97 protein-coding genes, 7 tRNA genes, 3 rRNA genes and 1 pseudogene (2 of these 108 cut by a window edge) are annotated in these 115,343 nt (G+C 62.4%); 67 read left to right on the forward strand and 41 right to left on the reverse strand.

Translation table 11 applies throughout. The annotated features are described in order from the left end of the window. The 3 genes from carB to AC5WNI_RS00790 form a co-directional block, all read left to right on the forward strand. Positions 1-1,125, forward strand: the final stretch of a protein-coding gene (gene carB / locus AC5WNI_RS00780) for a carbamoyl-phosphate synthase large subunit (RefSeq protein ID WP_175089036.1). The gene continues 2,106 nt to the left of window position 1, outside the view; the window shows 1,125 of its 3,231 coding nt (coding positions 2,107-3,231); its start codon lies off the left edge, out of view; its stop codon occupies positions 1,123-1,125. Beyond that, positions 1,122-1,598 carry a transcription elongation factor GreA gene (greA, locus tag AC5WNI_RS00785; protein WP_043333374.1) on the forward strand — a complete coding sequence of 159 codons (477 nt, stop codon included), beginning with the start codon at positions 1,122-1,124 and terminating at the stop codon, positions 1,596-1,598. The genes carB and greA overlap by 4 nt, the downstream gene beginning before the upstream one ends. 125 nt (positions 1,599-1,723) lie before the next feature. Continuing rightward, complete coding sequence (locus tag AC5WNI_RS00790; protein WP_175089037.1) at positions 1,724-2,176, forward strand: hypothetical protein; 453 nt, start codon at positions 1,724-1,726, stop codon at positions 2,174-2,176. Positions 2,177-2,282: 106 nt separating this feature from the next. Here AC5WNI_RS00790 and yhbY read toward each other — a convergent pair whose 3' ends face one another. Beyond that, positions 2,283-2,597 carry a ribosome assembly RNA-binding protein YhbY gene (gene yhbY / locus AC5WNI_RS00795; RefSeq protein ID WP_043333380.1) on the reverse strand — a complete coding sequence of 105 codons (315 nt, stop codon included), beginning with the start codon at positions 2,595-2,597 and terminating at the stop codon, positions 2,283-2,285. A 279-nt stretch (positions 2,598-2,876) separates the two neighbouring features. Here yhbY and rlmE point away from each other — a divergent pair, with 279 nt between their 5' ends. The 15 genes from rlmE (at position 2,877) to pnp (ending at position 19,072) form a co-directional block, all read left to right on the forward strand. Continuing rightward, positions 2,877-3,500, forward strand: coding sequence for a 23S rRNA (uridine(2552)-2'-O)-methyltransferase RlmE (gene rlmE / locus AC5WNI_RS00800; RefSeq protein ID WP_225347478.1), 624 nt, complete (start codon positions 2,877-2,879; stop codon positions 3,498-3,500). 483 nt (positions 3,501-3,983) lie between these two features. Continuing rightward, entirely contained in the window at positions 3,984-5,975 is a 1,992-nt protein-coding gene (gene ftsH, locus AC5WNI_RS00805) for an ATP-dependent zinc metalloprotease FtsH (protein WP_175089038.1), read from the forward strand. A gap of 415 nt (positions 5,976-6,390) precedes the next feature. Next, positions 6,391-7,284: a dihydropteroate synthase gene (gene folP, locus AC5WNI_RS00810; RefSeq protein WP_285460639.1), complete on the forward strand. Its 894-nt coding sequence runs from the start codon at positions 6,391-6,393 to the stop codon at positions 7,282-7,284. Continuing rightward, on the forward strand, positions 7,281-8,630 hold the full coding sequence (glmM, locus tag AC5WNI_RS00815; protein WP_043333386.1) for a phosphoglucosamine mutase: 1,350 nt from the start codon (positions 7,281-7,283) through the stop codon (positions 8,628-8,630). Before folP ends, glmM begins: the two co-directional genes overlap by 4 nt. Before the next feature lie 215 nt (positions 8,631-8,845). Beyond that, positions 8,846-9,592: a triose-phosphate isomerase gene (tpiA, locus tag AC5WNI_RS00820; RefSeq protein ID WP_175089039.1), complete on the forward strand. Its 747-nt coding sequence runs from the start codon at positions 8,846-8,848 to the stop codon at positions 9,590-9,592. Between the two features lie 5 nt (positions 9,593-9,597). Beyond that, positions 9,598-9,984, forward strand: coding sequence for a preprotein translocase subunit SecG (gene secG / locus AC5WNI_RS00825; RefSeq protein WP_043333391.1), 387 nt, complete (start codon positions 9,598-9,600; stop codon positions 9,982-9,984). A 62-nt stretch (positions 9,985-10,046) separates the two neighbouring features. Then, positions 10,047-10,133, forward strand: a tRNA-Leu gene (locus AC5WNI_RS00830). Positions 10,134-10,236: 103 nt separating this feature from the next. Further along, a tRNA-Met gene (locus AC5WNI_RS00835) sits at positions 10,237-10,313 on the forward strand. Between the two features lie 123 nt (positions 10,314-10,436). Beyond that, on the forward strand, positions 10,437-10,895 hold the full coding sequence (gene rimP / locus AC5WNI_RS00840) for a ribosome maturation factor RimP (RefSeq protein ID WP_175089040.1): 459 nt from the start codon (positions 10,437-10,439) through the stop codon (positions 10,893-10,895). Positions 10,896-10,971: 76 nt separating this feature from the next. After that, positions 10,972-12,465, forward strand: a complete 1,494-nt coding sequence (gene nusA, locus AC5WNI_RS00845; protein ID WP_054556444.1) for a transcription termination factor NusA — start codon at positions 10,972-10,974, stop codon at positions 12,463-12,465. A gap of 28 nt (positions 12,466-12,493) precedes the next feature. After that, positions 12,494-14,932, forward strand: a complete 2,439-nt coding sequence (gene infB, locus AC5WNI_RS00850) for a translation initiation factor IF-2 (RefSeq protein WP_175089041.1) — start codon at positions 12,494-12,496, stop codon at positions 14,930-14,932. 27 nt (positions 14,933-14,959) lie between these two features. Next, entirely contained in the window at positions 14,960-15,385 is a 426-nt protein-coding gene (gene rbfA, locus AC5WNI_RS00855) for a 30S ribosome-binding factor RbfA (RefSeq protein WP_043333400.1), read from the forward strand. Then, complete coding sequence (gene truB, locus AC5WNI_RS00860) at positions 15,385-16,314, forward strand: tRNA pseudouridine(55) synthase TruB (protein WP_175089042.1); 930 nt, start codon at positions 15,385-15,387, stop codon at positions 16,312-16,314. Before rbfA ends, truB begins: the two co-directional genes overlap by 1 nt. A 98-nt stretch (positions 16,315-16,412) precedes the next feature. After that, positions 16,413-16,682: a 30S ribosomal protein S15 gene (gene rpsO / locus AC5WNI_RS00865; protein ID WP_065392421.1), complete on the forward strand. Its 270-nt coding sequence runs from the start codon at positions 16,413-16,415 to the stop codon at positions 16,680-16,682. 248 nt (positions 16,683-16,930) lie between these two features. Next, positions 16,931-19,072 (forward strand): polyribonucleotide nucleotidyltransferase, encoded by a 2,142-nt coding sequence (gene pnp, locus AC5WNI_RS00870; protein ID WP_175089043.1) that lies wholly within the window; start codon positions 16,931-16,933, stop codon positions 19,070-19,072. Between the two features lie 169 nt (positions 19,073-19,241). Here pnp and AC5WNI_RS00875 read toward each other — a convergent pair whose 3' ends face one another. From AC5WNI_RS00875 to dksA, 10 genes are all read right to left on the reverse strand, one after another. Next, a complete protein-coding gene (locus tag AC5WNI_RS00875) occupies positions 19,242-20,423 on the reverse strand; it encodes an acetyl-CoA C-acetyltransferase (protein WP_175089044.1) in 1,182 nt (393 codons plus the stop codon). A 304-nt stretch (positions 20,424-20,727) separates the two neighbouring features. Further along, positions 20,728-21,108 (reverse strand): aspartate 1-decarboxylase, encoded by a 381-nt coding sequence (gene panD, locus AC5WNI_RS00880; RefSeq protein ID WP_175089045.1) that lies wholly within the window; start codon positions 21,106-21,108, stop codon positions 20,728-20,730. Between the two features lie 122 nt (positions 21,109-21,230). Further along, entirely contained in the window at positions 21,231-22,085 is an 855-nt protein-coding gene (gene panC / locus AC5WNI_RS00885; RefSeq protein ID WP_175089046.1) for a pantoate--beta-alanine ligase, read from the reverse strand. Further along, a complete protein-coding gene (gene panB / locus AC5WNI_RS00890; RefSeq protein WP_175089047.1) occupies positions 22,085-22,876 on the reverse strand; it encodes a 3-methyl-2-oxobutanoate hydroxymethyltransferase in 792 nt (263 codons plus the stop codon). Before panB ends, panC begins: the two co-directional genes overlap by 1 nt. A 169-nt stretch (positions 22,877-23,045) precedes the next feature. Beyond that, a complete protein-coding gene (gene folK / locus AC5WNI_RS00895) occupies positions 23,046-23,543 on the reverse strand; it encodes a 2-amino-4-hydroxy-6-hydroxymethyldihydropteridine diphosphokinase (RefSeq protein WP_175089048.1) in 498 nt (165 codons plus the stop codon). A 46-nt stretch (positions 23,544-23,589) separates the two neighbouring features. Then, entirely contained in the window at positions 23,590-24,990 is a 1,401-nt protein-coding gene (pcnB, locus tag AC5WNI_RS00900; protein WP_175089049.1) for a polynucleotide adenylyltransferase PcnB, read from the reverse strand. Positions 24,991-25,444: 454 nt separating this feature from the next. Beyond that, complete coding sequence (locus tag AC5WNI_RS00905) at positions 25,445-25,738, reverse strand: hypothetical protein (RefSeq protein WP_175089050.1); 294 nt, start codon at positions 25,736-25,738, stop codon at positions 25,445-25,447. A 376-nt stretch (positions 25,739-26,114) separates the two neighbouring features. Beyond that, positions 26,115-27,701, reverse strand: coding sequence for a sigma-54-dependent transcriptional regulator (locus AC5WNI_RS00910; protein ID WP_254627033.1), 1,587 nt, complete (start codon positions 27,699-27,701; stop codon positions 26,115-26,117). A gap of 142 nt (positions 27,702-27,843) precedes the next feature. Next, a complete protein-coding gene (gluQRS, locus tag AC5WNI_RS00915) occupies positions 27,844-28,779 on the reverse strand; it encodes a tRNA glutamyl-Q(34) synthetase GluQRS (protein ID WP_175089051.1) in 936 nt (311 codons plus the stop codon). A gap of 134 nt (positions 28,780-28,913) precedes the next feature. Continuing rightward, entirely contained in the window at positions 28,914-29,351 is a 438-nt protein-coding gene (dksA, locus tag AC5WNI_RS00920) for an RNA polymerase-binding protein DksA (protein WP_175089052.1), read from the reverse strand. A 274-nt stretch (positions 29,352-29,625) separates the two neighbouring features. On the opposite strand from dksA, the gene AC5WNI_RS00925 reads away from it, so the two are divergent. Next, the gene (locus tag AC5WNI_RS00925; protein ID WP_175089053.1) at positions 29,626-30,810 is read left to right on the forward strand and encodes an aminotransferase class I/II-fold pyridoxal phosphate-dependent enzyme; all 1,185 of its coding nucleotides are present in this window, start codon (positions 29,626-29,628) and stop codon (positions 30,808-30,810) included. After that, positions 30,810-31,652: a DNA/RNA nuclease SfsA gene (gene sfsA / locus AC5WNI_RS00930; protein WP_487885574.1), complete on the forward strand. Its 843-nt coding sequence runs from the start codon at positions 30,810-30,812 to the stop codon at positions 31,650-31,652. Before AC5WNI_RS00925 ends, sfsA begins: the two co-directional genes overlap by 1 nt. A gap of 49 nt (positions 31,653-31,701) precedes the next feature. Here the strand turns inward: sfsA and AC5WNI_RS00935 are convergent, their stop codons facing one another. Further along, positions 31,702-32,034, reverse strand: a complete 333-nt coding sequence (locus AC5WNI_RS00935) for a Rieske (2Fe-2S) protein (RefSeq protein WP_175089054.1) — start codon at positions 32,032-32,034, stop codon at positions 31,702-31,704. Between the two features lie 185 nt (positions 32,035-32,219). Between AC5WNI_RS00935 and AC5WNI_RS00940 the strand changes: the two genes are divergently transcribed. After that, positions 32,220-33,302 carry a ChaN family lipoprotein gene (locus tag AC5WNI_RS00940; RefSeq protein WP_175089055.1) on the forward strand — a complete coding sequence of 361 codons (1,083 nt, stop codon included), beginning with the start codon at positions 32,220-32,222 and terminating at the stop codon, positions 33,300-33,302. A gap of 144 nt (positions 33,303-33,446) precedes the next feature. Here the strand turns inward: AC5WNI_RS00940 and AC5WNI_RS00945 are convergent, their stop codons facing one another. The 6 genes from AC5WNI_RS00945 to AC5WNI_RS00970 all read right to left on the reverse strand — a co-directional run bounded on the left by AC5WNI_RS00945 (position 33,447) and on the right by AC5WNI_RS00970 (position 38,681). Continuing rightward, the gene (locus AC5WNI_RS00945; protein ID WP_175089056.1) at positions 33,447-33,938 is read right to left on the reverse strand and encodes an acyl-CoA thioesterase; all 492 of its coding nucleotides are present in this window, start codon (positions 33,936-33,938) and stop codon (positions 33,447-33,449) included. A 249-nt stretch (positions 33,939-34,187) separates the two neighbouring features. Continuing rightward, complete coding sequence (gene metW, locus AC5WNI_RS00950; RefSeq protein ID WP_175089057.1) at positions 34,188-34,802, reverse strand: methionine biosynthesis protein MetW; 615 nt, start codon at positions 34,800-34,802, stop codon at positions 34,188-34,190. Beyond that, entirely contained in the window at positions 34,795-35,997 is a 1,203-nt protein-coding gene (metX, locus tag AC5WNI_RS00955; protein WP_175089058.1) for a homoserine O-succinyltransferase MetX, read from the reverse strand. The genes metW and metX overlap by 8 nt, the downstream gene beginning before the upstream one ends. Before the next feature lie 269 nt (positions 35,998-36,266). Next, a complete protein-coding gene (locus tag AC5WNI_RS00960; protein ID WP_043333437.1) occupies positions 36,267-36,848 on the reverse strand; it encodes a YggT family protein in 582 nt (193 codons plus the stop codon). Between the two features lie 149 nt (positions 36,849-36,997). After that, entirely contained in the window at positions 36,998-37,840 is an 843-nt protein-coding gene (gene proC, locus AC5WNI_RS00965; protein ID WP_175089059.1) for a pyrroline-5-carboxylate reductase, read from the reverse strand. Between the two features lie 88 nt (positions 37,841-37,928). After that, positions 37,929-38,681, reverse strand: a complete 753-nt coding sequence (locus tag AC5WNI_RS00970; RefSeq protein ID WP_175089060.1) for a YggS family pyridoxal phosphate-dependent enzyme — start codon at positions 38,679-38,681, stop codon at positions 37,929-37,931. Between the two features lie 195 nt (positions 38,682-38,876). Between AC5WNI_RS00970 and AC5WNI_RS00975 the strand changes: the two genes are divergently transcribed. Continuing rightward, complete coding sequence (locus AC5WNI_RS00975; protein WP_175089061.1) at positions 38,877-39,908, forward strand: type IV pilus twitching motility protein PilT; 1,032 nt, start codon at positions 38,877-38,879, stop codon at positions 39,906-39,908. 139 nt (positions 39,909-40,047) lie between these two features. Next, complete coding sequence (locus AC5WNI_RS00980) at positions 40,048-41,202, forward strand: PilT/PilU family type 4a pilus ATPase (protein WP_175089062.1); 1,155 nt, start codon at positions 40,048-40,050, stop codon at positions 41,200-41,202. A 91-nt stretch (positions 41,203-41,293) separates the two neighbouring features. Here the strand turns inward: AC5WNI_RS00980 and AC5WNI_RS00985 are convergent, their stop codons facing one another. Further along, positions 41,294-42,442 (reverse strand): anhydro-N-acetylmuramic acid kinase, encoded by a 1,149-nt coding sequence (locus AC5WNI_RS00985; RefSeq protein ID WP_175089063.1) that lies wholly within the window; start codon positions 42,440-42,442, stop codon positions 41,294-41,296. Positions 42,443-42,598: 156 nt separating this feature from the next. On the opposite strand from AC5WNI_RS00985, the gene tyrS reads away from it, so the two are divergent. The 4 genes from tyrS (at position 42,599) to rrf (ending at position 49,305) form a co-directional block, all read left to right on the forward strand. Next, complete coding sequence (gene tyrS, locus AC5WNI_RS00990; protein ID WP_285460622.1) at positions 42,599-43,807, forward strand: tyrosine--tRNA ligase; 1,209 nt, start codon at positions 42,599-42,601, stop codon at positions 43,805-43,807. 573 nt (positions 43,808-44,380) lie between these two features. Continuing rightward, positions 44,381-45,921: ribosomal RNA gene (locus tag AC5WNI_RS00995) — 16S ribosomal RNA — on the forward strand. A gap of 242 nt (positions 45,922-46,163) precedes the next feature. After that, a 23S ribosomal RNA gene (locus AC5WNI_RS01000) occupies positions 46,164-49,051 on the forward strand. Positions 49,052-49,189: 138 nt separating this feature from the next. Further along, positions 49,190-49,305 (forward strand): 5S ribosomal RNA (gene rrf / locus AC5WNI_RS01005). The 16S, 23S and 5S rRNA genes sit together here, the layout of an rRNA operon. A 246-nt stretch (positions 49,306-49,551) precedes the next feature. Here rrf and gloA2 read toward each other — a convergent pair. Together gloA2 and hisC are read right to left on the reverse strand one after the other, a co-directional pair. Next, positions 49,552-49,995, reverse strand: a complete 444-nt coding sequence (gloA2, locus tag AC5WNI_RS01010; RefSeq protein WP_495928570.1) for an SMU1112c/YaeR family gloxylase I-like metalloprotein — start codon at positions 49,993-49,995, stop codon at positions 49,552-49,554. Between the two features lie 154 nt (positions 49,996-50,149). Then, positions 50,150-51,205: a histidinol-phosphate transaminase gene (gene hisC / locus AC5WNI_RS01015; protein WP_175090659.1), complete on the reverse strand. Its 1,056-nt coding sequence runs from the start codon at positions 51,203-51,205 to the stop codon at positions 50,150-50,152. A 25-nt stretch (positions 51,206-51,230) separates the two neighbouring features. On the opposite strand from hisC, the gene AC5WNI_RS01020 reads away from it, so the two are divergent. The 4 genes from AC5WNI_RS01020 to radA all read left to right on the forward strand — a co-directional run bounded on the left by AC5WNI_RS01020 (position 51,231) and on the right by radA (position 54,828). Continuing rightward, positions 51,231-51,491 (forward strand): hypothetical protein, encoded by a 261-nt coding sequence (locus AC5WNI_RS01020; RefSeq protein ID WP_175090660.1) that lies wholly within the window; start codon positions 51,231-51,233, stop codon positions 51,489-51,491. Then, a complete protein-coding gene (locus AC5WNI_RS01025) occupies positions 51,488-52,627 on the forward strand; it encodes an alkene reductase (protein WP_175090661.1) in 1,140 nt (379 codons plus the stop codon). Before AC5WNI_RS01020 ends, AC5WNI_RS01025 begins: the two co-directional genes overlap by 4 nt. Before the next feature lie 179 nt (positions 52,628-52,806). Beyond that, the gene (locus AC5WNI_RS01030) at positions 52,807-53,274 is read left to right on the forward strand and encodes a copper resistance protein NlpE N-terminal domain-containing protein (RefSeq protein ID WP_175090662.1); all 468 of its coding nucleotides are present in this window, start codon (positions 52,807-52,809) and stop codon (positions 53,272-53,274) included. 141 nt (positions 53,275-53,415) lie between these two features. After that, positions 53,416-54,828, forward strand: coding sequence for a DNA repair protein RadA (gene radA / locus AC5WNI_RS01035; RefSeq protein WP_175090663.1), 1,413 nt, complete (start codon positions 53,416-53,418; stop codon positions 54,826-54,828). A 134-nt stretch (positions 54,829-54,962) separates the two neighbouring features. On the opposite strand, the gene AC5WNI_RS01040 is transcribed toward radA, so the two are convergent. After that, a complete protein-coding gene (locus AC5WNI_RS01040; protein WP_175090664.1) occupies positions 54,963-55,607 on the reverse strand; it encodes a DUF1415 domain-containing protein in 645 nt (214 codons plus the stop codon). 285 nt (positions 55,608-55,892) lie between these two features. Between AC5WNI_RS01040 and AC5WNI_RS01045 the strand changes: the two genes are divergently transcribed. Both AC5WNI_RS01045 and mnmH read left to right on the forward strand, forming a co-directional pair. Next, positions 55,893-57,764 (forward strand): SulP family inorganic anion transporter, encoded by a 1,872-nt coding sequence (locus tag AC5WNI_RS01045; RefSeq protein WP_175090665.1) that lies wholly within the window; start codon positions 55,893-55,895, stop codon positions 57,762-57,764. A gap of 118 nt (positions 57,765-57,882) precedes the next feature. Beyond that, a complete protein-coding gene (gene mnmH / locus AC5WNI_RS01050) occupies positions 57,883-58,989 on the forward strand; it encodes a tRNA 2-selenouridine(34) synthase MnmH (RefSeq protein ID WP_175090666.1) in 1,107 nt (368 codons plus the stop codon). A 25-nt stretch (positions 58,990-59,014) separates the two neighbouring features. Here the strand turns inward: mnmH and AC5WNI_RS01055 are convergent, their stop codons facing one another. Beyond that, the gene (locus AC5WNI_RS01055) at positions 59,015-59,830 is read right to left on the reverse strand and encodes a type 1 glutamine amidotransferase (RefSeq protein WP_254627221.1); all 816 of its coding nucleotides are present in this window, start codon (positions 59,828-59,830) and stop codon (positions 59,015-59,017) included. 52 nt (positions 59,831-59,882) lie between these two features. Between AC5WNI_RS01055 and AC5WNI_RS01060 the strand changes: the two genes are divergently transcribed. The 3 genes from AC5WNI_RS01060 to AC5WNI_RS01070 all read left to right on the forward strand — a co-directional run bounded on the left by AC5WNI_RS01060 (position 59,883) and on the right by AC5WNI_RS01070 (position 61,880). Continuing rightward, on the forward strand, positions 59,883-60,176 hold the full coding sequence (locus tag AC5WNI_RS01060) for an MGMT family protein (RefSeq protein WP_043336737.1): 294 nt from the start codon (positions 59,883-59,885) through the stop codon (positions 60,174-60,176). Positions 60,177-60,357: 181 nt separating this feature from the next. Beyond that, entirely contained in the window at positions 60,358-60,969 is a 612-nt protein-coding gene (locus AC5WNI_RS01065) for a YjaG family protein (RefSeq protein ID WP_175090667.1), read from the forward strand. A gap of 62 nt (positions 60,970-61,031) precedes the next feature. Next, complete coding sequence (locus AC5WNI_RS01070; protein ID WP_175090668.1) at positions 61,032-61,880, forward strand: CHAD domain-containing protein; 849 nt, start codon at positions 61,032-61,034, stop codon at positions 61,878-61,880. Between the two features lie 112 nt (positions 61,881-61,992). On the opposite strand, the gene hisF is transcribed toward AC5WNI_RS01070, so the two are convergent. The 4 genes from hisF to hisB form a co-directional block, all read right to left on the reverse strand. Continuing rightward, positions 61,993-62,766 carry an imidazole glycerol phosphate synthase subunit HisF gene (hisF, locus tag AC5WNI_RS01075; RefSeq protein WP_175090669.1) on the reverse strand — a complete coding sequence of 258 codons (774 nt, stop codon included), beginning with the start codon at positions 62,764-62,766 and terminating at the stop codon, positions 61,993-61,995. 11 nt (positions 62,767-62,777) lie between these two features. Next, positions 62,778-63,524, reverse strand: a complete 747-nt coding sequence (hisA, locus tag AC5WNI_RS01080) for a 1-(5-phosphoribosyl)-5-[(5-phosphoribosylamino)methylideneamino]imidazole-4-carboxamide isomerase (RefSeq protein WP_175090670.1) — start codon at positions 63,522-63,524, stop codon at positions 62,778-62,780. Positions 63,525-63,639: 115 nt separating this feature from the next. Further along, positions 63,640-64,281 (reverse strand): imidazole glycerol phosphate synthase subunit HisH, encoded by a 642-nt coding sequence (gene hisH, locus AC5WNI_RS01085; RefSeq protein WP_175090671.1) that lies wholly within the window; start codon positions 64,279-64,281, stop codon positions 63,640-63,642. Between the two features lie 70 nt (positions 64,282-64,351). Then, on the reverse strand, positions 64,352-64,945 hold the full coding sequence (gene hisB, locus AC5WNI_RS01090) for an imidazoleglycerol-phosphate dehydratase HisB (RefSeq protein ID WP_043336716.1): 594 nt from the start codon (positions 64,943-64,945) through the stop codon (positions 64,352-64,354). 260 nt (positions 64,946-65,205) lie between these two features. Here hisB and AC5WNI_RS01095 point away from each other — a divergent pair, with 260 nt between their 5' ends. The 9 genes from AC5WNI_RS01095 (at position 65,206) to AC5WNI_RS01135 (ending at position 70,675) form a co-directional block, all read left to right on the forward strand. Then, entirely contained in the window at positions 65,206-65,691 is a 486-nt protein-coding gene (locus tag AC5WNI_RS01095; protein WP_254627222.1) for an acetyl-CoA sensor PanZ family protein, read from the forward strand. A gap of 241 nt (positions 65,692-65,932) precedes the next feature. Continuing rightward, positions 65,933-68,326 carry an AsmA family protein gene (locus AC5WNI_RS01100; protein WP_175090672.1) on the forward strand — a complete coding sequence of 798 codons (2,394 nt, stop codon included), beginning with the start codon at positions 65,933-65,935 and terminating at the stop codon, positions 68,324-68,326. Between the two features lie 110 nt (positions 68,327-68,436). Further along, the gene (gene mutY, locus AC5WNI_RS01105; RefSeq protein ID WP_175090673.1) at positions 68,437-69,609 is read left to right on the forward strand and encodes an A/G-specific adenine glycosylase; all 1,173 of its coding nucleotides are present in this window, start codon (positions 68,437-68,439) and stop codon (positions 69,607-69,609) included. Positions 69,610-69,747: 138 nt separating this feature from the next. Next, entirely contained in the window at positions 69,748-70,059 is a 312-nt protein-coding gene (locus AC5WNI_RS01110; RefSeq protein WP_052384882.1) for an oxidative damage protection protein, read from the forward strand. Between the two features lie 104 nt (positions 70,060-70,163). Beyond that, a tRNA-Phe gene (locus tag AC5WNI_RS01115) sits at positions 70,164-70,239 on the forward strand. A 5-nt stretch (positions 70,240-70,244) separates the two neighbouring features. Beyond that, positions 70,245-70,319, forward strand: a tRNA-Gln gene (locus AC5WNI_RS01120). A gap of 49 nt (positions 70,320-70,368) precedes the next feature. Continuing rightward, positions 70,369-70,444: transfer RNA gene (locus AC5WNI_RS01125), tRNA-Thr, on the forward strand. 77 nt (positions 70,445-70,521) lie between these two features. Next, a tRNA-Phe gene (locus tag AC5WNI_RS01130) sits at positions 70,522-70,597 on the forward strand. Positions 70,598-70,600: 3 nt separating this feature from the next. Beyond that, positions 70,601-70,675, forward strand: a tRNA-Gln gene (locus tag AC5WNI_RS01135). Between the two features lie 131 nt (positions 70,676-70,806). On the opposite strand, the gene AC5WNI_RS01140 is transcribed toward AC5WNI_RS01135, so the two are convergent. From AC5WNI_RS01140 to AC5WNI_RS01155, 4 genes are all read right to left on the reverse strand, one after another. After that, positions 70,807-72,084 carry a sigma-54 interaction domain-containing protein gene (locus tag AC5WNI_RS01140; RefSeq protein ID WP_348994699.1) on the reverse strand — a complete coding sequence of 426 codons (1,278 nt, stop codon included), beginning with the start codon at positions 72,082-72,084 and terminating at the stop codon, positions 70,807-70,809. A 154-nt stretch (positions 72,085-72,238) separates the two neighbouring features. Further along, a complete protein-coding gene (locus AC5WNI_RS01145) occupies positions 72,239-72,622 on the reverse strand; it encodes a hypothetical protein (protein WP_175090675.1) in 384 nt (127 codons plus the stop codon). 116 nt (positions 72,623-72,738) lie between these two features. Further along, positions 72,739-73,608: a hypothetical protein gene (locus AC5WNI_RS01150; RefSeq protein ID WP_175090676.1), complete on the reverse strand. Its 870-nt coding sequence runs from the start codon at positions 73,606-73,608 to the stop codon at positions 72,739-72,741. A gap of 25 nt (positions 73,609-73,633) precedes the next feature. After that, positions 73,634-74,557, reverse strand: coding sequence for a CsgG/HfaB family protein (locus tag AC5WNI_RS01155; protein WP_254627223.1), 924 nt, complete (start codon positions 74,555-74,557; stop codon positions 73,634-73,636). Positions 74,558-75,146: 589 nt separating this feature from the next. Between AC5WNI_RS01155 and thpD the strand changes: the two genes are divergently transcribed. Together thpD and AC5WNI_RS01165 are read left to right on the forward strand one after the other, a co-directional pair. Beyond that, on the forward strand, positions 75,147-76,253 hold the full coding sequence (thpD, locus tag AC5WNI_RS01160; protein WP_352230716.1) for an ectoine hydroxylase: 1,107 nt from the start codon (positions 75,147-75,149) through the stop codon (positions 76,251-76,253). Positions 76,254-76,459: 206 nt separating this feature from the next. Next, the gene (locus AC5WNI_RS01165; protein ID WP_487886323.1) at positions 76,460-77,194 is read left to right on the forward strand and encodes a fumarylacetoacetate hydrolase family protein; all 735 of its coding nucleotides are present in this window, start codon (positions 76,460-76,462) and stop codon (positions 77,192-77,194) included. Positions 77,195-77,353: 159 nt separating this feature from the next. On the opposite strand, the gene speA is transcribed toward AC5WNI_RS01165, so the two are convergent. The 3 genes from speA to AC5WNI_RS01180 form a co-directional block, all read right to left on the reverse strand. Continuing rightward, complete coding sequence (gene speA / locus AC5WNI_RS01170) at positions 77,354-79,252, reverse strand: biosynthetic arginine decarboxylase (RefSeq protein WP_175090678.1); 1,899 nt, start codon at positions 79,250-79,252, stop codon at positions 77,354-77,356. Between the two features lie 176 nt (positions 79,253-79,428). Further along, on the reverse strand, positions 79,429-80,391 hold the full coding sequence (locus AC5WNI_RS01175) for a homoserine kinase (protein ID WP_175090679.1): 963 nt from the start codon (positions 80,389-80,391) through the stop codon (positions 79,429-79,431). Between the two features lie 195 nt (positions 80,392-80,586). Continuing rightward, positions 80,587-80,916 (reverse strand): DUF2782 domain-containing protein, encoded by a 330-nt coding sequence (locus AC5WNI_RS01180; protein ID WP_175090680.1) that lies wholly within the window; start codon positions 80,914-80,916, stop codon positions 80,587-80,589. Positions 80,917-81,258: 342 nt separating this feature from the next. Here AC5WNI_RS01180 and polA point away from each other — a divergent pair, with 342 nt between their 5' ends. Further along, positions 81,259-84,147, forward strand: coding sequence for a DNA polymerase I (gene polA, locus AC5WNI_RS01185; protein WP_175090681.1), 2,889 nt, complete (start codon positions 81,259-81,261; stop codon positions 84,145-84,147). Positions 84,148-84,189: 42 nt separating this feature from the next. Here the strand turns inward: polA and AC5WNI_RS01190 are convergent. Both AC5WNI_RS01190 and AC5WNI_RS01195 read right to left on the reverse strand, forming a co-directional pair. After that, positions 84,190-84,744 (reverse strand): annotated as a pseudogene (locus AC5WNI_RS01190) (P-loop ATPase, Sll1717 family); the annotation flags it as partial. Between the two features lie 235 nt (positions 84,745-84,979). Further along, positions 84,980-85,738, reverse strand: coding sequence for a P-loop ATPase, Sll1717 family (locus AC5WNI_RS01195; protein ID WP_495928571.1), 759 nt, complete (start codon positions 85,736-85,738; stop codon positions 84,980-84,982). A gap of 275 nt (positions 85,739-86,013) precedes the next feature. Between AC5WNI_RS01195 and AC5WNI_RS01200 the strand changes: the two genes are divergently transcribed. The 15 genes from AC5WNI_RS01200 (at position 86,014) to AC5WNI_RS01270 (ending at position 103,737) form a co-directional block, all read left to right on the forward strand. Further along, positions 86,014-87,549, forward strand: a complete 1,536-nt coding sequence (locus AC5WNI_RS01200) for a sigma-54 interaction domain-containing protein (RefSeq protein WP_254627122.1) — start codon at positions 86,014-86,016, stop codon at positions 87,547-87,549. A 450-nt stretch (positions 87,550-87,999) separates the two neighbouring features. Beyond that, positions 88,000-89,136: a TRAP transporter substrate-binding protein gene (locus tag AC5WNI_RS01205; RefSeq protein ID WP_254627121.1), complete on the forward strand. Its 1,137-nt coding sequence runs from the start codon at positions 88,000-88,002 to the stop codon at positions 89,134-89,136. Then, a complete protein-coding gene (locus AC5WNI_RS01210; protein WP_107335668.1) occupies positions 89,133-89,864 on the forward strand; it encodes a TRAP transporter small permease subunit in 732 nt (243 codons plus the stop codon). Before AC5WNI_RS01205 ends, AC5WNI_RS01210 begins: the two co-directional genes overlap by 4 nt. Continuing rightward, complete coding sequence (locus AC5WNI_RS01215) at positions 89,854-91,203, forward strand: TRAP transporter large permease (RefSeq protein ID WP_175090066.1); 1,350 nt, start codon at positions 89,854-89,856, stop codon at positions 91,201-91,203. The genes AC5WNI_RS01210 and AC5WNI_RS01215 overlap by 11 nt, the downstream gene beginning before the upstream one ends. A 111-nt stretch (positions 91,204-91,314) precedes the next feature. Beyond that, positions 91,315-91,932: an SDR family NAD(P)-dependent oxidoreductase gene (locus tag AC5WNI_RS01220; protein WP_175090065.1), complete on the forward strand. Its 618-nt coding sequence runs from the start codon at positions 91,315-91,317 to the stop codon at positions 91,930-91,932. Positions 91,933-92,164: 232 nt separating this feature from the next. Further along, positions 92,165-93,331 carry a 2-trimethylaminoethylphosphonate dioxygenase gene (gene tmpA / locus AC5WNI_RS01225; RefSeq protein WP_439329788.1) on the forward strand — a complete coding sequence of 389 codons (1,167 nt, stop codon included), beginning with the start codon at positions 92,165-92,167 and terminating at the stop codon, positions 93,329-93,331. Beyond that, on the forward strand, positions 93,328-93,960 hold the full coding sequence (locus AC5WNI_RS01230; RefSeq protein ID WP_175090064.1) for an HD domain-containing protein: 633 nt from the start codon (positions 93,328-93,330) through the stop codon (positions 93,958-93,960). The genes tmpA and AC5WNI_RS01230 overlap by 4 nt, the downstream gene beginning before the upstream one ends. Before the next feature lie 204 nt (positions 93,961-94,164). Continuing rightward, entirely contained in the window at positions 94,165-95,145 is a 981-nt protein-coding gene (locus AC5WNI_RS01235) for an ABC transporter substrate-binding protein (protein ID WP_175090063.1), read from the forward strand. Positions 95,146-95,550: 405 nt separating this feature from the next. Beyond that, complete coding sequence (locus AC5WNI_RS01240; RefSeq protein ID WP_487886255.1) at positions 95,551-96,396, forward strand: amino acid ABC transporter ATP-binding protein; 846 nt, start codon at positions 95,551-95,553, stop codon at positions 96,394-96,396. A 78-nt stretch (positions 96,397-96,474) separates the two neighbouring features. Next, the gene (locus tag AC5WNI_RS01245) at positions 96,475-97,359 is read left to right on the forward strand and encodes a transporter substrate-binding domain-containing protein (RefSeq protein WP_285460590.1); all 885 of its coding nucleotides are present in this window, start codon (positions 96,475-96,477) and stop codon (positions 97,357-97,359) included. Positions 97,360-97,455: 96 nt separating this feature from the next. Then, positions 97,456-98,175: an ABC transporter permease gene (locus tag AC5WNI_RS01250; RefSeq protein WP_043333243.1), complete on the forward strand. Its 720-nt coding sequence runs from the start codon at positions 97,456-97,458 to the stop codon at positions 98,173-98,175. Between the two features lies 1 nt (position 98,176). Continuing rightward, positions 98,177-98,926: an ABC transporter permease gene (locus tag AC5WNI_RS01255; RefSeq protein WP_487886256.1), complete on the forward strand. Its 750-nt coding sequence runs from the start codon at positions 98,177-98,179 to the stop codon at positions 98,924-98,926. A 408-nt stretch (positions 98,927-99,334) separates the two neighbouring features. Then, positions 99,335-100,504, forward strand: coding sequence for an iron-containing alcohol dehydrogenase (locus AC5WNI_RS01260; RefSeq protein WP_175090061.1), 1,170 nt, complete (start codon positions 99,335-99,337; stop codon positions 100,502-100,504). Between the two features lie 75 nt (positions 100,505-100,579). Next, positions 100,580-102,037 (forward strand): hypothetical protein, encoded by a 1,458-nt coding sequence (locus tag AC5WNI_RS01265; RefSeq protein ID WP_487886076.1) that lies wholly within the window; start codon positions 100,580-100,582, stop codon positions 102,035-102,037. Positions 102,038-102,102: 65 nt separating this feature from the next. Further along, positions 102,103-103,737: a sigma-54 interaction domain-containing protein gene (locus tag AC5WNI_RS01270; RefSeq protein ID WP_487886077.1), complete on the forward strand. Its 1,635-nt coding sequence runs from the start codon at positions 102,103-102,105 to the stop codon at positions 103,735-103,737. 106 nt (positions 103,738-103,843) lie between these two features. On the opposite strand, the gene AC5WNI_RS01275 is transcribed toward AC5WNI_RS01270, so the two are convergent. Continuing rightward, complete coding sequence (locus AC5WNI_RS01275) at positions 103,844-104,518, reverse strand: TetR/AcrR family transcriptional regulator (protein WP_175090058.1); 675 nt, start codon at positions 104,516-104,518, stop codon at positions 103,844-103,846. Between the two features lie 244 nt (positions 104,519-104,762). Between AC5WNI_RS01275 and AC5WNI_RS01280 the strand changes: the two genes are divergently transcribed. Together AC5WNI_RS01280 and AC5WNI_RS01285 are read left to right on the forward strand one after the other, a co-directional pair. Continuing rightward, positions 104,763-105,890 (forward strand): HlyD family secretion protein, encoded by a 1,128-nt coding sequence (locus tag AC5WNI_RS01280; RefSeq protein WP_175090057.1) that lies wholly within the window; start codon positions 104,763-104,765, stop codon positions 105,888-105,890. Between the two features lie 2 nt (positions 105,891-105,892). Then, positions 105,893-107,527 carry a DHA2 family efflux MFS transporter permease subunit gene (locus AC5WNI_RS01285; RefSeq protein ID WP_487886078.1) on the forward strand — a complete coding sequence of 545 codons (1,635 nt, stop codon included), beginning with the start codon at positions 105,893-105,895 and terminating at the stop codon, positions 107,525-107,527. Between the two features lie 152 nt (positions 107,528-107,679). Here AC5WNI_RS01285 and AC5WNI_RS01290 read toward each other — a convergent pair whose 3' ends face one another. From AC5WNI_RS01290 to AC5WNI_RS01305, 4 genes are all read right to left on the reverse strand, one after another. Continuing rightward, on the reverse strand, positions 107,680-109,158 hold the full coding sequence (locus tag AC5WNI_RS01290) for a 4Fe-4S binding protein (protein ID WP_175090056.1): 1,479 nt from the start codon (positions 109,156-109,158) through the stop codon (positions 107,680-107,682). A gap of 41 nt (positions 109,159-109,199) precedes the next feature. After that, positions 109,200-110,060: an FTR1 family iron permease gene (locus tag AC5WNI_RS01295; RefSeq protein ID WP_175090055.1), complete on the reverse strand. Its 861-nt coding sequence runs from the start codon at positions 110,058-110,060 to the stop codon at positions 109,200-109,202. A gap of 76 nt (positions 110,061-110,136) precedes the next feature. After that, positions 110,137-110,553: a cupredoxin domain-containing protein gene (locus AC5WNI_RS01300; RefSeq protein WP_487886079.1), complete on the reverse strand. Its 417-nt coding sequence runs from the start codon at positions 110,551-110,553 to the stop codon at positions 110,137-110,139. Positions 110,554-110,730: 177 nt separating this feature from the next. Beyond that, a complete protein-coding gene (locus AC5WNI_RS01305) occupies positions 110,731-111,291 on the reverse strand; it encodes an iron transporter (protein WP_285460583.1) in 561 nt (186 codons plus the stop codon). 290 nt (positions 111,292-111,581) lie between these two features. On the opposite strand from AC5WNI_RS01305, the gene AC5WNI_RS01310 reads away from it, so the two are divergent. Continuing rightward, a complete protein-coding gene (locus AC5WNI_RS01310) occupies positions 111,582-113,939 on the forward strand; it encodes a tRNA(Met) cytidine acetyltransferase TmcA (RefSeq protein ID WP_487886080.1) in 2,358 nt (785 codons plus the stop codon). A gap of 317 nt (positions 113,940-114,256) precedes the next feature. Then, positions 114,257-115,343: the 5' portion of an aminoacyl-histidine dipeptidase gene (locus tag AC5WNI_RS01315; protein WP_487886081.1), read on the forward strand. 380 nt of this gene lie beyond the right edge of the window; only the first 1,087 of its 1,467 coding nucleotides appear in the window; it begins with the start codon at positions 114,257-114,259; its stop codon lies off the right edge, out of view.

Raw genomic sequence — 115,343 nt, forward strand, 5'->3', positions numbered from 1 at the left:
AAGGCCGAGGTCATCGGTTACCCGCTGGTGGTGCGCCCGAGCTACGTGCTGGGCGGTCGCGCGATGGAAATCGTCTACTCCGCCGCCGAGCTCGAGAACTACATGACCCACGCGGTCAAGGTCTCCAATGACTCGCCGGTGCTGCTGGACCACTTCCTGAACGCGGCCATCGAAGTCGACATCGATGCGGTGTCCGACGGCAAGCAGGTCGTGATCGGCGCCATCATGCAGCACATCGAGCAGGCCGGTATCCACTCCGGTGACTCCGCGTGCGCCCTGCCGCCGTACTCGCTGCCGGCAGACGTCCAGGAAGAGATGCGCGAGCAGGTCAAGCGCATGGCACTGGAACTCAACGTCGTCGGCCTGATGAACGTGCAGCTGGCCTGGCAGGATGGCGTGATCTACGTCATCGAGGTCAATCCGCGCGCTTCACGTACCGTGCCGTTCGTCTCCAAGTGCATCGGCCAGTCGCTGGCGCAGATCGCCGCACGCTGCATGGCTGGCCAGACCCTGGAAGAGACCGGTTTCACCCAGGAAATCGTGCCGACCTTCTACAGTGTGAAGGAAGCGGTGCTGCCGTTCGCCAAGTTCCCGGGGGTCGACCCGATCCTGTCGCCGGAAATGAAGTCCACCGGCGAAGTGATGGGCTCTGGCGATACCTTCGCGGAAGCCTTCTACAAGGCGCAGCTGGGTGCCGGTGAAGCCATACCGACCCTGACTGGCGACCGCAAGGCCTTCCTGTCCGTGCGTGAGTTCGACAAGGCGGGCGTTATCGAGGTAGCCCGCTCTCTGGTAACATTAGGCTTTACGCTTTGTGCTACCCGTGGCACGGCAGAGGTGATCGCCGCTGCCGGCCTCGAGGTTGAACCCGTCAACAAGGTGTTCGAAGGGCGGCCGCATATCGTCGACATGATCAAGAACGGCGAGATCGCCTATATCGTCAACACCACAGAGGGACGTCAGGCCATCAATGACTCGTCCGTGATCCGTCGCACGGCGCTGGCACACAAGGTGCCCTACGCCACGACGCTGGCGGGAGCCAATGCCGTGTGCATGGCGCTTGCCTACGGCAACGACGTCAAGGTCCGTCGTCTTCAGGATATGCATGCAGGAGTCATGATATGAGTAGAAGTCCGATGACCGTCGAAGGCGAAGACCGCCTTCGCAAGGAGCTCGAGCACCTAAAGGGCACTGAGCGTCCCCGGGTCATCGCTGACATCGCGGAAGCCCGTGAGCACGGCGATCTCAAGGAGAATGCCGAGTACCACGCCGCGCGTGAACAGCAGGGTTTCATCGAGGGTCGTATCCAGGAGATCGAGTCCAAGCTCTCCATGTCCCAGGTGATCGACGTCACCAAGTTGCCGAAGACCGGCAAGGTGATCTTCGGCACCACGGTCGACCTGATGAACCTCGATGACGATAGCGAAGTGCGCTACCGCATCGTTGGCGAAGATGAAGCCAGCATCAAGGACGGCAAGATCTCCGTCACCTCTCCGATCGCGCGTGCGCTGATCGGCAAGGAAGAAGGGGATGTCGTGGTCGTGCGTACCCCGGGTGGCGATGTGGAGTATGAAATCTCCGAAGTGCATCACATCTGAAGCACGTCACATCTGAAGTGCATCGTCTCTGATTCGTCAGATCCTGATGTCGTGACAGCCCTGCCGGTCATCCCGGCAGGGCTGTTTTTTTGCCTGCGGGCACGAAAACCTTCAGGGAGGGAGTGATGGAAGTACAGGGAAGTCAGCCGGAAAAGCGCATCATGGCAACCTCCATGGTGGCCATCTTCATGGTGCTCGGGTTCATGCTGTTCGGGGTGGCTTATGTGGCCTCCCAGTCGTTTGCCTATCGGTACACCGGGGACTCGGTGCTGTTGACGCCATCATTGCTCCTGGGGAGTGCCCTGTTGGCGAGGGGAGTTTTCCACCTGGTGATGCCGCTGGCGCACTTCGGAGATCAGGCGCTTTATCTGCGGCCGTCACCACTCATGGGGTGTCGCAAGATCGATTATGAGCTGATCGATGATTTCACCTTCGACAAGAAGACGCTGGTCATCAAGTATCGCGATGCCGGTAACGGTGATGGGGAGTCCAGGCAGACGACACTCAAGCGTCATCAGGTCACCCAGCGGGCGCTGGACGACATCACCTTCGAGCTGAATCAGCGCGTCAGGTCGTGATTGTCAGCAACAGAAAACAGAAACGCCGCCCTCGATGAGGGCGGCGTTTCTGTCTGCGGCAGGCGTGGCGTGCGAGGTGAGCCTCGTCAGGCCTGGGCCTGGCGGCTTACTTCTCGCTGAAGCGCTGTACGTTCGACAGCTTCGGCTTGGCCTGCGGGTTCCGGCGATACAGTAGAGCGATCTTGCCGATGCTCTGGATCAGGGTCGCGCCGGTTTCGCTGCACAGGTGGCGAGCCACCTCGCCGCGCGCTTCGCGATCGTTGATCGCCAGCTTCAGCTTGATCAGTTCGTGATCGTGGAGTGCGCGCTCCAGTTCGGTCACGACGCCTTCGGAAAGGCCGTTTTCCGAGACGGTGACGATCGGGTCAAGATGGTGCCCGATGCTGCGAAATGCTTTCTTTTGTGACTGTGACAAGCTCATGGTATCGTAAAGTTTCCCTGTTGGCGTCCGATGGGAGCGGGGAGCGTAGCGAAAGACAGGGTCGACTCCAGGGCTTGAAATCCAGGGGTGTGAACCCGTCTGTTGCGCAGGCAATGTCTGTGCCCGCGGGCGGAACCGCGCGCAGGACCCGCCATTCTACTCCATGACGACGCTCATGACACGACCCGTGCGCAAGCTCGCCACGCCTTTCGTGTCGTCGTTATCCCCCGCGCTATCTCCCGCCAGTATTCGATTTTCCCCGACATTCCAGGTGACAACGTGGCTCACCCCAGCAAGAGCAGTGCTGGCTGGATGAAGGAACACTTTGATGACGCCTATGTCCAGCGCAGCTGGGCCGACGGTTATCGTTCCCGTGCCAGCTACAAACTGATTGAAATCGATGACAAGGACCGCCTGCTCAAGCCGGGCGCCACCGTCATTGACCTCGGCGCAGCCCCCGGTGGCTGGAGCCAGATCGCCGCGGACCGCGTCGGCATGGAAGGCGTGGTCATCGCCTCCGACATTCTCGAGATGGACGCCCTGGCCGGGGTCGACTTCATTCAGGGCGACTTCACCGAAGAGGCCGTGCTGAACCAGATTCTGGCCACCTTGGGCGACCGCCCGGTGGACCTTGTGATCTCCGACATGGCGCCCAACATGAGCGGCATGAGCGCGATCGATCAGCCTGCCGGCATGTACCTGGTCGAGCTGGCGCTGGATCTGGCGCGCCAGACTCTCAAGCCGGGCGGCAATTTCCTGGTCAAGGTCTTCCAGGGCGAGGGCTTCGATGCCTACCTGAAGGACATGCGCGGCAGCTTCAAGAAGGTCGTGACCCGCAAGCCGGAAGCGTCGCGTGCTCGCTCACGCGAAGTCTATCTGCTGGGGCAGGGCTTCAAGGGTTGACGGTAAGTGTCCTTGTCCGGCGCTGCATGCGGCAGGCATCGGCTCGCGGTGGCGAGATTCCCACGTTGCTGGTCGCATGCTTCATCGCGGGTTAAGGCGAGCCATGCGATGCTCGTCCAAGCTGGTGCCAATGTGTCCGGGCGAATCACTGGCGCTGGCTGATGCAGGCTGTCTATCGGCGCAATAGTCCATTGTCGGGCTTTAAGCAATGGTTGCCAGCCCCCATCTGGTGTAGTGTCGATATCATTGGGTCTTGAGTACGATGGGCCAGTGACAGTTCGGTGGGTTTCAATGCCTTACCGATGCTGGCAGGCAAGTAGCACAATGCACGGCAAGCTTTGAGTGACTCGGTAGGGCGAAGTGGCGCGTTGCGCTGACTTGATACCCCGCAGGCACGATCAGATAGCATGGCAGGCCACCACAAGACGGCAGTCGGAGTATTCACGGCATGCCAAGACAGATTCATGCAATGAGGGTGTCCCCTTGAACGACATGGCGAAGAACCTGATTCTCTGGTTGATCATCGCAGCAGTGCTGCTGACGGTGTTCAACAACTTCAGCGTCGATACCTCGCCGCAGGCGATGAACTATTCACAGTTCGTCCAGCAGGTGCAGAACGACCGGATCAAGAGTGTGACCATCGATGGTTACACCATTGAGGGTGAGCGGGCCGATGGCTCCAGCTTCACCACCATCCGGCCGGCGGCGTCCGACCCCAAGCTGATGGATGACCTGCTTGCCAACAAGGTGGAGGTCATCGGCAAGAAGCCTGAGCAGCAGTCGCTGTGGACACGCCTGTTGATTGCCAGCTTCCCGATTCTGATCATTCTGGCCATCTTCATGTTCTTCATGCGCCAGATGCAGGGTGGCGGTGCCGGCAAGGGTGGCCCGATGAGCTTCGGCAAGTCCAAGGCCAAGCTGCTGAGCCAGGACCAGATCAAGACCACCTTCAGCGACGTCGCAGGCTGTGACGAAGCGAAGGAAGAGGTCGAGGAACTGGTCGACTTCCTCAAGGACCCCAGCAAGTTCCAGCGTCTTGGTGGTCAGATCCCACGTGGCGTCTTGATGGTAGGCCCGCCGGGTACCGGTAAGACTCTGCTCGCCAAGGCGATCGCCGGTGAGGCCAAGGTGCCGTTCTTCAGCATCTCCGGCTCTGACTTCGTCGAGATGTTCGTCGGTGTCGGTGCCTCTCGTGTGCGTGACATGTTCGAGCAGGCCAAGAAGCAGGCGCCGTGCATCATCTTCATCGATGAGATCGACGCCGTCGGCCGTCACCGTGGCTCCGGCATGGGCGGTGGTCACGATGAGCGTGAGCAGACACTGAACCAGCTGCTGGTCGAGATGGATGGCTTCGAGGCGAACGATGGCATCATCGTCATCGCCGCGACCAACCGTCCTGACGTGCTTGACCCTGCGCTGCTGCGCCCGGGCCGCTTTGACCGTCAGGTGACCGTTGCACTGCCGGACATCCGTGGTCGCGAGCACATCCTCGGCGTGCACCTGCGCAAGGTGCCGATGGGCGACGACGTCGTGCCGGTCAACATTGCACGTGGTACGCCGGGGTTCTCCGGTGCTGACCTGGCCAACCTGGTCAATGAAGCCGCCCTGTTCGCCGCGCGTCGCAACAAGCGTCTGGTCGGCATGGAAGAGCTGGAGCTGGCCAAGGACAAGATCATGATGGGCGCCGAGCGCAAGTCGATGGTCATGTCCGAGAAGGAGAAGCGCAACACGGCCTATCACGAGTCTGGCCACGCCATCATCGGTCTGGTGATGCCCGAGCATGATCCGGTCTACAAGGTGTCGATCATTCCGCGCGGTCGTGCGCTGGGTGTGACGATGTTCCTGCCGGAAGAGGATCGCTACAGCTACTCGCGCCAGCAGATCATCAGTCAGATCTGCTCGCTGTTCGGTGGTCGTATCGCCGAAGAGATGACGCTGGGCCCGAATGGTGTCACCACCGGTGCGTCCAACGACATCAAGCGTGCTACCGAGCTTGCCCACAACATGGTCGCCAAGTGGGGTCTCTCCAGCGAGATGGGCCCGATCATGTACGACGAGGACGAGTCCCATCAGTTCCTCGGTGGTCCGGGTCAGGGTGGTGGCAAGCTGAAGTCTGGCGACACCACCTCGCGTCTCGACAAGGAAGTGCGTCGTATCATCGACGAGTGCTACGCCAAGGCGCAGCAGATCCTGGAAGAGAATCGCGACAAGCTGGATGCGATGACCGAAGCGCTGATGACCTACGAGACCATCGATGCCGAGCAGTTGGCGGACATCATGGCAGGTCGTACTCCGCGTCCGCCGAAAGACTGGGGTGGCCCGGCAAGCGGCGGTGACGGTGGCCTGGTGGCCCCGGTTGCCGACACTCCGAAGGCGGAAGCTCCCAAGGCGGATGATGACGCTGATGGCAGTGAAGATGACGACAGCAACCGCCGTCGCCCGTCTGACCCGCTGGGTGGTCCGAGCGGTCATTGATGTAGGCCTGATCTAGGCCTGATCTAGGCATAAGGGGCGCCCGATATCGCATGCGATGTCTGAGCCTCAGAAAGGAAAAACGCCCGACTGGCTTGCCAGTCGGGCGTTTTCTTGTCTGCAGCAGTGGTGGCCTGTGCCGCTGCAGCAATGACGCTGGTGAAGTTAAGGTGCTGCTGATGAGTTGCCTACGCCGTGGCGTGGCGGCGTCGACTCATGTCTCTGCACGGGCATTGTCAGCGCCATGATGAGCGTGGGGTGAAAGGTCTGAGCCAATGGCGTTGCCATCTGCTGACGCCCCGTGTGGCGGCCATTCCACGCCTTGCGCGCCATGGGCTGGCTCTTTAAAGTGGTGCGCAATCATTTCTGACCGGGCTGCGAAGACACCTTCGTGCCCCTCTCGCCTGCATGGAATGCCATGACGAATTCTGCCTTGAGTACGCCTCTAGAGCCTCGAGTGGGCCATCTGATGTCGCTGGAGTGTGGTGGACACCTTCTCGATCTTTCGCGTCCGCGGGTGATGGGGATTCTCAACGTGACCCCGGACTCCTTCTCGGATGGCGGTCGCAGCGCGACACTGGACGCCGCGCTGCGCAATGCCGAGCAGATGCTGGCTGATGGTGCCGCGATGATCGATGTCGGCGGTGAGTCGACACGCCCCGGGGCGACGCCGGTCAGTACCGAAGAAGAGCTTGAGCGGGTCTGCCCGGTGGTGGAGCGGCTGGTGAGCGAGCTGGGCGCGTTGGTGAGCATCGATACCAGCAACCCGCAAGTCATGCGCGAGACCGCACAGCTGGGGGCCGGCATGATCAATGACGTGCGTGCGCTGAATCGAGACGGCGCGCTCGAGGCTGCCGCTGACAGCGGGCTGCCCGTCTGTCTGATGCACATGCGCGGCGAGCCGGACACCATGCAGCAGGATACGCATTATGCTCAGTCCATCGAGCAGGAAGTCCGGACGTTTCTGGCGGCGCGCATCGCGGCCTGTGAGGCGGCAGGCATCGCGCGTGAGCGACTGTTGCTGGACCCCGGTTTCGGCTTCGGCAAGTCACTGCAAGACAATCTGCGCCTGTATCACCGCATGGCGCAGTTGCACGAATTCAACCTCCCGCTGCTGATCGGCACCTCACGCAAGAGCATGATCGGCAATGCCCTCGGGCGCGCGGTAGAGGATCGCTTGGCTGGTAACCTCTCGCTGACGGCATTGGCCGTTCGTGACGGGGCCAGGCTGTTTCGCGTTCACGACGTGGCCCCGACTGTCGACGCTGTCGATATGGCATGGGCCGTGCTACAGGAAGGCACGATACGATGAGTCGACGTTATTTTGGTACGGATGGTATTCGCGGCACGGTTGGGGAATTCCCCATCACGCCAGACTTCATGCTCAAGCTGGGCTGGGCGGCAGGGCGCGTATTCGCCCGTCACGGCCGCGGCAAGGTATTGATCGGCAAGGACACGCGCATTTCGGGCTACATGTTCGAATCCGCGCTCGAGTCCGGCCTTTCGGCAGCAGGTGTCGATGTTTCCCTGCTCGGCCCGATGCCGACACCGGGGATCGCCTATCTGACGCGCACCTTCCGCGCCGATGCCGGTATCGTCATCTCGGCCTCCCACAACGCCTATCCGGACAACGGCATCAAGTTCTTCTCCGCAGCCGGCACCAAGTTGGATGATGCGCTGGAAGCCGAGATCGAAGCCGAGCTGGACCGCGATATCGTGATCGTCGGCCCGGATAGCTTGGGCAAGGCGTCACGCATCCAGGATGCGGCCGGCCGCTATATCGAATTCTGCAAGTCCACGCTGCCGGGCCGTCTGGGTCTGCACGGCATGAAGGTGGTGCTGGATTGCGCGCATGGTGCGACCTATCACATCGCGCCAAACGTCTTCCGTGAGCTGGGTGCCAAGGTCAGCGTCATCGGCGGTGAGCCGGATGGCCTCAACATCAATCAGGGCGTCGGCTCCACGCACCCGCAGGCGCTGCGCGCAGCTGTCATCGAGCAGGGCGCCGATCTGGGCGTGGCCTTCGATGGGGATGGTGACCGCCTGATCTTGGTCGATGCCGATGGCCGTGTCATCGATGGTGACGACATCCTCTACATGATCGCGCGTGACCGTCACGAGCGCGGTGTGCTGGGCGGCGGTGTCGTCGGCACCCTGATGTCCAACTTCGGTCTGGCGGCGGCGCTGGAAGGTCTGGGAATCCCCTTCGAGCGTGCCAAGGTCGGTGATCGCTACGTCATCGAGCGTCTGGAAGCCAACGGCTGGCAGCTGGGCGGCGAATCCTCCGGTCACATCGTCTGCAGCCATATCCAGAGCACCGGTGATGGCATCGTCTCGGCGCTGCAGGTGCTGGCGATCATGGCGCGTGAAGAGTGCTCGCTCAGTGAATTGCTGGTCGGCTTCGAAAAGGCTCCGCAGGCGCTGATCAATGTGCGTCTGGCGCCGGGCTGCGACAACAAGGCGCTGATGGCGGCGGACGCCGTGCAGGCCGCGGTGGTCGAAGTGGAGCAGACGCTGGGCAATGAAGGGCGCGTGCTGCTGCGTCCCAGCGGTACGGAACCGCTGATTCGCGTCATGGTCGAAGGCCGTCCGCACTTCGATGTCGATGCGCTGGCGGGCCAGATCGCCGCGACGGTCGAATCCAGCATGTCGGCGTGATGCGCTGACAAGGCAGCTCGCCGGGGTGACGGTTCACGTCGCCGAGCGGTCGGGTTGCGCAGGACGACAACAGGCGCCGAGTGCGCCTGTTGTCGTTTCTGGCAGTTGCCCCGAGCCTGATCGTGCCGGATCACGGGGCTTGACAGGGGTCGCGAAGGTTGTCAGTCAAGGGCGGCTCCATTACCATCCTCGCACTGCTCACAAGGGAGAAGCACATGCGTACACCGCTGATTGCCGGAAACTGGAAGATGAATGGTGATCTTGCCTTGGTCGATGAGTTTGCCCGGGGCCTGCAGGCGGCTGAGCTGCCGCAGGGCATTCAGGTGGCGCTGGCAGTGCCTTTCCCTTATCTGAGCGCCGCTCGCGCGAGCATGCCTGTGAGCGTGGCGCTGGCGGGGCAGACGCTGAACCCGGCGAGCGAGGGTGCCTTTACCGGCGAAGTGGCGGGTCAGATGCTCAAGGATGTCGGTGCCGCGATGGTGCTGGTCGGGCACTCGGAGCGTCGAAGCCTGTATGCTGAAGACGATGCGGCGGTGCTGGCGCGTGTCGAGGCGGCGCTTGCCGCTGGCCTCACACCGGTGCTGTGCGTCGGTGAGACGCTCGAGGAGCGTGAAGCCGGTGACACGGAGCGTGTCGTGCTGGGACAGCTGGAGGCGGTGTTCTCCGCGCTCTCCGCCGATGAGCGCACGCGTCTGGTCGTCGCCTATGAGCCCGTCTGGGCCATCGGTACCGGGCGCACCGCCTCGCCCCAGCAGGCGCAGGAGGTCCATGCGGCCATTCGCGCGCGCCTGGCCGAGTGGTCTTCCTCGCTCGCCGAGGCAATGCAATTGTTGTACGGCGGTAGCATGAAAGCTGCCAATGCCGCCGAGCTGCTTGCGCAGCCGGATATCGACGGCGGTCTCGTGGGCGGTGCCTCGCTCCAGATCGACGAATTCCTAGCCATTTGCCAGTCTGCAGGTTGAATCTCATGCAAGTAGCCGTTCTGATGGTCCATGTGGTACTCGCGGTCGCGCTGATCGTGCTCGTCCTTCTCCAGCAGGGCAAGGGTGCCGAAGCTGGCGCTGCCTTTGGTGGCGGTGGTGCTTCCCAGACCGTTTTCGGGTCCAGCGGTAGCGGCAACTTCCTCGCGCGCTTCACGGGTGTTCTGGCCGCGGGCTTCTTCGCGACCTCTCTGACACTGGCCTGGTTCGCATCCAATGCCAACCAGCCGTCAGTCGAAGCGGGCATTCCGAATGCCAGCGTGATCGAGCAGCAGAAAAATTCACTGCCATCACTTGACGACTCCGAGGAAAGTGTGGAGAATACGTCGCCAGTGCTTGAGGAAAGCGGCAACGCAGACCAGCCAGCACTCTAAGGAATTCAAGGCGTTGACTTTGAATTCTTCCGGGTAACGTCTCAGGCGATACCCGCCCCCGTGCCGAAGTGGTGGAATTGGTAGACACGCTATCTTGAGGGGGTAGTGACCTTACGGTCGTGGGGGTTCAAGTCCCCCCTTCGGCACCATCTTGTTAGATCGATTGGCAGTCTGGACGCAACTCTGCCACCTTGGAAAGACGTCATTCCTTGACCTCCTTTTTCGGTGACATTACCATCGTCCGACTATTGTTGCGGGGTGGAGCAGTCTGGTAGCTCGTCGGGCTCATAACCCGAAGGTCATCGGTTCAAATCCGGTCCCCGCTACCAAGTTTCTTGAAAGGCCCCTTCCTATGAAGGGGCTTTTTGTTAGCACCAGTGCCAATCAGCCACCTAGCTCTCTTCTCTACTCCCGGTCAGGTGCCTGATGCAACTGCTGTAGGAGCCTCGTCTGTGTCAACCAAGGACGCTGCGCTTAACGCGCTTATCGATCCAGTCGTCTCTGCTCTGGGCTTCGAGCTCTGGGGTATCGACTATCTCTCCCAAGGCAAGCAGTCCCGTCTGGTGATCTATATCGACCATCCCGATGGCATTACCGTGGACAACTGCGCAAGCGTCAGTCGTCAGGTAGGTGCCGTACTGGATGTCGAGGACCCCATTACCGGTCAGTTCCAGCTTGAAGTCTCGTCTCCAGGCATGGATCGTCCGTTGTTCACGCTTGACCAGTACGAGCGCTACATCGGTCACGTGGTGGCACTGCGACTTCGCCAGGCCTTCGATGGCCAGCGCAAGTTCCAGGGGCTGGTGACTGGCACCGAAGACGGTGATGTCGTGATCCGGGTCGATGAAGAAGAATACTGCTTTCCCATTGAAAGCATCGACCAGGCACGCATTGTGCCGCAGTTCAAATAACTGACGTTGTCGGCACACCGCTCGCGTTGCGAGCCCGGGTCGATGCGCAAGGACAGGTTTCTGGCGAGGCAAAGTCATGAGCAAAGAGATTCTGCTGGTCGTTGACGCCATCTCCAACGAGAAAGGCGTGCCGCGGGATGTGATTTTCGAAGCCGTCGAAGCGGCATTGGCTTCGGCGTCACGCAAGCGTTTCGATCAGGAAGAGGCGGATATCCGCGTCAAGATCGATCGTGTCACCGGTGATTACGCGACCTACCGTCGCTGGACCGTCGTCGAAGACGACGAGTTCGAGACGCCGGACTACGAGATCAAGGCCAGCATCGCCGAACAGCGCGAAGAGCCGCTGGCGCTGGGTGCCGTGGTCGAGAAGCAGATCGAATCCGAAGCGTTCGGTCGCATCGCGGCACAGACCGCCAAGCAGGTCATCGTGCAGAAGGTGCGCGAGGCCGAGCGTGCGGAAGTGGTGCGTCTTTACGCCGAGCGTGAAGGTGAGCTGGTCGCGGGTATCGTCAAGAAGACGACACGTGATGGCCTCATCATCGATCTGGGCGACAACGCCGAAGGCTTCCTGCCGCGCGGTGAGATGATTCACGGCGAGCGCTACCGCTTGAACGAGCGGGTTCGTGCCCTGCTGTGGAAAGTCGACGCGGATGCTCGTGGTTCTCAGCTGATCCTGTCGCGTACGCGTCCTGAGCTGATCATCGAGCTGTTCAAGATCGAAGTCCCGGAAATCGCCGAGCAGCTGATCGAGATCAAGGGGGCTGCCCGTGACCCGGGTTCGCGCGCCAAGATCGCGGTCAAGAGCAACGACAAGCGCATCGATCCGATCGGTGCCTGTGTCGGCATGCGTGGTTCACGCGTGCAGGCCGTGTCCAATGAACTGCGTAACGAACGCGTGGATATCATCCTGTGGGATGACAATCCTGCCCAGCTCGTCATCAACGCCATGGCGCCGGCAGATGTCGGTTCCATTCTGGTCGACGAAGACACCCATTCCATGGATGTCGCTGTCGCTGCGGACAACCTGGCCCAGGCCATCGGTCGCAGCGGTCAGAACGTTCGTCTGGCCAGTGAGCTGACCGGTTGGCAGCTCAACGTCATGACCGAGGCGGAAGCCGAGGGCAAGCGCGAGCAGGAAATCGACAGTTTTGTCGAATATTTCATCACTCATCTCGAGATTGAAGAGGATCTAGCCCGTGTCCTGGTGGACGAGGGCTTCACCTCACTCGAGGAAATCGCCTATGTCCCGCTCGAGGAAATGCTCGAGGTCGAGGGCTTTGACCAGGATCTGGTCGAGGAGCTGCGCGCTCGGGCCAAGGATGAACTGCTGAATCTCGCCATCGCCACTGAAGAGCAACTGGACGGCGCACAGCCGGCCGAAGACCTGCTCAACATGGAAGGCATGGAGAGTCATCTGGCATACATCCTGGCCAGCAAGGGTATCGTCACCATGGAAGACCTTGCTGAGCAGGCCATCGATGATCTGAAAGACATCGAAGGCGTCGACGAAGAGCGAGCAGCGGCGTTGATCATGACCGCCCGCGCGCCCTGGTTCGCAAGCGAACAGTAACTAGGTCACGGGCTCAGGAGGGTCGTACATGTCAGAAATGACAGTCAAAGAATTCGCCAAGAAGGTGGGCCGCGAGTCAGCCCGCCTACTGGAACAGATGCATGAAGCGGGTCTGAAGCACAAGTCAGAGAACGACGCCGTCTCTGAGGTCGACAAGCAGAAGCTGCTTGATCACCTCACCAAGAGCCACGGTGGTGGCGCGGCTCCGGCAGCGCCCAAGAATCGCATTACCCTGACCCGCAAGACCAAGTCTCGCATCAACACAGGTGGTGGTCGCGGCAAGTCCATCGAGGTGCAGGTGCGCAAGAAGCGTACCTACGTCAAAGAGGGCGAAGAGCAGGCTGCAGAAGCGCCGGCGGCTGCTGCACCGGCAGCTGCCGTTGCGGACAAGCCGGCTGCGGCACCGCAGCGCGAAGAGCGTCGTGGCAATGACAACCGTCGCGAAGAGCGTCCTCGTCAGAGTGCACCGGCTGCTGCGCCGGCCGCCGACGCTGCGCCGGAAGTCAATGCGCCGCCGAAGGAGCCGCGTGGTGATGCACCGCGTCGCGCCAAGGCTGCGCCGCGTGATGAATCACGTGATCGTCGCGAAGCCCGTGAAGACCGTAGTGAACGCAAGCGTGGCGGGGCCAAGAAGGTCAAGCGCGCCGAGCGTCGCGGTGGTCGTCGTGGTGGCCGTGATGCCAACCGTCAGCCGCCGAAGCCGGTCCAGACCTTCGTCCGTGAAGTCTCCATCCCTGAGTCCATCTCAGTGGCAGACCTCGCCGACAAGATGGCCGTCAAGGCGTCTGAAGTGATCAAGACCATGTTCAACATGGGCGCTGCGGTCACCATCAACCAGACGATCGATCAGGAAACCGCGACCATCGTGGTCGAGGAAATGGGTCACACGCCCAAGCTGATCAAGGATGACGCACTCGAGACAGCCGTTCTCGAAGGCATCTCCTACGAAGGTGAGCAGATCACCCGCGCGCCGGTTGTCACCGTCATGGGTCACGTCGACCACGGCAAGACCTCGCTGCTGGATTACATCCGTCGCACCAAGGTCGCCACAGGTGAAGCGGGTGGTATCACCCAGCACATCGGTGCCTACCACGTCGAGCACGACAACGGTGACATCACCTTCCTGGATACCCCGGGCCACGCGGCGTTCACCGCCATGCGTGCTCGTGGTGCCAAGGCGACCGACGTCGTCATCCTGGTGGTGGCTGCCGATGACGGCGTGATGCCGCAGACCATCGAGGCTGTCGAGCACTCCAAGGCCGCGGGTGTCCCGATGGTCGTGGCGGTGAACAAGATCGACAAGCCGGGTGCTGATCCGGACCGCGTCAAGAATGAGCTGTCCCAGCACGGTGTCATCTCCGAGGAATGGGGGGGTGATACCCAGTTCGTCCACGTTTCCGCCAAGACCGGCGAGAACATCGACGCGCTGCTCGAAGGTGTCCTGCTGGTTTCTGAGGTTCTCGAACTTCAGGCCGTGCCGTCCGCGCCGGGCAAGGGCGTCGTGGTCGAGTCCCGTCTCGACAAGGGCCGTGGTCCGGTCGCGACCGTGCTGGTCCAGAACGGTACGCTGAAGAAGGGCGATATCGTCCTCGCCGGCCTGCATTACGGCCGTGTGCGTGCGCTGATCAACGAACTCGGCAAGCAGGTCGATTCCGCGGGCCCGGCCATGCCGGTCGAGATCCAGGGGCTGGGTGGCACGCCGGACGCCGGTGAAGAGTTCACCGTGGTACCGGACGAGAAGAAGGCACGTGAAGTCGCCAACTTCCGTCAGGGCAAGTACCGCGAAGTGCGCCTGGCACGTCAGCAGAAGGCCAAGCTGGAGAACATGTTCTCCCAGATGGGCCAGGACGAAGTCGCCAAGGTCAACGTCGTCCTCAAGGCCGACGTGCAGGGGTCTCTGGAAGCCATTCGTGGCGCGCTGGAAGAACTCTCCACCGAAGAAGTCAAGGTGGCCGTGGTCTCTTCCGGTGTCGGTGGCATCACCGGTACCGATGCCAACCTGGCACTCGCTTCCGAAGCGATCCTGGTCGGCTTCAACGTCCGTGCTGACGCCTCCGCGCGTGAGATCGTCGAGCGTGAAGGTCTGGATCTGCGCTACTACAGCGTCATCTATCAGCTGATCGACGAGGTCAAGCTGGCCATGACTGGCATGCTGGCACCGGAATTCCGCGAGCAGATCGTCGGTGTTGCCGAAGTGCGTGATGTCTTCAAGGCACCGAAGATCGGCGCGATCGCCGGTTGCATGGTCGTCGAAGGCACCATGTACCGCTCCAAGCGCATCCGCGTGCTGCGTGACAACGTGGTCATCTATGAAGGCGAGCTGGAATCCCTGCGTCGCTTCAAGGATGACGTCAACGAAGTCCGCAACGGCATGGAATGTGGTATCGGCGTCAAGAACTACAACGACGTGCAGGTTGGCGACAAGATCGAGGTGTTCGACCAGATCCAGGTCGAGCGCACGCTCTGATAGCGCCCCTGCAAGGAGAGATCACGGATGCGTGAATACAGCCGTACTGACCGCGTGGCGGACCAGATCCAGCAAGAGCTCGCGCTGTTGATTCAGCGCGAGGTCAAGGACCCGCGCCTTGGTATGCTGACGGTCAGCGCCGCCAAGGTCAGCCGCGACCTGTCCTACTCCGATGTCTACGTGACCCTGCTGGGTGACGACAGCCCGGAACGCATCAAGGAGAACCTCGCCGTGCTCAAGCGCGCGGCAGGTTTCCTGCGCTCCCAGCTGGCGCGCACCATTCAGCTGCGTCATGTACCGGAACTGCGCTTCCATTACGATGAGAGCGTCGTTCGTGGCCATCACCTGTCCTCACTGATCAACGATGCGGTCGCCGACGATCGCAAGCGCAGTGCAGAACGTGGTGATGACGACAGCGAAGACGGTGCCCCGGGCACCACGCCGGACGCCTGATGGGCCGTCGTCGTCGCGGCTTGCCGATCGATGGCGTACTGTTGCTGGACAAGCCCAAGGGCATGTCCAGCAACTATGCGCTTCAGAAGGCTCGTCGCCTCTACCAGGCACAGAAGGCCGGTCATACCGGCACGCTCGACCCGATGGCGACAGGCCTGTTGCCGGTCTGCTTCGGGGAAGCGACCAAGTTCTCCTCGCATCTTCTTGAGGCAGACAAGGTCTATCGGGCACGGGTCAAGTTTGGCCAGGTCACCGATACCGGTGATGCGGAAGGTACGGTGATTCGCGAGCGGGAGATTCCCGAGATTGCGCAGGCCGAGCTGGACGCGGTGCTGGACAGGTTCCGTGGCGAGATAGATCAGGTGCCGCCGATGTACTCCGCGCTCAAGCACCAGGGACGTCCGCTCTATGAGCTGGCGCGCCAGGGGGTTGAAATCGAGCGTGCAGTTCGTCGCGTTACCATCTACAATATGTCGCTTCTTGCGCGGCACTCCGATGGCATCGAGATCGAAGTGGCGGTCAGCAAGGGTACCTACATACGCAGTCTGGCCGAGGATATCGGCGAGGCGCTGGGCTGTGGAGCCCACCTCACGGCACTGCGTCGTCTCAAGACGGGCCCGTTCACGGGTGATGCCATGCTGGATTTCGAGCGCCTCGAAGCGCTGGCTGATCAGCAGGCACGTGAAGGCGTTCTGTTACCTGTCGACATCCTGCTCGATCATCTCCCGCGTCTCGACATCACTGCCGGGATGGCGCGGATGATTTTGCGTGGTCAGCAGGCCGAAACGACGACAGGATCGCTGGAAGTGGATTCCCTGGCTCGTGTGTATCAGGACCAGCAGTTGCTCGGGCTGGTCCGGATTGCGGCGGAGGGCGTCATCGCTCCTCGCCGACTGCTCAGTTCTGCCGTCGAGGCGGCGGCTGGGTGAGCTGATTGCGGCCTCGCCGCAAGCCGCATGAAGACTGCAAATATGCGTGGTCTTCGACATTTCCAATCTATCAAGCATATTGCTTACTGGAGAGACAGATGGCACTTACCGCTGAGAAGAAGGCTGAGATCGTTTCCGAATTCGGCCGTGGCGAGAACGACACCGGTTCCCCGGAAGTTCAGGTTGCTCTGCTGAGCGCCAACATTGATGGCCTGCAGGGTCACTTCAAGGCCAACAAGCAGGATCACCACTCCCGTCGTGGTCTGATCCGCATGGTCAACCAGCGCCGCAAGCTGCTTGACTACCTCAAGCGCAAGGACTTCGAGCGTTACACCGCTCTGATCCAGCGTCTGGGTCTGCGTCGCTAATCAGCGATGTTGCCGCCATGCACTTCGGTGCATGGCGGGCCCCCGGTGGGCACAGGAAAACCGACACTGCCTGCGGGCGGTGTCGGTTTTTTTGTGCCTGATACCGAGGTGATCCGGGCTTCAGATCAGAGGCTCGACCCGCGCTGCAGCCCGCTTGTCGCGTGGGATCAACCCGCTTTTCATTGCCTGTGGCGCGCTTTACCATGAGCGCCTGGCATCGATGACTATCAGATTAAAGGACATGCGCCGTGAACCCGGTAACGCACAGCTTCCAGTACGGTAATGACACCATCACCCTCGAGACCGGCCGCATCGCGCGTCAGGCGACCGGTAGCGTGATGGTGACCATGGGCAATACCTCGGTGTTGTGCACCGTGGTGGCCAAGGCGTCGCCGAAACCCGGCCAGTCCTTCTTCCCGTTGTCGGTCCATTATCAGGAGAAGGCCTACGCGGCGGGGCGTATCCCCGGCGGCTTCCTCAAGCGCGAAGGGCGTCCCACCGAGAAGGAAACCCTGACCTCACGCTTGATCGACCGTCCGATGCGCCCGCTGTTTCCCGAAGGCTTCATGAATGAGGTGCAGGTGGTCTGCACGGTGATGTCGGCGGAGCGCAATGTCGACCCGGACATCGCGGCACTGCTCGGCACCTCAGCAGCGCTTTGCATCTCCGGTGTGCCCTTCGCTGGCCCCGTGGGTGCGGCGCGCGTCGGCTTCAGCGAGCAGCGCGGCTACTTCCTGAATCCCGGCTACAGCGAACTGGCGCATTCCGAGCTGGACATGGTGGTGGCGGGCACCGAGAAGGCCGTGTTGATGGTCGAATCCGAAGCCCAGGAGCTGCTGGAAGACGAGATGCTCGGCGCCGTGCTCTATGGCCATCACGAGATGCAGAAAGCCATCACGGGGATCGAGACGTTCGCCGCCAAGGTCAATCGTCCCAAGTGGGCGTGGGTGCCGCAGAAACTCGACCGCGTGCTGGTCGAGGCGCTGGAGCAGAGCTTCGCCACCCAGATCGGTGATGCCTATCGCCTGAGTGACAAGATGGCGCGGCAGGACAGTCTGTCGGCGCTCAAGGCGCAGGCCATCGACCTGCTGGGCGCCGAGGATGATGCGCGCTTCAGTGTCGAGGCTGTCGCCACGGCTTTCGCGGCGCTCGAGAAGCGTATCGTGCGTCAGCGCGTGATCGCCGGCGAGCCGCGTATCGATGGTCGTGATACCCGCACCGTGCGACCGCTGGACATGGCGGTGGGCGTGTTGCCCAAGGCGCATGGCTCGGCGCTGTTCACCCGCGGTGAGACCCAGGCGATCGCCACTGCCACCCTGGGGACCACGCGCGACTCACAGCTGATCGAAGGGCTGTCCGGCGAGAAGCAGGACCGCTTCATGCTGCACTACAACTTCCCGCCCTACTGCGTCGGCGAGACGGGCTTCATCGGCGCGCCCAAGCGGCGTGAGATCGGCCATGGGCGTCTGGCGCGTCGGGGCATCGAATCCATGCTGCCGTCGTTGCAGGCCTTCCCCTACGCGATCCGTGTCGTCTCCGAGATCACCGAATCCAATGGTTCGAGCTCGATGGCATCCGTCTGTGGGGCCTCTCTTGCGCTGATGGATGCCGGTGTGCCGCTCAAGGCACCGGTCGCGGGTATCGCCATGGGATTGGTCAAGGACGACAATGGCGTCGCGATACTGACCGATATCCTCGGCGATGAGGACCACCTCGGCGACATGGACTTCAAGGTCGCGGGGACCGCCGAAGGCGTTACCGCGCTGCAGATGGACATCAAGATCGAGGGGATCGACGAGGAGATTCTTGAGCAGGCGCTGGAACAGGCCCTCGAGGCACGTCTGACCATCCTCGCGCAGATGAATGAGGTACTGGCCGCCAGTCGCCAGGAAGTCTCGGACAATGCCCCGGCGATGCTGTCCCTCAAGATCGCCCCCAACAAGGTGCGTGACGTGATCGGCAAGGGCGGCTCCACCATCCGCAAGATCTGTGAAGAGACCGGCGCCAATGTCGATCTCGACGATGATGGCAGCGTGCGCATCTATGCTGAGCACAAGGCGCAGGCTCAGGCGGCTGCCAAATACGTCGAGGGCATCATTGCCGAGGCTGAGATCGGCAAGCTCTATGCCGGCAAGGTGGCGCGCATCGCCGACTTCGGTGCCTTCATCACCTTCATGCCGGGCACCGATGGTCTGCTGCACATCTCGCAGATCGTCGAGGAGCGGGTCAATGACGTACGTGACTACCTCAACGAAGGCGATGAGGTGGTGGTCAAGGTGCTCGACATCGACAACCGCAATCGCGTCAAGCTGTCGCTGAAAGAGATCAGCGAAGAAGAGAAGGCGGCCTTTGCCGCTGCTCAGGCTGAAGAGGCCGTCGCCCAGGACTGACCGATCGTCGCGGATCGTCCCCGCCCCGGTCTTGCCTGCTCTGCGTGAGAGGTGAGCTCTCCGGGCAAGAAAAAGCCCCCGCCAGTGCCCTGGCGGGGGCTTTTGCATATCTCCCTGCTCAAGATTGCGCGAGCAGGGAGGGTTCAGGCGGGGGTACAGATGGGAGCGATCAGCTGCGCTCGATGGCCAGCGCGACGCCCTGACCACCACCGATGCACAGGGTCGCCAGACCTTTCTTGGCATCACGCTCGATCATCTCGTGGACCAGCGAGACCAGCACACGGCAGCCGGAGGCGCCGATCGGGTGGCCGAGGGCAATGGCGCCGCCATTGACGTTGACCTTGTCGACATCCCAGCCCAGCTCCTTGTTGACCGACAGGGCCTGGGCGGCGAAGGCTTCGTTGGCTTCGATCAGGTCGAGGTCTTCCAGGCTCCAGCCGGCTTTCTTGAGGCACAGGCGAGTCGCCGGCGCCGGGCCGATGCCCATGATCTTCGGATCAACACCCGCGTTGGAGTAGGCCTTGATGGTTGCAAGCGGCGTCAGACCCAGCTCGCGTGCCTTGTCGGCGGAGCACAGCATGACCACGGCAGCGCCGTCGTTGAGCGCCGAGGCATTGCCGGCGGTAACGGTACCGTCCTTCTTGAAGGCCGGGCGCATGCCCGCGAGCTTCTCGGCCGTGGTGCCGGCGCGCGGGTTCTCGTCGGTATCGAAGACGATCGGGTCGCCCTTGCGCTGCGGGATCTCGACCGGGACGATCTGGCCCTTGAAGCGGCCAGCTTCGATGGCTGCGCAGGCCTTCTGCTGAGAGGCGGCCGCGAAGGCGTCCTGGGCTTCACGACTGATCTCGTATTTCTCGGCCAGATTCTCGGCGGTGATGCCCATGTGGATGTCATTGAAGGCATCCCACAGACCGTCGTGGACCATGGAATCGATCGCCTTCCAGTCGCCCATGCGCTTGCCGTTACGCGAGTTGGGCAACACGTGCGGAGACAGGGACATGTTTTCCTGACCGCCGGCCAGAATCAGCTCGGCATCGCCGCAACGGATGGCCTGGGTGGCCAGGTGCAGCGCCTTGAGGCCAGACCCGCAGACCTTGTTGATGGTCATGGCGGGCACGCCTTCCGGCAAGCCTGCCTTGATGACCGCCTGACGTGCCGGGTTCTGACCGCATCCTGCTGTCAGCACCTGGCCCAGAAGCACTTCATCGACCTGATCGCCACTGACGCCCGTGCTGGCGAGGATATCCTTGATGACATGTGCGCCGAGATCCGCGGCGGAAATGTCAGCCAGGCTGCCACCGAAGGCGCCTACGGCGGTACGACGGGCTGCTACGATCACCACATCCTGCATCTGAACGCTCCTGTTCTCTTGCGAGACTGTCTGAGTCAATTGGCTGCGACTATGGCCATGCCATCAAGCGGGCGAGGCGCAGTCCTGCTGAGGTGAGATTCCAGCATAAGGCAGTTTTGTGCGGTGCGGCAATCGCCAAAGGACATCTCCAGTGTCAGCCTTTAGCCATACGTATCGCTTATCTAGACGGCACGACGCCAGCGCTCTGGCAGGCAGGGCTGGCGTCGTGTTGGAGCGCTCGCGGCAGGCTCGAGGCCTGAATCATCAGCCCTCCGAGCGTAGAGCAGCAGGCAGCAAGGCGTGCTCAGGCCATCTGGACCGGGATGGCATTAGCTGTATGGCTGACCTCGTTGCCTTCCATCAGGTAGACCATGGAGGGCTTGTGCGCGTCCAGTTCGGTCTCGGCATAGTTGGCGAAGGCGCAGATGATCACGCGGTCGCCGACGTCGGCCTGGTGGGCTGCGGCGCCGTTCACCGAAATGATCTTCGAGCCTTCTTCGCCGCGAATGGCATAGGTGGTGAAGCGCTTGCCGTTGTCCACGTTGTAGATCTGGATCTGTTCGTACTCACGAATGCCTGCCATGTCGAGCAGGTCGCCATCGATGGCGCAGGAGCCCTCGTAGTTGAGGACGGCGTGAGTCACGCGGGCCATGTGCAGCTTGGCCTTGAGCATGATGGCTTGCATCAGGATGTCTCCAGTTGAGCGCCGCCGGGCGCAGATCAAGGCCCTGGGACCAGGGCCATGGCGCGTCTGACGTGGCGGACAGTGCCACGCCAGGGTGCAAGGCGGCGCAGTCTAATCAGGCATCAGGCCACCGGCAAGGCGACCTTCAGGTTATCGAGCAGGCGCGTACGGCCCAGGTGTGCGGCGATCAGTATCACCGCCTCGCGGGTGTCATTCTCGACTGGCCCCAGGTCAGCCGCGCGGCGCAGTTCGAGGTAGTCCGGCTTGAAGCCGCTCTCGCTGATGGCGGCCAGGGCCTCGCGTAGCGCCACATCGCGTGCCACGCCCTGCTCAAGACGAGCTTTCAGGGCATCGAGGCACTGCTTGAGACGCGGCGCGATGGCGCGCTCCTGCTCACTCAGGTAGCCGTTGCGTGATGACAGCGCCAGACCATCCTCTGCACGCACGATGGGCACACCGATGATCTCGATGCCGAAATGCAGGTCGCGGTTGAGTTTGCGGATCACTGCCAGCTGCTGGAAGTCCTTCTCGCCGAAACAGGCGACTTCAGGGCGTACCAGATTGAACAGGATGCTGACGACGGTGGCGACGCCATCGAAGTGACCCGGACGGTTGCCGCCGCACAGGCCTTCGGAAACGCCCGGCACCTGCACGTTGCACAGCCCGTCGCGGCCCGTGGGGTAGAGTTCTGCCGTCGAGGGGGCGAACAGCAGGTCACATCCTTCGGCGGCCAGCGCATTCTGGTCGGCCTCGAGGGTGCGCGGATAGCTGTCGAGGTCTTCGCCGGGGCCGAACTGCAGCGGATTGACGAAGATGCTCGCGACAACCATGTCGGCATGGCGGCGCGCTTCACGGACCAGCGACAGGTGGCCGGCATGCAGGTTGCCCATGGTCGGCACCAGCGCGATACGCAGGCCATCGCGGCGTGCCTGGGCGAGTTGCTCGCGCAGGGCGTTGATCTGGGAGACGGTTTTCATCAGAAGCCGTGCTCCGGCGCCGGGAAGCTGCGCGTCTTGACCGCCTGGTGGTAGGCGGCGAAGGCCTCCTGCACGCTGCCGGCATCGCTCATGAAATTCTTGACGAAGCGCGGCTTGCGGCCGGGCGTCAGGTCGAGCATGTCGTGCATGACCAGAATCTGGCCATCGACGTCCACGCCGGCACCGATACCGATCACCGGCACCTCGACAGCATCACGAATGCGCGCGGCCAGCTCGGACGGCACGCATTCGAGCAGGATGATCGCGGCACCCGCGGCTTCCAGCGTGCGGGCATCGGAGATGATCTGCTCGGCGCGGGCCTCGTCGCGGCCCTGTACCTTGTAGCCGCCGAAGGCATGCACGTGCTGTGGCGTCAGGCCCATGTGCACGCAGACCGGCACGCCACGCTGGACGAGTGCAGTGACGGCACCGGCCAGCCAGGCTTCGCCTTCCACCTTGACCATCTCGGCACCGGCACGCATCAGACGCGCCGCATGGTCGAGCAGGATGTCGGTGCTGGCATTGCTCATGAAGGGCAGGTCGGCCATCAGCAGGCTGCCTTGCTTGCCACGTGCCACGGCGGCGGTGTGGTAGCAGATGTCATCGATGGTGACGGGCAGGGTGCTGGTATGGCCCTGCAGGACCATGCCGAGAGAGTCGCCGACCAGCAGCACTTCAATGCCGGCATCGCTGGCAAGATGAGCAAAGGTGGCATCGTAGGCGGTGAGGCAACTGAACGTCTCACCATCGGCCTTGAGGCGGCGCAGGGTGCTCAGGGTGACGTTTTTCATCGGGACGCTTACTCGTTGCGGCGCGTATGACGCGGCTGCCCGTGGCGTCGAGCAGCCGCGATCGCGAGAAGGCCGCCGAGGGCGGACTGCGAGCGACACGGGCCGGTGTTACCAGAAAGTGTTACCGCACAGGCCAAAGTGGGCACGACGGTAACAAGATGGCGAAACTCTACTCCTGAGGTCCGAGGGGGAGCAAGTCATCGCCCTCAACTCGAGACGCCAGTGTTTCGAGATTCTCCTCGCCCAGCACGCTGAGGCACTGCGGGCCCAGCAGGTCAGCCAACGGACGCATCACGAAACCACGTTTGAGCATTTCGCGATGGGGTACGACGAGACGCGGCGTCGAGATCCTGCTGTCATTGAAGAGCAGCAGGTCAAGATCCAGTGTGCGGGGACCCCAGTGACGCAGTCGCACGCGACGATGCTGCTGTTCAAGGGCTTGCAGCTGATCAAGCAGAGCGAGGGGGGACAGGCGGGTCGTTAGCTCGGCAACGGCGTTGACGAAGTCGGGCTGGTCCTGCGGGCCGACCGGCTTGCTGGCATACAGGCGAGAATGTCGCGTGCAGCGGGTCAGCGGCAGCCGGTCGAGAGCCTCAAGCGCGCGCTCCAGTTGAGCGCGCGGATCGTCAAGATTGGCGCCGAGGCCAATCAAGGCTGTCGAAATCATGCGGAGTTCCTGCGTGGAGACGGCAGTGGCTCAGGCGAGCCACTGCTCAGCCCTGGCCGCGACCATTGCGCCGACGCTTGCCGCGACGCTTGGTGCCGGCTGGCTTGCTGCCGGCGGGGCCTTCATCGGAGACACCTTCGATCATCGTGACCTGGGTGCGAGCATCGACTTCCTGGAAGTCGGTCCACCACTTGCCCAGCCCCGGCTTCACTTCGCCGGCGAATTCACGCAGCAGCAGGAAGTCGTAGGCGGCGCGGAAGCGAGGATGCTCGCGGGTCTGGAAGGCGCGTTTGCCACGGCGACGCGGCAACTTGGCCTGCATGTCCCAGATCTCGCGCATCGGAATGCTGAAGCGCTTCGGGATCGAGGTGTGGTTGAGCTGGCGAGCGATCGCCTGCTGGGCCGCCTGGTGGGCTGCCGGAATGTCGGGCATGCCACTGGCGATCAGCTGATCGGTACGCGCCTTGACGCCCGGCCACAGCAGGGCGGCATACAGGAAGGCCGGCGTGACCGGCTTGTCTTCGCGGATGCGGTCGTCCGTGCTGGCCAGTGCCTTCTCGATCAGCGGCATGGACCAGTGATAATGCGCGAAGCTTTCTTCCGTCTCGGGGAACAGCATCTGGAACAGCCCAAACTCACGCAGGAGATGGAAGGTTTCCAGTGCATAGCCGGACATGAACAGCTTGAGCACTTCCTCGAACATCCGCGCCGGCGGAATCTGCAGCAGCAGCGGGGCCAGTTCGTACATCGGTTCGGCCGTGGCCTCCTCGATGTCGAAGTCCAGCTTGCCGGCGAAGCGGACGGCACGCAGCATGCGCACCGGGTCTTCGCGATAGCGTGTTTCCGGATCCCCGATCAGGCGAATCATGCGCGCTTCGATATCGCGTACGCCATTGGCCCAGTCATGGATCGTGAAATCGGACACGTCGTAATAGAGGGCATTGATCGTGAAGTCGCGGCGCAGCGCATCCTCCTCGATGGAGCCGAAGACGTTGTCGCGCAGCAACATGCCGTCTTCCGACTGCTGGGTATGCTGGCTGGGCGTGCTATCGGCCGGCTTGCCGCGGAAGGTGGTGACCTCGATCACCTCACGACCGAAGCGCACGTGCACGATACGGAAACGACGGCCGATGATGCGGGCATTGCGGAACAGCTCGCGGACCTGTTCCGGCGTGGCGTTGGTGGCCACGTCGAAGTCCTTGGGGCGTTGTCCGAGCAGGGCATCACGGATACAGCCGCCGACCAGATAGGCCTGATATCCACCGCTTTGCAGGCGATAGAGTACCTTCAGCGCATTCTCGCTGAGCTGGCGACGGGACACGGGATGCTCATCCCGCGGTATCACACGCAGGCTGGGCAATGGGGCCGCGGGCGCGTCAGTTGCATTGAAAAGCGTCTTCAAGCGGTCACCGGGGCGTTGTAGAAAGCGGGTAAATCCTTTGAGCATGCAGCGATTCGACTCGTGCGTGGCAGGCCGCCCAGTGTAGCCGAGGGCAGATACCTTGGCAAAGCGCCGGTCTGCCATCCAGGGGCCGACTCTGCACTTCAAGGCGTCTGACGAGGCAAGAATCACCTCTCAGACAAGGAAAAAGGGAGACCGATCACTCGGTCTCCCTTGCAGGTAGGGTACACGCATCCTTGAGCGGATGTTCTTTTTCGTGATGGCGCATCGCCCTGAATACGCACCACAGTCACAAATCAATGCAGACAGATCCTTCGTGTTGCAGATCATGTTGTTGTTGTCTGGCTGTCTGTTCGGTGACCATCTCGTATTCAAAACAATCTTCCATTCACCGACGGCTGAGTAGCCTCCCCCCGCGAGTTGTTGTTGTTTCGGGGGTGATCCGGGGTCGAGCCTGTTGTTCTTGTTGGTGCTCGAGGCCGGATTCGTCGCGTCCTGGTCAGTAGATTCCGGACTGCCGATATCTTGTTGTTGTTGGATCGGCGGATGATGAACTGCGGCCGTTTGTTCTTGTTTTGGCTCTTGCCTGCCACCACTCATGTAGTGAGGCATGCGGTTCATCATCAATGTCACGCGCTCGACGGGTATTGTTCTTGTTGGTGTCGAGGGTTTTCGAAGCATTGCGCGTTCTTGTTGTTGTTGGGCGCGCTTCGTATTTCCGGTTGTTCTTTTTCTTGACCGTGTTATTGCATCGGATGTGCCACAGCTTAAAAAAAACCAGCAATTCAGTCATTTAGACATAGGTAGCTGAGACGTGAGGTGTAGAGAGGTGCGAGGTGTTACCTGACGTGGCCATTGGTGCGCTGGATGGGGTCATGATTTGGGGTCGATGGTAACAATTGGTGCGAAGGTCTAACGAAGTGGCTTGCAAGCTAATGATTGAGCTGGGTTTTTTTCGAGTCTTTCGACACTAAAGTCTAGCGATGCCATCGATGATGCGGGGATCTATGGCAGGCAAGGTGGCGCCGCAGGCGGGTTGCTCGCCCGGGAGGGCACCTGCATGGTGCAGTGACTTCAGCGCAGTGACTTCAGCGCAGTGACTTCAGCGCAGTGACTTCTGTGCGCCAGCGTCAGTGCTCCAGTGCCGCTCAAGCTTCATCACGCCAATGTCAGTTTGCGGGAGAGCTGCGGCGGCCCTTGCGGCGTGGAATGCCCAGGCGCTGACGCCGCTCCCAGAGGTTCTTGCGACTGATGCCGAGGCGGCGCGCGAGCTCTGTCTCGCTCATGTGGTCCTGATGCTCGAGCACGAAGTGCTGGAAGTAGTCCTCCAGCGAGAGGTCTTCCTCCTCACCGGCATCGCCGATCACCGAGAGGCCGCTGCGCGGGGTGTCCGCAGGCGGTGGTAGGCCCGTGCCCTGTTGGCCGGCCGCGGGCTGACCTGTGACAGACGCGGAAGTCGTTCCGGGACTTGAGCCACTGGCGGCACCTTTCACTGCACCTTTCGCCGCCCCTTTGCCCGCTGTCTTGGGCACCTGAACACTGGAGGGCACCGAGTCGGCTGTTGTGGCGGCGGGCGCTGCTTGAAGCGGCTGCCCTGAGGGCGTGCGCAGGCCGAGGTCCTCAGGGGCGATGATGCGACGCTCCGCCAGAATGACGCCCCGCTCGAGGGCGTTTTCCAGCTCACGGACATTGCCGGGCCAGGCGTAGTGATGGATTTCCTGGCGCGCCCGCTGGGAGAGTCGCATGCCATCGCGGCCATGCTTGCGGGCGATGCCGGCCAGCAGATGCTCGGCCAGTTCCAGCACGTCATCTCCACGCTCACGCAGGGGCGGCAGGTCGATCTCCATCACGTTCAAGCGGTAATAGAGGTCGAGGCGGAACTCGCCGCTGGCCGAGAGCTGATGCAGGTTGCGGTGGGTCGCGGCGATGAGGCGAATGTCGACGTAGCGGGTCTCGATGGCCCCCACGCGGCGAATCTCGCCCTCCTGCAGCACCCGCAGCAGGCGTGCCTGGGCATCCAGCGGCAGTTCACCGATCTCATCCAGAAACAGTGTGCCGCCATCGGCGGCTTCGATCAGGCCTGTGCGCGAGCTGGTGGCGCCGGTGAAGGCACCTTTTTCATGGCCGAACAACTCGGACTCGATCAACGTCTCGGGAATGGCGGCGCAGTTGACGCAGATCAGCGGCGCCTGATGGCGTTCGCTCTGGCGATGAATGGCGCGCGCGACCAGCTCCTTGCCGGTGCCGGACTCACCCAGTACCAGCACGGTGACATCGGCGGGCGCTACCTTGCGAATGCGGGTGTAGACCTGTTGCATGGCGCGACAATGGCCAATCATCTCCACCGGCTTGTTGGTCGTGCCAGCATGCGTCTGGGGCGGAGGCGGCGCAGCACTCGGCGCCCCCAGGCGTGGCAGAGACAGCGCATCTCGCACGCTGCGCGCGAAGGCCTGCTGGTCAAACGGCTTGGGAAGATAGTCGGCTGCCCCCGCCTTCAGGCAGCCGATGGCGGCATGCAGGCTGGGGTCGTCGGCCAGCAGCAGCACGGGGGTCGGCCGGCTGGCACGCAGGATCGGGACGGCATGGTCTCCGGCCAGTTCGCTGTCGCAGATCACCAGCGCGAAGTCGGCGGGGTGCTGCAGACGGGCATCCTCCAGGCCGCTGGCCTGCACCACGTCGTGACCCTCGCGCTCCAGCAGATGCTGCAGCGTGTTGCGCGAAGCACCTTCCTTTTCGACGATCAGAATCCGGGCCATGGGGTGATGTCGCTCGCCTGAGGGTGTGCATGAGGGGATGACTGTCGCTCGAGTCTGTCCTGTTCCCACAGGGGTGGCAATCCGACAATCGTGGCTGTTGTCAGGCGTTCCGACTGTATGGCGTATCCGGTCTCGGCTGCCCTCAGCTGCCTTCATCAGTCCTTGTCATTGGAGCAGTGGCTGCACTGAGTGACGGCGCGGTGCCGACCGCCGCAAGTGACCAGCGAGGAGTGGCGTGGGCGAGTTGCTCAGCGGGGCTGGCGGTCGCCAGTTCGGGCGGCGGCGCCTGACCGAGCAGTGTCAGGGTATGGTGCAGCAGCGTTCGAATCGCGCTGGCGTCTTCCGGCAGGGCCGGCGCCAGGTTCTGTTTGGAGAGCTTCTGGCCATTGTCGGCCGTGATCAGCGGCAGGTGCGTCAGGCGTGGCATCGGCAGGTCGAGCGCGGATTGCAGCAGACGTTGCCAGGGGCTGTTGTCGAGCAGATCGAGCCCGCGCACGACATCGGTGATGCCCTGCTCGGCATCATCCACCACCACGGCCAGCTGATAGGCCCACAGGCCATCGCGTCGCTTGAGCACCACGTCGCCTAGCGTGACAAGATCCAGCTGGACCGTGCCCTGCAGGCGGTCCTGCCAGCCAGCGATGGCCCGGGAGCCGCCGAAGCGCTCTGCCGCGCGCACGTCCAGCCGCCAGGCATGCTCGCCCTCGGGCGGTTCGGTCCGCTCACGGCACCAACCGGGGTAGATGGCATGCTCGCGCCACTGCTTGCGCGAGCAGTCACACGGGTAGGCGATACCACTGGCCTTCAGTTGTTCCAGTGCATCGGCGTAGGCGGCGTGACGCTGGCTCTGATAGCGGAGCTCACCATCCCGCTGCAGACCGAAGGCATCCAGCTGGCGCAGGATGGTATCGGCGCTCCCGGCGGGGCAGCGAGGAGGGTCGATATCCTCGATACGCACCAGCCACTCGCCGCCGTGATGGCGGGCATCGAGATAGCTGGCGACGGCAGCCAGAAGTGAGCCCGCGTGCAGCGGACCGGAAGGGGTGGGGGCAAAGCGGCCACGGTAGGCGGTAGGCATGTGGGCTCCGTCATCCTTCGTGGTAGGGGATTCGCAGGCAGCAGGGCCTGAACGCATACGGGCACCGCTCCGAGGAGGGTGCCCGTATGGGGGATGAGGGCGACGGCCTGACGTCGCTTCATCGACAGCAGGGCTTAGCGGCCCAGCTGCTTTTCCTTCAGCTCGGCCAGTGTCTTGCAGTCGACACACTGGGTAGCGGTCGGACGTGCTTCCAGACGGCGAATACCGATCTCGATGCCACAGGACTCGCAGAAACCGTAGTCGTCCTCATCGATGTTCTCGATGGTCTCGTTGATCTTCTTCAGCAGCTTGCGCTCGCGATCACGTGTTCTCAGCTCGAGGCTGAAGCCTTCTTCCTGAGTGGCACGGTCTGCAGGGTCCGCGTAATTGTTGGCATCTTCCTGCAGGTGACGCACGGTGCGATCGACCTCTTCCATCAGCTCCTGTTTCCACTCCATCAGGATCTGGCGGAAGTGCGCTAGCTGCTTCTCGTTCATGTACTCTTCACCCGCTGCCGGCTCATACGGGGTGAATTTCTTAAGCGCTTCCGGCTTGGTTTCAGCTAATGGCATGGGACCGCCTCATTCCGCAAGTGACTTGGGCCGTCGACAGTCTGTTGCACTGCCTCCTTGGCCACGGCGAGGGGGCTGTCCTGACTGCTGCCCTCGCGAGAAGATCAGCTTATTTAGCGTAAATATGGCAAGTTTGCAACCGAACTCCGACGATAGTTTGTACCGACTCATGCACAGGCGGGTTCGAGAAAACACGGAGTTTCCTGTGCCAAGGGGGTGGGAATGGGGCTCGGCAGCTGCCTAGAATGATGCTTCGACCCCGAGGAGTGCCATCATGCAGTTTGCCCGTCGTCTTGAATCCGTTGCCGCCTTTCGTGTGATGACGTTGCTGGAAGCCGCTCAGGCGCGCGAGGCCGCGGGCCATGACGTCATCCATCTGGAAGTGGGCGAGCCCGACTTCCCGACTCCTGCGGCGGTGATCGCCGCCGGCCAAGCGGCGCTGGCGGCCGGTCAGACGCGCTACACCCCCGCCTGCGGCCTGCCGGCCCTGCGCGAGGCCATCGCGGCTGACTATCAGCGCCGTCACGGCGTCACGGTCTCCCCTTCCCGTATCATCATCACGCCCGGCGCCTCCGGTGCCCTGCTGCTGGCCACGCTGTTGTGCGCCGAGCGTGGCGACAGCGTATTGATGGCTGACCCGACCTACCCCTGCAATCGTCACTTCATGGGCCTGGTGGATGCCCAGCTGGATGTGGTGCCCGTCAGTGCCGCGAGTGGCTGGCAGCTGACCGCTGAACTTGCCGATGATTTCTGGCGCGAGAACACGCGGGCCGTGATGGTGGCATCGCCCTCCAACCCCACCGGACACGTGCTGTCGCCCGAGGAATTGAAGGCGCTGGGCGAGCTGTGTCAGTCGCGAGATGCCCAACTGCTGGTGGATGAGATCTATCAGGGACTGACCTATGGCGTGCCTGCGCACACCGCACTGGCGGAGTGCCCGGACGCCTTCGTCATCAACAGCTTCTCCAAATACTTCGGCATGACGGGCTGGCGGCTGGGCTGGCTGGTGGCACCGGAAGCCGCGGTCGAGCCACTGTCACGCCTGGCGCAGAATGTCTTCCTGGCCGCGTCGACTCCTGCACAGCATGCGGCGCTGGCGGCCTTCACGCCGGAATGCGAAACAGAGCTCGAGCGTCGTCGGCAGGTACTCGAAGCCCGTCGTGGCGTACTGCTGGACGGGCTAGAGCGCCTGGGGCTGGCGCCGTCGGTGCCGCCGCAGGGTGCCTTCTACGTCTGGCTGGATATCTCGCATCTGAGTGATGACAGCGAGGCCTTCTGCCGCGCACTGCTGGAAGAAGAGAATGTCGCCATCACGCCGGGTACGGACTTCGCGCTGGCCGAAGGGCGTCGCCATGTGCGTATCGCCTTCACCGCCGATGAGGCGCGTCTGCGCGAGGCCCTGGCCCGCATGGAGCGTTTCCTTGAGCGGCGTGTCACCCGGGCAGGAGTGTCGGCTTGATGGTGCTTGAGGGGCTGTATCGTGGTCGCCTGATCCGTCGCTACAAGCGCTTCTTCGCCGAGGTGGAGCTGCTCGAGGGGGAGCGGGCAGGTGAGGTGGTGACGGCGCATTGTCCGAATACCGGCTCGATGCGCGCGGTGTGCGTGGAAGGTTGTGAGGTATGGCTGTCGCCGTCCGACAACCCCAAGCGCAAGCTCGCCTGGACCTGGGAGCTGATTCGCCTGCCGCTGGATCCGCCCGGCGCTGACGGTCGGCGTGAGGCCTTGGTGGCGGTGCACACCGGACGTGCCAATGCCCATGTCGAGGCGGCGCTGCAGCAGGCCAGCGTCAGCGCGCTGCACGACATGAGGCTCGCCGACTTTGCGCGCCTCAAGCGCGAGTCACGTGTCGAGGTCCTGCTGCCGGGAAATGACACGCCGGAGCGCTCACGGCTCGATTTCCAGATGTGGCCGAAGGAGGAGGGCGCGGCCTCGATCTATCTGGAGGTCAAGCAACTGACACTGCGCGAAGCCGGCGGTCACGGCTATTTCCCGGACTCGGTGAGTACGCGTGCCCAGCGTCATCTGGCCAGTCTCGCGGCGCTGGTCGCAGCAGGTCACCGTTGCGTGCTGGTGTTCTGCGTCGCCCATGACGGGATCGAGGATGTCGCACCGGCGGCGCATCTCGACCCGGCCTATGCGCAGGCCTTTGCCCGGGCGCAGGCCGCCGGTGTCGAGGTGCTGGCGCTGGGCATGCAGATCACCCTCGAAGAGTCTCTCTCGGATGCGGGCCAGCCACTGTGGCGAGCAAGACTGGGCCTGACGCGCGCGCTGCCACTGCATGACGTGCGCTTTGCTGGCTGATCAGGTCGCTGGCGCTCAGCCTGTCAGTCAGCGCTCATGTCTCTTTCCATCATTTCTCCCTCATGTCTCCACCGCTGCCTGCGGTCTCCCACAGCAGCAACAGTGTTGGCGAGGCGTCGTTGTGCACCAGCTCAACGTCTAGCGCCGTCAATCGTTGGCCGACGCAGGGGCCGCTGATGCAAGTGCCGTGATGCGGCTCGAAACAGGCCTGATGGCGGTGGCAGAGTATCAAGCCGCCGGTCGCGTCCATGTAGGGATCGTCAGTCTCGTCCTCGGTCAGCATTCGGCTGCCCTGGTGTGGGCAGCGGTCGAGAAAGGCGCGCGGGCCATCGGGCTGCATCACCAGCAGGGCCGGGCGGCCATCATCGAGTGTCAGTGGCATGCTGCGGCCGACGGGCAGTGATGGCAGCGGCAGTCTCAAGCACAGCCTGGATGAGGGCCCTTGGGGGAGTGTTGGTGGCCTTTCGGACATGAGGGGGCTCGCATCGGGTATCATGGCAGCGTTGGCACGCTCTCTTGTGGTCTTTTACCGTGTCTTGCCGCTTCCTTCCATGCCGAGTCATCTTCATGTCGCTATTTCGCCGCTCGATCACTTCCAGCTTCCGCTCCAGCAACGAATCCGGGACACCTGAGCGCACGGCCGGGGTGAGCCGTCGCCAGTTGCTGGCCGGCATGGCCGTCTCGGCGGGCGGGCTTACCGTGCTGGGCACGGCACTGAGCACCCCGCTCGCACAGGCCGCTCAGCCGGCCAACGGGCCATTGCCACCGCTGCCGGCTTGGCATGATCCCGAGGCGTCCCACCCGTTGCTGGGCAGCATTCTGGTCGCGGAGGGCAATCGTCGTCTATCGCCAGCGGCGCTGGTCGATTGGAGCCAGGCGCACTCGATGGTGCTGCTGGGCGAGCATCACGACAATCCGGATCATCACCAGCTGGAACGCTGGTTGATCGATGCGCTGGTCGCGCGGCGTCAGTTGGGCGGTGTGGCGCTGGAGATGCTGGACACGACCCAGGACGCCGCGCTATCACTGACCAATCGTACCTCGCTTGCGGTCTCGGGATTGCCGGATGATGAGCTCCAGCAGTTGCTGGCCTGGAATGCGCGCTGGCCCTTCACCGACTACGCCCCTCTGCTGCGCGGAGCGCTGGACAGTGGTGCGCCACTGGCGTCTGCCAGCCTGTCGGTGGCACAGCTGGAGGCCAGCATGGCACCGGGGCAGTCGCCGCTGGCACTGCCGGAAGCGGTCCTGCGCCTGCAGCGTGAGGCACTGGATGAAGGCCATTGTGGCCTGCTGGGCGCAGAGCGCCTGGACGCGATGCTGCGTGCGCAGTTGGCGCGGGATCAGCAGATGGCAGAACGTCTGGAAGGCCTGGCGGCTGATGGCACCACCAGCCTGCTGGTGTGTGGCTCCGGCCATGCCCGTCGCGATATCGGCGTGCCGCGCTGGCTGGATGGCAGCACGCTGTCCGTAGCGCTGATGCCGGTCGCCTGGGATGACGCGGGGCAGCCGCTGACGCATCTCGCCGATTATCTGCCGGAGAGCGCCGGTGCGGCGCCGGCTTACGATCTGGTGTGGTTCACGCCGGCGACGGCGCCAGTCGTGGATGCCTGTGAAGGCTTGCGTGAGACGATGCAGACGACCGTCAGCTAGAGGCTAGTCAGGCCCTGCCTGGTCAGGCCCCGGACATCAGCAGCACTGGAGCGGGTTGAATGCTCGGCATGAAAAAAGGCACCTCTTGTGAGGTGCCTTTTTCGTTGGTGCGACCTGCGTGTCGCGACCTGAATAGCGACGCGATCAGGCGTTCTTGAGGTCCGACGCGCTGTCGGCACGACGACGCGGTGCCTTCTGCGGCGTCTCGTCGCTGTGACCGTCGTTATGACTGTCATTGCTGCCGGCCTGCTCACGGAAACGGTCTTCGATATAGGTGATACGCGTGCGGCCGTGGGGCACGGGCTTGAAGTCGGCATCGACGCTGACCAGCACGATGCGGTCGATGGTCAGAATGCGTTCGCGGGTGATCTTGTTGCGGATCTCGACGCACAGCGAGATCGAGGTACGACCGAAGGCGCTGGCGGTGATGCCCAGTTCGATGATGTCGCCCTGACGCGCGCTGGAGACGAAGTTGATCTCCGACATGAACTTGGTGACCACGCGCGAGGTGCCCAGCTGGACGATGGCGTAGATGGCCGCTTCTTCATCGATCCAGGCCAGCAGTCGTCCACCGAACAGGGTGCCGTTGGGGTTGAGGTCTTCGGGCTTGACCCATTTGCGGGTATGGAAGTTCATGCACTCTCTCCTCGGGATGCCGGCGCACCTCACCGGAAGTGCGAGCCGTGATCCTCAGCTGCGTTTACCTCGAAAGTATATAGACTTTAGTTGCGACTGTCTGTGCATGGCCCGGATAGTGCAGCGCTATCGCGGCGCGGAAGAATTGGTGGTGTCATGACGCGAAACGGCCGACAGGAGTGTCCTGTCGGCCGTTTTCTTGCGGTACCTGGCGCTGGGTCTGTGGCGACTGCTGTAGCGCGCCTTGACTCAGCGCTGGTCGGGCGAGCAGTTGTCGCGACAGACGCGGAAGATGGCCACTTCCCCGAACAGGTTCGGCCACCAGGTCGCCGCCGGATGCGGCTCGTGATCGCCATTGCCGACCGCGCGGTCGATGATCTTGAGGCCCTGGGCGCGACACAGGCGCTCGAAGTCCGCGAAGGTCGACAGATGGATGTTCGGCGTGTCGTACCAGGCATGAGGCAGCGACTTGGAGACCGGCATGCGCCCCTTGAGGCCCAGGTGCAGGCGGTGACGCCAATAGGCGAAGTTGGGGAAGGTGATGATGGCCTCACGCGAGACGCGCATCATCTCCTCCAGCGCACGGTCCGGGCGACGCAGTACCTGCAATGCCTGGGACATCACCACACGATCGAAGGTGTCATCGGCGAAGTTGGCCAGGCCGTCATCGACATTCTGCTCGATGACGTTCACGCCACGGGCGACACAGGCACTGATGTTGTCGGGGTCGATCTCCAGACCATAGCCGAAGACCTGCTTGGTCTCCTTGAGGGAGGCCAGCAGGGTGCCGTCACCGCAGGCCAGATCCAGCACGCGCGCGCCTTCGGGAATCCAGTCATGAATCTGGGCGAGGTCGTTACGCATGGCTGGTCTCCCTGGTGCTCGGCTTTTTCGGCTTTTTCGTGGCTTTGGCGCCACAGGCGTGGTCGTAAGCGCGAGTCAGGAAGTTGCCCAGCACCGTCTGGTAGCGTTCGCCCGGCAGCAGGAAGGCGTCATGCCCGTGCGGCGAGTCGATGTTGGCGTAGCTGACCGACTTGCCGGCATGGATCATGGCGTTGACCAGCTCGCGCGAGCGTGACGGCGCGAAGCGCCAGTCGGTGGTGAAGCTGACCACCAGTACCGGGCAGCTGATCGGCGCCATGGCCGCGGACAGGTCATCGCCTGCCGTGGCGGCAGGATCGAAGTAGTCGAGCGCCTTGGTCATCAGCAGATAGGTATTGGCATCGAAGGCGGTGGAGAAGGTATCGCCCTGGTGGCGGAGATAGCTCTCGACCTGGAAGTCGACGTCGTAACCGAAGTTGAGGCGATCCTGACGCAGGTCACGCCCGAACTTGGTACCCATCGAATGCTCGGAAAGATAGGTGATGTGACCGACCATGCGCGCCAGCTTGAGGCCGCGTCTGGGCACGGCATCGACACGCGAATACCAGCCGTCATGGAATTCCGGGTCAGAGCGAATCGCCTGACGCGCGACTTCATTGAAGGCGATGTTCTGTGCCGATAGTTTCGGCGTACAGGCGATGATGGCGACGTGACCGACGCGATCAGGGTGGTCCATCACCCACTGCAGCGCCTGCATGCCACCCAGCGAGCCGCCGACCACCGCCGCGAAGCGGATGATGCCGAGAGACTCGGCGAGGCGCTTCTGGCTCTCGACCCAGTCCGGCACGGTTACCAACGGGAAGTCAGGCCCCCATTGCTCGCCCGTCTCCGGGTTGATCGAGGTCGGGCCGGTACTGCCGTGGCAGCCGCCGATGTTGTTCAGCGCGATCACAAAGAAGCGCGAGGTATCAATGGGCTTGCCGGGGCCGATGTAGTCGTCCCACCAGCCAGGCTTGCGGTCGCTCATGGCGTGATAGCCAGCCGCATGATGGTGGCCGGTGAGGGCGTGACAGATCAGGATGGCGTTGCTGGCGTCCGCGTTCAGCTCGCCGTAGGTCTCGTAGACCAGCGAGTACTGCTCGAGGCGTCTGCCGCAGGCCAGCTCCAGCGGGGTATCGAAGTGGGCAGTCTGAGGCGTGACGAGACCGACCGAATCCGGGGGCAGGGAATCAGGCATCGTGGTGAAGGTTTCCAGCATCATGTCCAGCAGAGTGTTCGGGGCAAGGCCCGTGTCCGGGGCGCGAAGCCGCGGTGATGCGCCTTGTGGGCGTCTCGTGCACCGTGGTTCTGGCTTCGGCCGAGGGCTCACTCTAGCACAGCGTGCGCACGCGTGATCCAGTGGCACGCGATGCAAGAGCGCCCGCCACGGGAGTCCGTGGCGGGCGCTGATTTCGTCGGCATGTGCCTTGGGCGCCTGCGAGCCATCCTTGCTGGCGGAGTCCCGGCTTAGCTGAAGGCGCTGCGCAGCATGCCCAGTGACGGCAGGGTCTGGTTGATCAGGCTGCCGACCAGGTTGAGCGCGATGAACACGAAGATCGGAGACAGGTCGAGCATGCCGATCGACGGAATCACCTTGCGCACCGGCTTCATGATCGGATCGACCAGCTGATGGACCAGGATGGCGCCCGGGTGGTTGGCCTGCGGAGCGACCCACGACAGGATGATCATCGCGATCAGCGCGAAGAAGTAAATGTTGATGATGCTGTCGAGAATGGTGCCCAGTGCCGTCAGCGCGATGAAGCCGACCGGCAGCATGCCGCCACCGAACAGGGCGCCGATCGCGACCAGTACCAGACTGACGACGATGAAGGCCGCGGCCAGGGTGGCGATGTCGAAGCGACCCAGCGGGCGCAGGATGCCCTGCAATGGGGCCACCAGCGGGTTGGTCGCCTTGACCACTGACTGGGTGACCGGGTTGTAGAAGTCCGCGCGGGACAGCTGCAGCAGGAAGCGCAGCATCAGGATGTAGACAAACAGTTGCAGCAGGATGGTGACCAGCTGAAGTCCGATATTACCCATAGCACCCATGGGGCTTTCCTTAAGACGGTGAGAAGTGGGCGCGCGTTAGAGCACGCGTCATGCCGCTAGCATGCCAACAACGGATGAACAGCGCATGATGGCCTGTTGTGGCCCGGGCTGCCAGCGGCCTGCAGGAGTTGTCAGTGGAGCAGAGGCTGTCAGCGATCCAGCTCGCGGGCAAGCTCGGCGGCGCGCACGCTGGAGGCCTTGGCGGCGCGCTCGACGATATCGCGCAGCCCATCCTCCTCGAAGCTGTTGATGGCGCGCTCCGTGGTGCCATTCGGCGAGCACACGCGACGGCGCAGCTCGGCAGGCTCATGCTCGCTGGAGAAGGCCATCTCGGCGGCACCGCGGGCGGTCTGGATCGCCAGGCGGCGCGCGGTCTCGGCGTTCAGCCCCAGCTCGATGCCTGCCGCTTCGAGCGACTCGATGAACAGGAAGAAATAGGCCGGGCCGGAGCCGGAAATGCCGGTGACGGCTTCCAGCAAACCTTCTTCCTCGACCCACTCGACGATACCGACCGCGGTCAGCATCTCATCCATCAAGCTGCGCTGCTCCTCCGTCACCTGGGGGGTGGCATAGAGGCCGCTGGCACCGACACCGACCAGTGACGGCGTGTTGGGCATGCAGCGGATGATGGCGAGGTCGCCGCCCAGCCAGCGTTCGAGGCTGTCGCAGGTGATGCCGGCCGCTACCGAGACGATCAGCGGCTTGCGGTTCTGCACCGCAGGGGTCAGCGCCTGGCAGACGTCATGCATCATCTGTGGCTTGACGCCCAGCACCACTACATCGGCTTGCGAGACGGCGTAGGCGTTGTCCTGGGTCGTGCTTACGCCGTAGCGCTGCTCGAGGGCATCGAGTGTCTCGCGCGAGCGAGCCGTGGCGATGATGCGGTCCGCGGGATAGCCGGCATCGACCATGCCGCCGAAGATGGCGCTGGCCATGTTGCCGGCGCCGATGAACGCGATGGTGCGCGGTGTAGCGGTGCTCTGGTGCGTCATGCGGTGCTCCTGGTCATTCAGTGGGAGGGCTGGCGGCAAGCTCGAGAGCCTTGCGTGAGCGTTGGATTTGCCTCAGCGAGCGTTGGACTCAGTGGTCGTGGGAGTAGTCACGTGCGCCGAAGATGGCAGTGCCGAGGCGTACCAGTGTCGCGCCTTCGGCGACGGCGGCCTCAAGATCCGCGCTCATGCCCATCGAGAGAGTATCGAGCTGGGCCTGCGGGTAGCTGGCGGCGGGGAAGCGCGTCTGCAGTCGCTCCAGCAGCTCGCGCAGCTGGCGGAAGGGCGCACGGCGCTCGGTCTCACTGGCATCGGCGGCGCAGGGGGCCGGAATCGCCATCAGGCCGCGCAGGCGCAGCCCGGGCAGCGCGATCACCGTCTCGGCCAGCGCCAGCAGTTCCTGGGGTGCCACGCCAGCCTTGGAGGCTTCGCCGGAGATATTGACCTGCAGACAGACATCGAGCGCGCCAAGCTCACCGGGGCGCTGCTCGCTCAGTCGGCGTGCTATCTTCTCGCGTTCCACGGTATGCACCCAGGCGAAGTGCTCAGCGATGGCGCGCGTCTTGTTGGACTGGATGGGGCCGATGAAATGCCATTCGATATCGGTGAGGTCCGACAGCGCCTGCTGCTTGTCCAACGCTTCCTGCAGATAGTTCTCGCCGAAGGCCCGCTGGCCGGATTGCCAGGCAGCGCGCATCAGCGTCGCGGGTTTGGTCTTGCTGACGGCCAGCACTTGCGCCGATTCAGCGTTGCGTTTACTTGCCTGCAATGCCTTTTCCAGCCGCGCACGGGCCTCTAGGATACACTGGGTAACACAAGCTTCGTCGTCGGGGACTGCGGTCATGCGGCTCGGCTCCAGAATTTGCGGAACAACCTGGCGATGGCTGGCACGGTGTCAGGCATGTCATCAATGGCATGGGCGTGACAGGCCTGGTGACATGGTGCCCATCGCACTATCTACTGAAGAGCCACTTCACACTTTCACCAGAGTACACAAGACTCGTTGGTACAAGAGCTTCGGTCTTCGCGAGGGAACTGCATGGATATTACCGAACTGCTGGCTTTTTCGGCAAAACAGAACGCGTCGGATCTTCACCTGTCCGCAGGTTTGCCACCGATGATTCGTGTCGACGGTGATGTGCGGCGCATCAATGTGCCGTCAATGGATGACAAGCAGGTGCGCGCGCTGATCTACGAGATCATGAACGACAAGCAGCGCCGTGACTTCGAGGAATTCCTCGAGACCGATTTCTCCTTTGAGGTGCCGGGTGTCTCGCGCTTTCGTGTCAACGCCTTCCATCAGGGGCGTGGCGCGGGGGCTGTCTTCCGCACCATCCCCTCGGAAGTGCTGACGATGGAGGATCTGGGGCTCGGTGAAGCCTTCCGCAAGATGTGCATGCTGCCGCGCGGCCTGATTCTTGTCACCGGGCCGACCGGTTCCGGTAAATCCACCACGCTGGCGGCAATGGTCGATTACATCAATGAGAACAAGTACGACCACATTCTCACCATCGAGGACCCGGTGGAATTCGTGCACCAGTCCAAGCGGTGTCTGGTCAACCAGCGTGAAGTGCATCGTGATACCCACGGCTTCGCGCCCGCGCTGCGTTCAGCGCTGCGTGAAGACCCGGATGTCATTCTGGTCGGGGAGCTGCGAGATCTCGAGACCATCCGTCTGGCTCTGACCGCGGCCGAGACGGGTCACCTGGTATTCGGCACCCTGCACACTACCTCCGCGACCAAGACCGTCGACCGTATCATTGACGTCTTCCCCGGCGAGGAGAAGGCAATGGTGCGCTCGATGCTGTCCGAGTCCCTGCAGGGCGTCATCGCCCAGACACTGCTCAAGAAGATTGGCGGTGGCCGGGTGGCGGCTCACGAGATCATGATCGCGACGCCTGCCATTCGTAACCTGATCCGCGAGGACAAGGTGGCGCAGATGTACTCCTCCATCCAGACCGGTGGTGCCCTGGGCATGCAGACATTGGATGCAGCGCTGACGCGTCTGTTGGCTGAAGGGCTGGTGACCAATGAAGATGCTCAGGCGAAAGCCAAGGGCTTGTTGAGCTGAATTCGCCAGGAGGGCCGACAATCACGTTGCAGGTAGGTGGGGCAGGGGCCGGAACACGTCAACTTTTCAGGTTCATGGGACGGCATTTCAGCGCGAGGCCTTGGGCGCGACTCTCAAGGCGCATATCGGGATACAACTCATGACTCCTCATGAATGGCTGCATGAACTTCTGCAGTTGATGGTCAGCAAGGGCAGCTCGGACCTGTTCATCTCCACTGGCACACCGCCGCAGATGAAGGTCAATGGCCGCATGGTGGCGCTGGGTGACAGGAAGCTGGGTGTCGATCAGGTGAGAGAGCTGGTGCTCGCACCGATGAGTGACATGCAGCGCGAGCGCTTCGAGGAAGAGCGCGAGGCCAACTTCGCGCATAGTCTGCCGGGAGTCGGGCGCTTCAGGATCAGCGCCTTCTACCAGCGCAGCCAGATGGGCATGGTGATTCGCCGCATCCAGCTGTCGATTCCCAGCCTGGAAGAGTTGCGGCTGCCGGAGATCATCAAGGGGCTTTCCGAAACCAAACGTGGTCTGGTGATCTTCGTCGGCGGTACCGGCGCCGGCAAGTCGACCTCGCTGGCGGCGATGATACAGCACCGCAACCAGACCTCGAGCGGGCATATCATCTGCATCGAAGACCCGATCGAGTATATCCATCCCCATCAGCGCTCCATCGTGACGCAGCGTGAAGTGGGAATCGATACCGAGTCCTTCGAGGTGGCGCTGCGCAATACGCTGCGTCAGGCGCCGGACGTGATCATGATCGGCGAGATCCGCTCGCGTGAGACCATGGAGCACGCGCTGACCTTCGCCGAGACAGGTCACCTGTGTCTTGCGACGTTGCATGCCAACAATGCCAACCAGGCGCTGGACCGCATCATCCACTTCTTCCCGGAGGAGCGTCACGAACAGGTGTGGATGGATCTGTCGCTGAACCTCAAGGGCATCGTGGCCCAGCAGCTGTTGCCTCACAAGAGCGGCAACACCACCCAGCGCGTGCCTGCCATTGAGGTGATGCTGCGTTCGCCGTTGATTGTCGACCTGATCCGCAAGGGCGCGGTGGTCGAGATCAAGGACGTCATGAAGCGTTCGCAGCAACAGGGCATGATGACGTTCGATCAATCGCTTTACGCCTTGCATCAGCAGGGCTTGATCACCGAGGAAGTGGCATTGGCGCATGCCGATTCCGCCAACGACCTGCGCCTGATGATCAAGTTCGGTGATTCCGATAGTGCCCAGGAAGCCCAGCTGGATGTCATGAACGCCGCCAGTCGCTTCTCGTTGCAAGGGGATGACGACTGAGGCGTGTCGGTGATGCCAGCGCAGTGATTGTCTCAATCAAAAGCCGCCCTCTTCATCACGAGAAGGGCGGCTTTTTCGTATCCGATGAGGGTCAGCGAGCGTAGAGGCCGCCCAGCACTCTCGGGCCGCTCGCGCCAGTGACGCTGGGCAGGTTGCCGGGGCGCTCCAGTACTCTGCGTGCCGCGAGCCAGGCGAATGCGCTGGCTTCGAGCAGGTCTGCATTCCAGCCCATGTCAGTGCAGGATACGAGGGGCGTCGCCTGCTCGCCTTGCGCCAGGCGCTGCTCCAGCTGCGTGAGCAGGGCGCCATTGCGTGCCCCGCCACCGCAGGGGGTCAGCGCGGCCAGTGATACGCCGGTCTGCTCCAATGCTCGCACGATGCTTTCGACGGTCAGACTCAGGAGCGTGGCCTGCACGTTGGCCGGTGACTCGTCGCCGGTCAGATGCTGAGCCAGCCAGTCGAGATGGAAGTCTTCGCGGCCGGTGCTCTTGGGAAGTGGTCGGCGGAAGTAATCGGCCGACAGCAATCTCTCGAGCAAGTCGGGAATCACCTTGCCGCTGGCGGCCCACTGACCGTCCTGATCCACTGCGGTACCACGATGACGCGCATGCCAGGCATCCAGCAGGCAGTTGGCGGGGCCGGTGTCGAAGCCGATGATGTCAGCTGTGGAGCCCTGAGGGGGAAGTAGTGTCAGATTGGCGATGCCGCCCAGGTTGAGCAGCCCATGCCATTGGCCTGGCTGACTGAAGAGAGCAGCGTGGAAGGCGGGCGCCAGCGGGGCCGCCTGACCGCCGGCGGCCAGATCACGGCGCCGGAAGTCAGCGACGACGGGAATGCCGCACAGCTCGGCCAGCAGGCTGGGATTGTCGAGCTGCAGGGTGTAGGGCGTGTGGCATGGCTGATCGCTGAAGCCATAGGGGCGATGCTCGATGGTCTGGCCATGGCTGCCAATGGCCGTGACTTCCTCTGCAGTCAGTTGCTGGCGTGTCAGCAAGCGCGTCACCGCGCTGGCAGCCAGTTCAGCCAACGCCTTCTCGGCGGCGGCGAGATCCGCGAAGCATGCTTCATCACAATGCATCAGCTGCCAGAGGCGAGACCGCAGTGTCTCGGGCAGCGGCAGGTCGAGCCCATCAATGAAGCGAATCCGCTCGTGGTCTGGCGAGGAGGGGGCGATATCGAGCAAGGCGATATCGAGTCCGTCCAGGCTGGTGCCGGTCATCAAGCCAAGGTAAAGCGCCATTGGGATCTCCCGATCATTGGAGGGGCGTGCAACAGGGGCGTGAAGCTCGTGAGCACGCCGCCCTGCGGCAGGGGGTGCATGCCATGCTCGTCATGCTAACATTCTCGGCCAACATGCCCCGCTACGAGGGGAGCAGCAACGGTCAGAGAGGGCAGGATGAGCGACAAGTCAGTAGTGGAAGCGCTGGAGATCATCAAGCGCGGTACCGATGAGGTACTGGTCGAGGAAGAGCTGATCAAGAAGCTCGAGTCCGGGCGCAAGCTCAAGGTCAAGGCGGGCTTTGATCCGACGGCGCCGGACCTGCACCTCGGTCATACGGTGCTGATCAACAAGCTGCGCCAGCTGCAGGACCTCGGTCACGAGATCATCTTCCTGATCGGTGATTTCACCGGCCGCATCGGCGACCCCACCGGCAAGAGCGTGACGCGCAAGCCGTTGACCGAAGAGGATGTGAAGGCCAACGCCCTGACGTATCAGGAGCAGGTCTTCAAGATTCTCGACAAGGAGAAGACGCGCATAGCCTTCAACTCCGAATGGATCAGCAAGCTCTCCGCGGGTGACATGATCGAGCTGGCGGCCTCCAGCACGGTCGCGCGCATGCTCGAGCGTGACGATTTCGACAAGCGCTATAGCGGCAATCAGCCGATCTCCATCCACGAGTTCCTCTACCCGCTGATCCAGGGGTATGACTCCGTGGCGCTGGAAGCGGATATCGAGCTTGGCGGCACCGATCAGAAGTTCAATCTGCTGATGGGGCGTGAGCTTCAGCGCCAGCGCGGCCAGGAGCCGCAGGTGGTGATCACCATGCCGATCCTCGAAGGCCTGGATGGTGTGCAGAAGATGTCCAAGTCGCTGGGCAACTACATCGGCATCAATGACCGCCCGGGCGAGATGTTCAACAAGATCGTCTCCATGCCGGATTCGCTGATGTGGCGTTACTTCGAGCTGCTGTCGCTGCGTCCTCTCGATGAAGTGAAGGCGCTGATGGCCAGCATCGACGACGGCGCCAACCCGCGTGATATCAAGATGGAGCTGGCACGCGAGCTGGTGGCACGCTTCCACGATGAAGACGCGGCGGCGACGGCGCACCTTTCCAGCGGCAATCAGCTGGCTGACGGCGAGCTGCCGGCGGACATGCCGGATGTCACCGTCAGCCTGGAGGGCGCCGAGGTGGCGCCGATCGCGGCGGTCATCAATCGTGCGGGTCTGGCCAACAACAGTGCCCAGGCCAAGGACATGCTCAAGAATGGCCGCGTGAAAGTGGATGGCGAAGTGGTCGAGCCTTCCTATATGGCACCTTTCGATACTGCCATCGTCATCCAGGCGGGCAAGAAGCGCTACGCACGAGTGACCGTGACGCGCTGAGGTACTCAGATGTACTATTACTGAGAAGTCGCTGTCGTAAGTCACCTCCCGCTCGGCCTCACCAGACATGGTGGGGCCGAGCGCGTTCTGAGCGCCTGGCCTCATCGTGGCGAGATTCTCTCAAGAAAGCCCTTGCCCTCACGGCGGTTCGTGCGTAAAGTACGCATCCGCTGCCGGGGACGCATGGCGTTACCAGCGGTGAAAGAGGTTTGCAGGTGATTGTTTTGCTTGATGTTTTTGAAGTTCGCTTCGGAATCATCGATTGACAATCCCGGGCGATTCGCTAGAATACGCCGCACTCCTTACGGAACAGGTGATCGAGCAATGCTCCTCACCGCTTGATGATGCTTAGAGGCAGTCGACTGACTCATCATCAAGTGCTTGACTTTTCAAGCGTTCTGGGTAGAATATGCCTCCTCGCTTCACAGCGACGCTCTTTAAAAATTTGATCAGGTAATTCGTGTGAGCGCTTGCCGATGAGTGGTGACAAGGTCATCAAATATCGGAGCAAGCCTCTCACGAGAAGTTTGACTCTGAACCAAGTTTGGTCTGCTTAACAGACTATCAAGCTTTCAACTGAAGAGTTTGATCATGGCTCAGATTGAACGCTGGCGGCAGGCTTAACACATGCAAGTCGAGCGGAAACGATTCTAGCTTGCTAGAAGGCGTCGAGCGGCGGACGGGTGAGTAATGCATGGGAATCTGCCCGATAGTGGGGGACAACCTGGGGAAACTCAGGCTAATACCGCATACGTCCTACGGGAGAAAGCAGGGGATCTTCGGACCTTGCGCTATCGGATGAGCCCATGTCGGATTAGCTTGTTGGTGAGGTAACGGCTCACCAAGGCGACGATCCGTAGCTGGTCTGAGAGGATGATCAGCCACACTGGGACTGAGACACGGCCCAGACTCCTACGGGAGGCAGCAGTGGGGAATATTGGACAATGGGCGAAAGCCTGATCCAGCCATGCCGCGTGTGTGAAGAAGGCCTTCGGGTTGTAAAGCACTTTCAGCGAGGAAGAACGCCTCGGGATTAATACTCCCGAGGAAAGACATCACTCGCAGAAGAAGCACCGGCTAACTCCGTGCCAGCAGCCGCGGTAATACGGAGGGTGCAAGCGTTAATCGGAATTACTGGGCGTAAAGCGCGCGTAGGTGGCTAAGTCAGCCAGGTGTGAAAGCCCCGGGCTCAACCTGGGAACGGCATCTGGAACTGCTTGGCTAGAGTGCAGGAGAGGAAGGTAGAATTCCCGGTGTAGCGGTGAAATGCGTAGAGATCGGGAGGAATACCAGTGGCGAAGGCGGCCTTCTGGACTGACACTGACACTGAGGTGCGAAAGCGTGGGTAGCAAACAGGATTAGATACCCTGGTAGTCCACGCCGTAAACGATGTCAACTAGCCGTTGGGTCCCTTGAGGACTTAGTGGCGCAGCTAACGCAATAAGTTGACCGCCTGGGGAGTACGGCCGCAAGGTTAAAACTCAAATGAATTGACGGGGGCCCGCACAAGCGGTGGAGCATGTGGTTTAATTCGATGCAACGCGAAGAACCTTACCTACCCTTGACATCCAGAGGACTTTCCAGAGATGGATTGGTGCCTTCGGGAACTCTGAGACAGGTGCTGCATGGCTGTCGTCAGCTCGTGTTGTGAAATGTTGGGTTAAGTCCCGTAACGAGCGCAACCCCTATCCTTATTTGCCAGCGAGTAATGTCGGGAACTCTAAGGAGACTGCCGGTGACAAACCGGAGGAAGGTGGGGACGACGTCAAGTCATCATGGCCCTTACGGGTAGGGCTACACACGTGCTACAATGGCAAGTACAAAGGGTTGCAATACGGCGACGTGGAGCCAATCCCATAAAGCTTGCCTCAGTCCGGATTGGAGTCTGCAACTCGACTCCATGAAGTCGGAATCGCTAGTAATCGTGGATCAGAATGCCACGGTGAATACGTTCCCGGGCCTTGTACACACCGCCCGTCACACCATGGGAGTGGACTGCACCAGAAGTGGTTAGCCTAACCTTCGGGAGGGCGATCACCACGGTGTGGTTCATGACTGGGGTGAAGTCGTAACAAGGTAGCCCTAGGGGAACCTGGGGCTGGATCACCTCCTTATCGACATTGTCTATCGCTCGCGGCAAGTGCTCACAACGAATTACCTGATCTTATTGCTGGCTTAGCCGGCAGTGGCAAGCGTGCTCAACAGAGCGCGCTTCTCACTGTTCTCTGAACAGCCGCTCTTTAACAATGTGAATCATGCTGACGATGGAATGTGCGCCAAGCACATCTCCATCAACACGATATGTCGGAGAGGTCCGACAGATTCGTAATCCTTGACAGACCCCTTGGGGTTATATGGTCAAGCGATTAAGCGCATACGGTGGATGCCTTGGCAGCCAGAGGCGATGAAGGACGTGATAGCCTGCGATAAGCGTTGGCGAGGTGGCAAATACCCTGCGACCCAACGATTTCCGAATGGGGAAACCCACTCACCATCAGGTGAGTATCTATAGGCCAATACATAACCTATAGAGGCAAACCCGGGGAACTGAAACATCTAAGTACCCGGAGGAAAAGAAATCAACCGAGATTCCCCAAGTAGCGGCGAGCGAACGGGGACCAGCCCTTAAGCGTGACAACTGACAGGCGAACAAGCTGGGAAGCTTGACGATACAGGGTGATAGTCCCGTAGTCGAAGTCTGAGTCACGTGAAATCGAGTAGGTCGGGGCACGAGAAACCCTGACTGAACATGGGGGGACCATCCTCCAAGGCTAAATACTCCTGGCTGACCGATAGTGAACCAGTACCGTGAGGGAAAGGCGAAAAGAACCCCGGCGAGGGGAGTGAAATAGATCCTGAAACCGTATGCGTACAAGCAGTGGGAGCACCTTCGTGGTGTGACCGCGTACCTTTTGTATAATGGGTCAGCGACTTATATTCTGTGGCGAGCTTAACCGTATAGGGGAGGCGTAGGGAAACCGAGTCTTAACTGGGCGACCAGTCGCAGGGTATAGACCCGAAACCGGGCGATCTATCCATGGCCAGGGTGAAGATTGAGTAACATCAATTGGAGGCCCGAACCCAAGTATGTTGAAAAATGCTGGGATGAGCTGTGGATCGGAGTGAAAGGCTAATCAAGCCCGGAGATAGCTGGTTCTCCTCGAAAGCTATTTAGGTAGCGCCTCGCGTATCACCGCTGGGGGTAGAGCACTGTTTCGGCTAGGGGGTCATCCCGACTTACCAACCCGAGGCAAACTCCGAATACCAGTGAGTGCAGCGTGGGAGACACACAGCGGGTGCTAACGTCCGTTGTGAAAAGGGAAACAACCCAGACCGTCAGCTAAGGTCCCAAAATCCTGATTAAGTGGGAAACGATGTGGGAAGGCTCAGACAGCTAGGAGGTTGGCTTAGAAGCAGCCATCCTTTAAAGAAAGCGTAATAGCTCACTAGTCGAGTCGGCCTGCGCGGAAGATATAACGGGGCTAAATCAGGTACCGAAGCTACGGGTTCATCCTCTGGATGAGCGGTAGAGGAGCGTCGTGTAAGCCAATGAAGGTGGATTGAGAAGTCTGCTGGAGGTATCACGAGTGCGAATGCTGACATGAGTAACGATAAGGGGAGTGAAAAACTCCCCCGCCGGAAGACCAAGGTTTTCTGTTCTACGTTAATCGGAGCAGAGTGAGTCGGCCCCTAAGGCGAGGCGGAAACGCGTAGTCGATGGGAAACGGGTTAATATTCCCGTACCGGATGTGGTTGCGATGGGGGGACGAAGAAGGCTAGGTGAGCCAGGCGTTGGTTGTCCTGGTGAAAGCATGTAGGCCGAGGAATCAGGCAAATCCGGTTCCTCCGAGGTCGAGATGCGAGACGAACTGACCACGGTCAGGAAGTCATCGATGCCACGCTTCCAGGAAAAGCCTCTAAGCTTCAGACCACATGCGACCGTACCCCAAACCGACACAGGTGGTCAGGTAGAGAATACCAAGGCGCTTGAGAGAACTCGGGTGAAGGAACTAGGCAAAATGGCACCGTAACTTCGGGAGAAGGTGCACCGGTTCGAGTGAAGGACTTGCTCCGTAAGCTCTTACCGGTCGAAGATACCAGGTGGCTGCAACTGTTTATTAAAAACACAGCACTCTGCAAACGCGCAAGCGGACGTATAGGGTGTGACGCCTGCCCGGTGCCGGAAGGTTAATTGATGGGGTTAGGATTCGTCCGAAGCTCTTGATCGAAGCCCCGGTAAACGGCGGCCGTAACTATAACGGTCCTAAGGTAGCGAAATTCCTTGTCGGGTAAGTTCCGACCTGCACGAATGGCGTAATGATGGCCACGCTGTCTCCACCCGAGACTCAGTGAAATTGAAATCGCAGTGAAGATGCTGTGTACCCGCGGCTAGACGGAAAGACCCCGTGAACCTTTACTATAGCTTTACACTGGATGCTGATGTTGTCTGTGTAGGATAGCTGGGAGGCTTTGAAACCGCGTCGCCAGATGCGGTGGAGCCAACCTTGAAATACCAGCCTGACATCATTGGCGTTCTAACTCAGGTCCGTCATCCGGATCGAGGACAGTGTATGGTGGGTAGTTTGACTGGGGCGGTCTCCTCCTAAAGAGTAACGGAGGAGCACGAAGGTACCCTCAGCACGGTTGGAAATCGTGCATTGAGTGCAAGAGCATAAGGGTGCTTGACTGCGAGACAGACACGTCGAGCAGGTACGAAAGTAGGTTCTAGTGATCCGGTGGTTCTGTATGGAAGGGCCATCGCTCAACGGATAAAAGGTACTCCGGGGATAACAGGCTGATACCGCCCAAGAGTTCACATCGACGGCGGTGTTTGGCACCTCGATGTCGGCTCATCACATCCTGGGGCTGAAGTCGGTCCCAAGGGTATGGCTGTTCGCCATTTAAAGTGGTACGCGAGCTGGGTTTAGAACGTCGTGAGACAGTTCGGTCCCTATCTGCCGTGGGCGTCGGAAGTTTGAGAAGAGCTGCTCCTAGTACGAGAGGACCGGAGTGGACGAACCTCTGGTGTTCGGGTTGTCATGCCAATGGCATTGCCCGGTAGCTACGTTCGGACGGGATAACCGCTGAAGGCATCTAAGCGGGAAGCCCCCTTCAAGATGAGACTTCCCTGAGGCCTTGCGCCTCCTGAAGGGCCCTTGAAGACTACAAGGTTGATAGGCTGGGTGTGGAAGCACAGCAATGTGTTGAGCTAACCAGTACTAATTGCCCGTGAGGCTTGACCATATAACACCCAAGGGGTTTGCCCAGGCAAACCGCCGGGATTGCGACAGGATCGACGACATATCGGTCAGCATGATTCATATTGCGAGTCCCGAGGCCACAAGCCTCGAGACTCAGGCATCGCAAGATGCCACCGTTTCGCCTGACGACCATAGCGAGCGTGAACCACCCGATCCCATGCCGAACTCGGAAGTGAAACCGCTTAGCGCCGATGGTAGTGTGGAGTTTCTCCATGTGAGAGTAGGTCATCGTCAGGCACTTATACTGAACCGCCCCTGTAGCCTTGCTGCAGGGGCGGTTCTCTTTGTGCGCAGGAAAAGTGGTGCGTAGTGGAATTATGCAGAGAAGTCCTGCATGCGAATCAGCTGTGGGCGAAAGAAAAGAGCTCTGCCCAAGCAACGTGTCTATGGCAAAAGAAGGCCCCTGTCGAAAACTCGGCAGGGGCCTTTTGTCTTCGGAGCCTTTTATCTTCACGGGCAGTTAAGTTTCAGTGCGCCATCACATCAGGGCGAGGCTTCGTAGAGCTCGATGGGCGTACCGTCAGGGTCTGCCAGGAAGGTGAAGCGGGCACCGGTGTATTCATCGACACGTATCGGCTCTGGCGTGGCACCACGGGCGATCAGCAGCTCGACACAGGTATCGATGTCTTCCGTCGCCAGCGCCAGGTGACGAAGGCCACAGGCTTCCGGATAACTGGGGCGCTCAGGCGGCGAAGGGAAGGAGAACAGCTCCAGTTGGATACCGCCCGGCAGGAGTAGGTCGAGCTTGTAGCTGTCGCGGGCCTCGCGATAGGCCTCGTTGATCACCTGCGCATCCATGACCTCGAGATAGAAGCGCCTGGCGCGTGGGTAATTAGCGGTGATGAGCGCCACGTGATGCACTCGCGTCAGAGGCAGGCGGGGGGGCGAGGGTGAGTCCGAAGCCATGGTGAGACTGTCCGTTGTCATGTTGTGTTCCTGAAGAGTGTTAGGCGCGATGAACTGTGCGGTGAACTGTGCAATGAGCCGGGCGGTGAGCTCGTGAGAGACATTCTGATGAAAGAAGGCGCCCACAGGGCGCCTTCTTTGATTGGAGCAATCACCGGCCAGCCCGTGCGCTATCTCAGCGACACAGGGTTTCCAGGGCTTCGATCAGGCTGTCCATCTCGGCATCGGTACCGATGCTGATACGCAGATAGTCACGTAGTGCGTCGGTGTTGAAGTGGCGCACCAGGATGCCCTGTTCGCGCAGGCCGATGAACAGCTTGCCGGCATCGTGGGTCGGGTGAGTCGCCAGTACGAAGTTGGTCTGCGAGGGCAAAATCTCGAATCCCAGCGCGGCCATGCGATCGCGCGTCTGCTCGCGGGTGGTGATGACTCGCGTGCGGCACTCATCGAAATAAGCGGGATCACTGAGGGCGGCGACGCCGACCTGTTCGGCCAGGCGATCGATGGGATAGGAGTTGAAGGAGTCCTTCACGCGCTCCATGCCTTCGATCAGCTCTCGTGAGGCCACGGCATAGCCGAGACGGATGCCGGCCAGGCTGCGTGACTTGGAAAAGGTGCCGGTCACTATCAGGTTGGGATACTGATGAATCAGCGGGATGGCGCTTTCGCCACCGAAGTCCACGTAGGCCTCGTCGACCAGCACCACGCTCTGCGGATTGCGCTCCAGCAGCGCGGCAATCGCCTTGCGGCCATGGCCATGCCCTGTCGGGGCGTTGGGGTTGGCGAAGATGATGCCGCCATTGTCGTTGCCGAAGGCTTCCAGGTCGACTTCCCAGTTGTCGGTCAGCGCGATGCTGCGTGACTCGATGCCATACATGCGGCAGTAGACCGGGTAGAAGCTGTAGCTGATGGACGGCAGCAGCAGCGGCTTGTCCTGTCGGAAGAAGGCCTGGAAGGCCAGCGCCAGCACTTCATCGGAGCCATTGCCGACGAAGACTTCCTCGGCGGCCACATGGAAGGTGTCGGCCAGGGCGGCGCGCAGCGAGCTGGAGCTCGGGTCCGGGTATCGGCGCAGATCAGAGGCATTGAACTCGCGCAGCGTCTGCTCCACGGCGGGCGCCGGCGGGTAGGGGTTCTCATTGGTGTTCAGCTTGATCAGCTGCTCACGCGGTTGTTCGCCGGGGACGTAGGGGGTCAGGTCGTGGACCTGTGGGCTCCAGTACTTGCTCATGATTTCTCGCCGCTGGTGACAGTGCATGACCCGTGTCATGGATGCTTTTCATGTTGCCCGCTGGATCGTCGCGGTACAAGCATCAGCAGGCTCTCTGCCTGAGTCTAAAGCGTGCCGACTGGTGCGGATTTCCACATTGTTGCCATGCCAGCATTATTCTCGTGCGATGCGTGTGCTTGAAGCAGCGCGTGGTGTACCGCATGTCACAGGCATGCTTGCCCAGCTCGCGCGACTTCGTGCGATGAGGATGCTGGGCGAAGACCTGCAATTCAAGGAGTCCCGATGACAGCCAACACCAATGCCCCGTGCGCTGACACCCTGCTCGATCCGGTCAAGCTCGGTGATCTGACCCTGCCCAACCGCATCCTGATGGCACCGCTGACACGTGCTCGTACCCCCGACAGCATTCCCGGCGAACTGCAGCAGGCCTATTACGGTCAGCGTGCCGGTGCCGGCCTGATCATCAGCGAGGCGACCAACATCTCGCCGACCGCTCGTGGCTACGTCTACACGCCGGGTATCTGGACCGATGAGCAGGAAGCCGGTTGGAAGGGCGTCGTCCAGGCGGTGCACGCCAAGGGCGGCCGCATGGCGCTGCAACTGTGGCACGTCGGGCGTGTCTCGCATGAGATGGTGCAGCCGGGTGGCCAGCAGCCGGTCGCGCCGAGCGCCCTGCGTGGTGAAGGCGCCCAGTGCTTCGTCGAATTCGAGGACGGCACCAGCGGACGTCATCCTACCAGCACGCCGCGTGCCCTGGAGACGGACGAGATTCCCCAGCTGATCGAGGACTATCGCCAGGCCGCCGTGCGTGCCAAACGTGCCGGTTTTGACATGATCGAGGTGCATGCCGCCAACGCCTATCTGCTCAACCAGTTCATGGCTACCGGCACCAATCAGCGTACTGACCAGTACGGTGGCTCGCTCGAGAACCGTGCGCGCCTGACGCTGGAAGTCGTCGATGCCGTCGCCGAAGTCTTCGGCCCTGAGCGTACCGGTATCCGGCTGACACCCTTCATCGAGATCTTCGGCCTGACCGATGACGAGCCAGAAGAGATGGCCTTCTACATGGCCGAGCAGCTCTCCCGGCGTGGCATCGCCTATGTGCACGTCAACGAGCCGGACTGGGCTGGTGGAGACATCAAGTTCAGTGATGACTTCCGCCGTGCCCTGCGCGAGCGCGTCAAGGGCGCGCTGATCTTCTGCGGCCATTACGATGGCGAGAGTGCGGCTCGCATCATCGATGAGGGCATCGCGGATGCCGTCGCCATCGGGCGCCCGTATATCGCCAATCCGGACCTTGTCGAGCGTATTCGCCTCGGGGCTGAACTCAACGAGCAGGACCCGGATACCTTCTACGGTGGTGATGCCAAGGGCTATACCGACTACCCGTTCCTCGACAATGGCCATGATCGCCGCGGCTGAGGCCAACACGATTTAACGAATGGCGTTCGATAAACGCCATCGGGGGTGGCCTCTCGGGGCGGATACCCGCTATTCTTGAGCGTGGAAGCTTGTGAGCGGTCTGCCTGCCAAAGCGGGTAGACCGCTCGCCGTCGATAGCGCTGACGCTGCTATCGAGTCATCGCCTTAAGGAGGATTCAATGCAGATCAGGACTCTGATGGTGGGAGCCGCGCTGATGGTCGGTCTCGCCGGGTGCGCATCAACGGCCCAGACCAATGACGGTGCCGCTGACAACAGCGCTACCGAGACAGCCAGCGAGCAGGTTGCCGTCTACAAGGGCACCCTGCCGTGTCGTCGCTGCACGGGCATTGACCTCGATGTGCGCCTCAAGGGCGCCGAAGAGGCAGCCCAGGATGAGCGTACCTTCAGTCTCGATGCCACCTATCGTGATCATCCGCAGCAGCCGGATCCAGAGCATTACGAAGGCCAGTGGGATGTGCTGTCCGGCACCGTGACGGATCCGAGCGCGACCGTCTATGAGCTGACGCCGGACGGCGAAGGCCAGACCTACTACTTCCTGCGTCTGGATGCCCAGACACTGGAGCTGGTCGACCCGCAGAAGCGTCGCTTCCAGAACGGTGAGACATTGCGCCTCAAGCGCCAGTAAGCGTGCCGTGCGCCACAAGGCGATCGTGAGCACAAGGAAGGCGGCGCAAGCCGCCTTCCTTGTGTCTGGCCGTTGGAAATCCGCGGCTGACGACACTTCATCATGACGCCGAGAATCACTTCTTCCCGACAGGATTGTCTGATGGCGAAAGCAAAGAGCGCCTTCGTATGTACCGAATGCGGTAGCGAATTCTCGAAGTGGCAGGGCCAGTGCAGCGGCTGCCGCGAGTGGAACACCCTGCAGGAAATCCGTGTCGGCGCCGCGGTACTGCCCGGCGCAGCCCCCGCTGCGGGGGCTGTCGCTGGCGGTGCTGCGCGTAGCGCCAGCAATGGGCGGGGCGGCTACGCCGGCACGCTCAGCGACAACGTGACCGATCTTTCCAATGTCTCGCTGGCCGAAGTGCCGCGTTTCTCCTCGACCTTCGGCGAGTTCGACCGCGTGCTGGGCGGTGGGCTGGTGCCGGGCTCCGCCGTGCTGCTCGGTGGCCATCCGGGGGCCGGCAAGTCGACGCTGCTGCTGCAGACCGCCTGCAAGCTCGCCCAGCAGAAGCGCTCACTTTATGTCACCGGCGAGGAATCGCTGTCGCAGGTGGCGATGCGCGCCCATCGTCTGCAGCTGCCAACCCAGGGTCTCAAGATGCTGGCCGAGACCAGCGTCGAGACGATTCTGGCCACCGCCGAGCGCGAGAAGCCCGAGGTGCTGATCATCGATTCCATCCAGACCATGCATCTGGAGGATCTGTCATCCGCGCCGGGTGGTGTCTCGCAGGTACGTGAGTCTGCCGCCGCGCTGACCCGCTTCGCCAAGCGAACCAACACCGTGCTGCTGCTGGTCGGCCACGTGACCAAGGACGGCTCGCTGGCCGGGCCCAAGGTGCTGGAGCACATGATCGACGCCTCCCTGCTGCTGGAGGGCGATGGCGATTCGCGCTTCCGCACGCTGCGTGGCCAGAAGAACCGCTTCGGTGCGGTCAACGAGCTGGGCGTGTTCGCCATGGTCGAGCTGGGCTTGAAGGAAGTGAAGAACCCCAGCGCGATCTTCCTGTCGCGCAGCGAGGAGCAGTCTTCCGGCAGTCTGGTGATGGTGGTATGGGAGGGCACGCGACCGATTCTGATCGAAGTGCAGGCCTTGCTGGATGACTCGCCGCTGGGCAATCCCCGCCGTGTCGCCGTCGGTCTGGACGGCAATCGCCTGTCGATGCTGCTGGCGGTGCTCAACAAGCATGGCGGCCTGTTCACCGGCGATCAGGATGTCTTCCTGAACGTGGTCGGCGGGGTCAAGGTGCTCGAGACCAGTGCCGACCTCGCGGTGCTGTGTGCGGTGGTCTCCAGCCTGCAGAACCGTCCGCTGCCGCGTGAGCTGGTGGTGTTCGGCGAGGTGGGGCTGTCCGGTGAGATCCGTCCGGTGCCGAGTGGTCAGGAGCGCATCGTCGAGGCCGCCAAGCATGGCTTTACGCGCGCCATCGTGCCCAAGGGCAATGCCCCCAGGAACCCGCCCAAGGGCATGACCATCGTGGCGGTCGACAAGCTGTCCCAGGCACTGGAAGCCCTGTGACATCTGCGCCTTCCGCGTGAGCCATCCGCACGGGGGCGTCGTGGTGTGATACTGCATGCAACGAACAAGGCCAGCCTCACGGCTGGCCTTGTTCGTATGGGGTTTTCTCCGAGCACGAAGCTCAGCCTGCCTTGTCAGTCCTGCTTGTCAGCCTGACGGGCGGCATGAGCACAGGCCTTGAGGCGTGAGACCAGGAGCTCGACACCGCGCTCGCGCATCAGCGCCTCATTGCGCCCCGGCACCTCTTCGACATCGCCCGCGTAGGCATTGATGGCGGCTTCGACCGAGCTTTCGCGCAGCAGGTGCAGCATCGGGTAGGGCGAGCGGTTGGTGTAGTTGGCCGCGTCGTCTTCCTCGGTATCCTCGAACACGTACTCCGGGTGGAAGCTGGCCAGCTGATAGATACCCTCGTAGCCCTGCATCTCGAGCAGCGCCTCGGCGTAGTCGAGCAGCTCAAGGTAGGTATCGAAGTCGCGGAAGCCGTCCTTGAAGATCACCAGCGTCGTCTCGGCGTCGCGATTGGCGTCCAAGTTCAGCAGTTCATCACCGAGTGCCTGCAGGCAGCGCTCGAGCCCTGCACCGGGTACCACGGCATACTGGATGCTGTTGCGTGCCATCTCGCGGGCGGCAAACGGGCACAGATTGTCGGCGATGATGTGCGTCTCGACCCACTGGCGCGTGGCGTCGATGGCCTCGGCTTCGCTGGCATCCAGCGGCGGGGTATAGCCACCCGCCGTCTCGGGAGTCGTGGTATCGGTCGGCGTAGCGTCGGTGGTCATGGCGTCAGGGTCCGCAGCGGTGTCAGGAGCGGGTATTGTCACTGCTCGGGCGCGGCATGGCCAGCGCCGTGACTCCCGTCTCTCATTGTCTCTCGTTATCGGGCTTCTTCAACCTGAAGTTGTCGCAGGGCCGCAGGTGGTCGCCGAGCATGTGGCGGCCCTGTTTCATCAGTGATTACAGCGATAGACTTATCACTGCTGGTTCAAAGCCCGTCCCGAGTCCGCTCAGGGACATTGCGGCTGCCGGCTGACGACTTCTTTCCTGCCCCGCCACGGAGATACTTCTTGTCCGCTGATACTCCGCCTCCTTCCTCGCCGCTCCCCGAATCTCCCGAACCTACCGAGAGGGAAGAGGGGCGCGAGCACACCAGTGCAGCGGCCTATCGTCTGTCGCGATTGTTGCCCTTTCTCGGCTGGATGCGTCAGCTGTCGCCCGGGGATGCGCGTTCCGATCTGATCGCGGGCCTCAGCGGTGCGGTGCTGGTGCTGCCCCAGGGGGTGGCCTATGCGTTGATCGCCGGCCTGCCACCGGCGCATGGGCTGTATGCCGCCATCGTGGTGGCGATCATCGCCGGCCTGTTCGGCAGTTCGCGGCATATGGTCAGTGGCCCGGCCGCGGCGATCTCGATGGTGGTATTCGGCACCGTCTCGACACTGGCCGCGCCGGGCAGTCCCGAATACTTGCCGCTGGTGCTGGCGCTGACCTGCATGGTCGGCATCATCCAGCTGTCGTTGGGGCTGATGCGCATGGGGGCGCTGGTCAATCTCATCTCGCACACGGTGGTGATCGGCTTCACCGCCGGCGCCGGGGTCTTGATCGCCACCAGTCAGCTCAAGCACCTGTTCGGCATCGCGCTTGGCGATGCCTCGAGCTTTCTCGGCACCTGGTGGGCGCTGCTCGGGCATCTGGGCGATACCTCGTGGGCAACACTGATCACGGGACTCAGTACCTTGCTTGCGGCCGTGCTGGTCCGGCGGCTGAATCGCAAGCTGCCGTGGATGCTGGTGGCGATGGCCGTCGGCTGCGGTGTCGCGGCATTGCTCGGCGGCAGCGCGGCAGGTATCCCGATGGTTGGCGCCCTGTCCGGTAGCCTGCCGCCGTTTTCCCTGCCGCCGCTGGGCTTTGACACCCTGCGTTCGCTGGGCGGGGCGGCCTTCGCGCTGGCGGTGCTCGGGTTGATCGAGGCGGTCTCTATCGCGCGCGCCATCGGCGTGCGCTCGCATCAGCGTATCGATGGCAACCAGGAGTTCATCGGCCAGGGTCTGTCGAATCTGGCAGGCAGTTTCTTCTCGTGCTTCGCCGGTTCCGGCTCCTTCACGCGTTCCGGCGCCAACTATGATGCCGGTGCCCGCACGCCGCTGTCGGTGGTGGTGGCGGCGCTGATCGTGCTGGCGGTGCTGTTGCTGGTGCCTGACGTGACCGCCTGGCTGCCGTTGCCTGCGATGGCGGGTCTGATCATGGTGATTGCCGCCAACCTGATCGAAGTCGGTCATATCCGCCAGATTCTGGCCGTCAGCCGCGAAGAGGCGGTGGTGCTGGTGATCACCTTCCTCGCCACTCTGCTGTTGCCGTTGGAGTTCGCCATCTTCGCCGGGGTGCTGGTCTCGCTGGTGCTGTATCTGAACCGCACCTCACGGCCACGGCTGGTCGAGATGGCGCCAGACCCGGAACATCCGGAGCTTGGGGTGCGCAATGCCGAGCGTTATCAGCTGGCTCAATGCCGAGAGGTGGTGATTCTGCGCGTGGATGGCTCGCTGTTCTTCGGGGCGGTCGACCACGTCCAGCGCAAGCTGGCGCGCTATACCGGCAAGCACGTCATCCTGCTGGGCACCGGCTGCAACTTCATCGATATCGCGGGCGCTGAGATGCTCGAGATCGAGCAGCGTCGCCTGCGCGATGCTGGCGGCAGTCTCAGCATGTGCGGCTTTCGCATGTACGCGCTGGAAGTGATGGAGCGCGGTGGCTTCCTCGAGCGCATGGGACGTGAGAACTACTTCCATACCGCCGAGGCGGCGATCGCCTCGCTGCGCGACTCGGTCGCCGAAGCGCATCGCGCCCACGGTGATCAACCCGCTGCCTGCCCCGATTGTCAGCTGTTCGGCCCGGCTGGGATCGGGCCGGGGCAGGGGGGGCGCCTGACGCCACCGTTGGCGTGAAAGCACAAGGCTGGGGGCGGCTGCACGCTTGCGATAGAATGTGGCCCCTTGATGGTGCGGCCAGTCAGCCAGTCGCCGCCCATTGCCTCAATCCTGTTCTGTCTGCCGAGAGATGCCCATGAGTTTGCCCACCGTGGCGGCCAGCTGCGACCTGATTCGCGACGGCCGTCCGTTGATCGATGTGCGCGCGCCGGTCGAGTTCGCCGCTGGTGCCTTGCCGGGTGCCGTCAATCTGCCACTGATGGATGATGAGGAGCGTCATCGCGTCGGGCTGCAGTACAAGCAGGTCGGACCGGAATCGGCGGTACATCTTGGCCATCAACTGGTCAGCGGCGGGATCAAGCGCGCACGCATCCGTGCCTGGGTCGAGCACGTCGAGCGACATCCTGACGCCATCCTCTACTGTTTCCGTGGCGGCATGCGCTCTCAGCTCAGCCAGCAGTGGTTGCAGGAAGCAGGGGTCGAGCGTCCACGTATTGAGGGCGGTTGGAAGGCCATGCGTCAGCAGCTCTGTCAGCATATCGATGAGCGTGCCGAGCAGGCCCCGATGCTGTTGATCGGCGGGCTGACCGGCTGTGCCAAGACTGAGCTGATCCATGCGCTGGACAATGGCATCGACCTGGAAGGCTGTGCGCGCCACAAGGGTTCGGCCTTCGGCCGTCACCCCTTCCCGGCGCCGAGCCAGATCGACTTCGAGCACCGCATCGCCGCCGAGATGCTCATGCTTGAGGAAGAAGCGCCGACCATCATGGAAGACGAGTCGCGCTTCATCGGCAGCGTCAATATTCCGCTCGCTACCTGGCGCGCGATGGAGCAGGCGCCGTTGATCCGCGTCGAGATGCCGCTGGATTGGCGAATCGTGCAGATTCAGAAGGACTATATCGAGGGGCTGTGGGCCACCTACAGTCGTCACTATGGTGACTTCCTCGGCTGGACCCTGATGCAGCGCCAGCTGCGTCAGGCACTGCTGCGTCTTCGCAAGCGCCTGGGCAGTGCGCGCCTTGCTCGTCTGGTGCGCATGCAGGACATCGCCTTCCAGGAGCACAAGCGCGGCAATCCAATGGCCCATGAAGGCTGGCTGGCGCCGCTGCTCAGCGAGTATTACGACCCGATGTACCGCTATCAGCTCGAGAAGCACGAGCGCACCTTCCTGCACGTCGGCGACTGGGACAACAGCCTCGCCTTCGCGCGTGAGTGGAGCGCCAATCACCGCTGGCAGCGCTGATATCCCTCATGGGTGCGGTCAGCGCTCACGCATTCAGCCAGTCCACCAGCAGGCGGTCCAGCAGGGCCGCCTGACGATCAAAGCGCTTCGGGTCCTCCAGCAACGCCTCGCGTGATTGCACGCCATTGCCCTCCAGGGGCGCGGGATGGTGGGCCAGGCGGTCCTGTGTGGCCGCCGCACCCACATGCGGATGGAAGTTGAGCGCCACCACGCGACCCTCATCCCAACTGAAGCCGGCCACTGGCGTGTGCTCGCCGCTGGCCAGCAGCTCGCAGTCTTCCGGCAGGCCGCAGATCTCCTCGTGCCACATCAAGGCCTCGAACTCGGCGGGTAACCCCAGCGGGCACTCGTTGCTGCGCGTCAGTGTGGCCCAGCGACGCTGCGGCACCACGGCGGACGAGACGATCGCCCCCATCTGCTCGGCGATCAGTCGCGCCCCCAGGCCAATCCCCAACAGCGGGCGATTGCTGTTCAGCGTGCGCCGAATCAACTTGCGCTGCAGGCGCAGCGACTGCTGTTCGGCGGGGGAGGCTGTCTTTGCGGCGCTCGACAGGCGTTGCGGGCCATCCAGCACCACCAGTGCATGGAAGTCATCGATGCCCGGCAATGCCTCGCCTGACAATGGGAAGCTGGTGTTGAAGCTGTGCCCCATGCCGGAAAGCCAGTCCTTGAGGCGTAGCGGATTCTGCCAGTCATGCGCTAGCGTTGCGGTATCGGCGGCTGAATCTGGTTCAGCGTCAGGGAGTTGCCCCTGATGTATGAAGTAAAGATGCATGGCTTCATCATGCGTGAGCGCCATGCCAGCGTAAAGGCCCCAGTGCTGGCGTCCCAGTACCTGCATCCCGGTACCTGCACCGGGTGAATCAGCCGCGACACGACAAGGAGAGAACCGCATGCGGGCCGAACTGCTCGAACAGATCTACACCGTGGTGGCGCAGATTCCCGAAGGGCGCATCACCACCTACGGGCGTATCGCCAAGATGACCGATGGCGCCAGCGCGCGCATGGTCGGCTCGGCGATGCGTCACCTGCCGGATGGCCATCAGTTGCCGTGGCATCGCGTGATCAATGCCTCGCTCAAGGTCACCGAGCACGGCGGAGCGGTGCGCCAGCGGGAAAAGTTGCGCAGCGAAGGCATCCTGTTCGATGGTGCCGGTCGCGTGCCGACGGAGTGCCTGTGGCCCTGAGGTATGCAATAGCATGGCAGTGTTCGAGCAGGGTCGCGTTCATCCGGCCACGCGCGGGCGCTACCCTTTCGCCTATCCTATCGCATACCCTATAGCGACCTTCGGTGACATCGTGGCTGGCGGAGGCAAGACGCCAGCGCGAACGCCGCATATTGAATAGTGAAGTGAGAATAGAGCCGTCATGACTCAGCCTGTATCCGGTTTTCGTGCGCGCCTTGATGCGCTGGCCCCCGTGCGCCGTACTGCCTTCATGGCGGCGCTGACCGAGCGACTCCTGCCCAATGCCGGCTTCTACGCCGAAGCCAATGGCACGGCCAGCGCACTGGACACCACGCGTGAGCTGCGCAAGCTGCTGGACCTCGTCTGGGAGCAGCTGCGCGTGCGCGATGCCAAGATCGATTTCTCGCTACAGGCCGAGAAGGTCACCGCCTTCGAGCCCGCCGAGGAAGATGACAGCTTCGGCGCGCGCCGCGCACTGGAAGCCGTGATGGCGCTGACCGCCTGCATCGACGTGCTGATCAGCGAAGAGCCGGAAGCCGCGCTCAAGATCAGTCGTCTGTCCACCGATGGCGTGCGCGCGCTGATCGACCTGCAGGCCGGTGAGGGTATCGAGCAGGAAGCGCTGGAAGCCATGATTCGCGAACATCCGCTGATGATCGATGAGCGTGATTTCCAGGACGCCGTGCTCGAGAGTGTCGAAGCCCCGCAGTTGTCGCGCGATGACTGGCGTGCGCTCAAGCAATTGGGCCGCAATGAAGATGTCAGCAATCTCGGGCTATCCTTGCAGGACTGAGCGGCCCGACTCGGATCATCCTGGTGCCAGAGATGACTGGCCAGCCGTTGTTGGAGAGACAGATGAGCGACACCCGTCAGCAGGATTCTTCTCCGATGAACGCAGCGCTGAATGGCGTGATTCAGGCACGGCTCGACGCCATGCGTGAGCATCTCGCGCAGCCGACGTTGAGCGCGGCGAATGTGCACACGCTACGCGTCGACTGCAAGCAGCTGCGCGGCTGGTGGCAATTGCGGCGTGAGTCCCTGGGCAAGTCGGCGGTGAGTGAGCATCAGGCGCGTCCGCGCGCCGTCGCCAGGGCATTGGCCGGGCCGCGCGAAGCGCACATGCTGCGCAAGACGCATGGTCGTGCCTACGCCTGGGTGGATGAGCGCAGTCAGCGCCTGCTGGATGCGCTGCGTCCTGGGCTGACCAGCGCCTCACTGAGCGAGCCGGAGGGCGAGCTGGATCATGCGCCGCTCGAGACGCTGCTGAGCGAAGAGCGGGCGGCCTGGCAGGCGGCGCCGCTGACGGTGGAGGAGCTCGAGGGCGGGCTGGAATGCAGTCGTCATCGCATCAGCAAGCTTGCGGCCAAGGTGGCCACCAAGCGTGAGATCGAGACGTCTCACCGGCTGCGCAAGTGGGTCAAGTACCGCATGTTCCAGCTGGCACTGGCGCACGAGGCGCTGGGTGAGGCTGCCGCGCGGGAGCTCGAGTCACCGAGTCACGGGCGTCGTCGCGAGCCGGAGCTGCTCGACAAGGCGGCCGCGCGGCTGGGCAATCAGCATGATCTGGCGGAGCTGGCGCTGTGGGTCGGGGAGCGAGTGATGCTGCCCGCCGCCGAGAAGCATCTGGTCGCGGACATCATGGCGCTTGCCGACCAGCGACTCGCGCAGGCGCTCAAGCCGCTCGCGAAGCTGGGCTACGTCTGAGCACTGTTATCGCCTGAAGCGACGTGGCTTCTCTACAGACACGAACGCCGCCATTCCTTGAAGAAATGGCGGCGTTCGCGTTTCTGCCTGAACGATTATCCTGCGGCTGTGCTTACAGGCGCATTTCGATACCGCGTGCGGCCATGTGCGCCTTGGCCTGGGGAATCGTGTACTCGGCGAAGTGGAAGATGCTGGCGGCCAGCACCGCATCCGCACCGCCTTCGAGCACGCCATCCACCAGATGGTCGAGGGTGCCGACACCGCCCGAGGCGATCACCGGCACGCTGACGGCGTCGGAAATGGCGCGTGTCACGCCGAGGTCGAAACCGGCCTTGGTGCCATCGCGGTCCATGCTGGTCAGCAACAGTTCGCCGGCGCCCAGTTCGACCATCTTCTTCGCCCACTCGACGGCATCGAGCCCGGTCGGCTTGCGGCCACCGTGGGTGAAGATCTCCCAGCGCGGTGTCTCGCCTTCCTGGCTGACGCGCTTGGCGTCGATGGCGACCACGATGCACTGGCTGCCGAAGCGTTCCGCGGCTTCGCGCACGAAGTCCGGATTGAACACGGCCGCGGTGTTGATCGAGACCTTGTCCGCGCCGGCATTCAGCATGGTGCGAATGTCTTCACAGGTGCGGATGCCGCCACCCACCGTCAGCGGGATGAACACCTCACCGGCGATGCGCGACACCATGTCGACCGTGGTGCCACGGTTGTCGACGCTGGCGGTGATGTCGAGGAAGGTGATCTCGTCGGCGCCTTGCTCGTTGTAGCGCTTGGCGACCTCGACCGGGTCACCGGCATCGCGGATACCGACGAAGTTGACGCCCTTCACGACACGACCGGCGTCGACGTCCAGACACGGGATGATGCGTTTGGCGAGTGCCATGATCGCTCCCCTCAGGCCTTGCGGCCGGTGATGGCGTCGGACAGTGCCTGCGCTTCGGCGATGTCCAGGCTGCCTTCATAGATGGCGCGGCCGGTGATGGCACCGAGGATGCCCTGATCGGCCACTTCGGCCAGGCCACGGATGTCATCCAGGTTGGTCACGCCGCCGGACGCGATCACCGGGATACCGCCTTCGCGGGCCAGTGCCACGGTGGCTTCGATGTTGACGCCCTGCATCATGCCGTCGCGGGCGATGTCGGTATAGACGATGGAGGACACGCCGTCGTCGGCGAAGCGCTTGGCCAGTTCGGTGGCCTTGAGGGTGGAGACTTCAGCCCAGCCATCGGTGGCCACGAAGCCGTCACGCGCATCGAGACCGACGATGATGCGGCCCGGGAAGGCGCGGCACATCTCGGCGACGAAGGCCGGTTCCTTCACGGCCTTGGTGCCGATGATGACCTGACCGACGCCGGCTTCCAGGTAGTGCTCGATGGTCGCGGCATCACGGATGCCACCACCGATCTGGATCGGCAGTTCCGGGTAGGCGCGAGCGATGCGTGTCACGGCGTCGCCATTGACCGGCTTGCCTTCGAAGGCACCGTTGAGATCGACCAGATGCAGACGGCGGCCACCGGCCTCGACCCAGCGCGCGGCCATGGCCAGCGGATCATCGCCGTAGTTGGTGGAGTCTTCCATGCGGCCTTGCTTCAGGCGTACGCACTGACCGTCCTTGAGATCGATCGCGGGGATTACCAGCATGTCGGGTGTCCTCTCGGCGTGTCTGGGCACGCCTGTATTGTCGTCGGTATATCGAAGGCGGATGTATCGGCGTCCGTCACGCGAGACAGACGCCGAGGGTCACGCGGGCGAGCCTTCAGGGCTGCCAGCGGACGAAATTCTCGAGCAGCTTGAGGCCAGCGGCCGCGCTCTTCTCCGGGTGGAACTGCACCGCGAACAGGCTGCCCTCACCGATGGCGACGTGCGCCTCGGCACCGGCGTAGTGCGTGGCGCCGTAGACCTTGGAGCGCTCGCTGGCCGATACATAGAAGCTGTGCACGAAGTAGAAGCGTGAGTTGTCCTCGATGCCTTCCCACAGTGCGTGGCCCTGGGTATGCGCGACATGGTTCCAGCCCATGTGCGGCACCTTGAGGCGCTGGCCGTGTTCGTCCAGCTGCTGGTCATCGAAGCGTTTCACGTCGCCCTTGAAGTAGGCGAGGCAATCGATGCCACCGTTCTCTTCGCTGCGCTCCATCAGCATCTGCTGACCGACGCATACGCCCAGCAGCGGCTTGCTGTGGTTGCTCAACAGCTCGCCGACCAGACCGCGCAGCTCGGCGCGTTCAAGCTCGCCCATGCAGTCACGGATGGCGCCCTGGCCGGGCAGTACCACGCGGGTGGCACCGCAGATGGCGCGCGGGTCGCTGGTGATCACGACATTCTCGTCGGCCACGTGCTCAAGCGCCTTGGCGACGGAGTGCAGGTTGCCCATGCCATAGTCGATGACGGCAATCGTCATGTCTTTCTCCCGAAGGCCGGAGGCAGGCTCCGGCGCTGGATGTCAGGCGTCTGGCGCCCGGATCATTCGTTTACAGCGAGCCCTTGGTGGAGGCGATACGGCCTCCCATGCGCTCGTCCTCTTCCACCGCCATGCGCACGGCACGGCCGAAGGCCTTGAAGATGGTCTCGGCCTGATGGTGGGCATTGAAACCCTTGAGGTTGTCGATATGCAGGGTGGCGCCAGCGTGATTGACGAAGCCCTGGAAGAATTCCCAGAACAGCTGGGTATCGAAGCGACCGATGTTGCCGCGGGTGAACTCGCACTGCATGAACAGGCCCGGACGACCGGAGAAGTCGATCACCACGCGCGACAGGGCTTCATCCAGCGGTACGTAGGCATGGCCGTAACGGCGGATGCCGGCCTTGTTGCCCAGCGCCTGCGCGAAGGCCTGACCCAGGGTGATGCCGATGTCCTCGACGGTGTGGTGGTCATCGATATGCAGGTCACCATCGCAGTCGACCTCGATGTCGATCACGCCGTGACGGGCGATCTGGTCCATCATGTGTTCGAGGAAGGGCACGCCAGTGTTGGCGCTCAGCTTGCCTTCACCGTCCAGATTGATGCGGACCCGGATCTTGGTTTCCGAGGTGTTGCGATGAACTTCGGCGATACGCTCTACCATGATGTCTCTCCAGCGGTCGGTGACGCCATCAGCGGCTTCGAGGCCGATGGGGTCTGGGCGCAGTCTGGGGCCTTTGGTATGAGAGGCGTGTGTCCAGTCCGGCCGGGAAGTGCGCATCATGTGGTTATTGTCATGTGATGTCGCAATCGAAATCGTGATCAGGCCATTGACGACGGCAGAGAGCCGTCGGCGGGGCGCTTGATCGGCGGCAGGCGCGTCGTCTTTGTGCCTGCCCGACCCGTCATTATAGAGAAAGGACAATGGCATCCGCTACAATGGCGGGCATTCATATCGCGGGCGAGGATCTCACCATGCCGGTCACTCTTGAGATGATCGATCACGCACGCTGGCAAACCGATGAGCAAGTCCGTATCGACCTGTCGCGTATCTATCACGAAGCCCCCAGTGAGCGTCTACCGCTTGCCCCGGATGACTTCATTCAGGCCAATCTCGCCGCGGGACACCGCTTCTGCAGTGCCTTCTTCAACGATCGCCATATCGGAGCGCTACTCTGCGAGGATGAAGGCGATGCCTGGAAGATCAGCCATTGCTGCGTGCGCAAGAGCACGCGTCGACGTGGTGTCGGTACGCGCCTGATGGCGCTGCTGTCGCTGGAAGCGGCCAGTGCCCAGCGTCTGCTGGTCGTGCCGAGTCAGGGATTGACCCTGGCCGACGAGCTGCTGGTATCACGTCTCGGCTATGTGCGAGACCCCGCTCGCGACGGCTTCGTGCTGGCGCAGGAGTGAAGTCAGCCGTTGCCGGATGCGGAACTGACGTCAACGCGACCTGTCCACCGGCTATGTCATCATCATTTCTGTCTTGAGACTGTCTCGCTGTGCGCGAGGATGGCGCGCAGCGCTCGGACTTGATGATGAGCGGGTGAAAGGGCATCGCCTGATGCCATGAGCCCCCAGCGCCATTCCATGTGCTGTCCTCCAGGAGCGAGGGCACCGCAGCAATTCTCATCGTGTCAAAGGGAGGACGCAGATGAAAGCACTGTTCAGAGCCTTGCTGGCCATCGTCGGAGTACTGGCGTTGGTGGTCGTGGCAGGGGTGATCTATGTCACCACCTTCCTCGATCCGAATGATCTCAAGCCGCGACTGGTCAAGGCGGTCAAGGACCAGGCGGGGCTGGAACTGGCCCTGAACGGCCCGCTGGACTGGTCCTTCTATCCACGCCTCGGCGTCAGTGTCGAGGATGCCGAAGCCTGGCTGCCGGAGCAGGAGCGTGATCAGTCACCGTTTGCCTCCTTTACCCGTGCGGAAGTCGGCGTGTCCTTCACGCCACTGCTGAGCGGTGAGGTCGAAGTCGAAGGCGTCTTCCTCGACGGTCTCAAGCTGGCGCTCGAGCGTGATGCACAGGGGCGTGGCAACTGGGAAAGCCTGCTCGAGCATGCGGCGACGGCCGCCGACAGTGGCGCGGCGGATGAAGCGCTGCCGCCGGTCAAGAGCGCCGGTGTGGCGCTGGCGGATGACACGACGCCGTCGGTGCAGAATGGCGCCGGCAGCATGGCGGTCAATCTCGATATCGCCTCGGTGCAGGTCACCAATGGTCAGATCGCCTATCAGGACGCGGCCAGCGGGCTCGACATGACGCTCAACGACGTGGCGTTGACGTCCTCCAACGTCAGCCCTGACAAGGCCTTCCCGGTCGAGCTGTCGTTCGTGGCCGATGGGCGTGAGCCGGAACTTCAGAGCACCGTCAGCCTCGATGGCAAGGTGGCGCTGGACCTGCAGGGCGGCCGTCATGTGCTGACCGGCGTGAGCCTGGATACCACCACGCGCATGCCGTCGCTGGGTGACAAGGACCAGAGCGTGGCGCTGGACATCGATACCCTGACGCTGGATACCGACAAGCAGCTGTATCTGGCCGATGGCGCCGAGCTTGACGCGACGCTCCATCAGGCCGCACTGGGTGACAAGGCTCTGCCGCTGAAAGCCACCTTCGGTGCCGAAGCGGACCTGGCGGCGGGCACGGCGAATCTCGAGAATCTGCTGCTGACCTCCGGCAGTGACCTGCGCCTCAGCGGGGCACTCAAGGCCAAGGACATCACCGGCGACGCGCTCAGCTATAGCGGTCAGTTCAAGCTGGCACCGCTATCGCCCAAGGCATGGATGACGCGTGTCGGCATACAGGCGCCGCAGACCGCCAGGAGCAGCGCGCTGACCTCGCTGGCCTTCTCCAGCCCGTTCAAGGGCGACATGTCGCAGGTGCAGCTGACCAACCTGGTGATGGCGCTGGATGACACCACCATCAATGGGCGCCTCGGCTCGTCCTTCGATGCCTCGCAGATCACCTTCGATCTGGATGTCGATGCGTTCAATCTCGATGACTACCTGGCACCGGCGGGCGCAGACGAGAAGACGGCAAGCCTGGGTGAAGCGCTCACGGCGGGCGTGATCGCGCCGGTCTATGCGGCCGATGGTGACGCGGAGCTGCTGCCGGTGGCTTTGCTCAAGACGCTGGGCCTTCAGGGGCAGCTGGATATCGGTACGCTGATCGCCTCGGGTCTCGAGATGAGCAAGGTGACCGCCAAGCTGTCCGGTCAGCCGGGTGTGCAGCAGCTCGATAGCCTGACGGCCAGCCTCTACGGCGGCTCGCTGGCGGCCAATGCACGGATCGACAGCCGCAAGACACCGCTGAGCATGAGCTTCGGCGAGAAGCTGACCAATCTGGATATCGCGCCATTCCTCAAGGCGCTGGCGCCGGAGCAGAAGGACATCCTGCGCGGTCGCCTGACGCTCAATGGTGACTACACCACCAGCACCAATCAGATCGACAGCATCAAACGCAATCTGAACGGCAAGGGCAGCTTCGAGATTCGCAATGGCGAGGTGCTCGACGTCAATATCTCCAGGGAGATGTGTACTGCCGTGGCGACGCTGAGTGGCAAGACCTCCTCGCGCGAGTGGAAGGCCAATACGCCGCTGGAGCGCGCGCAGGGAAGCTTCACGGTCACCAATGGCGTGATCAGCAATCAGGATCTCGCCCTGGCGATTCCGGGCATCGCGCTGGACGGCAAGGGCCAGCTCAACCTGCCGACCGAGGCCTTCGACTACAACGTGGCGGCGCGCTTCATCGAGGGCGCGGATGACGCGGCCTGTGCGGTCAATCCGCGTTTGATCAAGCTGCGCTTCCCGGTGCAGTGCCAGGGCAACCTGAGCGGTGAGCCGGGCGAGTGGTGTGGCTTCGATCAGAAAGGCTTCCAGAGTGCCGCAGCGGAACTGGCCAAGGAAGAAGCCAAGCGCAAGGCGGGCGAGAAGGTCAGCGAGAAGCTGGATGAGAAGCTCGACGAAGATACCCGCAAGAAGATCGACGACAAGCTGGGCGAAGGCGCCAGCGACAAGCTGAAGGGCGCGATTCAGGGGCTGTTCAACTGATCACGCGCTCCCTACGCAGCAAGACCGGCACGCCAGCTCCTCGGGGCTGGCGTGCTGCCGTTTGAGCCCAGGCCATGGCGTCGACCATGGCGCGAGCAGAGGAAGTTTTGATGGCGCGACCTGACACTGCTGCCACGCCAGATGTGACAGCTCCCGAGAGCCATGCCACGCCCGGCTTCGAAGACATCGCCCTGAGTCCCGAGGCGTTTCAGGCGCGCGTGTTCGACTGGTTCGATGAGCATGGCCGCAAGCACCTGCCCTGGCAGGAGAACACCACGCCGTATCGCGTGTGGGTCTCGGAGATCATGCTCCAGCAGACCCAGGTCGCGACGGTGCTGCCGTACTACGCCCGCTTCATGGAGCGCTTTCCGGATGTCGCGGCGCTGGCGGCGGCGGATATCGATGACGTGCTGCATCTGTGGACGGGCCTTGGCTACTACGCGCGGGCGCGCAATCTGCACAAGGCCGCTCAGCAGGTCGTGAATGAGCACGACGGCGCCTTCCCGGTCGAGAGTGTCGAGGCACTGTCGGCCTTGCCGGGCATCGGGCGTTCGACCGCCGGGGCGATCATCAGTATCAGCACCGGACAGCGGGCGCCGATTCTCGATGGCAACGTCAAGCGCGTGCTGGCACGTCTGCATGCCGTGGAGGGCTGGCCGGGACGTCCGGCGGTGGAGCGCAAGCTGTGGACGCTGGCGGAGCGCTACACGCCGCAGGTGCGGCTGGCGGACTGGACCCAGGCGATGATGGATCTCGGGGCCACCCTGTGCACGCGTGGCAGCAAGCCGGATTGCGCGCGTTGCCCTTTCGAGGAAGTCTGCGTGGCGCATGCGCGTGGCGAAGAGAAGCGCTTCCCCGAGAGCAAGCCCAAGAAGACCATTCCGACGCGTCAGACACTGATGTTGCTGGTCAGTGACGAGGCGGGGAAGATCCTGCTGGAACGCCGTCCGCCGACGGGCATCTGGGGTGGCCTATGGGCGCCGCCACTGGTCGAGGACCGCGAGGCCGCGCGGGAATGGATCGCCCGCGAAGCCCGCGGTGCTCATCTGGAGGCGCCACTGGCAAGTTTCGAGCATGTCTTCAGTCACTTCCGACTGACCATCACGCCACAGCCGGTGCAGCTGGGGGAGGCAGGGCTTGCGCCAGCTCAAGCGGCCGAGAGCGTCAGCGAGTCGGCCGCCGACCGTCGCTTCGTCGACCCTGCCGCGCCGGACGCCGTGGGCCTGCCGGCGCCGGTCAAGGCGCTGCTGGCACGCTGCACGGATGATCTGTTCGGGCTGTGAGGCCTTGTCGGTGTCGGCATCGTCCGCACGTCTGGGGCAAAGCGGCTCAAGCGTGCGAGAATGAGGCAACAGTAAAGGCGTCTGGCGAAGGCTCGACGCTCATCCGCACTGACATCCAGTTCTCTTACGGAGTTACCCATGCGCACCGTACATTGCCGCAAGTATGACCAGGACCTGCCGGGTCTCGATTTTCCGCCGCTGCCGGGCGAGAAGGGCCAGGACATCTGGTCCAACGTCTCGAAGCAGGCATGGGAAGAGTGGCAGGCGCTGCAGACGCGTCTGATCAACGAGAAACACCTCAACATGATGGATGCCGACAGCCGTCGCTATCTGATGGAGCAGATGGATCGCTTCTTCAACAACCAGGAGACGGACCAGGCTGAAGGTTTCGTGCCGACGGACGCCGCCGCCAAGGGTGAATCGCAGGGCGGACAGGGCTACGAAGTCTGAGTGGACGGCGAGGACGGCGGAAGGCGAATTACGACGCCAAATTCTTGATAAGCAAGGGTTGACGTCGGGAAAGGTTTTCTATTTAATACGTCCTCGTTGGCAAGGGCCAGATAGCTCAGTTGGTAGAGCAGGGGATTGAAAATCCCCGTGTCGGCGGTTCGATTCCGTCTCTGGCCACCAAGTGTTGGGGTATAGCCAAGTGGTAAGGCACCGGTTTTTGGTATCGGCATTCCCAGGTTCGAGTCCTGGTACCCCAGCCAGCTGACATGCAGTAACGTAGTAAGAAGACTCATATCATGAGTTCTTTGTGCCGGCTTAGCTCAGTTGGTAGAGCAACTGACTTGTAATCAGTAGGTCGAGGGTTCGACTCCTTTAGCCGGCACCATCTTCAGGCTTCTGTAGATGAGCGAAGAACACACGATATAGAGGTCGCCTTGGCGGCTTTTTTTGTGTCTTCAGGTTGGCCAGATAGCTCAGTTGGTAGAGCAGGGGATTGAAAATCCCCGTGTCGGCGGTTCGATTCCGTCTCTGGCCACCAAATTGGGGTATAGCCAAGTGGTAAGGCACCGGTTTTTGGTATCGGCATTCCCAGGTTCGAGTCCTGGTACCCCAGCCAATTCTGGCTAGCTGATGAAGTCGCAGGATGAATTCGGCAGCCAACAGAAAAGCCACCCTTCGGGGTGGCTTTTTTGCGTCTGGAGTAAAGGTCTGGACGGCAGCTTGGTATACCGCAGGCCAGCGCTTCTCTCAGTGCGAGGTGGGCTCTTCCGGGTGCATCGCCAGCCAGCTCAGGCGCTTGCGATAGATGGTAGAGGGGGCGATCTCCAGTATCGCCGCAGCGCGGGGGATACTGCCATCACAGGCGCTGATAACGCTCTCGATCGCCTCGCGTTCGACCATCCACAGCGGGCGCAGCGTGGTCTCGCTGTCCTCCTGCGCGTTGTGGCTGACCGACGTGCGATGCGCCGTGCTGGAGGGCAAATCCAGCATGTCGGCCGTCAGCACCTCACCATCATTGAGGATGATGGCGCGCCGCAGCGTGTTTTCCAGCTCTCGCACGTTGCCGGGCCAGTCATGGGCCAGCAGCTGACGCTCGGCGCATGCACTGAGTCGTGTGAAGCGCTTGCCTTCGTGGCCTGCCATGCGTCCCAGCAGCCCGGTGGCGATCTCCAGGATATCCTGACCGCGCTCGCGCAGTGGCGGCACCTTGAGCGGAATGACGTGCAGGCGATAGAAGAGGTCTTCCCGGAAGCGGTGAGTATCGACCAGTACTCGCGGGTTCTGATGCGTGGCGCACACGATGCGGCAATTGACCTCTACCGTGCGCGTGGCGCCCACCGGCATTACCTGCCCCGTCTGCAGGAAGCGCAGCAGCTTGCTCTGCAAGGGCAGCGGCAGCTCCGCGATCTCATCGAGAAACAGCGTCCCCCCATCTGCCGCCACGGCGAGCCCCTGCTGGGCGCTCACGGCTCCCGTGAAAGCCCCGCGCACATGTCCGAACAATTGCGACTCCAGCAGCTCTGCCGGAATGGCGGCACAATTGACGGCGATGAATGGGCCGTCACGTACCGGGCTATGGCGGTGAATGGCAGTGGCACACAATTCCTTGCCGCTGCCGCTTTCGCCGGTGATGAAGATGGGAGCGTCCGAGTGGGCGACCTGGATGAGAGTGCGATAGAGCGTCTGCATGGCCGATGAGTCTCCGATAAACTCCCCAAAACCGCGAGGTCGCTTTACCGGTAGTTCCCTTACCCGCGAGGTAGTGGAGATATCGTCAGCCAGATTCAATGCGGTAGCCGATGATGCAGCCTGATGAGCTTTCAGTGCGGTCATGAGTGTTGTTCCCTTGCTGCTGGTCTTTCTGCATTGCCTGCGCTTCGTGCGAGCGGGCTGCGAAAGAATAATTGTCGGGCTGCTTCTGGTGACAGCCTCACCGGAGAGTCTGGATTCTCCAGCGTTGAGTGTTCGTCTTGAGGGTTTATCGAGTTCCCATATAGAGGTTAATGACTTGTGCGAGATGATCATGGCGGCTTTTAGTGCGTTTTTTCCGCTCCCCCTGAGTGGCAGACTTCTCAGTCTCGACGCTTGCCTGGCTGACCAACTCTCTACTCACGCTGAAAGGGTGAGCCCTGGTATCTGATGGTCTGTCTTGCCGCTGATGACTGTCCCGGGCAGTGCATCACTGGGCGTCTTCCTCTTCATCTCCGTTGTTGTGGGTAATGGTGAAGTCAGTCGACGATGTCTGAGAGCTACCATCCGCGGATTGATCCGCAGTGCTGTCGATGGTGCCGGTGGAACCATCACTCAGCGTCTGTTCGATCTGTTGCCAGTTGCCGATCGAGGTGCTGCTGCCGGTATTGAGGGTGTATTGCCCGATATTGGTATCGGACCCTTCCCCCAGGCTGCCGGCCTTCTTGCTCTCGTAGAGGATCAGGGCGGATTCTGCGCTACGAGCCGGAAAGTCGTAGGGGAAGGGCCCCATCAGCGAGTTGGCGCTGGCAGTCGTGGCCAGCAGGCATCCCGCACTGACGACCCCCAGGCTGATACGTGTAAAGGCATTCATGTCTTGCTCCTTTCGCTCTGTGAAAGATGCAGTGTCTGATGCGTGAGACTTCTGATGTCGGCAGATGCTGAAACACACGCGGGTCGCCCCGCGTGTGTTGGTTGCCTGCTGAGGATTTACGGAGTAACGGGACCGACGGAGACGGACATGTTGTTACCCACGGAGGTCGCGGCATTGTTGATGACCGGGCCATCGAAGCTGCCTGCCGGCGGCAGATCCAGCGTGATGTTGCTGACCTTGGCAGTTGAACTGATGTTGGCGAAGCTCATCTGGGTATTGTCGGCAATCAGGGCGCTATCGATATCTGTGCTATCCAGAGTGACCGACATATTGTTGCCCACGGAGGTCGCGGCATTGTCCACGCTCAGGTTGAGAATGTTGTCGACCTTGGCCAAGGACTCGACTTCAGCAGTGCCCGGGTAGAAGAAATAGCCACCAGAACCTGCCAAGAACTGCTCATTGTGCAGGTTGACCATGGCATCACTATCCACCGAGACATTGTTGCCCACCGAAGTGGCGGCATTCTCCAGGGACTCGAGCTTGGTGATGTCAGGATTGGGTGTGGAACCGGCATAGCTGATATAGACATCAACATCAGCGTTAGCATTTGCAGCTGCAGCTGCGCCCGCATTGGCTGTTGAATGATGATTCCAGCTGTGTGCACTCGCATTGGCTGCCGCACTGCTGCCTGCACTGAGACTATCAACTAGTTCGATAGTAGGGTCACCTGCTTCACCTGCACCGTAGCTGACATCACTGACGATGGCTTCGGAGCTGACATCACCGATCTGCTTCTGCAGACTTTCGACCATCACCAGGCCACCTGGATCTTTGATTTTCGGATCAATATAGACGTCAATGTTGACATCGGTATTCACCTGACCATCCCAGTTCCAGTCCACGTTATCGAAGGCTTGCGCCTGACTTGCCATCATCACACCACTTACGAGACCGATGGCGACTGCGAGCTTGTTATAGGTAGTCATTGTCATGTTCCTCATGAATGTTGACTTATTGTGCTGCGCTGGATGCTGCCGGTACTTCTGATGCGGGTGTTGCTTGCAACGGTGTTGCGACTGCTTCATTTGATTCATTGCCACTTGCTGCATTACTGCTGGTATTGGCTGCGGCCACTTGCTGCGTGTTGCTAACGTCGTCTGCAACATGCTGTCCCGGGTGGAGCTCGCATTCCTGCCCCGCAGGTACAGGAAGCCCCAGGCCTTCAGTCAGAAGCTGGTACGCGCCCATCTCCACGACTGATCTCACGCCCAGCTGCAGTGGTTCATTGCGCACTGCGCCGGAGTCAAACTCGACCAACTGATTGCCGAAGAAGCGGTAGATACCGGCTTCGACTTCGTAACCCACCACCTGCTTCTGCAGGCTGGTGACATAGACGGTGCGGAAGGTACGGATATCGACCATGCGCAGGTCAAGGCCGACATTGATGACTGCAGTGCGCAGTCCGGCCCCGATTCCGCTGACAAACAGGCGGGCGCCGCCGCTTGAAATGTTGTAATTGAGCTCTGTAAGAGCACCGAGAATCACGAAATGCGAAGGGAGGACTGCCAGTTTTCGCGGCGAGTAGGCCATTGCCTTGTTCTCGAAAAGCTGCTGCTCTGCCAGCGGGACTCGCACATCGAGACGCTCGGTAAGATGCACCTTGCGAGTCTTGTAGAGAGCACTTATCAGCATCTCGGATACACCCTGGGTCACGGCAGCACTCTCTGTCACGGTGGAGTAACTGCGTTGACCGGTCTTGTCCGTCACCTGACCCACTGCAATCACAGGCAGGTTGGTGGCTCCCTGAATTCGACTGAGTGACACGAGGCATTCGCTATATGGCGTGTTGTTGGAGGTGACTGGTGGCCCTACGACCGGTTCGACATTGTCGAATTTCGGTTCGACAGCGGCGCAGCCCCCCAGCACTGTGGCCATGCAAGCGGCCATGCATATCCGTGGCTTAAACATGCTGGAAGTTCCCCTGGTGTGACGCATGATCCTGCGCCGTTATTTTTCTCTGATATGTCTCTATCAGTTGTTCTGCCGTGCTTTCCTAGGGGCACGAAGCGTGCCAAACAATTTCACAATATTTCACAGACACTTACGCATTAACGCGCGATGTTGCGCGCGATGCGTTTTGCAAATGGCGAAGCGAAGTGAGGGGAAATACCACGGGCATGGTGCCAGTGGTGAGCCGCTGATTAAGCCGGTTATCTCACGAAAGATGAGATTCAGTGCCAACAGGATGAGCCAGAACTGGCGAGAGGGGATGACTGAAGGATTTTGTCATTCGCGAGGCACAGACGGCCTCATGTTTTCTTGAGAAGGGTGATGGCGGGAGTGGTGTGAGATTGGATGGTCTTTTAACGATCTTGAGGATCAGATCTCTATGCTTATTTCATGAATCTCGGGGGTTGAAGTCTGTTGTATGGCCCATAGGTGGGACAGTGCGGGCAAGCCGCATGCTAGAACGCCAGATTCCACTTTCCTCAATGCAAGACATTGATGCCTTAAGGAGAGCACGATGACAGCTTCACGCCATATGACTTCGTACAACGCCACTTCCGCTCTTTCGTCCAAGCAACGTCAACACGAGCAGACCGATGGTGGCAACGTCAGCGCCGCTGCAGACGCCTCCCATCAGTCGCTGGACGCCCGTCAGACCAATGCCGACCGTGATCAGGCGCCGGAAGCCTATCTCGACAAGTCGGGCAGCGATCGAGGGTCCGATCACTCGCGAGATGCCTATCCGACGCGCCTGAGCCAGCCACCGGAGCACCTGTGGCAGAAACGCCGCGAGCCCGTCGTGCACTCGCGTGCCGATGAGGGGCCGCTGGGCGCCGAGCAGCTCAAGCGCTTCGAGCGTGACGGCTTCCTGTTCGAGCCGGAATTCTTGGCGCCGGAGGAAGTCGAGACGCTGAAGGCCGAGCTGGCAGCGCTGCTCGACAATGAAGAGTGGCAGGGACGTGATTTCACCATCACCGAGCCCAAGAGCCGCGAGATTCGCTCCATCTTCGCCGTGCATTTCCTGTCCGAGCGCTTCCGCCAGCTGGCTGAGGACCCGCGTCTGGTCGATCGCGCGCGCCAGATCCTGGGGGGCGATGTCTATGTCCACCAGTCGCGCATCAACTACAAGCCGGGCTTCGAGGGCAAGGGCTTCAACTGGCACTCGGACTTCGAAACCTGGCACGCCGAGGATGGCATGCCGGAGATGCGCGCGGTCAGCGCCTCGATCATCCTGACCGACAATCACCACTTCAATGGTCCGCTGATGCTGATCCCCGGCTCGCATGAAGTCTTCGTGCACTGCCTGGGCGAGACGCCGGATGACAACCACAAGTCATCCCTGCAGACCCAGAAGGTCGGTGTGCCCTCGCGCGAAGCGCTGAGCGAGCTGATCGCCGAGCGTGGTATCGAAGCACCGACCGGTGCCGCCGGTGGTCTGTTGATGTTCGACTGCAACACGCTGCATGGCTCCAACGCCAACATGTCGCCGGACCCGCGCAGCAACGCCTTCTTCGTCTACAACCGCGTCGACAACGCGATGCAGGCGCCCTTTGCCGCCGCGCGTCCGCGCCCGGAATTTCTCGCGCACCGTCTCGATGGTGGCTGGGACGAACTTGAAGACTGAAGTTGAAGACTGAGCTGGAAAACTGAACTTGAATACCTGGGTTGAAGACCTGGCCTGAAGACCGAAGTGGACAGAACTGCACAACGCCGGGTTGCGCTCAGGCGGCGAAATCTCGGACGTTGGTGTGGTAGTGGCAGGCTGTCGGGGCGACGTATCATTGCGATATCTCTCATTGATCCTCCATCACGCCCCGACAGGAGTTCGGCATGCCGCTTGCTCAGCGTTTCACCCCGCGTTTCAGCGATGGTCGCGTCTTCGCTCGTGACCTCGGCAAGGTGGTCTGTGTCGGCCGCAATTACGCAGCCCATGCCGCGGAGCTCGGCAATGAAGTGCCCAGCGAGCCGCTGTTGTTCATCAAGCCCGCCACCAGCGTGACACCGATGGACAAGCCATTGGCGATCTCGCGGCGGCGCGGCCAGTACCACTATGAGGCCGAGCTGGCGCTGCTGATCGGCAAGCCGCTGTGTGAAGCCAATGAAGCAGAGGCGCTGGAAGCACTGGCCGGCATGGGCCTGGCGCTGGACCTGACCCTGCGTGAGCGCCAGAGCAAGCTCAAGGCCAAGGGCCAGCCGTGGGAGCTGGCCAAGGCCTTCGATGGCAGCTGTCCGCTGTCCACCTTCGTGGCGCTGGATGGACCACGTTGGCGTGATGCCGATGGCGAGCTGCACGATGTGGATTTCCAGGCGCTGCATTATCGCTTCGCCATCGACGGCGAGCAGCGCCAGCAGGCGGATACCAGCCTGATGCTGTTCTCCGTCGCGCGGCTGCTCAGTGAAATCAGCCACAGCTTCACCCTGCTGCCCGGCGATGTGGTGCTGACCGGCACGCCGGAAGGCGTCGGCGAGCTGAATCAGGATCAGGCGCTGGCACTGGCGCTGGATGCCCCGGATGGCAGCGGCGAGCTTCTGCGTGTCGAGACACGCACGCGCGGCGTGGCATGACGTATGGGGCTGATTCAGCCCTGAGCGAGTAACAGCAGCCCCGAGCGGGTTAAAAAAGAAAAGCCCCTGCCGGGTCACCGGCAGGGGCTTTTGCTGTCTGGATTTCAGCTTTTGACGCGGACTCGGCTCAGGACACCAGGCCCCAATCTCGGCAGCGTCTCAGCTCTCCAGGTAGGTGTAGCCGTCGAGACCGGCCTTCAGGTCTTCGAGCAGGTCTGCCTGTTCCAGCGCATTCAGGTTGGATGACTTGAGCTGACGCGCGAGGCGCGCGGCCAGCTGATCCGGGTCGAAGTTCACGTAGCGCAGCACCTGCGCCACGCTATCACCTTGAATGGCATGGGAAAGCTGCCACTGACCATCGTCGTCGAGGCTGGCATCCACGGAATCGGTATCGCCGAACAGGTTGTGCAGATCGCCGAGGATTTCCTGATAGGCGCCGACCATGAAGAAGCCGAGCAGCTTCTCTTCATCGGCATGCCATTCCGGCAGCGGCAGGGTGGCGTCCAGGCCCTGGTCATCCACATAGGTGTCGATGCGGCCATCGCTGTCACAGGTGATGTCCTGAATCACGCCACGACGTGTCGGCGCGCGGTCGAGACCGGTCAGCGGCAGGATCGGGAAGATCTGCTCGATGCCCCAGATGTCCGGCAGCGACTGGAACAGCGAGAAGTTGACGAACAGCTTGTCGGCCAGCTTCTCGTTGAGCTCATCGAGCACCGCGCGGTGCGAACGCTGACGCGCATCGAGACGCCCGGCCAGGCTGCGACACACGTTGGTGTAGATGGCCTCGGCCTCGGCGCGGATGGCGATGCTCGCCAGCCCCATCACGAAGCGCTCCTGCACCTGATGCTGGGCGTGCACCACGGCGTGGTAGATCTCCACCAGCTCACGCGGCTCCAGCTGACCCTCCAGTCGTGCAGCCTGGGCCCACAGCGCGGCGATCTGGGCATCGTCCTCGCGGCGTGCGGGCAGCGGCAGGTTCACGCACTCCTCGCCGATCACGTCCGTTATCAGCACCGCGTGATGGGCGGTCAGGGCGCGGCCGGATTCGGAGATGATGTGCGGGTGCGGCAAATCATGGGCATCACAGACGGCGTGGAAGGCGCCGACCACGTAGTCGGCATATTCTCGCATCGAGTAGTTGAGCGAGCAGGCGCTTTCCGAGCGGGTGCCTTCGTAGTCCACCCCCAGGCCGCCACCGACATCGACGATCTCCACGCCGGCGCCTGCTTCGTGCAGACCCTGATAGAAGCGCGCGCACTCGGCCAGACCGCGCTGGATATCGCTGATGTCCGCGATCTGGGAGCCAAGATGGAAGTGGACCAGCTTGAGGCAATCCAGCGCATCCACTTCGCGCAGACGTTCGACCAGCGCGACGATCTGGCTGGCGGTCAGGCCGAACTTGGACTTCTCGCCGCCGGTGTTCTGCCAGTTGCCCTTGCCGATGGTGGCCAGGCGCGCGCGCAGGCCGATGCGCGGGCGCACGCCCAGACGCCTGGCCTCTTCCAGCACCAGTTCCAGCTCGCTGGCCTTCTCGACCACCAGATGCACGCGGTGGCCGAGCTTCTCGCCCATCAGCGCCAGACGCACGTATTCGCGGTCCTTGTAGCCATTGCAGACGATCACCGACGGGCCGTTGTCCGACAGCGCCAGCACGGCGAGCAGTTCCGGCTTGCTGCCGGCTTCCAGCCCGACACGCCCGCGTGAGCGCTCGCTGGTCGCCAGCAGCTCCTCGACCACGCGACGCTGCTGATTGACCTTGATCGGGTAGACGGCGGTGTAGCTGGCGCCATAGCCGCGCGCACTGATGGCGGCATCGAAGGCAGCGCACAGCTGCTCGACGCGGTCATGCAGGATATCGGCGAAGCGAACCAGCAACGGCAGGCGCAGGCCCTGGGCGCGCGACTTGTCGATCAGCGAGATCAGCGGCAGCGCAGGCGTGCCCGGCTCGCCATGCGGGCGCACCAGTGTCAGGCCATCCTGGCCCACGTCGAAATAGCCGCTGCCCCACTGGTCGATGTTGTAGGTGCGGCGTGCTTCGGCTGCAAAGGAGGTCATCGCGGTCTCCGGAGATGGACGGCGTGAAGGCAAGCCCGGCGGTGCTCAACAGGTGTGGGCAGCGTCGGAGAAGACAATGACGCCCGCAGGAATGCGGGCGCTCAGAGGGCGCATTATGCCTGCTGGGGGCCAGCAGGCAATTGCTTTGACGACTCGGTCAGTACGCAAGATGCCGATCAGGCCGGTTGCGTGGCCTCGGGCAGCGGCAGAGCGCCTTCCTCGATGCGCCGACCCAGCAGCTGGCGGTATTGCGCCGGGTCCTTCGGCGTCAGGTTGTGGGCGGGCGGGTCCACGTAGACCACCAGCAGGCGTGACAGCCAATAGCGCAGCGCGGTCATGCGCAGCATGCTCGGCCACAGACGGCGTTCGTCGGCATTCATCGGGCGCTCGGCGAGATAGGCGCTGAGCAGGGCGTCATAACGCGCCTGGTCCAGACGGCCATCGTCATTGGAGCACCAGTCATTGACCAGAATCGAAAGATCGAAGATCAGGTCGCCGGTGCAGCCGTTGTAGAAGTCGATGATGCCGCCGAGGCGATCGCCGTCGAACAGGGTGTTGTCGCGGAACAGGTCGCCGTGCAGCGCGCCCTGCGGCAGCTCGACACCACTGAAGACGTCTTCGCAGACATCGATCTCGTCGGCCATCAGCGCCTGGTCTTCAGGGTTCAGGTACGCCAGTACCTTGTGGTGCATCGGCTTGATCCAATGCAGGTCACGGGTGTTGGGGCGGTGGCCGGTGAAGTGCTGCGAGACGGCATGCATGCGCCCCAGCGCCGCGCCGATCTCGCGGCACTGTGCCACGTTGGGCGAGACCGGCCAGCTGCCCGGCATACGCGGGAACAGCAGCGCCGGCTTGCCTGCCAGCACCTTGAGCGCCTGGCCGTCGCGGTCGTGCAGCGGGCCCGGCACCGGCAGCTTGTGGCTGGCGAGGAAGTCGAGCAGCTCGACGAAGAAGGGCAGTTCCGCATGCTCGCCCTGCTCGAACAGGGTCAGCACCATCTCGCGGCGCTCGGTGGTGACGAAGAAGGTCGAGTTCTCGGTGCCGTGCGCGACATCCTCAAGCGATGTCAGTGTGCCTGCGTCGTACTCTGCCAGAAATTCTGCGACCTGAGCGTCGCTCAGGGGGGTAAAGACTGCCATGGGTGACTCTTCTCGCCGAAATGTGTCCGCCCCGCCAGTGGCGCGCCGCCGGAGCGAAGCGGCGGCAATGCGCTGACAGGAGTTGTTGTAGGTATGCAGGAAGGATACCGCCACGCCCGGAGGCAAGCGATATGCCGCGGGCGTGACGCCTGTCGCTGCTGGTTCAGCTCTCGCGTGAACCAGATGCCGAGCTTATCACTTTTTCAATGCCCAGCCGGGTACCTTGAGCTGGTTGGCACTGGTGACGCTGGACTTGATGAAGTTGCCGTTGCCGTCACTGTCGAGCAGGAAGAAGGGCGCGCCGCCCTTGGGGATGATCTCGATGGCATAGAGATGGCCATTGACGCGGTATTCGCGCAGCTGGCGGTCATCCTGCTGACGACTGGTGATCTGCGGCTTGGGGGTCTCGCTCTCGGCGACGGCCAGCGGCGCACTCAGGGCGGTGACGGCCAGCAGCAGCCCGGTGGCCAGCAGCGTGGGCAGGCGCAGCAGGGAATGCGGAGCAATGGAAGCAGTCGAGCGCATGACAATCCTCCTTTACACAAGCGCAGCCTGTCTCAGGTTCCGCGTGCGAAAGTTCTGTGAGCAAGGGGTCTGCAAGCAAGAGCACGATGCGTATCTGTGCAGAAGACAAGCGAATCGGCGCTGGCCTGAAACCTTGCCTGATGGGCGCAGTTTACGTCCCTTGCGGGCAGTGTGCACGACTTCCCGCCATCAATGCCGGGCGCAGAAGACACACGCGCCGAGGGTGGCGACTGTGCCTCGCCGCAGCCCTTGCGTATCATGACAGCCATAGCTGCCGAGAGGTTTTCGGCCCCGACTCTGCTTGCCCCAAGCTCACCCTTCAGCCTACGGATGCGACTGCTCATGGCCGCCACGCCGATCGTTCTCGTCGATGGATCTTCCTATCTCTATCGTGCCTTTCATGCTCTGCCGCCGCTGACCACCTCCAAGGGCCTGCCCACCGGCGCGGTGAAGGGCGTGATCAACATGCTCAAGAGCCTGATTCGCCAGTACCCGGACAGCCCCATGGCAGTGGTCTTCGATGCCAAGGGCAAGACCTTCCGCGACGACATGTACCCCGAGTACAAGGCCCAGCGTCCGCCGATGCCGGATGACCTGCGCCTGCAGGTCGAGCCGCTGCATGCCTGCGTGCGTGCCCTTGGCCTGCCACTGCTGTGCGTGGAAGGTGTCGAGGCCGATGACGTCATCGGCACCCTGGCGCGCATGGCGACCGAAGCCGGGCGTGACGCCGTCATCTCTACCGGCGACAAGGACATGGCCCAGCTGGTGAACGAGCACATCACCCTGGTCAACACCATGAAGAACGAGACGCTGGATGTGGACGGCGTCACCGAGAAGTTCGGCATTCCGCCGAACCTGATCATCGACTTCCTCGCGCTGATGGGCGACAAGGTCGACAACATCCCCGGCGTGCCGGGCGTGGGTGAGAAGACCGCGCTGGGCCTGCTGCAGGGCATGGAAGGCGGCCTCGACACCATCTACGGCGATCTCGATCGCATCAAGACGCTCAGCTTCCGTGGCGCCAAGACCCTGGCCAAGAAGATGGAAGCGCATCGTGAAGATGCCTATCTCTCCTATCGCCTCGCCACCATCAAGCTGGACTGCGAGCTGGAATATGGCCTGGATGACCTCGCCATCGCCGCGCCGGATACCGCAGCGCTGGTCGAGCTCTATCGCGAGATGGAGTTCAAGGCCTGGCTGAAGGAGCTGCTGGAAGGCGGCGACATGGCGGCCACGCCGCATGCTGACGAGAAGGACAGCGGGGTCGCCGGCAGTGACCTGTTCGGTGACAGCATCGCGCCGGTCGCTGAAAAGGCCTCAGGCAAGGGCAAGACCGCCACTGCGCCAACCCCTGATCTGGAAGCGGCGGAAGAGGGCGACGAGATGCCCGATGCGCTGCCGCCACGTGAGGAGCGCAACTACCGCGCCATCACCGAGCAGGCCGAGCTGGATGCGTGGCTCGAGCGCGTGCGCAACGCCACCTCGCTGTGCTTCGACCTCGAGACCACCAGCCTCAACTACATGGAAGCCGATATCGTCGGCATCGGCATGGCGCTGGAAGTCGGCGAGGCCGTCTACATTCCCGTTGCCCACAGCTATCTGGATGCCCCTGCGCAGCTGGAGCGTCAGGCCGTGCTGGAAGCGCTGACGCCGATTCTCGCCGACACCGCCATCACCAAGATCGGCCAGAACCTCAAGTACGACATCGAGGTGCTGGCGCGCTATGACATCGCGGTGGCCGGCCCGCTGGCCGACACCATGCTGATGTCCTACGTGCTCAACTCCACCGCGACCCGTCACGACATGGACTCGCTGGCGCTCAAGTATCTGGGCGAGAGCACCATCAGCTTCACCGACATCGCCGGCAAGGGCGCCAAGCAGCTGACGTTCGATCAGATCGCGCTGGAAGAGGCGATGCCGTATGCCTGTGAGGATGTCGACATCACCCTGCGCCTCGCCGCGCTGCTGATGCCGCGCATCGAGAAGCTGGGACGCCTGGGCGAGGTACTGCGTGATTACGAATACCCGCTGATACCGGTGCTGGCGCGCATCGAGCGCAACGGCGTCGCGATCGACCCCGAGCGCCTGCACGCTCAGACGCGTGAGCTGACCGAGCAGATCCACGACATCGAGAAGCAGGCATTCGAGCTGGCGGGCCGCGAGTTCAACCTCTCTTCCCCCAAGCAGCTGGGCGAGATCCTCTTCGAGGAGCAGAAGCTGCCGGTCAAGAAGAAGACCCCCAAGGGTGCACCGTCCACCGCCGAAGCGGTGCTTGAGGAGCTGGCGCTGGACTACCCGCTGCCCAAGCTGATCATGCGTCATCGCGGCATGACCAAGCTCAAGAGCACCTACACCGACAAGCTGCCGCAGCTGGTCAACCCGACCACGCGCCGCCTGCACACCAGCTACCATCAGGCTGTCACCGCCACGGGCCGTCTGTCGTCGTCAGACCCGAACCTGCAGAACATTCCGGTGCGCAGTGACGAGGGCCGTCGTATCCGTCAGGCCTTCATCGCGCGCCCCGGCTATCGCATCGTCGCGGCGGATTACTCGCAGATCGAGCTGCGCATCATGGCGCATCTCTCCGGTGACAAGGGCCTGCTCTCGGCCTTCGCCGAGAATCGCGACGTGCATGCTGCCACCGCCGCGGAAGTCTTCGGCACCCAGGAAGCGAAGGTCAGCAGTGATCAGCGTCGCAGCGCCAAGGCCATCAACTTCGGGCTGATCTACGGCATGTCCGCCTGGGGCCTCTCGCGTCAGCTGGATATCGAACCCGGCCAGGCCAAGACCTACATCGAGCGCTACTTCGAGCGTTATCCGGGTGTCGCCACCTACATGGAAGACACGCGTCAGCTCGCCGCCGAGCAGGGCTACGTCGAGACCATCTTCGGCCGTCGCCTCTACCTGCCGGAAATCGGCTCGCGCAATCACGCGCGTCGTGCTGCCGCCGAGCGCACCGCCATCAACGCCCCGATGCAAGGCAGCGCCGCCGACATCATCAAGCGCGCCATGATCGACGTGGACGCCTGGCTGGCGGGCAATGACGGTAACAAGGCGTACGACGCCATGATGGTCATGCAGGTACACGATGAACTTGTCTTCGAAGTCGCCGAGGCTCAGGTCGAAGACTTCATGAAAGACGTCGCCCAGCGCATGCAGAACGCCGCCTCCCTCGACGTCCCGCTGCTCGTCGAAGTCGAGCAAGGCGACAACTGGGAAGAAGCGCATTAAAAATTTATAGCCAATAACCCCTCTTGGTTGATTATAGAGGGGTTATTGCTTTCCTTTGTCACGGCTAGTGCAATATCGTTTAAAACCATAGTGCATCACTATGCTTGCATCAGGATCTAAGTAGTAAACATCGGAACCATCTAATGGTTCTCGATGCTTGAATTGATAATAAGTGTTCGAGTATTTGTTGCCAATAGCCGAGCGATCAAATAAATCTTCGAGAACTTCTTTAGGAGTGCTATCCCCATTGTAATTGTCTTCGGTTATTTTTAATGCTCGTTGGTAGCTAGGCTCGCCTTCTTTATGCAGTAGTTGCAATATATTTGTTACAGAATCGACTTCACTTGGAGTATAAAAAGACGAAAGCTCGCTTCGAAACTCTCTCATGAGTTGTGATGAGTATTTGGTGATCAAGTCTTGCACAGACTTTTTCTTTAGAGGTATTTTTATAGTTCCGCTTTCAATAGGCTGGAAAAATAAAAGCAGATCACGTGGCCTGAAAAGGGTATGGTCTAATATGTGCTTGAAAGATGTTTTAGGTGTATAGTCCTCTTCTGAGTCAACGAGGCTGTTCCATGGGTTTGAGTGATTATAAGGAAGTTGTGCTCTTTCAAAAGCTTTTTTATTCTAAGGTCTATGAATTTTTTCAGATTCAAGTCGTTTTCATTATCTCCTTTTTGGAAGTCGTCTTGATACCAGTTTATTCTTGCTGAATAAGAGGCCAACATTTTAGCCGTATCAGCGTACTTGTCAGCAATAAATTTTTCCACATCATCCCTGAGTAGTATTATTACCTTCGCATTAATCCCATTGTTTGAAAATAAGTCATTGTTTATGGATTTAGCGACTCTAAGTAAGCTAACGACACTGTCCACACTGGCTTTGTCAGTAGATTTAAAACGATCATCCGGCACCCTACAAATATTACATAAGAGTTTTGGTTCTGCATTTCTATAGGACTCTTGAAGATGCTCTTTATAACATCCTCGAGATGTGGGATTAGTTTGTAAAATGGTGCTCTATTTGACTTTATGGTTATATCGTCATGGAATTTTTGTCTAAAGAATCTTTTAAGCGGTTCGATATTGACATCTATAGATTTATTTTGTGTTATCTCAAAGATATCGGTCTCAGTTATATTGACGAATCCTGTATTCTTTTTCAAAAATTGTCTTAGCTGATCGAAGTCTTTAGAGTCTTTAGCGGCTTCGCTTTCTGTAAAGAGTTTTACAATATGTGTATAGATTAGCCATTTGAAAATAGATTCTTTTTCCAGTTCATGCCCGACATCATTGCCGACTTGCACTAGCATCTCTAGATTTATTTTGTCTTGCTTTATAAAGTCTATAAATAGATTGCTGTCAGAATGTGATTTGGCTTTTGCATATTGTGCGAAAGCGCTTTTCCCTGCTCCTTTACGCCCAATTACAATGAATTTTTCATGGCCTAATTGTGAAAATAGGTTATGCCAATCTTCGTATACTTCAGTTATTTTTACTCTAGAGCTTTCCAGAGCTTCGGCCTCCGCCTCCGGGGAGCCTAGTGAGATGTCTAATCCCTTGTTTTTTCGTGACATACTCTGGAATAGCATAGGTGCTCCTTGTCTTTGTTTTCCCTGTGTCATGCACATTTAATATCTATAAGCCGCATAAGCTATATGTCAGTTAAATATAGCTTATGTCAACTATCCAAATAGACTATTTGTGAAATTGAAAATTAACCTGCTTAAGGCGATGCTGTGAGTGGTGTCCGGTTTTCCGGACGCTGGCTGCGTGATGGCACAGCTCATAACAACCAGATCCGGCGGGTGTTGGTGGCAGCATGACGGCTACCCACGATGATCGGACACGCCAAGGGAGAGCGGTGATGGCTCAGCAGATGCCTGTATCAGGTGCGGCAGGGGAAGCGAAGGCGGCTGCCCCGCTGCGCAACGATTCACCTGCCACCTCGATTCATGTCGAGCGGGGGCGCCGCGAGTTGCTGCGTGCCGCGATGGATGCGGTGGAGGAGTGGGTGGTGGTGGTGGATGCCCAGGGCGGTATCCAGTTTCTGAATGCGCCCTATGCCGAGTTTCTGGATGTGGATGCCGATGAGGTGCTGGGACGTGACGTCAGCGAGGTGATCGAGAACACCCGCATGCACGAGGTGCTGGAGAGCGGGCGCGCGGAGCTGGCCCAACTGCAGTTGATTCGTGGTCACCACATGATTGCCCACCGTTACCCCATCTTCCGCGACGGCGAGCTGATCGGCGCCATCGGCTCGGTGCTCTATCACGACACCTGGGAATGGCGGCAGGTGAATGCTCAGGTTCAGGCGCTGGAAGCGGAGGTGGACTACTACCGTCAGGCGCTGGAATCCCCCAACGGCGCCCGCTGGCAGCTGAGTGACATCATCGGCGATTCGCCCGCGATGCGGGAGTTGGCCTGCAAGGTGCGCAAGATCGCCCCCGGCGGCGCCTCGGTGTTGATCCGTGGCGAGTCCGGCACCGGCAAGGAGCTGTATGCCCATGCGCTGCACCGCAGCTCGGCGCGTGCCAAGGGCCCCTTCATCAAGCTCAACTGCGCAGCGATTCCCGAAGCGCTGCTGGAAGCGGAGCTGTTCGGCTATGAAGAAGGCGCCTTCACTGGCGCCAAGCGTGGCGGCAAGCCCGGCAAGTTCCAGCTCGCGGATGGCGGCACGCTGTTTCTCGATGAGGTCGGTGACATGCCGCTGGCGATGCAGGCCAAGCTGCTGCGCGTGCTGCAGGACCGCGAGGTCGAGGCGGTCGGCGCGACCCGTCTGGTCAGCGTCGATGTCCGTGTCATCGCCGCGACTCACCGTCCGCTGGAAGCACTGGTCGAGAGCGGCGAATTCCGCGAAGACCTCTTCTATCGCATCAATGTGGTGCCCTTGGAGGTACCGCCACTGCGCGAGCGCCGCGACGACCTGCCGTCCCTGGCCACGCACCTGCTGTCACGCCTGGCGCGACGCAGTGGCCGTCGCCCGCCGATGCTCTCCGAAGCCGCCCTCGAGCGCCTGTGTGCCCATCACTGGCCCGGAAATGTGCGCGAGCTGGAAAACGTGCTCGAAGCCGCCTTCTATCTGGGCGGCAGCCATATCCAACCGACCGATCTCCCGGATGCCATCGGTGCCCGGCATGGCGATGCCCGGCATGGCGTTACCCATCAAAGCGACTTGTCCACACCCGCTTCAGCGCCCGAGTCGTCCACAACCGCCCGGGAGCCACACACCACACCGGCCTCGCTGCGTGAGGCGATGGCCCAGGCGGAGCGCCAGCTGATCGAGGATGCGCTGCGCGCTGCCGAGGGCAATCGCACCCGTGCCGCCCGTCAGCTCGGCATCGCCAAGTCCTCGCTCTACGAGAAGCTCAACCGGCATGGGCTATTGGCCGAAGCGCCCTGATCGACAGACATTCCATCTTTCCTCCCCAATGAGTGGCCAGAGCGTCCGGAAATTCGGTCGGTGACCGGAATTCCGGATGCTTTGCGTTTCCCGTCACCTCATGGCCTGCACACCCGCGTGGGGTCTGCATTCCTCTATCGGCATATTCGACTGGAGTCGTAGACAGAATGCATGACAGCGCGCGACCTTGGTCGCAGCCTCGGCGACCGAAGTGTCCGGTTTTCCGGACGCTGTCGTGAGCCGATACTGCCGCGCAGCGCGCGGTGGGTCGGTTCTCGCGGGCCTTGTTCTCGTAGCTCTCTGAAATCATTGACGTTGTTGTGGCGTGGTCAGCCGCTTGCGTTGTCTTCGGGTAAGTTGACGTAAGCGTCATCTTGCAACGTGGTTCATGTCCAGCAAGCCACAAGCCGTACAACCAGCGAGCACAACAACAAATCAGGGAGCCGCACCATGTCGCAACACGCCACGCCGTATCAATCGACGCCGACCCGCCGCCTGCGCCTCGGAGCTGCCATTGCGGCGGCCGTGGCCACCACCACCTTGATGGCCGCCGCGCCGGCTCAGGCGGAAGGGCCGAAACAGCTCGACGTCGCCAGTACCTTCTCGACCAAGAACTTCCTCGGCGCCGGTGCCGTGCGGCTGTCAGAGGAACTCAAGAGCGCGACCGGCGGCGAGGTCGGCCTGCGCGTGCACGAACCGGGCGATCTCGTTCCGGCCTTCGAAGTCTTCAACTCCGTCTCCTCCGGTGCGGTACAGGCCGGTTGGGACTGGATGGGCTACTGGGCCGGCACGGTGCCGATCACCAACCTCTACGGCGCACTGCCGTTCGGCCCGAGCCCGGAAGCCTTCATGTCCTGGATGTGGGCCGGTGAGGGTACCGAGCTTGTGCAGGCCGCCTACGACCCCTACGGCGTGAAGGTGCTGCCGTGCTTCATTTCGCCGCAGGAAACCGGCGGCTGGTACAACAAGGAAATCAACTCGCCGGAGGACTTCAAGGGCCTGTCGATGCGCATCTCCGGCCTCGGCGCCAAGGTGCTCAACAAGCTGGGCGCTTCCACCCAGCTGGTGCCGGGCAGCGAGATCTACCTCGCGCTGGAGCGTGGCCGGGTCGATGCCACCGAGTTCTCGGTGCCGCAGGTCGATCAGGCGATGGGCTTCAATGAAGTCGCCAAGTATTACTACTTCCCGGGGTGGCACCAGAGCGCCAGCTGGTTCTCGCTGCTGATCAACCAGCAGGTGTGGGACAGCTACAGCGATGAGCGCAAGGCGCAGTTCCAGACTGCCTGCCGCGCGACCCTGCAGTGGGCGATGGCCGAAGCGCCGCCGGCTCAGGTACGTGCGATCCACGAGCTCGAGGAGAAGGGTGTCGAGGTCAAGCGCTTCCCGGAACCGGTAATGACCGCGCTGCAGGAAGCCTGGGGTGAAGTGCTGGCCGAAGAGAAGCAGACCAATCCTGACTTCGCCAAGGCCTACGATTCACTGATGAAGCACGCCGCTCTGATCGACGAATGGTACGAGCTGCAGGCCATGCCGCAGCCGATGGCCATGAAGCAGGCAGACAACGCTGACAAGGGTAGCGCCCAATGACCGACCCCCGCCTTGCGCCCTGGCGGGCACAGGGCGGGGCGGTGTGTGACGCCCTGGGCCGACCGCTGGTCGGCCTGGGGCTTTGGGTGGGTCGCCTGACCAGCTGGTTGGGTCTGGCGATCATCCTGGCCGTGCTCACCACCGTCACGCTCAACGCCCTGGGCATCAATGAAATCGCCAACTGGGGGTCGCCCGACGTGCTGCTGTTCGGCACCGCGATCACCATCAATTCCGTCACCGAGTTGCAGTGGCACCTGTTCGGTCTGCTGACGCTATTTGGTGGCACCTATGCCCTGCACAGCGATACCCATGTGCGGGTCGACCTGTTCTATCAGCGCCTCTCGCCGCGCGGACGCGCCGTGGTCGATATCCTCGGCCACCTCATCATGCTGATCCCCTTCTGCCTGCTGATCGCCTGGCTGTCCAAGCACTTCGTCACCATGTCCTACATGTCCGGCGAGAAGTCCAACTATGGCGGCCTGGTGGACCGTTATCTGATCAAGGCGATGCTGCCGACGGGGCTGGTGTTCCTCGCCCTCGGTGCGTTGGGGCAGATCTTCGAGAATCTGGCCTGCCTGTTCGACCCGGCGCGCACCCCTGAGCGCCTGAAAGACCACGAGATTGCCAGTCTGGCCGGCCTTGCGGATCAGCAGAATGCTGCGCAAGCGACAACCGACGCCACGGCACCCCAGAATCATGCAGACGGGAGCCATGACAATGCTCGCTGAATACGCCTTGCCCATCGCCATGGTGGTGGCACTTCTGATCGGTATCTTCTCCGGCTACCCGGTGGCCTTTCTGCTCGGCGGGCTGGGCATCCTGTTCGCCTTCATCGGCGACATTCCGCTGCCGTTTCTCGGCACCGTCGGCTCGCGCATCTTCGGTGGCGTGATCGAGAACTGGCTGCTGATCGCGATTCCGCTGTTCGTGTTCATGGGGTTGATGCTGGAAAGCTCCGGCGTGGCGCGCAATCTGCTGATGACGCTGCAGCGGCTGTTCGGCCGCGTGCATGGCGGTCTGGCCGTCTCGGTGGCACTGCTGGGCGTGGTGATGGCCGCGAGTACCGGCATCATCGGTGCCTCGGTGGTCATGCTGGGCCTGCTGGCGCTGCCGGTGATGCTGGGGCAGGGCTACAAGGCCGAGATGGCCTGCGGGGTCATCGCGGCCTCCGGCACCCTGGGTATCCTGATTCCGCCCTCGATCATGCTGGTGTTGATGGGCTCCATTCTGCAGATCTCGGTGGGTGCGCTGTTCAAGGCGGCGCTGATTCCGGGGCTGATGCTCGGCGCGCTCTACGTCGCCTATCTGCTGATCACCGCCAAGCTGCGCCCGGACTGGGCACCGCTGCCGGATCAGTCGCTGCTCGGCACCGACAAGACACCGCTGCCGCTGGCATTGCTGCGCGACCTGCTCGGCCCGATGGTGCTGATCGTCGCGGTGCTGGGGTCGATCATGACCGGTATCGCCACGCCCACCGAGGCCGCGGCCATCGGCGCGGGCGGCAGTCTGCTGCTGGCGCTGGTGATGGGCGGACTGTCCTTCTCCACCCTGCGCAACACGCTGCGCGATACCTCGCGGACCAGCGCGATGATCCTGTTCGTCGTCATCGGCGCGACCTGCTTCTCGGTGGTCTTCAAGCGCCTCGGCGGCGACTACCTGATCGAGGATGTCATCACCGGCACCGGCCTTGGGCCCTACGGCCTGCTGTTGCTGCTGATGGGGCTGATCTTCGTGCTCGGCTTCTTCCTCGAGTGGATCGAGATCAGCTTCGTGGTGCTGCCGCTGGTGGCGCCGGTGGTCGAGGCGCTGGACTTCGGGCTCGGGCTTTCCGGCCAGGGACTGCTGGTGTGGTTCGCGATTCTGGTCGCCATCAACCTGCAGACGAGTTTCCTGACGCCGCCCTTCGGCTATGCGTTGTTCTATCTCAAGGGCATCACCGCCGGGCAGGTATCCATCGGCACCATCTATCGCTCGATTCTGCCCTTCGTCGGCCTGCAGCTGGCGGGTCTGACCCTGTGCATGCTGTTCCCGGCGCTGGTGCTGTGGCTGCCGGGGCTGATGCCCTGACGCACGCCACTGAGGCATCACAGGGAGGTGATGTCTGGGTGAGAAGAGCGGCACAGTACGGCGTGAGGCACGCCGGGGCGACCCGGCGGAGGTTCTATCAGGGAGAATGAGATGCTGCCACGACGCAGGGTATTGATCGCGGGGCAGGGGGAGTGGCTGGAGGCCATGGCGCGCACCTTCCTGGAAGATGGTGCCATCATCGCCCTGATGGGCACCGCGCCGGCGGATCTCGAACGCGTGCTGGATGCATTGGGCGGCGAGCAGTCGGACCGCTTCGGCCAGGTGGTCGGCGAGGGCTGCTTCGAGACACTGGTGGCGCGTCTCGGGCGCCTCGATGTGCTGGTCTGCATGCCACCTCAGGCCATGGCCGGGCAGTCGCTGGAGGCGTGTCTGGTCGCGCAGGTCGCCGGCCCCGGCGCCTTGCTCAAGGCGGCCTGTGCGCGCATGTTGCGCCACGGCGGACGCCTGCTGGCCGTGGCACCACCGCTGCCCTCGCAGCCGTCGCCGTCCTCGCAGCTGTCCTCTCGGGACCATCACGGCACTGCCATGGCACAGGCGGCGCTGAGTGAGCTGATCCAGCGGCTGGCATCACGCGCGCCGGACAAGGTACGCGCCAATCTATTGTGCCCCGAGGGCAGCCGACCGGACGCCGTGGCGGAATGCGCGCGCTTTCTGGCCGGTGGCGCCGGGCGTTCCCTCAATGGTCAGGTACTGCACCTGAGTGACTGATCTCCTGACAGACGTTTGACAACACAAGCGGCCGTGGCATTGCCACGGCCGCTTGTTGTCGTCTGCTGGTCTGACATATGGCCAATTTGATCAAATATACGTCCAATTCCATCAATCTGCTTTGGCTGAAGTGATTAAGGTAAAGGGAGACTCAGCGTCGCACCAGCATCCGCGAGCAGGCACCTGCCCGGTAAGACAAAAGTGCCGCTCCCTCAGCCGTGGAGATCATCGAGTGCCCAGCAGACCGCATTCCGTCAGCCTGAAAGACCATGGACAACAACTGCATCTGAGCCACGCCGAGGGCGATCTGACCCTCGAGGCGCTCTGGCTGCGAGAGCGGAGTCCCGATGAGACGACACTCGATTCCCTCACCGGTCAGCGCCTGATCGAGGCGGCGGACCTGCCGCTGGACCTGAGCCTGACTCAGGCGCAGCTGGATGGCGATACGCTGTCGCTGGCCTTCAGTGACGGCCATGCGGCGAGCTTCTCGCTGGCGGCCCTGCTGGCGGAGTGTCAGCCGTGTGAGGCCTATCAGGGCATGACCTTCTGGCAGGGGAGCCTCGCCCAGCTGCCCGAGGCCGACTTCGCTGCAGCGCTGGAGGATGACGCGGCACTGCTGGACATGCTCGAGCAGTTGCAGCGCTTCGGCTTCGTGCGGGTCAGCGGCGTGCCGGACACGGAGGACGGCATGCAGGGGCTGATCCACCGTATCGGGCCGCTGCGACGCACCAACTGGGGCGGTATCGCCGATGTGAAATCCGTCGCCAATGCCTATGACCTCACGATGACCCAGCGCGGGCTGGAGCCGCATACCGACAATCCCTACCGCGACCCGATTCCGGGTTATATCTGGCTTCACTGCCTGCGCAACGCGGCCCAGGGCGGCGACAGCATGCTGGTGGATGGCTTCAGCGCGGCGGAGCACCTGCGCCGTGAAGACCCCGAGGCCTTCGCCTGCCTGACAGAGGTCAGTCCCGGCTTCCGCTACCACGACGCCACCACGCGTCTGGAGAGCGAAGGCCCGCTGATCGAGCTGGACAGCCGTGGCCAGGTCGCCCGAGTACGTTTCTCCAACCGCACCGAGCGGGTACCGGCGCTGCCCGGCGCGACCCTGCGTCGCTACTATGCTGCCCGCCAGGCGTTCTATCGCCTGATCTCCGGTGACGACTTCACGCTGCACCTCAAGCTGGCACCGGGCCAGATGCTGATCATGGACAACTATCGGCTGTTCCATGGTCGCAGCGCCTTCCAGCTGGAGGGCGGCATCCGCCATATGCGCCAGGGCTACGTGGACCGCGATTCTACCGCCAGCCGCCGTCTGCTGCTGGCCGATCAGCTCGCCGGTCAACTCGAGGGACAGCGCGACGGTCAGTTCGCCAATGAGGAGGCCAGCGCATGAGCGAACAGGCCCGCTTCCGCAGTTTCGAGGAAAGCACGCATGCCGAGTGGGCGCTGATCGATGCGCGCTTCCGGGAATATCAGTCCGATGCCTGCCGGCGTGTGCTGGAACACCTGGGGCGGCTCAAGGGCGATCACCACGGCTATCCAGTCGATCGCTACGAACATTGCCTGCAGACCGCTACCCGCGCGTTGCGTGATGGTGCCGATGAGGAGATGGTGGTCTGCGCGCTGCTGCATGACATCGGCGATGATCTGGCACCGGCCAATCATGCCGAGATCGCCGCCGGTATTCTCGAGCCCTTCATCGACCCGCTGAACACCTGGATGATTCGTCATCACGAGCTGTTCCAGGGCTATCACTACCGCGAATTCTTCGGTCAGGACCGCCACGCCCGCGAGGCACATGCCGGGCATCCCGCCTATGAGCGCACTGTGCGCTTCTGTGACGAGTGGGACCAGACCAGCTTCGATCCCGAATACGACACCCTGCCGCTGGAGCATTTCATCCCGATGCTGGAGCGCGTGATGGGACGCGCGCCCTTTGGCGGCTTGCCGGATCTGGTGCCGGAGCCAGCACTTGAGACAGCACTTGAACCAGCGCCGAGCAGGCAGGCCAGTGCTCGCTGAAGGCGCACTCCGCCGGAGGATAGAACTCTCTTGAAGCAATCTCTTGCGACGCAGCCAGCGGGGCGGCAGGGCGGAGGAGACGCAAGCACCCGACCATGACAGCGCCGCGAGCGATGGACACGCACGACGACCGCCATCCACGAAACCTTTCAGCCCCGACAACAACAAGGCCCGGCGCGACCGGAACCGACAAGGACAGACACGATGACCACCACCCCGTACCCCCTGACATGTACGACGAAGCACGGCGCCCGCCGTGGCCTGCTTGCCCTCGCGACCCTGTTGCTCAGTACGGCAAGCCTGGCAACCCCCGCCCAGGACAAGGATGACGAGCTGACGCTGATCGTGCCGCCCTGGCCCGGCGTCACCGTCAAGAGCGAGATCGTCGCCCAGATTCTCGCCCCGCTGGGTTACGACGTGGAGCGACAGGAGGTCAGCTCCACCGTCGGCTACAACACCCTGACCACCGGCGACAGTGATGCCTTCCTCGCTGGCTGGCTGCCTGCTCAGAAGGACAGTTATGACGCGGCCATGGCCGCCGGCGCGATCACCGATCTCGGCAACAACGTCACCGGCGCCCGCATGGGCTTCGCGGTGCCGGGCTATGTCTACGAGGCCGGCATCCACAGCGCTGCGGACCTTGCCGCCCACGCCGAGCGATTCGACGAGACCGTCTACTCCATCGAAAGCGGCTCCACCGTCAGCGACATGCTCAATGGAGCCATCGACGATGATGTCTATGGCCTGGGCGACTGGGATGCGATGGAGTCCTCGACGCCCGGCATGCTAAGTGAGGTGCGTGCCGCTCAGCGCGAGCAACGCTGGATCGCCTTCTACGGCTGGACACCGCACTGGATGGTGCCGGAATTCGACACCCACATCCTGGAAGATCCTGAGTCGGTGTTCGGCCCCGACAATGGCGCCAGTGACGTCAAGACCGTGGTGCGCACCGCCTACGCCGAAGCCAACCCCAACCTCGCTCGCTTCCTCGATCAGCTGGTCTTCAGCTCCGAAGAGCAGAGTGCCTTCATCCTCGACTACAGCCTCAAGGAGCGTGACCTCGATGAGGTGGCGCACGACTGGCTTGTCGCCAATCCAGATCGGCTGGCGGAGTTTCTCGCTGGCGTGACTACACGCGATGGCGAGGATGCCCTGGCTGCCGTGAAGGCCAGCCTGCAAGGCTGACGTAGCCTTGCTGCCACCTTGACGGCCTGGGCGGGAGCCGAGGGATGGCTCTCGCCCAGGTCTTGTTGCGTCCAAGGCGTGCAATCCGTGAATCACGACCCTGCTTGCCGTGCCCCTGGCGTGGAAAGTCGCAATGTGGAACGTCTCTTGCTATACAAGTGTATCAATAGTCGTTCGCTCGATTGCAGCTCGATCGCCGGTTGCACAGCCCACCGTGGCCCGTGGCGGCAAGAGAGGCGTCATCCGCGCATTATCCGTCAGGCTCGGCAGCATCACTCTGCACCAGCAGGGTGCGTCACGCCGCTATCGGCCGCACGATTGCTCATTTCACGCCAGCCACAGCCACCCACTTGTGAGTCGCTCATGACTATCTCGCCCTCGAACGTATCTCCCATGACCCGCTCGATGAATGCAGACAGTGAAGGCATCTCCCAGCCTCAGCAGGCGCGCCCGGACGGCCAGGCAAGACCCGCGCGTGCTGCCTCGAATCGGGTCGTCGTCGAAGCCAGCAACATCGTCAAGCACTACGGTGATCTGGCGGTGCTGCACGACGTGTCATTGCGCGTGAAGGAAGGCACCGTCACCACCATCATCGGCGCCAGTGGCTCCGGCAAGAGCACCTTGCTGCGCTGCATGAACCTGCTCGAGCGCCCCGACCGTGGCGAGCTGTCGATCGCCGATGAGCATGTGCGCTTCGACCGTGACAGCCGCGGCGGCCTCATCGGGCTGGATCGTCGTCAGATCCAGCGCCTGCGCTCCAAGGTCACCATGGTCTTCCAGCAGTTCAATCTGTGGCCGCACCTGACCGTGCTCGGCAATGTCACCGAGGCGCCGATGCGCGTGAAGGGCATGTCATGCCGCGAGGCGACACGCATCGCGGAGCACTATCTGGAGCGTGTCGGCATGCTGGAACGCGCCGACAGCTATCCGGCCTTTCTCTCCGGCGGCCAGCAGCAGCGGGTCGCGATTGCGCGTGCGCTGGCGATGGAGCCGCGCGTGCTGCTCTTCGATGAACCGACCTCGGCGCTGGACCCGGAGCGGGTCAGTGAAGTGCTCGGCGTCATCCGCAGCCTCGCCGATGAGGGCCGCACCATGCTGATGGTGACCCACGAGATGGCCTTCGCCAGAGAAGTCTCCGATCAGATCGTGTTTCTCGATGAGGGCAGGGTAGGCGTGGCCGGAAGTCCCGAGGAGGTCTTCGAGCAGACCGAGCACGAGCGCTGCCGCCGCTTCATTGCACCGGCGGCCTGAGCCCGCCTGCAACACCCCGTCATGGACCTCCCCGCCATGACGTAGATGGACCCACAACAACAGCCAGGAGATGGCCTGATGACCTTGATGAACGATGCTGGATTCGCTGCCAATACCCCTTCACTGACCGCACGCGGGACGCGTTCTGACTCTGTTTCCACTTCTGTTTCCACTTCTGCTTCCACCTCTGCGCTGCGCAAGCTGGCCGGTGCATTGATGATGGGGGGACTGACGCTGGGCGCCGCTCAGGTGCATGCCGCCGACACCCTCAAGGTCGGTATCTCCGCCGAACCTTACCCGCCCTTTACCTACACCTCTGCCAGCGGTGAGTGGACCGGCTTCGAGGTCGAGCTGGCCGAGGCGATCTGTGACGCCATGCAGCGTGAATGCGAGATCACCCCGACCGGCTGGAGCGGCATCATTCCTTCGCTGAAGGCCGGTCGCATCGACATGATCATGAATTCGATGACCATCACCAAGGCCCGCGAGAAGGTCATCGACTTCAGCATCCCCTACTACAACTCGCCGGGTGCCTACGTGGCCGCCAAGGATCTCGAGCTCGAGATTCCGGACGGCCTCGACGGCAAGATTCTCGGTACCCAGGCGGCGACCACCCATGCCAACTTCGCTCGTAGAGCGCTGCGCAGCACCGGCGTCGATGTGCGTCTCTATGATCAGCAGGAGCAGGTCAACAGTGACCTGCTGTCCGGGCGCGTGGACGTGATTCTGGCCGACGAGATCGCCATGAGCGCACTGGTCAAGCGTGACGAGGCCAGCAACTTCGAGATCAAGGCGACCACGCCGCAGCACGAGGCCTACGGCATCGGGGCCGGTATCGGGGTACGCAAGGAAGATGGCGCGCTGAAAGAGGCACTCGATGGCGCCATCCACCAGGTCTACGCGGACGGCACCTGCACGGCGCTCTCGAACAAGTACTTCGATACCGACGTCTGCCTGGGCTGATCCTGCGCGTGCTGGCCGAACGGCCGAGATCGCCCGGTCAGCACGCCTCGCGTATCGCAGCCGCCATTTCCTCTTGATACGAGAAGGACGCTGATCATGTCCCAGTTCGCCCAGGAAGGGCTCGCCGATTGGGCGGCCCCGATACTCGCCGGTGCTGTCACCACTCTGCAGATCGCCTTCGCCGCCTATGCCATCGGCTTGCTGCTCGGACTGGTGGGGGCGGCATCACGACTCAGCCCCTGGGCGCCGCTGCGCGCGCTGGCCACCAGCTATTCGACGGCCGTGCGCGCGGTGCCGGAGTTGCTGTTGATCATCCTGCTGTATTACGGCGGCTCCCAGGCGCTTACCGCCCTGATGAATGCGCTGGGTGTCGCGGGCAAGGTCGAGATCAGCGGCTTCGTCACTGCCGTCGGTGTACTGGCCTTCGTGCAGGGCGCCTACATGACCGAAGTCTTCCGCGGCGCCATCCTGGCCATCCCCAAGGGTCAGCTGGAAGCGGCCGATGCCTACGGCTTCTCGCCCATGGCGCGCTTTCGTTACATCACGCTGCCGGGCATGTTGCCCAATGCACTGCCGGGCATGTCCAACCTGTGGCTGATCCTGATCAAGGACACCGCCCTGATCAGCGTCATCGGCTTCAGCGAGCTGTTCTTCACCGTGCAGCAGGCGGCCGCCAGCTCGCGCGCCTATTTCCTGTTCTACAGCGTGGCGGGGCTGCTCTATCTGCTGATGACCCTGACCTCGAGCGCCGCGTTCAGTCGTCTGGAACGCTACGTGCGCCGCGGCGAGCCCGATATTTCAGCCCAGGAGGCGTGACATGGATTTCAGCTGGTTATCGGACCCCTACTATCAGGAGTCGCTGTGGACGGGGCTGATCAACACCCTGGTACTGCTGGTGGTATCGGCCGTGCTCGGCTTCACGCTGGCGGTCGGCATGGCGATGGCGCGCATCAAGGGTCCCAGGCCTCTTGCCTGGCTGGCCAGCGGCGTCTCCATCGTGATGCGTGGTACGCCGCTGCTGGTGCAGCTGTTCTTCTTCTATTACGGCATCGGCCGGCTGCTGGAAGGCATTCCCGGTATTCGCGAGAGCATGTTATGGGGAATCCTGCGTGATCCGTTCTTCTACGCCACCCTGACCTTCACCCTCTCGGTGGGCGCCTACACCGGTGAGGTGCTGCGCGGGGCGCTGCTTAGCGTGCCGCCGGGCGAGCGGGAAGCGGGGCGCGCCTTCGGCATGGGGCCGTTCCAGGTCTTCAGTCGCCTGTGGCTGCCGCGCGCCATCCAGCTGTGCCTGCCGACCCTGACCGGCGAAATGATCCTGCTGCTCAAGTCCGTTCCACTGGTCTCGACGATCGCCATGATGGACCTGCTGCAGGTCGCCAACATCATTCGCGACGAGAACTTCCTCACCTACGAACCGCTGCTGTTCATTGGCGCCATCTATCTCGTGCTGACCATCCTGCTGACCCTGTGTCTGCGCCAGGTCGAACTCAACTTCCCTGGCGTGCGCGCCCAGGCCCGCAGCGGCGGGTGGTTGGCGCGCCTGCGCCAGCCCAGACCCGCCTGAGGTCACTCGCCTGGCGGCCATCGCTGGTTTCCTGCCAGGTATCTCTCCTGCGCGTGCCTGTTCACGCCTGCACACGAAAACGCCGAGTCAGTCGACTCGGCGTTTTCGTGTGCTTTCTTCGGGGTGCACTTCTGGTCACTCGCATACTTACCTGTATGGGCAATCCACGCCGGCTGCACAGCATGAAGGCATCGCCCTGATTGCATAGGGAATCAAATTGGCGCTGATTTGATGCGATATGGAATCACCTCTAGACCATCGGCGTAGCGACCTTGGGAGGGGGCTGAAAATAATGCCAGCAATATCAGCAGGTTGTAAGGCGAATGGAGCTGGCATGGCGCTTGCTATCCACAGTGACAAGAGACGCGGTCAGCGGATTCATCTCGTCACTCACCAAAGGATATCGCCATGAGTATCGCCAGCTTCAAATCTGCCAATCGTCTGATCACCGGGCAACAAGCCTCGACCCGCCTTGCCGAGGAGGTCGTGCGACTGGGCATGCATTCGCCGATGCTGGTCACCGACCCTGGTGTACTGGGGTCCGGAACACTGGAGCCGATCAAGGCTCAGTTGGATGACCTCAAGGCCAGAGGACACCTGACGGACTATCGCATCTTCAGTGATGTCAGCGCCGAGCCTGAAGTGCATATCGTCGAGGACTGCATGAGCAGCTACCGCGAGGGAGGCTGCGATGGCCTGATCGCGGTAGGGGGTGGCAGTGCGATGGATATCGCCAAGTGCGTGGCGGTGTATGCGACCCATGATGGTGACCTCGAGAGTCTGTTTGGCGAGAACAAGGCGCGTGTCCGCGGTGCACCACTTGTCGCCATGCCGACGACATCAGGCACCGGGTCCGAGGTGACCAACATCGGAATCCTGTCTGATACCGAAGCGAGGATGAAGAAAGGCATCGTCAATGATTACTTGCTGCCGGATGTCGCCATCGTTGCCCCGGAGCTGACGGTGAGCTGCCCCCGTCATGTCACTGCTGCCAGCGGTGTCGATGCGCTCGTCCACGCCATCGAAGCCTATCTTTCCAATTTCGCCACGCCGATCACTGATGCACTGGCCATCAAGGCCATGCGCCTGATCATCAAGGCCTTGCCCAAGGCCTATGCCAATCCTGCCGACCTCAAGGCGCGTGAAGACATGGCGACCGGCAGTCTGCTGGCCGGGATGGCATTCGGCAATGCCGGTGTCGGGGCGGTGCACGCCCTGGCCTATCCGCTGGGAGGGCGCTACCACCTGCCACATGGGGTAACCAACGCACTGCTGTTGCCCCACGTGATGCGCTGGAATGCACTGGCTTGTGTCGAGCGCTTCCGGGACATTGCGGAGGCCCTCGATACCCCACATCGCAAGCTCAAGGATGAAGCGACTGCCGAACTGGTCGTCGAGCGACTGCATACGCTATGTCGTGATGTGGACATCCCCGGCGGCCTGCGTCATTTCGACATCCCCGAAGAGGACATTCCCTCTCTTGCGGCAGATGCCTTCAAGGTCGAACGCCTGCTGCGCAACAATCCACGTCAGCTCAGCCAGGCCGATATCGAGAGTATCTATCGCGCGGCCTACTGAAGCGCTGAATCTTCTTTCTGAACACCATCTCCACCAAGGGTGCAGATGCATAACGATAACAACAGGAACGCCATCATGAGCCACTGGAAAACCCGCCAGCCCGGTGAGGAAAGCCCCTACTTCGCGCTGGGGCCCTTCAAGATCCGTCTTCCCTTCCTGCACTACCGTTTCGAACTGCCCGACTACCTGCAAGGGTTGTTGATGTGCGCGGTGGATCTCGCCGCCATCCCGTTGATGACGGAGCTCCTGGGCATGCCGTTCGAGGCCGCACTGGCCATCGTGATGCTCAATGGTCTGCTGTATCTGGTTCACCACCTGCTGGGCGACCCGGTCATCCCCGGCTGGATCACACCGGCCATTCCACTGTTGATGGCCTATGTGGCGACCTTCCCGGAGGGGGAGACACGGGTGCATGCCTTGATCGCCTTCCAGCTGATGCTCGGGATACTGGCCATCGTGCTCGGGAGAACGGGGCTGGCCAGCAAGGTGGTCAACATGATCCCCTCGGCGATCAAGGCTGGCATCATCATGGGTGCTGGGTTGGCCGCAATCAGCGTGGTCTTCAAGGAAGGCGGGCGCTTCGACACCTATCCCATCACCATCAGCATCGCGGTGGGTCTGGCGTTCTACATCATCTTCTCGCGTCATTTCGCCAAGCTGAAGACCACGAATCCGTTCTGGAGCAATCTCGGCAAGCTGGGCATCTTCCCGATCATCCTGCTGGCGATCGTCGTCGCTCCGCTGGTGGGCGAGGCCGCATGGCCGGATGTGCAGTGGGGCTTCAGCCAACCTGATTTCGTGACCATGTTCAGCCAGTACACTGTCTTCGGTGTCGGCTTGCCGCCGCTGGCGATGTTCCTGACGGCGCTGCCGACCGTGCTGGCTGCCTATATCGTGCTGTTCGGCGATGTTCTGCAGTCCAAGGCACTGGTCGAGGAGGCTGATGAATCGCGCCCCGACGAGAAGATCGACTACGACGCCAACCGTGCGCACATGATCTTCGGCGGGCGCAATACCCTGATGAGTCTCTTCGGCCCGGACGTCACCATGTGTGGCCCGCTGTGGGCTGCCATGCAGGTGGTGGTGGTCGAACGCTACAAGGAAGGCAAGCAGGCGATGCATTCGCTGTTCGGTGGCTCGGGCTCATTCCGCTGGGGTACCAATACCGGTCTGCTGCTGTTGCCCATCGTCAGTCTGGTCCAGCCCATCCTGGGGATAGCATTGGCGCTGACGTTGTTGATCCAGGGCTATGTCAGCGTGCGCTTGGGCATTCTGGAAGCGCGTAGCCAGCGTGACCTGGGCATTGCCGGGGTGATCGCTGCCGTACTGGTCATCAAGGGGGCTGCCTGGGCCTTCGGGATCGGCATTGCGCTGTGTCTGCTGATCTACGGCAAGCGCTTCTTCTCCGGCGAGATCGATGAGACCTTCAGTCGTGATATCGGCAAGTCGGATATCGCGCCGGCCGACAGCAAGACGGCAAGCCTGTCCTCGACAGGTGCCGCCTCGACAGACTCCCCGACGTCCTCGCATTGACGTATCGTGACCCCATGTCCCCCCGCCGCCTGAGTGCGCGGGGGTTTCTGCCGGGGGAGTCGTCAATGCAGAACGTGGAGCAGGATCTCAGGCTGGAAGCAGCGTTGGCGATGCTGGAGCGCCAATCATTGGAGGCCGTCAAGGTCATCGATACACGTGGTGAGGTGATCGGTGTCTTGACGCGTCAGGAGGTGGAGTCCGCCGCGGAACTCAAGGAACGCCTCGCGCTCTCCAGGCAGCGGGGCAGCGCCACCGGGAAGAATGCCACGGAGGTTGGTGCCGATCCGGCGTCTGATCTGCTGGCTCAGGTGCCGACCCAGCGTCTGCTGGATGCCCTGCATGACGGTGTCTACATCACCGATGGGCGCGGCGTGACCGTCGCCATCAATCAGGCCTATGAGCGTATTACCGGGCTCAAGCGCAGTGACGTGCTGGGGCATCATATGCAGGAGCTGGTGCGCCGAGGGTATATCTCCAAGTCGGTGTCATTGGAGGTCATCCGTGACGGCAAGCCCGTCACCCTCGTGCAGAGTCTGCGCGATGGCCGCAAGATTCTGGTCAGCGGCCTGCCGATGCTGGCCCACGACGGGACCTTGAGCCACGTGGTCACCAGCGTGCGCGATATCACCGAGCTGCTGCGCGCCAAGCATGCGCAGGAGCAGCTGCGTCAACTGCACTCCCTGCATGACACCTACAGCGTCAGCTCCGGGACGGATGAACAGTCGCTGGAACTGGTGACCAGTGACGCCACTGCCGACTGTTTCGCGTTGGCGGAACGCGTGGCTGCCACTGATGTGAAGGTGCTGATCCAGGGCGAGACGGGCACGGGCAAGACGCTGCTGGCCCGCTATCTTCACGAGCACAGCACGCGTGCCGAGGGGGTATTCCTTGAGCTCAACTGTGCTGCATTGCCGGAAGGGCTGCTGGAAGCCGAGCTGTTCGGCTATGCGCCCGGCGCCTTCACCGGGGCAAACGCACGTGGCAAGCAGGGGCTTCTGGACGTCGCCAATGGTGGCACGCTCTTCCTGGACGAGATCGGTGATCTGCCGCTGTCATTGCAGGCCAAGTTGTTGAAGGTCGTCGAGGAGCAGCGTTTCATGCCTGTCGGCGGGACAGAGCTTCGGCGCACCAACGTCCGTCTGCTGACCGCCTCGCATCATGATCTGGCTGCTCGGGTGAAGGAGGGGTGCTTCCGGGAAGACCTCTACTATCGCCTGAGTGTCGTGCCCATCACGCTGCCACCATTGCGTGAGCGGCGCAGCGAAGTGATTCCGCTGCTGCAGCATTATCTCCGCCATTTCTGTCAGCGTCATGCTCTGGTCCGGCGCCTTGATCCTGAAGTGCTCGAGCTATTGGGCGGCCATGCATGGCCCGGTAATATCCGTGAGTTGATCAATCTGGTGGAGCGCCTCGTGGTGACCACCAGCGGCGAAGTGATCACATCCGATGTCCTGCCGGCAGAGTATCTTGCGGCGCATGCCAGTTCAGGGTGGGAGGATTCGATGATACCCGACGTGATGACCGCCCCGGGGGATGGCACACCGGAGCGCACGCTGAAGGAACATACCGAAGCTCTGGAGCGGCGCTTGATCGAGCAGGCCCTGGAGAAGCACCGCACCACTCGCGCTGCGGCGGCATCACTGGGAATCAACCAGTCGACGCTGGTCAAGAAGATGCAGAAGTTCACCCACACGCCCTGAAGCCGGCAGTGCTGCCCGGGCCTTGGCTCATCCTCGCCCCTCTCTTTTCGCCTCTTCAATACTCCCTCGAAGAGCGTGTCACCGTTTTTCTTTCATGGCTTGTTCCTCAGGCACCGAAACCTGCCAGAAAGACGCGCACGCAGCGTCTGACATGTGGGCGGAGTTGTTCGGGGCTTGCGGTGTCGGGTGGGCAGCCGAGCAGGGCGTCGACATGCAACGGGTTGAGCAGCATGCCGGTGAGCAGGTTGGCGGCGGCCAGCGGTTCCTGGCCGAGGCCGGTGGGCGGCAGGTGGCCCTGGGCGACCTGACGCGACAGGTAGCCTGCCAGGCGTTGTCGGGTCAGCTTGGGGCCGTTGTCGAGGAACAGCTTGCCGAGCTGCGGATTGCGGCCGCTCTCGAAGGCGAGGCCACGGAACAGGCGGATCAGCTCGGGCGCGAGGGCCAGCGCCAGCATCGCCATGCCGAAGTCTTCCAGCGCTTCCTCGACACTGCGTGTCTCGTTGGCTTCGTGGTCCATCACCGACCACACCGTCTGCGCCTCCTGCTGCATCACGGCCAGAAACAGGCCGTCCTTGTTGCCGAAATTACGATACAGCGTTGCCAGTGATCCGCCAGCCTGCCGGGCGATCTCATTGATGCTTGTCGCGGCAAAGCCGTGTTCGAGGAAGTGTTCACGCGCGACTTCCAGCTGGCGTTTGCGGCGTGCTTCCCCGCGCGGTGAGGCGCGAGTCACGGTGCTTCCCGAGTCAGGGCCGTTCTCTGATGAGGGCGAATCAGTCATGTGAGTGTCCTGTCTGTGATCCGGGAACCGCCTGAAACAGGCAAGGTTGCGATATTGCGAACGAGAGACGCTGTCTGTCGAAACTGTCGGGGCTGCCTCAAGTAAGTGTAGTATTTATTACACTTTGTGGCGATGCAAGATGACTGCCGTGGCCTGGGCGCTCGCAAGCGCCGTGGCGGCCTCATCCGCAGCGTCGGACAGATTACACGCCTGTCCCCGACAGGCAGCAAGAGAGAGTCACCGAATGAACAAGGCTGGCAAGGGTGTCGTGGCACTCATCGTGGTGGCGGGCGTGATCGCTGGCGGAGTGATGGGGGTCGAATGGTGGCAGGTCGGGCGCTTCATGCAGGAGACCGACAACGCCTATGTGCGTACCGACAGCGTCGCGGTGCGCTCCGAGATCACCGCGCGGGTGACGCGCATGCTGGTGCATGACAACCAGCCGGTGAAGAAGGGGCAGCTGCTGGTGCAGCTGGATGACGAAGATGCCAAGGCCAATCTGGATCAGGCCAGTGCCGCGCTGGACAACGCCCGCACCGGGGAAGTCCAGGCCGAGCGTCAGCTGGACCTGCAGGGCGCGAAGATCGACGAAGCCAAGGCAGCGCTGGCCTCGGCCAAGGCCGAACGCGATCAGGCGGCGTTGCATCTCAAGCGCTCCAGAAGTCTGGAGAGCCGCAGCTACGCCTCGCGTCAGACCTATGAAGATGATCAGGTCACCCTGCGCACCGCCGAGGCCAAGGTGGCGCAGCAGAACGCTGCACTGGCGTCCGCGCGTCAGCAGCTGGAGGTCTACAAGGCGCAGCTGGAGTCGGCGCGTGCCCAGGTGGTGTCGGCGGCGGCGGATCTCGCCTACGCGCGCCACCAGCTGGAGAAGACCTCGATCTACGCGCCGCAGGATGGCGTGGTCGGCAATCGCAGTGTCGAGGTGGGCACCATGGCCAGCGCCTCGCTGACCCTGATGCAGCTGGTGCCGGTGAAAAGCGCCTATGTGGTGGCCAACTACAAGGAAACCCAGACCGAGCGCATGCGCGTCGGTCAGCCGGTCAGTCTCGAGGTGGATGCCTACCCGGATATCGAGTTCGAGGGCGTGGTGGATAGCCTGGCGCCGGCGACCGGCACCGAGTTCAGCCTGCTGCCGACCGACAACGCCACCGGCAACTTCAACAAGATCGTCCAGCGCGTGCCGGTGCGCATTCGTCTGACCGGCCCTGTGGATGCGCTGCCGCGTCTGCGTGCTGGCCTGTCGGTCATCCCCAGTGTCGATACGCGTGAACTGCCGGACACCGGCACCTATGCCGTCGATACCCTCTCCAGGGACGTCATCGCGCCCGATGCCGCGCAGGTCGCCAGCGCTGATCGCGGAGCGCAGTAAGCATGACCGAGACGACCCAGTCCTCGGCCCAGCCCCCGAGACAGACCCCGAGACCGCCCCCCGCGGGCACCGCCAGTGACATGCCGACGCGCCGCCAGCAGATCGGCTTCGTGGCCGCGGTGTTCGGCATGTTCATGGCGATTCTGGATATCCAGATCGTGTCCAGCTCGCTCAACGAGCTGCAGGCGGGCCTGGCCGCCAGTCAGGACCAGATCTCCTGGGTGCAGACCAGCTATCTGATCGCCGAGATCGTGATGATTCCGCTCTCCGGCATGCTGGCCCGCATCTTCTCGACGCGGCTGGTACTGACCGCCTCGGCGCTGGGCTTCACGCTGGCGAGTCTAGGCTGTGCGCTCTCGACCTCGCTGGAAGCCCTGATCGTGCTGCGCGCGGTCCAGGGCTTCATGGGCGGGGCGATGATTCCGCTGACCCAGGCGGCCAGCTTCTCGATCTTCCCCCGGCGCATGATGGGCAGCATCCAGGCGGTGATCGGCCTGGTGGCGACCATGGCGCCCTCCATCGGGCCGTCCGTCGGCGGCTACATCACCGAATACATGAGCTGGCATTGGCTGTTCCTGGTCAACCTGGTGCCGGGCCTCATCGTGGCGACTCTGGTGTGGCGCAATCTGGAGATCGACAGCGGCGACCGCGGCCTGCTCAGCCGTCTGGATACGCCGGGACTGGTGCTGATGGCGGTCTTTCTCGGCAGCCTCGAATTCGTGCTCGAGGAGGGGCCCGGCGATGACTGGTTCGCCAGTTCGCTGATCCTGTTCTGGAGTGTGGTGTGCACGGCGTCGGCGATCGGCTTCTTCTGGCGCGTGCTGACGACCCGCAATCCCATCGTCGACCTGCGGGTATGCAAGGACCGCAACTTCGCGCTGGGGGCGATCATCGGCTTCTGGATCGGCGTGGTGCTCTATGGGCTGGTTTATCTGGTGCCGCTGTTTCTCGGTTCGATCTCCGGCTTCTCCAGCGTGCAGATCGGGCAGGTGATGTTCGTCAGCGGCGTGGTGATGTTCCTGATGGCGCCGGTGGCGGGCAAGCTTTCCGACCGCATCGACCTGCGCCTGATGCTGTGCATCGGCCTGGTGCTGACCGGTCTCGGCACCGGCATGAACGTGCACCTGACCTCGGACTCGGGCTTCGATGACTTCTTCTGGCCGCAGGTGATCCGCGGCGCGGGCCAGATCATGGTGCTGCTGTCGGTCTCCCGGCTGGCGATGGGGCGTCTGGCGCCCCACGAGATAGGCAACGGCAGTGGCCTGTTCAACGTGATGCGCAACCTGGGCGGCGCGGTGGGGCTGGCGCTGATCGACACCCTCCGTGAGCTGCGTGAGGACTATCACTGGAACCAGATGATCGGGGCCATCGACCAGAGCCGTCAGGTGGTGATCGACCAGCTGGCAAGCTACCAGTCGACCTTCGCGGGGCTGGCTGATCCCTGGCAGGCCGGTGTGCAGATGATCGCGCAACGCATCAGCATCCAGGCCGAGGTGCTGGCCTTCGACAATATCTTCCTGTGGCTGGGCGCGGTCTATGTGCTCGGCAGCGTGGCGGCCTTCCTGTTCCGTCGACCGGAAAACCCTGCCAGCAAGGCGGATGCCAGCGAAAGTGCCGAACAGAGCCCAGCGCACTGATGGTGCCTGAAGGCTCCTTGATCGAACTTCGAGAAAACGCCGCATGTCGCTGAAACACGAAGACCCGCCAATCGGCGGGTCTTCGTGTTTCAAGCCTTGGTGTGTCAGGCCATGAGCCTCTGTCAGTCAGCCAGCATTCAGCCAGCAGGGCGTCACCAGCCCCAGAACATCAGATACCAGATGCCCAGCGCGGGCAGGCAGGCCAGCGCGACACTCGCGGTGCCGACCAGCCGTGCAGCGTTGCCGGCGAGCAGGCCGCCGTTGCACTGCTCACCGGTAATGCGCCAGGCCAGCCGCAGCCCCCACAGGCAGGCCAGCACCAGCAGGGTGGCGCGCAGATCATTGGCCCAGCTGAGATTGATGCCGTCGCCGCGCAGCAGCGTCATGGTGGTGGCGGAGAGGCCGAGAAACACGCCCAGCCCGCCCAGCGGAATCAGACTCAGCGAGAGATGCCACAGGCGTGACAGCGTCGCCTTGCCCCCCATCAGCCAGTTGCCCAGCAGCAGCGGCAGGCTGGTGAGCGCGCCCAGCAGGCCGCCACCGACCACGATCCACAGCGTGATCAGGCTGCCATCGAGCAGGTTGAAGACATCGTTGTGCTCGGGGTAGTTGGTCAGGATCCAGGTGGGCAGGGTAGTGGTCAGCGGCCACATCAGATCGTGCTCGATCAGCCAGACCGCCAGCTGCTGCTTGAGCGCGACGAACCACGGGCTGGCGCTCCAGCTGAAGGCACCGATGGCGATGCCGAGCAGGCCGAACACCAGCACCGAGTAGTGGGTGAAGCGCACCGGCTGCGGCGGCTCGACCAGCTCTACCCCCGGCGCACGCCACTCCAGTTGCATCGCGTCCTTGTAGCCGCTGCAGCGTCCGCAGACATGGCAGTCACCGGCGCTGTCGAGCTGCTTGAGCGGAATCAGCGGCGCGCAGTCAGGGGCATGCATGCGTACGGCGTTGCCCTGGCGGACAGCCTGATTGTGGGCGTTCCAGCGGGCCTGGTCGGTACGGAAGTGGGTCGGTGACAGGCGCGCCAGCAGATTGAAGACGCCATTCACCGGACACAGCTGACGGCACCAGACGCGCGTGCCCTTGCCGTAGATCAGCCCGACGATGATCGCGGCCACCGTCGAGCCCCCCAACACCACCAGCGCGCCCAGCGGGTACTGATAGACGCTGGCCAGCTGACCATAGAGCGTGGTGCCGAGGAAGGCCACGAAGGGCCAGCCGCCCCAGCGCATCCAGCCGGGAATCGGTCGGCCGAGGCCGATGCGGCTGGCGGCTTCGGTCAGGGTGCCTTCGGGGCAGAAGACACCGCACCACACGCGCCCCATCAGCACCATGCTGATCAGCACGAAAGGCCACCACAGCCCCCAGAACACGAACTCGGCGAACACCGTCAGGTTGGTGAGGATATGCGCCTGGTAATCCGGCAGCGGCAACAGGGCCGGCACCACCAGCAGAAAGGCATAGATGCCGACCACCAGCCATTGCACCAGCTGGATCAGACCGCGCCGCTGCTGCATCGCCTGACCGAAGCGCGCGATGCGCGTGGCCTGACGGCCAGGCGAGGTGCCGCCATCACTGGCGATGAGGTTGGCGATGTCGCCGTGGGGACTGGAACCGCAATTGGCCATGGCTGTCGTTTCTCCTGGCTGGCAGATCGCGTGAACAGGGCTCAGCTGCGCGCGCGGGCAGTGAGCTGACGGCGCTGGTCGACGCGCTCCCTCTTGCGCTGACGCTTCATGAGGCTTGCGACGATGACCCAGTAGCCGAGATAGCCGACTACCATCGTCGCGGCCGGCCAGGCGCGATAGCCAGCGAAGGTCGCCAGCAGTCCGCCGAGGCCGCTGCCATCATCGAGCAGCCAGCTGGAATCCCACAGCGGGTCGAGTCCTGCCGGCAGATAGCCGAGGCCGATCAGCTGTTCGAGGCCCGACATCAAGAGCGACGCCGCCAGCAACAACAAAAGGATTTCGGTCACGCGGAAGAACAGCTTCCACGAGAACAGGCGTGAACCGAGCTGCAGTGCCATGAAGGTCGCCACCGCGAGGGCGAAGCCGAGGCCTGCGGCGAGCGCGAAGCTGGCGATGCTGCCGGACTGCAGGCTGGCGGCGCCCATGCCGTAGAGGAAGACGACGGTTTCCGCGCCTTCACGTGCCACGGCGATGGCGACCAGCGTCGCCACGCCCCAGTAACTGCCGGAGGAGACGGCGCTGGCCAGGCCGCTCTCGAGTTCTGCCTTGAGCGTGCGCCCCTTGGTGCGCATCCACAGCACCATCTGGGTGATCAACAGGCAGGCGGTCAATACCAGTACGGCCTGGAAGACCTCCTGCGCGGTGCCGGTCAGCCAGGTGTCGGCACCCATCAGCGCCGCCCCCATCAGGCCGGCCAGCACCAGACCGGCGACGACCCCGCCCCACAGGTAGCGCAGGCCCGCACGGGTGCCGGACTGCACCAGCCAGGCGTGCATGATGCCGATGACGAGAATGGCTTCGACGCTTTCACGCCAGACGATAAACAGGATCTGATCAAACATGCGGACTCTCTTCTACTGACGATCGGTACGCGCCATCGATGACGAAAAAGGCGTCATTGGCACAGGGTGGCCGAGCTTATTCGGCGACGACCTTGCCACGCGCGTCCGGCAGGTGGAAATCATCGAAGAAGTCATAGCTGCCCGCGCGCAGCGGATGGATGACGACGAACGACTTCACGCCCGGCGCCAGCACCTTCTCCTTGCGCAGGGAGTTGCTCTCGAATTCGGCCGGCGTATTGCCCGCGTTGTGCAGCTGGATGACGAACTTTTCGCCCGCCTTGACCTCAAGGACCTCAGGAGTGAGCTTGCCGTTGTCGAGGGTCAGGTCGTAGGACGGCATGTCGCTGGCGGCCGCCGGCCGAGGCAGCAGGGCCACGAGCAAAAGGGCGACGAGCAACCTGGTGAGCGCGGGCAGCAGGGCGCTTGCCCGAGGGGGTAGGCGACAGGGCAGGCGAGAGGGCAAGAGGGAGGGCAAGAAAGCGGTCAGGCGCATGGGACACTCCGGACGATGAGGAAAAGCGCACACTGACACCAGTACAAGGCGCTGGCGGTAGAGCGACCAATGGCCGCGAGTGCAGGTCAGCACAGGCGGCCATCGAAGGAGCAAGCGGCAAAGGCCGCCTCACGGAATGCAGACATTCAGGGGCATGCAGAAAGGGCAGAGCGGCGCTCAGTAGCCGCCTTTCTTGCCGACGCCGGCATAGACGAAGTCATAGTCGGTGGTGATGGTCTGCGGCCACTCGGCGACGCCGGTTTCCTTGTCGATATGACGCGGCATGTCCGGATGCTGGATCTCGAAGGTCAGGTGGTACTTGCCCGGGCCATCCAGCTTGACGTTCTTGCCGTAGTGGGTGCCGTCATTGGCGATCATCGGCACCAGCTCGCCTTCGATCGGCGTCTCGCCACCCTGCTTGGTCAGGGTGTAGTGAATGCCGAGATAGGGAATCCAGTCGCCCGGCGCGAAGCCGTTGTCGTTTTCCATCAGCGCGTGGATATCGGCTTCCAGGTGGATATCGGCCTGGTTGGCCGGCAGCTTGCCGGCCGGGGCCATCACCACCGGCTGCAGGTAGACGGCAGCGATTTCCATGCCGCCTTCCTTGACCGGCGTGCCGATCGGGTATTCCAGTGCCGAGGCCTGACCCGCCACGAACGTTGCCGCCAGGCTCAGGGCGAGCAGGCAAGGCTTGAGCGCGCGGGGCAGAGCAGTGGTGAGGGAGTGACGCTGTGGCATCGGGGGGACTCGCAATGATGGGAAGTGGAGCTTCATTATCCCGATAAGCCTAAATATAACTATTCTCATCCCTGCGCCGCTTGCGTTGCTCATCTTGCAACGGGACGTTGTGTGAATATGAGATTGTTCTCAAGTAACGAGGGCGGGTGACAGACCGGGCGGCAGCGCCGGGCAGATCGCGGCTTTCTTGCAACAGCCTCACGATTGCCACACGGCTGCCTCGCGAGTTTCTCGCGCCATCCGGTCTGCCCATCTGGTCTGACGCGCTGCCATGCGGCATGCTGCGCGACATGACGATTCCTCCTTCAGATTCTCCTGCTTGCATTGACCTGCCCGCCCTCGAGGCGTGGTGCCGAGCGCTGCATCAACATCTGCTCGCGCGGCGCCAGCGTGCCTGCCTGTGGATCAGTGGCGATGACCCCTCCGGCGCCGCGCAGGCACTCTGCGAGCTATGGCCAGCGCGTGAGGCTGCCCCGTTGTGGCTGGGCACAGGTGAAGCCTTGTCGACAGCGGTCGCGCCGCCGGTGCGTGCGCTGACGATGGCCAAGGCTGCCACCCAGCTGGGCGGTGAGCAGTCACTGGTCATCTTCGATGCGGCGCAGCCGGCGACTGGCTTCGACCCTGATGCCTTCGGTGCCGTTACCGGTACCCTGAAAGCGGGTGGCCTGCTGGTACTGATGACACCTGCCACCTGGGCCGCGACAGACCCAGCGCCAGCGCCGGATGGCGATCACATGCGCCTGGCCCACTGGCCCTTCGAGCGTGAACAGCTGACGGCGCGCTATCTGGCGCGATTGGCACGCCGCCTCTCATCCCACGCCAATGTGCTGCACTGGCCACAGGGCGGACACTTGCCTGCGCCGTCGCTGGATAGCGGCAATCAGGCAGCACGATCAGACGCCATCGCCGACAGCGATTGCCTGACGCAGGACCAGGCCGCCAGCGTGGCTGCGCTGGAGGCTCTGGCACCTGCGCGACCCGTGGTGGTCAGTGCCGATCGCGGGCGTGGCAAGAGTGGCGCGCTGGGCATCGCGGCGGCGCGCTGTCTGGCAGCGGGACAGGATGTCTGGCTGACGGCACCGCGCCCTGCGGCGGTCAGCGCGATCTTCGAACGCCTGGCGGCCCTGCTGCCCCGAGGGCAGCGCGAGGGCAATGTCTTTCGCTTGCCGGCTGGACAGGCGGACGACGACACGGCTTCCGGCAGCGAGCTGCGTTTTCTGGCACCGGATGCCATCGAGGCGGCTCGCCTTGCCTGTCACGATGAGCTACTGCCGCAGCTGTTCGTCGATGAAGCTGCCGCCATCCCCACCCCCTTGCTGAAAGGCTATCTGGCGAATTTTCCGCGCATCGCCTTCGCCACCACCGTGCATGGCTATGAAGGCACCGGGCGCGGCTTCCAGCTGCGGTTTCGCCATCATCTCGAGCGCCAGTGTCCCGGCTGGCAGGCGCTGGAGATGACGACGCCCGTGCGCTGGGCGCCCGGCGATCCGCTGGAAGCATTGACCGATGATCTGCTGCTGCTCTCGGCGCAGCCGCCGGAGCTTCCTGAGCTGCCTGAGCCATGCGCGAAGAATGCTCAGCAGTGGCTGGAGGGCTGCGACATTGTCGTACTGGAGCGTGATGCATTGGCGCGTGATGAGGCGGCGTTGCGGCAGCTGTTCGGCCTGCTGGTGCAGGCGCATTACCGCACTGCACCGGCGGACCTGCGCCAGCTGCTCGACACGCCGGGGCTCACGCTGATGGCGATTCGTCAGCGCGATGACACGACTGGGCGTGATGCCTGGCTGGGGGTGGTGGCCGCCGTCGAGGAGGGCGGCTTCCCGACGCCCCTGGCGCATGACATCTGGTGCGGCAAGCGGCGTCCGCGTGGGCACCTGCTGGCACAGTCGCTGGCGGCGCATGCAGGCCACCAGAGCGCCGCTGAAGCCCGCTGGTGGCGGGTGCTGCGCATCGCGGTGCATCCCGCACTGTGGCGGCGTGGTCAGGGCGCGCGCCTGCTCAAGGCGCTCGAGCAGCAGGCACTGGCAGCAGGTGTCACGCGACTCGGCACCAGCTTCGGGGCCGAGGCCGATCTGGTCGCCTTCTGGCAGGCGCAGGGCTTCGTGCCGCTGCGCATGGGCCTCAAGCGCGATGCCGCCAGTGGCGAGCACGCGGTGATGATGGGCAAGGCCATCGGCGAGAGCGGGAGTGATGCATCAGCGCCGCAAGACCAATTGACGCAGGATGCCTTGCTCGGGGCGCTGCAACAGGACTTTCAGCGTCTGCTGCCCAGCCTGCTCAAGCATGAGCTGCACGCCTTGCCGCCCGTCTTGGCCGAAAGGTTGCGGCAGCGAGGAAGTGAAACTGACCTGGCCATGCTGACACCAGCCGCATGCGCGCAGCGACTGGACTGGTATTGCCGTGGTGGCGGGGGGCTGGCACTGGTGCGGCCGTGGCTCGAGACAGTACTCGAGGCCAGTGAGCCTTCACGACTCGATGAGCCTTCACGACTCGATGAAGCGTCACGTCACGGACTGGTGCTGGCACTGGGCGGACAGGATGCGCCTGCCTTCGTCAGCTGGGCCGAGGGGCAGGGCATCGTGGGCCGCAAGGCGCGCGATCGCTGGTGCCGTGCATCCGTCGGGCACCTGATCGAAAAGAGCGATTGATTAGCGCATCAGGCAAGGGCAGCGCGGCCGGTCGCGGCTCAGAGGCCCGGAATGCCGATCGGGCCGGGCATGTCAGGAATCGGCGAGCAGCCACTCAGCATCAGCAGGCCGGCAGTGGCGGAGATGGCGGTCAGCAGCAATAGTCGGCGAGGCATAAAGTCTCCGATGAGGGTGGGGAATGGCATGTATCTGTCAGCAGGATCATGATTGTCATCCTTGCATATTCGAAGTCGCTGATCGATAGGTGTCGACAACCACTAGCCACGCCCGTCCGCTGTTCCGTATGCTCGCTGATGACAAGAACAGGAATCTTCGCCATGAATGAGCATATCGATACGTTGGACCCCGCCATCCTCTGGCGTCATTTCCGCACTCTGTGCAATATCCCGCGCCCGTCCGGGCATGAAGCCGCGCTGGTGGCCTATCTGATCGACTGGGCCGAAGCGCGTGGTCTCGCCCATGATCGCGATGCTTTCGGCAACCTGCGTCTGCGCAAGCCCGCCACGCCAGGCCACGAGAGCGCACCGGGCATCGTGCTGCAGGGCCATCTCGACATGGTCGCCCAGGCGGCCAGCGACAGTGATCACGACTTCACGCGTGATTCCCTTGATACCTATCTGGAAGATGGCTGGCTCAAGGCACGCGGCACCACTCTGGGGGCCGACAACGGTCTCGGCGTCGCGGCGGCGCTGGCCGTTCTCGAAGATGACAGTCTCGTGCACGGTCCGCTGGAAGCGCTGTTCACTCTCGAGGAGGAAACCTCGATGGGCGGCGCGTTGAATCTGGCCGAGAACTGGCTGGAAGGGCGCTACCTGCTCAACCTGGATTCGGAAGACCGCGGGCAGGTCTATATCGGCTGTGCCGGTGGCGCGGATATCAATGTCGCCCACGAGTTTGCCACCTCATCCCTGAAGGATGCCGAAGCGGAGCTGGAGCTGACCATCAGTGGCCTTGTCGGTGGCCACTCCGGACTCGATATCCATCGTGGCCGCGGCAATGCCAATCGCCTGATGTCACTCGCGCTGGTCGCGCTGGCCGAGTTCAAGCCGCGTCTGGTCAGCTGGTCTGGCGGTACGCTGCGCAATGCCTTGCCGCGTGAGGCCACGGTCGGCGTGGTGATCTATGACGAGCGCGTCGCCGCCGCGCGCCAGCGCCTGGCGGACTTCGAGGCCCAGATACGCGACGAGCTGCGCGAGACGGACCCGGATGTCTCGCTCAGCGTGACCCGCGGCAACGCCGAGAACGCGCTGTCCGTCGAGGACACCCAGCGACTGGTCGCGGTGCTGGATGCTGCGCCCTACGGGGTCGAGCGCATGAGTGCAGCGGTGGAAGGCGTGGTGGAAACCTCCAACAACCTCGGCGTGGTGCAGCTGCGCGAGGGGCGCTTCCATCTCTGCGCGCTGG

The sequence above is a fragment of the Cobetia sp. PDI-12MA genome (assembly GCF_059507695.1).

Coding starts and splice junctions, on each gene's coding strand:
- greA (WP_043333374.1), top strand. CDS start 1,122: ATGAGTAGAAGTCCGATGACCGTCGAAGGCGAAGACCGCCTTCGCAAG.
- AC5WNI_RS00790 (WP_175089037.1), top strand. CDS start 1,724: ATGGAAGTACAGGGAAGTCAGCCGGAAAAGCGCATCATGGCAACCTCC.
- yhbY (WP_043333380.1), bottom strand. CDS start 2,597: ATGAGCTTGTCACAGTCACAAAAGAAAGCATTTCGCAGCATCGGGCAC.
- folP (WP_285460639.1), top strand. CDS start 6,391: ATGACGAATTCTGCCTTGAGTACGCCTCTAGAGCCTCGAGTGGGCCAT.
- glmM (WP_043333386.1), top strand. CDS start 7,281: ATGAGTCGACGTTATTTTGGTACGGATGGTATTCGCGGCACGGTTGGG.
- tpiA (WP_175089039.1), top strand. CDS start 8,846: ATGCGTACACCGCTGATTGCCGGAAACTGGAAGATGAATGGTGATCTT.
- secG (WP_043333391.1), top strand. CDS start 9,598: ATGCAAGTAGCCGTTCTGATGGTCCATGTGGTACTCGCGGTCGCGCTG.
- nusA (WP_054556444.1), top strand. CDS start 10,972: ATGAGCAAAGAGATTCTGCTGGTCGTTGACGCCATCTCCAACGAGAAA.
- infB (WP_175089041.1), top strand. CDS start 12,494: ATGTCAGAAATGACAGTCAAAGAATTCGCCAAGAAGGTGGGCCGCGAG.
- rbfA (WP_043333400.1), top strand. CDS start 14,960: ATGCGTGAATACAGCCGTACTGACCGCGTGGCGGACCAGATCCAGCAA.
- truB (WP_175089042.1), top strand. CDS start 15,385: ATGGGCCGTCGTCGTCGCGGCTTGCCGATCGATGGCGTACTGTTGCTG.
- rpsO (WP_065392421.1), top strand. CDS start 16,413: ATGGCACTTACCGCTGAGAAGAAGGCTGAGATCGTTTCCGAATTCGGC.
- AC5WNI_RS00875 (WP_175089044.1), bottom strand. CDS start 20,423: ATGCAGGATGTGGTGATCGTAGCAGCCCGTCGTACCGCCGTAGGCGCC.
- panD (WP_175089045.1), bottom strand. CDS start 21,108: ATGCAAGCCATCATGCTCAAGGCCAAGCTGCACATGGCCCGCGTGACT.
- panC (WP_175089046.1), bottom strand. CDS start 22,085: ATGAAAACCGTCTCCCAGATCAACGCCCTGCGCGAGCAACTCGCCCAG.
- panB (WP_175089047.1), bottom strand. CDS start 22,876: ATGAAAAACGTCACCCTGAGCACCCTGCGCCGCCTCAAGGCCGATGGT.
- folK (WP_175089048.1), bottom strand. CDS start 23,543: ATGATTTCGACAGCCTTGATTGGCCTCGGCGCCAATCTTGACGATCCG.
- pcnB (WP_175089049.1), bottom strand. CDS start 24,990: ATGCTCAAAGGATTTACCCGCTTTCTACAACGCCCCGGTGACCGCTTG.
- AC5WNI_RS00905 (WP_175089050.1), bottom strand. CDS start 25,738: ATGACTGAATTGCTGGTTTTTTTTAAGCTGTGGCACATCCGATGCAAT.
- AC5WNI_RS00910 (WP_254627033.1), bottom strand. CDS start 27,701: ATGGCCCGGATTCTGATCGTCGAAAAGGAAGGTGCTTCGCGCAACACG.
- gluQRS (WP_175089051.1), bottom strand. CDS start 28,779: ATGCCTACCGCCTACCGTGGCCGCTTTGCCCCCACCCCTTCCGGTCCG.
- dksA (WP_175089052.1), bottom strand. CDS start 29,351: ATGCCATTAGCTGAAACCAAGCCGGAAGCGCTTAAGAAATTCACCCCG.
- AC5WNI_RS00925 (WP_175089053.1), top strand. CDS start 29,626: ATGCAGTTTGCCCGTCGTCTTGAATCCGTTGCCGCCTTTCGTGTGATG.
- sfsA (WP_487885574.1), top strand. CDS start 30,810: ATGGTGCTTGAGGGGCTGTATCGTGGTCGCCTGATCCGTCGCTACAAG.
- AC5WNI_RS00935 (WP_175089054.1), bottom strand. CDS start 32,034: ATGCCACTGACACTCGATGATGGCCGCCCGGCCCTGCTGGTGATGCAG.
- AC5WNI_RS00940 (WP_175089055.1), top strand. CDS start 32,220: ATGTCGCTATTTCGCCGCTCGATCACTTCCAGCTTCCGCTCCAGCAAC.
- AC5WNI_RS00945 (WP_175089056.1), bottom strand. CDS start 33,938: ATGAACTTCCATACCCGCAAATGGGTCAAGCCCGAAGACCTCAACCCC.
- metW (WP_175089057.1), bottom strand. CDS start 34,802: ATGCGTAACGACCTCGCCCAGATTCATGACTGGATTCCCGAAGGCGCG.
- metX (WP_175089058.1), bottom strand. CDS start 35,997: ATGCCTGATTCCCTGCCCCCGGATTCGGTCGGTCTCGTCACGCCTCAG.
- AC5WNI_RS00960 (WP_043333437.1), bottom strand. CDS start 36,848: ATGGGTGCTATGGGTAATATCGGACTTCAGCTGGTCACCATCCTGCTG.
- proC (WP_175089059.1), bottom strand. CDS start 37,840: ATGACGCACCAGAGCACCGCTACACCGCGCACCATCGCGTTCATCGGC.
- AC5WNI_RS00970 (WP_175089060.1), bottom strand. CDS start 38,681: ATGACCGCAGTCCCCGACGACGAAGCTTGTGTTACCCAGTGTATCCTA.
- AC5WNI_RS00975 (WP_175089061.1), top strand. CDS start 38,877: ATGGATATTACCGAACTGCTGGCTTTTTCGGCAAAACAGAACGCGTCG.
- AC5WNI_RS00980 (WP_175089062.1), top strand. CDS start 40,048: ATGACTCCTCATGAATGGCTGCATGAACTTCTGCAGTTGATGGTCAGC.
- AC5WNI_RS00985 (WP_175089063.1), bottom strand. CDS start 42,442: ATGGCGCTTTACCTTGGCTTGATGACCGGCACCAGCCTGGACGGACTC.
- tyrS (WP_285460622.1), top strand. CDS start 42,599: ATGAGCGACAAGTCAGTAGTGGAAGCGCTGGAGATCATCAAGCGCGGT.
- gloA2 (WP_495928570.1), bottom strand. CDS start 49,995: ATGACAACGGACAGTCTCACCATGGCTTCGGACTCACCCTCGCCCCCC.
- hisC (WP_175090659.1), bottom strand. CDS start 51,205: ATGAGCAAGTACTGGAGCCCACAGGTCCACGACCTGACCCCCTACGTC.
- AC5WNI_RS01020 (WP_175090660.1), top strand. CDS start 51,231: ATGACCCGTGTCATGGATGCTTTTCATGTTGCCCGCTGGATCGTCGCG.
- AC5WNI_RS01025 (WP_175090661.1), top strand. CDS start 51,488: ATGACAGCCAACACCAATGCCCCGTGCGCTGACACCCTGCTCGATCCG.
- AC5WNI_RS01030 (WP_175090662.1), top strand. CDS start 52,807: ATGCAGATCAGGACTCTGATGGTGGGAGCCGCGCTGATGGTCGGTCTC.
- radA (WP_175090663.1), top strand. CDS start 53,416: ATGGCGAAAGCAAAGAGCGCCTTCGTATGTACCGAATGCGGTAGCGAA.
- AC5WNI_RS01040 (WP_175090664.1), bottom strand. CDS start 55,607: ATGACCACCGACGCTACGCCGACCGATACCACGACTCCCGAGACGGCG.
- mnmH (WP_175090666.1), top strand. CDS start 57,883: ATGAGTTTGCCCACCGTGGCGGCCAGCTGCGACCTGATTCGCGACGGC.
- AC5WNI_RS01055 (WP_254627221.1), bottom strand. CDS start 59,830: ATGCAGGTACTGGGACGCCAGCACTGGGGCCTTTACGCTGGCATGGCG.
- AC5WNI_RS01060 (WP_043336737.1), top strand. CDS start 59,883: ATGCGGGCCGAACTGCTCGAACAGATCTACACCGTGGTGGCGCAGATT.
- AC5WNI_RS01065 (WP_175090667.1), top strand. CDS start 60,358: ATGACTCAGCCTGTATCCGGTTTTCGTGCGCGCCTTGATGCGCTGGCC.
- AC5WNI_RS01070 (WP_175090668.1), top strand. CDS start 61,032: ATGAGCGACACCCGTCAGCAGGATTCTTCTCCGATGAACGCAGCGCTG.
- hisF (WP_175090669.1), bottom strand. CDS start 62,766: ATGGCACTCGCCAAACGCATCATCCCGTGTCTGGACGTCGACGCCGGT.
- hisA (WP_175090670.1), bottom strand. CDS start 63,524: ATGCTGGTAATCCCCGCGATCGATCTCAAGGACGGTCAGTGCGTACGC.
- hisH (WP_175090671.1), bottom strand. CDS start 64,281: ATGACGATTGCCGTCATCGACTATGGCATGGGCAACCTGCACTCCGTC.
- hisB (WP_043336716.1), bottom strand. CDS start 64,945: ATGGTAGAGCGTATCGCCGAAGTTCATCGCAACACCTCGGAAACCAAG.
- AC5WNI_RS01095 (WP_254627222.1), top strand. CDS start 65,206: ATGGCATCCGCTACAATGGCGGGCATTCATATCGCGGGCGAGGATCTC.
- AC5WNI_RS01100 (WP_175090672.1), top strand. CDS start 65,933: ATGAAAGCACTGTTCAGAGCCTTGCTGGCCATCGTCGGAGTACTGGCG.
- mutY (WP_175090673.1), top strand. CDS start 68,437: ATGGCGCGACCTGACACTGCTGCCACGCCAGATGTGACAGCTCCCGAG.
- AC5WNI_RS01110 (WP_052384882.1), top strand. CDS start 69,748: ATGCGCACCGTACATTGCCGCAAGTATGACCAGGACCTGCCGGGTCTC.
- AC5WNI_RS01140 (WP_348994699.1), bottom strand. CDS start 72,084: ATGATCATCTCGCACAAGTCATTAACCTCTATATGGGAACTCGATAAA.
- AC5WNI_RS01145 (WP_175090675.1), bottom strand. CDS start 72,622: ATGAATGCCTTTACACGTATCAGCCTGGGGGTCGTCAGTGCGGGATGC.
- AC5WNI_RS01150 (WP_175090676.1), bottom strand. CDS start 73,608: ATGACTACCTATAACAAGCTCGCAGTCGCCATCGGTCTCGTAAGTGGT.
- AC5WNI_RS01155 (WP_254627223.1), bottom strand. CDS start 74,557: ATGGCCACAGTGCTGGGGGGCTGCGCCGCTGTCGAACCGAAATTCGAC.
- thpD (WP_352230716.1), top strand. CDS start 75,147: ATGACAGCTTCACGCCATATGACTTCGTACAACGCCACTTCCGCTCTT.
- AC5WNI_RS01165 (WP_487886323.1), top strand. CDS start 76,460: ATGCCGCTTGCTCAGCGTTTCACCCCGCGTTTCAGCGATGGTCGCGTC.
- speA (WP_175090678.1), bottom strand. CDS start 79,252: ATGACCTCCTTTGCAGCCGAAGCACGCCGCACCTACAACATCGACCAG.
- AC5WNI_RS01175 (WP_175090679.1), bottom strand. CDS start 80,391: ATGGCAGTCTTTACCCCCCTGAGCGACGCTCAGGTCGCAGAATTTCTG.
- AC5WNI_RS01180 (WP_175090680.1), bottom strand. CDS start 80,916: ATGCGCTCGACTGCTTCCATTGCTCCGCATTCCCTGCTGCGCCTGCCC.
- polA (WP_175090681.1), top strand. CDS start 81,259: ATGGCCGCCACGCCGATCGTTCTCGTCGATGGATCTTCCTATCTCTAT.
- AC5WNI_RS01195 (WP_495928571.1), bottom strand. CDS start 85,738: ATGCTATTCCAGAGTATGTCACGAAAAAACAAGGGATTAGACATCTCA.
- AC5WNI_RS01200 (WP_254627122.1), top strand. CDS start 86,014: ATGGCTCAGCAGATGCCTGTATCAGGTGCGGCAGGGGAAGCGAAGGCG.
- AC5WNI_RS01205 (WP_254627121.1), top strand. CDS start 88,000: ATGTCGCAACACGCCACGCCGTATCAATCGACGCCGACCCGCCGCCTG.
- AC5WNI_RS01210 (WP_107335668.1), top strand. CDS start 89,133: ATGACCGACCCCCGCCTTGCGCCCTGGCGGGCACAGGGCGGGGCGGTG.
- AC5WNI_RS01215 (WP_175090066.1), top strand. CDS start 89,854: ATGCTCGCTGAATACGCCTTGCCCATCGCCATGGTGGTGGCACTTCTG.
- AC5WNI_RS01220 (WP_175090065.1), top strand. CDS start 91,315: ATGCTGCCACGACGCAGGGTATTGATCGCGGGGCAGGGGGAGTGGCTG.
- AC5WNI_RS01230 (WP_175090064.1), top strand. CDS start 93,328: ATGAGCGAACAGGCCCGCTTCCGCAGTTTCGAGGAAAGCACGCATGCC.
- AC5WNI_RS01235 (WP_175090063.1), top strand. CDS start 94,165: ATGACCACCACCCCGTACCCCCTGACATGTACGACGAAGCACGGCGCC.
- AC5WNI_RS01240 (WP_487886255.1), top strand. CDS start 95,551: ATGAATGCAGACAGTGAAGGCATCTCCCAGCCTCAGCAGGCGCGCCCG.
- AC5WNI_RS01245 (WP_285460590.1), top strand. CDS start 96,475: ATGACCTTGATGAACGATGCTGGATTCGCTGCCAATACCCCTTCACTG.
- AC5WNI_RS01250 (WP_043333243.1), top strand. CDS start 97,456: ATGTCCCAGTTCGCCCAGGAAGGGCTCGCCGATTGGGCGGCCCCGATA.
- AC5WNI_RS01255 (WP_487886256.1), top strand. CDS start 98,177: ATGGATTTCAGCTGGTTATCGGACCCCTACTATCAGGAGTCGCTGTGG.
- AC5WNI_RS01260 (WP_175090061.1), top strand. CDS start 99,335: ATGAGTATCGCCAGCTTCAAATCTGCCAATCGTCTGATCACCGGGCAA.
- AC5WNI_RS01265 (WP_487886076.1), top strand. CDS start 100,580: ATGAGCCACTGGAAAACCCGCCAGCCCGGTGAGGAAAGCCCCTACTTC.
- AC5WNI_RS01270 (WP_487886077.1), top strand. CDS start 102,103: ATGCAGAACGTGGAGCAGGATCTCAGGCTGGAAGCAGCGTTGGCGATG.
- AC5WNI_RS01275 (WP_175090058.1), bottom strand. CDS start 104,518: ATGACTGATTCGCCCTCATCAGAGAACGGCCCTGACTCGGGAAGCACC.
- AC5WNI_RS01280 (WP_175090057.1), top strand. CDS start 104,763: ATGAACAAGGCTGGCAAGGGTGTCGTGGCACTCATCGTGGTGGCGGGC.
- AC5WNI_RS01285 (WP_487886078.1), top strand. CDS start 105,893: ATGACCGAGACGACCCAGTCCTCGGCCCAGCCCCCGAGACAGACCCCG.
- AC5WNI_RS01290 (WP_175090056.1), bottom strand. CDS start 109,158: ATGGCCAATTGCGGTTCCAGTCCCCACGGCGACATCGCCAACCTCATC.
- AC5WNI_RS01295 (WP_175090055.1), bottom strand. CDS start 110,060: ATGTTTGATCAGATCCTGTTTATCGTCTGGCGTGAAAGCGTCGAAGCC.
- AC5WNI_RS01300 (WP_487886079.1), bottom strand. CDS start 110,553: ATGCGCCTGACCGCTTTCTTGCCCTCCCTCTTGCCCTCTCGCCTGCCC.
- AC5WNI_RS01305 (WP_285460583.1), bottom strand. CDS start 111,291: ATGCCACAGCGTCACTCCCTCACCACTGCTCTGCCCCGCGCGCTCAAG.
- AC5WNI_RS01310 (WP_487886080.1), top strand. CDS start 111,582: ATGACGATTCCTCCTTCAGATTCTCCTGCTTGCATTGACCTGCCCGCC.